Source organism: Pseudomonas sp. MONT-RG-20F-20-E-7-02 (genome assembly GCF_022662395.1).
In the GTDB taxonomy this organism is placed as follows: domain Bacteria; phylum Pseudomonadota; class Gammaproteobacteria; order Pseudomonadales; family Pseudomonadaceae; genus Aquipseudomonas.
Genome location: NZ_JAKNQN010000004.1, coordinates 342983 through 456032, shown reverse-complemented (window position 1 = coordinate 456032; position 113050 = coordinate 342983). Strand labels below are relative to the sequence as shown.

The following is a 113050-nucleotide window of genomic DNA, read 5'->3' as shown; positions in this document are numbered from 1 at the left end:
TTGGACGCGGCGAGATCTTTGGTTTTCTCGGCTCCAACGGCTGCGGCAAAACCACCACCATGAAAGTCCTCACCGGCCTGATGCCGGCCACCGAGGGCAGTGCCACGCTGCTCGGCAACCCGGTGAATGCCAAGGACCTGGCGACCCGCAAGCGCGTGGGGTTCATGTCGCAGAGTTTCTCGCTGTACGGCGAACTCAGCGTTGTGCAAAACCTGGTACTGCATGCGCAACTGTTCGACTTGCCCAAGGCCGACAGCCGCGCGCGTATCGATGAGTTGATCCAACGCTTCGACCTCGGCGACGTGGCTGAGCAACCTTCCGGCGAATTACCCCTCGGCCTGCGCCAGCGCCTGTCATTGGCCGTGGCGGTGCTGCATCGCCCGGAAGTGCTGATCCTCGATGAGCCCACCTCGGGCGTCGACCCAGCGGCGCGGGATGATTTCTGGCGGCTGCTGATTGAGCTGTCCCGCGAGCAGGGCGTGACGATTTTCCTCTCCACCCATTTCATGAACGAAGCCCAGCGCTGCGACCGCATTTCCCTGATGCACGCGGGCAAGGTGCTGGCGTGTGACACACCCGATGCACTGCAAAAGCAATTCAATGGCGACACCCTGGAAGCTGCGTTCGTCACCTGCCTGGAGCAGGCCCAAGGCGAACCCGAGCCCGCCGCGCCGAGCAAAACCGTCAGCGAAAGCAGCCCGCCGCCGGTCAGTAAACGCGGCTTCAGCCTCTCACGGCTATTGGCCGTAGCCAGCCGCGAGGGCAAGGAGCTGCTGCGCGACAAAGTGCGCATGGCCTTTGCCTTGCTCGGGGCGATGTTCATGATGGTGATCTTCGGCTACGGGATTTCCCTGGACGTGGAGAATCTGGCTTTCGCCGTCTATGACCAGGACCAGACCCCACAAAGCCGCGCCTACCTCGAAGCCTTCCGCAGTTCGCGCTACTTCGCCGAGCAGGCGCCGATTCGCGATGCGAGCGAACTGCACCGGCGCCTGCAACGCTCGGAAATCAAATTGGCCCTGGAAATCCCGCCGGGTTTTGGCCGCGACCTGTACGCCGGCCGCCAACCCACCGTGGCCGCCTGGATCGACGGTGGCATGCCGTTTCGCGCGGAAACCAGTCGTAACTATGTGGAAGCCGTCCACCAAGGCAACCTTCAGCAACTCGCCGAACTGAGCAGCCTGCCACACAGCAACCAAGCCGCCGCCAAGCTGGAAACACGTTTTCGCTACAACCAGGACGTGGTCAGCGTGAATGCCATCGGCCCCGGCGTGATGGCGCTGATCCTGGCGTTTATTCCGGCGATGCTCACTGCACTGGGCATCGTGCGTGAAAAAGAGCTGGGCTCGATCACTAACTTCTACGCCACCCCACTGACTCGCCTGGAGTTCCTGCTGGGCAAACAGGCGCCGTACCTAGCCGTGAGCCTGGTCAACCTGGCGCTGTTGGTGGCGATGAACCGCTGGCTGTTCGGCGTGCCGTTCAAGGGCAGCGGCCTGGCGTTGGCATTCGGCGGCCTGCTGTATGTGCTGGCCACCACCAGCATGGGCTTGTTGATTTCGGCGTTCACGCGCACACAGATCGCGGCGATCCTCGGCACCATGATCATCACCAGCCTGCCGACCATCCAGTTCTCGGGGCTGATCGTGCCACGCTCATCCCTGGAAGGTGCGGCCGCAGCGATGGGCATGCTGTTTCCGGCCGGGCATTTCCTGGACATCGCCGTGGGCACGTTCACCAAGGCCCTGGACCTGCGCCAGTTATGGCCGCAGTGCCTGGCGCTGTTCGGCTTTTTCGTCGGGTTCACCGGGCTGAGCCTGATCATGCTCAAGAAGCAGGAGGCCTGATGCACAAGCTCGCTCATATCCTGCGCCTGGGCCTCAAGGAACTCACCAGCCTGCGTCACGACAGCGTATTGCTGCTGTTTCTGGCTTACGCCTTTACGGTCGCAATCTATATGCCCGCCGCCGGTTCGGTAATTGGGGTGCACAACGCCAGTGTGGCGTTTGTCGATGAAGACCACAGCGCGCTCTCGCGGCAGATGGCCGAGGCGTTGCAACCGCCCGAATTCCAGCCGCCTGCGCCGCTGGCCTACGACCAACTGGACAAGGTCATGGACAGTGGCGAGTACACGTTCGTGATCAATGTGCCGGCGAACTTCCAGGCTGACCTGTTGGCAGGGCGCCAGCCGGGTGTGCAGGTCAATGTGGATGCCACGGCGATGAGCCAGGCATTCATGGGCGCGGGGTATATCGGCCGGATTTTCCAGCGCGAGTTGCTCAACTACAGCGGCCAGACCGACGCCAGCCAGAAGGCACCCGCACTGCTCACCACCCGCGCGCTGTTCAATACCAACCTGGAAGGCGGCTGGTTCCTGGCGGTGATCCAGATCGTCAACAACATCACCATCCTCGCCATCGTGCTCACCGGCACCGCGCTGCTGCGCGAACGTGAGCACGGCACGCTCGACCATCTGCTGGTGCTGCCGCTGACCGCACTGGAAATCATGCTGGCGAAAATCTGGAGCAACATGCTGGTGGTGGTGCTGTGTACGTGGCTGTCGCTGGAGCTGGTGGTCAAAGGCTTGCTCGGTGTGCCGTTGGCCGGATCGCTGAGCCTGTTTCTGTTTGTGACGGCGCTGTACCTGTTTGCGAGTACCGCGCTGGGCATCTTCCTCGCCACCCTGGCGCGCTCGACGCCGCAGTTCGGGCTGCTGGCGATTCCGGTGATTATCCCGATGCTGTTGCTGTCAGGCGGCAGCACGCCGTTGGACAGCATGCCCGAGTGGTTGCAGTGGGTGATGCAGGGCTCGCCGTCGACGCATTTTGTGAGTTTGAGCGCGGCGATTCTGTTCAGGGATGCGGGCGTGAGTTTGGTGTGGCCGGATTTGCTGGCGCTGGCGGGGATTGGGTTAGTGTTTTTTGCCGTGGCGTTGGCCAGGTTTCGCAAGAGCCTGGCGTCCTGAGGCATCTGGACCGCCGTCATCGCGGGCAAGCCCGCTCCCACCTTTGGAATGCACTCACCTGTGGGAGCGGGCTTGCCCGCGATAGTCGCGTAAGCGACTACTGAATGATCAAGTTGTTGAACAACAGATCTTCCACCATCGGCTTGCCGGTTTCGTCGTTCATCACTTGCTGCGTTTGCTTCAGGGCTTCCTGGCGCAGTTTTTCTTTGCCTTCAACGGTGCTCATGGCCTCGTTGGTCTGCTGGGTAAACAGCGCCACCAGTTGATTACGGATCAACGCATCGTTGGCTTTGACCGCGGCAGCAGCTTCAGGCCCGGTCACGCGCAGGGCGATGTCGGCCTTGAACACCTTGAGCTTTGCGCTGCCATCCAGGCCGTAGTTACCCACGAACGGCGGCGTAAGGCTGATGTAGCTAACCTTCGGCGCTTCGCCTTCTTTTGCTTCTTCGGCCTGGGCTGCCATCGGCAAGGTCAGGGCGAGCATCAACAGGATCCAAGCTTTCACGGTTCATTCCTCAAATTCGGTTGCCGGGTAGCATAACGCTAGCAAGGCTGAGCACAAGCTTATGGCGACTTATCAGGCCCGGGCATGCTCGTTGACCCACGGGCGTTCACTCCTACACTTATCGGCCACGACACCAAAAGGAATAGTCCGATGAAAGCTGTGCTGTGCAAAGCCTTCGGCCCCGCCGAAACCCTGGTGCTGGAAGAGATCGCCAGCCCCGCGATCAAGAAGAACGAAATCCTGCTGGACGTGCACGCGGCCGGGGTGAATTTCCCGGACACGCTGATCATCGAGGGCAAATACCAATTCAAGCCGCCCTTCCCTTTCTCGCCGGGTGGCGAAGCGGCGGGCGTGGTCAGTGAAGTGGGCGAGAAGGTCAGCCACCTGAAAGTCGGTGACCGGGTCATGGCGCTGACCGGCTGGGGCAGCTTTGCCGAGCAGGTCGCGGTGCCGGGCTATAACGTGCTGCCGATCCCGCCGAGCATGGATTTCAACACCGCCGCCGCGTTCAGCATGACCTACGGCACCTCGATGCATGCTTTGAAGCAACGGGCCAACCTGCAACCCGGCGAAACCTTGTTGGTGCTCGGTGCCTCTGGTGGCGTGGGCCTGGCCGCCGTGGAAATCGGCAAATCCATGGGCGCCCGCGTGATCGCCGCCGCCAGCAGTGCCGACAAACTGGCCGTGGCCAAGGCCGCCGGTGCGGATGAGCTGATCAACTACAGCGAAGCCAGCCTGAAGGATGAGATCAAGCGCCTGACCGACGGCAACGGTGTCGATGTGATCTACGACCCGGTCGGCGGCGACCTGTTTGACCAGGCGGTGCGCGGCATTGCCTGGAACGGCCGCCTGTTGGTGGTCGGTTTTGCCAGCGGACGCATTCCCGAGCTGCCGGTTAACCTGGCGCTGCTCAAGGGCGCGTCGGTGGTCGGGGTGTTCTGGGGCTCGTTCGCCCAGCGCCAGCCGCAGGACAATGCCGCGAACTTCCAGCAGTTGTTTACCTGGTACGCCGAGGGGAAATTGAAGCCGCTGGTGTCGCAAGTGTATCCGCTGGAGCAGGCGGCACAGGCGATTAATGACTTGGGGCAGCGCAGGGCTGTCGGAAAGGTTGTCGTCCAGACCCGCTAATCGACTTGAAATGCAATCCAATGTGGGAGCTGGCTTGCCTGCGATAGCGGTGGGTCAGCCAAACACACTTAGCTGGCAGACCGCAATCGCAGGCAAGCCAGCTCCCACAGTTGATCTGCATGGGCCTTGGGCACTGATACCGACCCACACTTATCTATTCGCGACATGTTCATAAGAGAACATGCAATTGCTCCCATTTCCTGTGTTTGCGGATAAGAGGCGATGCTATTTTCGGTAACGAAACTGTAACATTCGCATCCGCAGTCAAAACAAGAAATTTGGAGCTCTTGAATGTTTGCTTTCTTTCGTCCTGCCGCACACCAGGCGCCTCTGCCTGAAGAAAAAATAGACAGCACTTACCGACGCCTGCGCTGGCAGATTTTCGCCGGTATTTTCTTCGGCTACGCCGGTTATTACCTAGTGCGTAAAAACTTTTCCTTGGCTGTCCCGGACTTATTGGCACAGGGTTATACAAAAGGGCAGCTGGGTACGGCGGTATCGGCAATTGCTATCGCCTATGGCTTGTCCAAGTTCCTCATGGGGATTGTGTCCGACCGCTCAAACCCTCGTTACTTTCTACCCTTCGGCCTGGTGATGTCCGCCGCTGTGATGTTCATTTTCGGTTTCGCACCCTGGGCAACGTCCAGTGTCGCCATAATGTTCACTTTGTTATTTATCAACGGCTGGGCTCAAGGCATGGGTTGGCCGCCAAGCGGGCGAACAATGGTGCACTGGTGGTCGCAGAAGGAACGTGGCCGCGTTGTTTCGGTTTGGAATACCGCCCACAACATCGGCGGTGGGCTGATAGGCCCACTCGCGATTCTGGGCATGGGCTGGTTTAACGACTGGCATAGCAAATTCTACGTACCGGCCGCCGTAGCACTGCTGGTCGCCGTATTTGCATTTATTGTGATGCGCGATACACCTCAATCGACAGGCCTACCGCCCATCGAGAAGTACAAGAATGACTATCCGGAAGGCTACGACGCCAGCCACGAAGACGAATTCAGCGCCAAAGACATTTTTTTCAAATACGTGCTACGTAACAAAATGCTCTGGTTCATCGCTTTGGCGAACGTGTTCGTCTATCTGCTGCGCTACGGCATTCTGGACTGGGCGCCGACGTACCTCAAAGAGGTCAAGCACTTCGACTTCAACAGTTCATCGTGGGCGTACTTCGTCTATGAGTGGGCAGGTATTCCTGGCACGCTCCTGTGCGGTTGGATGTCAGACAAGGTCTTTCGTGGCAACCGCGGCTTGACCGGAATGGTGTTCATGGCATTGGTGACCGTTGCGACGATCGTTTACTGGCTGAACCCGCCGGGCAACCCAATGATCGATATCATTTCGTTGTTCGCGATCGGTTTCTTGATCTACGGCCCTGTGATGTTAGTTGGCTTACAAGCACTGGAACTGGTTCCCAAGAAGGCAGCAGGCACGGCGGCAGGTTTCACCGGCCTGTTCGGTTATTTGGGCGGTTCGGTCGCAGCTAGCGCACTGATGGGTTATACCGTGGACTTCTTTGGCTGGGACGGAGGATTCATTCTTCTGGTCGTTGCTTGTGTGCTGGCTATGGCCTTCCTGGCGCCCACCCTGGGTCACAAGAACGTAGCCAGCCAGTCTCGCGAAGTGCAAGCCTAATCAGACTTTGATTGGCACCGCTTGAGCCGCGCCTCCAGGCTTTTATCTGGCATGGCGTGGCTACGCAGGGCGTTAACGGTTTGCTCGACATAATCGCGCGTAGTGCCGTAACGCCCGCAAGCGCTTTCCAGCACGTGGTTAAGCACGATGTCGGGCAAGTTGCCGGCGTAGCTGGGCAAATGCCGCTCCAACACAAACCCCAACGCCTGCACCTGAGTGCCATCTTCCAGACGGCAGTTGAGCCAGTGTGGCCGGTAAGAAGGGTAAGGCATCTCGCGCTGCCATAAGGCGTAAAGCGAGGCCTCCAGTTGATCGTCCGGCAAGCGGTAGGCGAACCCGCTGCAGGAACCGCCGCGATCCAGCCCGAACACCAAACCCGGTGACTCCGGCGTGCCCCGGTGCTCGTGGGACCACAAGTACAAGCCCCGGTGATAGCCGTGAACCCGTGCGCGCATGCGCTGGGTCGACGAGCATTCGGGGCGCCAGATCAGCGAACCATAAGCGAACAGCCAGACCGGCCCACCCTTATGCTTGGCCATGGTGGCCTGCATCGAACTCATCAATTGCTCGTGAGTCAGTTGCGGCCCCAAATCGAGCCGCGGAGGGTAAGCCAATTGCAAAAGATCGGTTTCAATAACGGTCATGGCGGATCGCTTAGGTCTCCTGTGTGACTGCAAATGTTGCTATGAGAAGCTATTACCAGTTGTAAGCAACTTTACCGTAATAGAACGCGCCGCTGTAACCGTACGGCGAAAAAGTGCTATAGGCGAGGTTGCCGCCGCTGCTGGCGTAAGCATTGACCTTCTCCGGGTATTTGTCGGTGACGTTGTCGCCGCCCAGGGTGAAGGTCCAGTTCTTCAGCCTGTAGTCCGCCGACACGTCCAGCACCCACGCGGCCTTGAAGGTCTGGTCGTTGACCTTGTCGGCCTGGTAACTGGTGAACTCACCATAGCGCACCAGGTTGCTGTGCAGCGCCCAATGGCCATAGGTGAAATCGTTGCCCAGGCTGAGTTTGTGCTGCGGGGTGGTGTCGCCGAGCAAACCGATCCGCTCGCGGCGGTCCACTCGCACCAGGTTGGCACCCAGGCTGTCCAGAATGGCCGGGTTGGCCTTCACGTCCGTCACTTTGGTGTGGTTGTAGTTATAGCCTACGGTGCTGTTCCAACGAATGCCGTTATCGAACTGGTAGCGATAGTTGGCCACCAGATCGACGCCGTCGGTGCTGGTGTTTGTGGCATTGGTGAAGTAGCGAGCGCTGGTGTAATTGATGTTGCCGACACCATTGGCCTGCAGGTACGCAACGGTCGCCGGGTTCAAGTTGAGGTTGGAAGACAGACTGATGCGGTCGCGGATGTCGATGCGGTAGACATCGAGTGTCACGGTCAGGTCATCCGCTGGTTCCAGCACCAGGCCAAGGCTGTAGTTGCGCGACTTCTCGGCCTTCAGGTCTTCGGCGCCGAGCAGACGGGCGACCTTGCTGTTGGCCGGGAACGTGCCCGCTTCCTGAATGGTGCTGCCAATCAACTGCGACGAGGTGTAGGCAAAGTTCTGCTGGGCCAGCGACGGCGCGCGGAACCCGTTGGAAATACTGCCGCGCAATGCCACTTGCGGGGTGAAGTCATAACGCACCGACAGCGAGCCACTGACGTTGGAGCCGAAGTCGCTGTAATCCTCATGCCGCACGGCCGCCGAGGCGCTGAGTTTTTCGGTGAAGTTGGTTTCCAGGTCCAGGTACTGGGCCCAGTTGTGCCGCGAGCTGCTGCCGGCGTCGGCATCCCGGAAGCCGCCCAGGCCCGAGCTGCCGGTCTGGTAGTAGGAGGCCGGGTCGCCGGCTTCGATTTCATAGCCCTGGCGCAGGTATTCGCCACCCAATGCCACGGACACCGGATACGGCAGGAAGCCCACGTCAAATTCACGGGACAGGTCCAGGCTGATTTGCTTCTGGTCGTTGCTCAACGTGCCGTTGTCGAACTTGCGTGGCGTGGCCAGGCCGAGTGAGGTGTTGATGGTTTCGGTACTCAGCGCGTACTGGTTTTTGCCGTAGTTGGCCGACAGGTCGTAATGCCAATCGTAGGCCAGCAAGCCGCGCAGGCCGACCACCAATGACGTGTCTTCCAGGTTGCCCTTGATCAGCGGCAGGTAGCCGTTGGGGTTGAGCGCGGGGATGTTATTGGACGCATTGCTCGCCCGGTAGAACGCCGCCGTCTCGCCGCGCCGTTTGCTGTAGCCGCCGAAGGTGTAGAACTCGGCTGCATCGTTGAAGGAATATTCGGAGTTGAACTGGAACTTGCCTTCATTGGTAGCCGGTTCACCCTGGCGGAACACGCGCTGGCCATAGGTGGTGGAACCCACGCTGCCTGGGCGCAAATCATCGCCGGCGCGGTTAGTGTAGTCGTTGTCGGCACCTTCGCCCGAGACGCTGATAAAGCCGTTATCGCCCGAGGCAAACCCGGTATTGCCGCTGACATCGCGCTGGATGCCGTCACCCTTTTTGTATTCGCCGAACTTGGTCGAGATCGAGCCGCCATGGTCGGCGTGCTTGAGGATCACGTTGATCACCCCGGCAATTGCATCCGAGCCATAACGCGCGGAGGCGCCATCGCGCAGCACTTCAATATGGTCGACCGCCGACAGCGGGATGGCATTTAAATCCGCCGGCGCCGAGCCCCGGCCCACGGCGCCGCCAAGGTTGACGAAGGCACTGGTGTGACGACGTTTACCATTGACCAGCACCAGTACCTGATCCGGCGACAGGCCGCGCAACTGCGCAGGGCGCACCAGTTCGGCACCGTCTACCAGGCTTGGGCGCGGGAAGTTGATCGACGGAATCAGGCGCGCCAACACCGCACCCAGCTCATCGGAGCCGGTGCTGCGCAGGGTATCGCCGGAAATCACATCGATGGGTGACAGCGAAGCACTGGCGGTGCGCTCTTGGGCGCGGGTGCCGGTGACGATCACGGTGTCGAGTTTTGGTGCGTCGGCGGTGGCCGTTTCGGCCGCCAGGACTGAATTGAATCCCACAGCGGTCAGCAAATTGGCCGACAAAATCGCTGTGTACAGCGCGTGTTTCTTGTAGCTCCCCATACCGCTCCCCTTTTGAATCAACAATCAGAACTTCAATGCTCTGAGTTCGTACGATCGATCCGGCTGGCGGCGGTGGCGGTCATTTATTGGTTATTGGCTGATAGTCGGTAGTCCGTTGCCTTATAGCTTAATGAGATTATTCCTACAGCTAAAATACCCAAAAAGAATAAGCATAGGCAGCCATGTTTTCAGCGCAGGTTCAGGCCGCGCAGAACGTCAGCCGCCAAACTGTAGAAGTTTAGCGACCCCCACTAGCCGCCCATTCAAACGACTATCGAGGTCGGACCATGAAGTACTTTTTTTCTGGCTTGCTGCTGATGGCACAAGCCGCTGCCGCCCTAGCCTCTGAGGCCGCCGCCGAAGACGATAAGGGCTTCTGGTACGCCCAGACGAGCGTCTACACCCGGCACTTTTCGCCAGACCCACAGCACAACAACAATCAGGATTTGATCAACCTGGAGCGTAATGAAGCCTCCGGGCTGGTGTATGGCGGGGCGACGTTTCGCAACTCGTTCAGCCAACGTTCATATTACGTTTACGCCGGCAAACGCTATGACATTGGCGAATCGCCGTTCTATATGAAAGTGACTGCAGGCGCGCTTCAGGGCTATCGCGGCAAGTACCGCGACAAAATCCCACTCAACCGTTTTGGCGTGGCACCGGCGATCATTCCCTCTGTGGGCGTGAACTTCGGCCCGGTGGCCAGCGAGTTGGTGTTGCTGGGTTTCAATGCGGCAATGCTGACGGCGGGTGTGCGTTTCTGACCATCAGGCAAGCTGAATAAGCTCCCACAGTTTGATGGGATACAAAATCAGGGACGCGGCGCGTAGGCGAACACGTCGGCGCGCATCTGGTGCGCATCCATGCCGGCGTCGACCAGCGCATCCAATGTGCCGTAGATCATCGCCGGCGAACCGCTGGCATAGACATGCACGGCCTTGAGGTCGCTGATGTCTTCACACACCGCCTCATGCAGCAGCCCGCAGCGCCCTTCCCAACCGCACAGGTCGCTGACAACTTTGTGCAGGAACAGGTTGGGCAATTGCTGCCACTGGTCCCAGTGTTCGATTTCGTAGAAATCTTCCGGGCGACGCACGCCCCAGTACAGGTGCACCGGGTGCTTGAAGCCGGAAGCGCGGCAGTGTTCGATCAAGCTGTGCATCTGCGCCATGCCGGTGCCGGCGGCAATCAATACCAGCGGCCCGTCGGGCAGTTCGGCCAGGTGTGTGTCACCAAATGGCAGCTCGACACGCGCCATTTGATTGCGCTGCAATTGCTCAATCAGGTTGCGGGCACTGTCTTCGCGCACCAGCACATGCAACTCCAGCTCACGCCCGGCGTGGGGCGCCGAGGCCAGGGAGAATGCCGACTTCTCGCCATTGTCCCGCTCGATCATCAGGTATTGCCCGGCGTGGTAGCGCACGGCCTTACCGGCCGGAGCACGCAGGCGCACGCGCCATACATCGCCACCGACTTCAACACACTCACTCAATTGGCACGACAACTTGCGCAACGGCAACTCTCCCGGCGCCAGCACGCCATCCCACAACACAATGCAATCTTCCAACGGCTCGGCGATGCAGGTGTAGAACTCACCATGGTCGCGCACTTCACCGGCTTGCTGCACCCGGCCCTCGACCAGCAGCGCCGCACACACATGGCACACGCCATTGCGACAGGCCTGCGGGCACTCGTAGCCCAGGCGGCGTGCGCCTTCGAGGATTCGCTCGCCAGGGACCAGTTCCAGTACCGCGCCGGAAGGTTGCAGGGTTACACGCATCAATCTATTCCCAATTCTTTCCAGATCGCATCCACGCGCGCGGTCACGGCTTCATCCTTGACGATCACCCGGCCCCACTCGCGGGTGGTTTCACCCGGCCACTTATGGGTGGCATCCAGGCCCATTTTCGAACCCAGGCCCGACACCGGCGAGGCAAAGTCGAGGTAGTCGATCGGCGTGTTATCGATCATCACCGTGTCGCGCTTGGGGTCCATGCGCGTGGTGATGGCCCAGATCACGTCGTTCCAGTCCCGCGCATTGATATCGTCGTCGGTGACAATAACGAACTTGGTGTACATGAACTGTCGCAAAAACGACCACACACCCAGCATTACCCGCTTGGCGTGGCCCGGGTACGACTTCTTCATGGTCACGATGGCCATGCGGTACGAGCAGCCTTCGGGCGGCAGGTAGAAGTCGGTGATCTCCGGGAACTGCTTTTGCAGGATCGGCACGAACACTTCGTTGAGCGCCACGCCGAGAATGGCTGGCTCATCCGGCGGACGGCCGGTGTAGGTGCTGTGGTAGATCGGCTTGATCCGATGGGTGATGCGCTCGACGGTGAACACCGGGAAGCTGTCGACTTCGTTGTAATAGCCGGTGTGGTCACCGTAAGGGCCTTCATCGGCCATTTCGCCCGGATGAATCACGCCTTCGAGGATGATTTCGGCGGTGGCCGGCACTTGCAGGTCGTTGCCACGGCACTTCACCAGTTCGGTGCGATTGCCACGCAGCAGGCCGGCAAAGGCGTATTCGGACAGGCTGTCGGGCACCGGCGTGACGGCACCGAGAATGGTCGCCGGGTCAGCGCCCAGGGCCACGGACACCGGGAACGGCTTGCCGGGGTGCTTTTCGCACCACTCACGGAAGTCCAGCGCACCGCCACGGTGGCTCAGCCAGCGCATGATGACCTTATTGCGGCCGATCACTTGCTGACGGTAGATACCGAGGTTCTGGCGATCCTTGTTCGGACCTTTGGTGACGGTCAGGCCCCAAGTGATCAGCGGGCCGACATCGCCGGGCCAGCAGGTCTGCACGGGCAGCATGCCGAGGTCGACGTCATCGCCTTCGATGACCACTTCCTGGCACACGGCGTCTTTGACCACCTTGGGCGCCATGGCAATGATCTTGCGGAAGATCGGCAGCTTCGACCACGCGTCCTTGAGACCCTTGGGTGGCTCGGGCTCCTTGAGGAAAGCCAGCAGCTTGCCAATTTCGCGCAGCTCGCTGACCGACTCGGCGCCCATGCCAAAGGCCACACGGTCCGGTGTACCGAACAGGTTGCCGAGCACCGGGATATCAAAGCCGGTCGGGTTCTCGAACAGCAGCGCCGGGCCCTTGTTGCGCAGGGTACGGTCGCAAATCTCAGTCATTTCCAGCACCGGGGAAATCGGCACCTGGATACGTTTCAACTCTCCGCGCTGCTCAAGTTGCTGCACGAAATCCCGAAGATCCTTGAATTTCATTAACCATGCCACCCGTAAAATAGGCGTACATCCTACCTGCTCTTACGAGCGCTGACAGCTTATTGCACGTCATTGCGGCTCATGGCTGAGTCAGCAGATGTATTGCGCAGCGTGCGGAAGAAGGGTTCAAGGAACCCTTCCACAAGCCGCGAACCCGCGATTGAAAGGTGATTGTCATCGGTGTAGAGCGCGTGACCATCAAGCTCGACCCTGCACCAGCTGTTGACGTCACACAGTTTGGGCGCCGGGTCCAGCACCCGAACGCCTGGGTCAGCCGCGGCCATGCGCTCAAAGGTGGCGCTTATATAGGCCTGTCGCTCCAAGTGTTCGGCGAGTGGCAAGCCCTCCTTGTCGGTCGGACGCCCCAACATCGCCAAACGGGCGAGCCGGAAAGGCACGTTGAAATCCTGCAGCGGCACTTCCTTGACCAACCATACCCGGTGGCCACTGGCACGCAGTTGCTGCACCCGCGCCTTCAAACCCTCGGCGAACAGCTGCTGCGCGATGGCTCGGTCATACTTCCCCGTCGCAGGGTCATGGATGGAAGCCCCGGTATCGCCGGAGCGCTCCCCATAAACATAGAGACTCCAACGTGCGACCAGCGCCACATCGCTGAAATGCTCGTGGCTCAACAACGCTGCGGTGCGTTCGTTGAAAGCTCTGCATCCGGGTGTATTTTCTTCCCGAAAGAAAGGCAGGCAGCCGGCGTAACCGGCTTGAGTGATGCTGAAGTCGTATTTGATTGACCCATCTTTCAACGCCGGAATCAGCGCTGACGCATGGCTGTCACCCCACACCAGCGCCCGCGCCGTGCTCGCTTGCGGGCCAAAATGGCAAGGTTCACGGTGATTGTTTTTCTTGTCATCCCCCAGGCAGCTCATGAGTTTTGGGCTCCAGGTATGCGTCTGGGCAAATTGCAGTGCTTCGGGTGACAACCGTTGCGCAAAGCCATCCGACCACACCAGGCCTTTTCCGGCCAGGCCCAGGCTTACAAGGGCAATGACACCCGCCACCAGGATCGAGCGATTTCCCGCCAACAGGCGCCGCTCACGAAACGGCCCTTCGACAAACCTCCAGGAGCCATAACCCAGCAGCAGGCTCAAGAAGAGCAGCGCCGTCAGCTCCAAAGGCGTGAGGCCAAAGATACTGGCGTACTTGCCAAACACCAGCACCGGCCAGTGCCACAGGTACCAGGAATAAGAAATCAGCCCTATGCCCACCAACACGCGACTGCCCAGCAGGCGACCGACCAGGGTTGTGTGTTGGCCGTTGGCCCAAATCAGCCCCACCACACCCAACACGGGCAACAGCGCCGCAGCGCCTGGGAAAGCCGTGTCGGCGTCATAACCAAACACCGCGACCAGAATCAGGCCCAGGCTGATCAAGCTGACGGTCTGTGCCAACCCCAGGCTTACCCGCTGAGCGCGCACCGGCAACACCGCCAGCATGGCGCCTGCCAACAGCTCCCAGGCACGCATAGGCAGCAGGAAAAACGCCTTTTCGGGCGCATGGGACACCGCCCACACGCTGGCAGCAAATGACACCAGCAACAGCACAAACAACGCGCTGCGCCAAGGCTTCAGCCAGCGCGACAGCACCGCCAGCAACAGCGGAAAGGCAATGTAGAACTGCTCTTCAACCGACAGCGACCATGTGTGCAGCATCGGCTTCATGTCGGAGGCGGTCTCGAAGTAACCGTCCTGACGCATGAAGAACAGGTTGGAGATGAAGATCACCTGATTGTGAATTGAGCGTCCCAGCTCTTCGTAGTCCTTGGGCGCCAGCAGAAACCAGCCGACCACCAATGACGCAAGCATCATGACAACCAGCGCCGGCAGGATACGCCGGGCCCGCCGGGCCCAAAAATCCAGAAAACTGAAATGCCCGGCCTGACGTTCGCGCCAAATGATCGAGGTGATCAGGAAACCTGAAATCACAAAGAACACATCAACGCCGACAAAGCCGCCAGTAACGCCTGGAACCCCGAAATGGAACAGCACGACAGCCAGGACAGCGATGGCACGCAAGCCGTCAATGTCTCTTCGGTAAGCAAGAGAGGTCATAAATGGTAGTCAGTCTGGAACGGTTTGAGGTGAGCGTAGACGCGCCCACCTTTGTTGTTTATTTACTGACAACCCTGCCGAACAAACCTCCCTTATGTGACGCAAAAAAAATGGCGCCCCAAAGGGCGCCATTTTTTCGGACCTGAAGCGTCGTATTACTTACGTTTCATCGACAAGAAGAACTCGTCGTTGGTCTTGGTGGCTTTCAACTTGTCGACCAGGAACTCGATGGCGGCGACTTCGTCCATCGGGTGCAGCAATTTGCGCAGGATCCACATACGCTGCAGTTCGTCGTCGGCGGTCAGCAACTCTTCGCGGCGGGTGCCGGAACGGTTGATGTTGATCGCAGGGAACACGCGCTTTTCCGCGATACGGCGGTCCAGAGGCAGTTCCATGTTGCCGGTACCCTTGAACTCTTCGTAGATCACTTCGTCCATCTTCGAGCCGGTTTCAACCAGCGCGGTGGCGATAATGGTCAGCGAGCCGCCTTCTTCGATGTTCCGCGCGGCGCCGAAGAAACGCTTTGGTTTCTCCAGGGCGTGGGCATCGACACCACCGGTGAGGACCTTGCCGGAGCTCGGGATCACGGTGTTGTAGGCACGGGCCAGACGGGTGATGGAGTCGAGCAGGATCACCACGTCCTTCTTGTGCTCGACCAGGCGCTTGGCCTTCTCGATCACCATTTCGGCAACCTGCACGTGGCGGGTTGGCGGCTCATCGAACGTCGAGGCAACCACTTCGCCGCGCACGGTGCGCTGCATTTCGGTTACTTCTTCCGGACGCTCATCGATCAGCAGCACGATCAGGTGAACTTCAGGATTGTTACGTGCGATGTTCGCTGCAATGTTCTGCAGCATGATGGTCTTACCGGCTTTCGGCGGTGCGACGATCAGGCCGCGCTGGCCTTTACCGATCGGGGCGCACAGGTCGATGACACGACCGGTCAAGTCTTCGGTGGAACCGTTACCGGCTTCCATCTTCATGCGCACGGTCGGGAACAGCGGCGTCAGGTTCTCGAAGAGAATCTTGTTTTTCGCGTTCTCGGGGCGATCGAAGTTGATCGTGTCGACCTTGAGCAGGGCGAAATAACGCTCACCTTCCTTCGGAGGACGGATCTTGCCAACGATGGTGTCACCGGTGCGCAAGTTGAAGCGACGTATCTGGCTCGGCGAGACGTAGATGTCGTCTGGGCCGGCGAGATAGGAAGCGTCAGCGGAGCGGAGGAAGCCGAAGCCGTCCTGGAGAATCTCCAGCACGCCATCACCGGAGATTTCCTCGCCGCTTTTCGCGTGCTTTTTGAGCAGGGAGAAAATCACGTCCTGCTTGCGCGAACGGGCCATATTTTCTATGCCCATTTCTTCGGCCAATTGGAGCAGGTCGGTAATCGGCTTTTGCTTGAGTTCAGTCAGATTCATATAGGAATGACGTAATCATTTATGGAGGGGGGAAATTAAGCTTTTGGCTTAATGAGGCCGCGCCGCAGAGAAGGCGACAGGATCGCGTACTAATCGAAAAGGAATGCGTCGGCGACGGCTTGCAGGGGGCAGTGGAGAAACCAGTGCGGGGCCGAATGTACCACCTGAATTTCGGAGCGTCTAGCCCTGTTTCACGAAAAAGCCCCGCAATTTGCGGGGCTTTTTTTACGACGCTTAGATGTTCGCGTCGAGGAAAGCTTGCAACTGAGACTTCGACAGTGCGCCCACTTTAGTGGCTTCGACGTTGCCGTTCTTGAACAGCATCAGCGTCGGGATCCCACGCACGCCGTGCTTGGCCGGGGTTTCCTGGTTGTCGTCGATGTTCAGCTTGGCAATGGTCAGCTTGCCTTCGTAGGTGGTCGCAATATCGTCCAGAACAGGGGCGATCATTTTGCAAGGGCCGCACCATTCAGCCCAGTAGTCAACCAGCACCGGGCCTTGAGCCTTGAGTACTTCGGCCTCAAAGGTCGCGTCGGTGACGTGCTTGATAAGATCGTTGCTCATGGATGTCTCCGGATTGTAAGCAAAAAAAACGTGGCCCATCATAGCCGCCCTTCCCCCGTTCAGGAAGCCGCCTCTGATTGACTCTTGCTATGGTGCTGCATGAGTTTGGGTATAGCTCAACTCATGACGACACGGGAGTCACAAATGCGATGCCCGTGCGCAATGCCGCATTGCGCACGTGTTCCTGCATGGTTTTCTGCGCCGCCGCACTGGCGCGTCGGGCCAGGGCACGCAGGATCCTGCGGTGCTCCTGCCAGGTTTCCATCGCCCGCTCCGGCCGGATGAACGGTAGTTTCTGGCTCTCCAAAAACACCTCGGCACTTGCACTCAGGATGCTCACCATCGCCTGGTTACCGCTGGCCAGCAGGATCCGCTGGTGAAATTCGAAGTCCAGCCGGGCCGCAGCTTCAAAGTCGCCAGCCTTGAGCACCTTGCGCATGGCCTCGACGTTGTCTTGCAGGCTGTCCAGCTCATCGACGCTCAGCGTCACCGCCGCCAGCCCCGCCGCAAAGCCCTCCAGGGCGTAACGTAATTGGAAGATATCCAGCGGCGTCGCCTGAGCCGCAAAGGGCCAGGCAAACCCGGGTGACTCGTCGACCGCCTGCACAAACACGCCCTTGCCGGGCTGCACACTGACCACCCCCAAGGCACTCAAGGACGACAAGGCCTCGCGCAGCGACGCCCGACTGACGCCCAACTGCACCGCCAGGTCGCGCTGGGACGGCAATGCATCGCCCGCTGCAAAGCCCTGTTCCTTGATCAGTTTGCGGATGGCCTGCAGGGCCGCTTCCGGTACGGCTTGGGCGATGGAATTCATAAAAAACTCATAGTTCCAGACAACTGAGCGGCTAGTTGTAAAGCTATTCGAAGCCGGCGGCAAGCCACGCCCCAAAGGGGCTCGCGGGGTTTTATCGACGCTCGAAAAAGGTGCGAAAAGCGCAACCACTGTTCAGACCAGTAAGACCACCGCGCCTCAACAAATCCCGGCGTTGCAGGCGATTCGAGCGGTGATGGCATGAGCTGTGCACTGAGCAAACTCAGAAAATCCCTTCGCCTTTTTCGGAGAGTTGCCATGACCAAGCGCTACAGCGCCCTGCTCACTGCCCTGTTTGCCAGCCTGATGCTGAGCCAGGCACCCGCCCAGGCCAATGGTCTGGACGACATCGTCGCCCGTGGCACCCTCAAGGTCGCCGTGCCCCAGGACTTCCCGCCGTTCGGCTCGGTCGGCCCTGACATGAAACCCCGCGGCCTGGACATCGACACCGCCAAGCTGCTGGCCGACCAGCTCAAGGTCAAGCTGGAGCTGACCCCGGTCAACAGCACCAACCGCATTCCGTTTCTCACCACCGGCAAGGTCGACCTGGTGATTTCCAGCCTGGGCAAAAACGCCGAGCGCGAAAAGGTCATCGACTTTTCCAAGGCCTATGCACCGTTCTACCTCGCTGTATTCGGCCCGCCTGAGGCAGCCATCCACACCACCGATGACCTCAAGGGCAAGACCATCAGCGTGACGCGCGGCGCCATCGAAGACATCGAGCTGACCGCCGTTGCGCCCAAGGAAGCCACGATCAAACGCTTCGAAGACAACAACTCGACCATCGCCGCCTATCTGGCCGGCCAGGTTGACCTGATTGCCAGCGGCAACGTGGTGATGGTCGCGATCAGCGAGCGCAGCAATAAACGCGCGCTGGAACTGAAAGTGAAACTCAAGGACTCGCCGGTGTACGTGGGCGTGAACAAGAACGAGCCGGCGTTGCTGGAAAAGGTCAATCAGATCCTGGTGGCGGCCAAGGCCGACGGCAGCCTGGAAAAGAATGCGATGCAGTGGCTCAAAGAGCCGCTGCCTGCAGATCTTTGAAGCGACGGAGCTGATTCATGGCGTATCAATTTGACTTTATGCCGGTGCTGGCCAATACCGACCTGCTGCTGCGCGGCGCCCTGTTCACGCTGGAGCTGACGGCCATCGGCGCGATCCTGGGCGTTGCCCTGGGCACCGTCGGCGCGGTGGTGCGAGCGTGGAAGATCCAGCCGTTTGCCTGGTTCTTCGGCGTGTATGTCGAGTTGATCCGCAACACGCCGTTTCTGGTGCAGTTGTTCTTCATCTTCTTCGGCCTGCCATCCCTGGGGCTGAAAATCACTGAATGGCAAGCCGCTGTGCTGGCGATGGTGATCAACTTGGGGGCCTACTCCACCGAGATCATCCGCGCCGGCATCCAGGCAATTCCTCGTGGCCAGCTGGAAGCCGCAGCCGCACTGGCGATGACGCGTTTCGAAGCGTTCCGCCACGTGGTGCTGCTGCCGGCGCTGGGCAAGGTGTGGCCGGCCCTGAGCAGCCAGATCATCATCGTAATGCTCGGTTCGGCCGTGTGTTCACAGATCGCCACCGAAGAGCTGAGCTTTGCCGCCAACTTTATTCAGTCGCGCAACTTCCGCGCCTTTGAAACCTATGCGCTGACCACCCTGGTGTACCTGTGCATGGCGCTGATGATTCGTCAGTTGCTCAACTGGATTGGCCGCCGCTTCGTGATGAGGAACAGCCGATGAGTGATTTCTCCTTCTGGGACATCGTGCGCAACCTGGCCACCGGCCTGCAATGGACCCTGTTGCTGTCGCTGGTGGCGTTTGTCGGCGGTGGCCTGATCGGCTTGCTGGTGATGACGATGCGCATCAGCCGCAAAGCGTTCCCGCGCAATGTCGCGCGCACCTATATCGAACTGTTCCAGGGCACGCCGCTGTTGATGCAGCTGTTCCTGGTGTTTTTCGGCATTGCCCTGCTCGGCGTGGATATTTCACCCTGGCTGGCGGCGGCCATTGCCTTGACCCTGTTTACCAGCGCCTACCTCGCCGAGATCTGGCGCGGCTGCGTCGAATCCATCGCCCACGGGCAATGGGAGGCGTCCGCCAGCCTGGCCCTCAACCCGTTTGAGCAACTGCGCTACGTGATCCTGCCCCAGGCCCTGCGGATTGCCGTGGCGCCCACCGTGGGGTTCTCGGTGCAGGTGGTCAAAGGCACCGCCGTGACCTCGATCATCGGCTTTACCGAATTGACCAAGACCGGCGGCATGCTCGCCAACGCCACCTTCGAGCCCTTTATGGTCTACGGCCTGGTGGCCCTCGGTTACTTCTTGCTCTGCTACCCCTTGTCCCTCAGTGCCCGTTACCTGGAAAGGAGACTGCATGCCTCTGCTTAGAATTTCCGCCCTGCATAAGTATTACGGCGATCACCACGTACTCAAGGGCATCGACCTGACAGTCGAAGAAGGCCAGGTGGTGGCGATCATCGGCCGCAGTGGCTCGGGCAAATCCACCTTGCTGCGTACCCTTAATGGCCTGGAGTCGATCAACGACGGCGTGATCGAAGTCGATGGCGAATACCTCGACGCCGCGCGCGCCGACTTGCGCAGCCTGCGGCAGAAAGTCGGCATGGTGTTCCAGCAGTTCAACCTGTTCCCGCACCTGACCGTGGGCGAAAACGTGATGCTCGCACCGCAAGTGGTGCAGAAAGTGCCCAAGGCCAAAGCGGCACAACTTGCCAAGCAGATGCTGGAGCGGGTCGGGCTGGGGGAAAAGTTCGATGCCTTCCCTGATCGCCTGTCCGGTGGCCAGCAACAACGCGTGGCTATTGCGCGCGCGCTGGCCATGTCACCCAAGGTGCTGCTGTGCGACGAAATCACCTCGGCCCTGGACCCGGAGCTGGTCAACGAAGTGCTCAGCGTGGTGCGTCAACTGGCCAACGACGGCATGACGTTGATCATGGTGACCCACGAAATGCGCTTTGCCCGGGAAGTGGGCGACAAGCTGGTGTTCATGCACCAGGGCAAAGTGCATGAAGTCGGCGACCCGAAGACGTTGTTCGCCAACCCTAAAACGCCGGAATTCGCCAACTTCATTGGCTCGGTGGAGCAGCCGAGCTGAGCAGTTCGAAACTGCCCTGCCCCTCCAGGCGCGTTTCGTCGCGCACGTGCATGTCACCGGCGGGCAGGTCGGTGTCGATATCGACTTGAGCGGTCAATCGCCGACCTATCATTGGCATTCCTGCGACTCGTGCCATCAACGCCTGGCCGGGCAGCAACTGCCCGCTGGCAGGCTCGCCGGGCAAATGCGCAGCTACCCAGCCGACAGCATGCCCATCCACCTGGGCATGTTTGAGGCTCAGGCGAAAACGCCCTTGGCGGCCAAATCGAAAGCCCTGACCATCCGCTGCGACGCCGATAAAGCGCAACGTCATTTGCGCAGGCTCCACGCACAGCACATTCAACTGCAAAGAGCGGGTGCCCAGGGTCACGGCCGCTCTTTCAACAAGCGCCTCTTGGCGAATAGCGCCGTAGTCAATGCGCGGCTGGCTCACCGACAACCGGCAGTTCTCAGACCAGGCGTAAGGCGCTGTCAGCAGTGTGTACAGCAGCGCCAAAGACAGGCTTTTAAGCGTCGCGGCCATAGCACACCGCCGAGGTGGTTTCATAGAACTTGTCATTGTTTGGCTTGGCCTCGAGGTTAAAGCGCAACAGGCAGGTGGAAGAGTCGGGTAACGAAACCCGCAGGTTTTGCACCTCGTCGACGTCGTTCAGGAAAATCATGCCCTCACCCACAACACTGGTCAGGAAGCGATTGGCTTTGCCGAACACGGCGGCTCCCTGAGGCAAGGGCCGGCCCTGCTCATCATTCGCGGTGAGCAGCACACGACGTACTTTCACCACATCGAAATTCACGCTGTTGAACGACCCACGGCCCGCAGCGAGCACCTGGGTGCCGTTTTTCAGGTCGACACGCTTGGGCAGCGACTGGGTCTGCACTTCGACTCGGCTGTTGGTGTAGGCCGGCAAACCTGCGATCACCGCTTGCCCGCTGTAGTCGGTCCACACCGGGCCTTGGGGTGTTTCGACTTTTGCAGCGCCTATGTCGCCTACCGAGACAATGCCGAACGTGTCCTGCACGGTATAAGGCGAGAAGGTCAACCCACCCTCGTGAGCCACTACGCCGCCCTGCAACTGTCCGGTGTAGCTGGTGCCGCGAGGGTCACGACTGACACCCAGCCCCACCTGGGTATAACGCGGCAACACGTCCACCTGCCCGCGAATCGATTGCTCCCGCGCCCTGAGGTCGCGGTCGAATCCCACCTCATAGTTCACATACTCATTGACCCGATCCCTGAGTGCTGTACCCGTGGTAAAGCGGTCGCCGCGACGACTGGTGTAGCTCGTCACACGACGATCACCGCCCAGGGGCACGCTGACCTGCAACCGCAGCGACAGGTCGTTCTCCTGGGCGCTGTCCCGTCGCCTGTCGGCAGACGGGGTGTCGCGGGCCGACCGGGTGCCGCCTACCTGCGAGTCCGCGATCAACGCAACCTCGGCGTGACTGAATGACTTATTCCACGAGGCCGACACATGTTCGCTCGTTCGCCCGTCAAATTGAGCACTGCGGGTAAAGCCCGTTGAGAAAACGCCCAACGTGGGATCGGCCCAGCTGATGCTTGCCGTGTACTGGTTTTTGGAACGCGAACCCAGCTCATCGGCCCTGTATGACCGGCCGGCTTCAACGACCTCGCGATAACCGCGGGTTTGGGTCGTTGCGCTGAGGCTCACATCGATGCCGCCGACTACCGGGCTGCTCACGGACACGCTGCTACGCACCCCGGACACTTGGTTTTTGCTGTCTCGAGACAGGTTTTGCCGCGTGCCCACGGAAACCCGCTGGAAAAATATGCTGCTCAAGGTGCCACCGGCCGCCCAGTAGTCATCGGTGCTCAACAAACCAAAGCCCGCAGACGAGTCGCGCCCCAACCCCCAAGTGCCGCCGCCCATGGCGACCAACAGTGTCGGGCCTTCCTCAGCCGCGTTCTTGCGCAGCTTGCCGGCAGAAAAATAGTAACCAGGCACCGCTGGCACAGCCCCCGCGAACGAAGCGGCCGGCACTACGAAACTACGCCTTGCGCCACGCACATCGATCACGCTGACTTGCAGGTCACTGGTGCCATTGAGCAATGGCAGGCCCGTCAGCCGAAAAGGCCCCTCGGGCACCAACGTGCTGTGGATCAATACGCCGGACTGACGCACTTCAATGCGTGACTGGCTCTGCGCAAGCCCTTCGACTACCGCATGGTTGCTGCTCGCAGGCGTGCGTGATTGGCCATCGGGGAAAAACTGCAACCCGGATAACTGGACGCCATCAAACAGCGGATTATTACTGGAGATCTGGCCCACCTGGAAAGTCGATTGCAAGGCGGCCAGATCCCGCTGGGCATAGGCGTTCAGATGCTCGGTACGGACCTTGCCGTTGTCGGCCACATAAAACTGACGACTGCGCAAAATCCAGTCATCCAGGTTAAACCCTGCCTCGGTATAGGCTGAAACGAACCGACTGGACCCACTGCGCGAACGGCTGTCGAAACCCAGTACGTTGTAGTTGAATATCGCCGCCGAACCGCCTTTGGAGAAATGCCCGGCTTCCCACTGTGGGCCACGCAATGACTGGGTCGGAACCACCAGCGCCACCTCGTCAATGCCGGGACGCAACCTCACCATGGTGGTCGGGAACTCCCCGAAAAAGTCATGACAGGCCTGATCCGGGGTGAGGCCTTGCTGAATGAGTGCGCGGGGCTTTACCAGGCCGGCTTTATCCAGCAATCCGGGCGTGAAACACAATCGGCCTTCGTGATCGAACCGTGCGTCCACCAGCCCAAGCGGGTTTCCATTGACGCGCAACCCGACCACTTGGACTCCTTCGCGAAAACGCGCCGCGCCACGGAAGTAATCCGACACTTTTGGGTCGATACCGTGGGCCGTCAGCGCCGCAACGTCGAAACCTTCGCCAAGCTCCAGCGCAGAGACAAGACCGGGTGCCCCCCACAGCGTCGCAAACCCCATGAGCAGCGTCGGCCGGCAAAACAAAAACGACGCGGGCGGGACGTGATTCGAAGGGCGCGCCATGAGCCGGTCAACTCTCATCAGCGTTGATTGCGGCCCGATATCTGTCTACCGCAAACCCATAGACAGTCGCCGGCTGAAACTCGACCTCGGCCACACCACCCAAGGGGCTTGCGGCTGACACGGCGAGCGCTTCGCCGGGCAAAATATAAGCACGCGGTAACGCTGCCTTGATGCCGTGTGGAAGCAACTGCACATCCGCCGCCATGCGCACGACATAGGCACTGTCGTTATGCACGGTGAGACCCTCACCCACCCGCTTCCACTTCAGTAACTCCCAGGGTGTTTGATGCCGGGGCAGGCCTTTGGGGTGCAGGATCAGCGGCAAGTTCTGGCGGATGGTGATACCGATCGTGGCCCCCTGCTCCGCACGCGCCTGGGGAATACCCTCGAATGACACACGCTTGAGCCGCTGAGTCTTGAGCGGCGCCTTCAAGGTACTGATGAAGCGCACCAATTGCGTGTCGCCCGCCTCCACGCGCGCAATGGGCGGTGTGACAATCAACAGCGGCTCCAGGTCCTCGGGCACATTCTCTACCACTGAATGAAGCAACGCCGGGCCTGCATCCGTATTCTTGATGTTTATTGTGGCTTCGCCCTCTTCTTCATAGAGCAGTACCACCGTTGTTTCAGGCTGCATACCGTCCGCCGCAGCAACTGCAGTAAACAAGAGGCTAAAAAACAACGCTCGACTTAGTATCGAACAACACCGCATTGAATGTTCCCCACAACGTATAAAGTTGATTTCCGGCAGACAAACACCCACAAAAAAAACAACCGACCAGAACGCGTTAGTTTCCGGATCGGTTGTTTTACGTTGCTTAGGTGTAGTTCAGTACAATCGTCGCACGCCCATTAAGGGAGACGTCGTTCCTCAAGTCCAACTCCGCCGCCCTGTTGATAACAGCTTTAACTGCAATAGTGCCGGTCAATTGACTGATTGAAGCGGGCGTGAGGGCCGAGCCATTGCGCCACGAGTACTGGGTCAGGTGTGCAACTTTGCCATCACTGTGCTGCCACGAGGCGCCGGTACGCATGATGGGATATAGCGTCGTATTGGATGCCCGCAGGTTGGTGAGCGCAACCGAGTAGCCGCCGGTTCGCCGGGTACCCACAGCGCCCAAGCCAAAGTTCTGCGCTTCGGTATAGCCCGCACCCAGGATGCCCGGCACCTTGGAGCCCGCTTGCAAATCGGTAAAGGTGACCCCGAATGTGGTCGGCGCATTACAAAGGATGTTCAAGCCAACGGTCTTCTCCGTGAGCGGGTTGAACGCCGTCTGGGACAATTCGCCCGAGCGAATATTGCCGTAGTTGATTTCACCGTTGCCAGTAAGATTAAGGCTGCACGCTGCAGGCTTGATCGTGCCGACGACGGTCAATGTCGCACTGTTCGTGGTTGCCTGGGCACTTAAAGCTGCAGCCAGGCAGGTAATACCGAGAGTCAAACCAACAATTTTCTTCATGCTCATCCTGTCACTAAAAAGTTATCAGGTGTTCTTTATTTGTGTTTGGCGACTCCATCGCCCAATTGTTTATCTTCCGGGACATGCATAACAATAAATAAATACCACCAGGCAAAATTGCCGGGTGACAGTCTGTCGCTTTGGCACTTGACTAAAGAATCAGACAACACAACAGTCGCTGTAGGAGGCATATAAACAAATTGTCCCTCTAACCCGATGATCGGGTGGTACAAAAGCAAATAACGCCGAGTCCATTTACTCGCTTACTGTAAGCAAATTCTGAGTAGGTCTTACAATGGAGCGTGGTTAGCTACTCCTACAGCCTCGAAAGCCCTATTCGACTATTGCTTACAAACCCGCCCTACATTTCCCACGAGAATTCCCTACAGCCAGCCTCACGGCAATTACTGAAGCACAACGCGTTGGCGCCAGCGGTCGATCGTGGCACGATGGTCGGGTTATCGACCGAGACCCCCAAACCATGCCGCAATCCCAAGCCAAGAATCTGTCCCTGATCGCCGCCATCGACCTGGGCTCCAACAGCTTTCACATGGTCGTGGCCAAGGCCCAGAACGGCGAAATCCGCATCCTTGAGCGGCTCGGCGAGAAAGTACAACTGGCTGCCGGGATCGACGACGAGCGCCAGCTCAATGAAGAATCCATGCAGCGCGGGCTCGATTGCCTCAAGCGTTTTGCCCAGCTGATCAACGGCATGCCCTTGGGCGCTGTGCGAATCGTGGGCACCAACGCCTTGCGAGAAGCCCGCAACCGTGGCGACTTCATCCGCCGCGCCGAGGAAATCCTCGGGCACCCGGTAGAAGTCATTTCCGGCCGTGAAGAAGCGCGCCTGATTTACCTCGGCGTGTCCCACACCCTGGCCGACACCCCCGGAAAACGCCTGGTGGCGGACATCGGCGGCGGCAGTACCGAATTCATCATCGGCCAGCGTTTCGAGCCACTGCTGCGCGAAAGCCTGCAGATGGGTTGCGTCAGCTACACCCAGCGTTACTTCAAGGATGGCAAGATCACCCCGGCGCGCTATGCACAGGCCTACACGGCGGCGCGCCTGGAGATCATGAGCATCGAACACGCCCTGCACCGCCTGACCTGGGATGAAGCCATCGGCTCGTCCGGCACCATCCGCGCTATCGGCCTGGCCCTCAAGGCCGGCGGCCATGGCACCGGTGAGGTTAACGCCGAAGGCCTGGCGTGGCTCAAGCGCAAACTGTTCAAGCTGGGCGATGCCGAGAAGATCGACTTTGACGGCATCAAACCCGACCGCCGCACCATTTTCCCGGCCGGCCTGGCGATTCTCGAGGCGATCTTCGACGCCCTCGAACTGCAACGCATGGACCACTGCGACGGCGCCCTGCGCGAAGGCGTGCTCTACGACCTGCTGGGCCGTCATCACCACGAAGACGTGCGTGAGCGCACCCTCAGCTCGCTGATGGAGCGTTATCACGTCGACCTGGAACAGGCCGCCCGTGTGGAGCGCAAAGCCCTGCACGCGTTCGACCAGGTGGCCGAGGACTGGGAGCTGGAAGACGGCGTGTGGCGCGAGCTGCTCGGCTGGGCCGCCAAGGTGCATGAAGTGGGCCTGGACATCGCCCACTACCATTACCACAAGCATGGCGCCTACCTGATCGAGCACTCGGACCTCGCCGGTTTCTCCCGCGAAGACCAACAGATGCTCGCCCTGCTGGTGCGCGGCCATCGCCGCAACATCCCCAAGGACAAGTTTGCCGACTTCGGCGACGAAGGTATCAAGCTGATTCGCCTGTGCGTGCTGCTGCGCTTTGCGATTCTGTTCCACCACATCCGTGGCACCCAGGAAATGCCCCAGGTGACCCTGCGCGCCAACGGCGACAGCCTGGACGTGGTATTCCCAAAAGGCTGGCTGGACGAAAACCAGCTGACCCAGGCGGACTTCGCCCAGGAAGCGGAATGGCTGACGCGGGTGGGGTTTAGCCTGAACCTGCGCTAAGCCGATCTAAAGAACACTGCAAAAACAACTGTGGGAGCGGGCTTGCCCGCGATGACGGAGTATCAGTCAATGCATCTTTGACTGACCTACCGCTATCGCGGGCAAGCCCGCTCCCACATTGGATCTGCGCAGGCTTTTAGTTCACCGCCAGAATCGGGCTACCCAACTTCTCCAGCAACGTCGCCTGTGCACTGCGCGGGTTCTGGTTGCCGGTTGGTGTGTTACGCACGTAACGGCCGTCCGATTGCAGGCTCCAGCTGTGGGTGTTGTCGGTCAGGTAGCTTTCCAGCTCCTTCTTGACGCGCATGATCAGTTTCTTGCCTTCCACCGGGAAGCACGTTTCCACCCGCTTATCGAGGTTGCGCTCCATCCAGTCGGCACTGGAGAGGAACATCTGCTCCTCGCCGCCGTTGAGGAAGTAGAACACCCGCGTGTGCTCCAGGAAGCGACCGATGATCGAGCGCACATGGATGTTGTGCGACACGCCGACAATGCCCGGGCGCAAGCAGCACATGCCGCGCACCACCAGGTCGATGCGCACACCGGACTGGCTGGCCTTGTACAGCGCGCGGATGATCTTCGGATCGGTCAGCGAGTTGAACTTGGCGATGATGTGCGCCGGCTTGCCGTCGAGGGCGAACTGGGTCTCGCGGGCAATCATGTCGAGCATGCCCTTCTTGAGCGTGAACGGCGCGTGCAGCAGCTTCTTCATGCGCAAGGTCTTGCCCATGCCGATCAACTGGCTGAACAGCTTGCCGACGTCTTCACACAAGGCGTCGTCGGAGGTCAGCAGGCTGTAGTCGGTGTAGAGCTTGGCGTTGCCGGCGTGATAGTTGCCGGTGCCCAAGTGCGCGTAACGCACGATCTCACCGGCTTCGCGGCGCAGGATCAGCATCATCTTGGCGTGGGTCTTGAAGCCGACCACGCCGTAGATCACCACCGCACCGGCCGCTTGCAGGCGGCTGGCCAGTTGCAGGTTGGACTCTTCGTCGAACCGTGCACGCAACTCGATCACCGCGGTGACTTCCTTGCCGTTACGCGCGGCGTCGACCAGTGCGTCGACGATTTCCGAGTTGGCGCCGGAGCGGTACAGCGTCTGGCGCACGGCCAGAACGTGCGGGTCTTTGGCGGCCTGGCGCAGCAGGTCGACCACCGGGGTAAACGACTCGAACGGGTGAAGCAGCAGAATGTCCTGCTTGCTCACCACACTGAAGATGTTCTCGCTGTTTTGCAGCAGTTTCGGGATCTGCGGCGTGAACGGCGTGTATTGCAGCTCGGGGTGACTGTCCAGGCCGGTGATGCTGAACAGGCGCGTCAGGTTGACCGGGCCATTGACCTGGTACAACTCGGACTCGGCCAGGTTGAACTGCTTGAGCAGGTAGTCCGACAGGTGTTTAGGGCAGGTGTCTGCCACTTCCAGTCGCACCGCGTCGCCGTAGCGGCGTGAGAACAGCTCGCCGCGCAGGGCACGGGCCAAGTCTTCGACGTCTTCGGAGTCCAGTGCCAGGTCGGCGTTACGGGTCAGGCGGAACTGGTAGCAGCCTTTTACCTTCATGCCCTGGAACAAGTCGTCGGCATGCGCGTGGATCATCGACGACAGGAATACATAGTTGTCGCCAGCGCCACCCACCTCTTCCGGTACTTTAATGATCCGTGGCAACAGGCGCGGTGCCGGGATGATCGCCAGGCCGGAGTCGCGACCGAAGGCGTCGATGCCTTCCAGCTCGACGATAAAGTTCAGGCTCTTGTTCACCAACAACGGGAACGGGTGCGTCGGGTCGAGGCCGATCGGCGTGATGATCGGGGAAATCTCGTCACGGAAGTAACGGCGCACCCAGGTCTTGATCTTGGTGGTCCAGTGACGGCGACGGATGAAGCGGACCTGATGTTTTTCCAGTTCCGGCAGCAGGATGTCGTTGAGGATCGCGTATTGGCGGTCCACATGGCCATGCACCAGCTCGCTGATGCGCGCCAGGGCCTGATGCGGCTGCAGGCCGTCGGCGCCGGCTTGTTCGCGGGCGAAGGTGATTTGCTTTTTGAGGCCGGCAACGCGGATCTCGAAGAACTCGTCCAGGTTGCTGGAGAAGATCAGCAGGAATTTCAGCCGTTCCAGCAGCGGATAGGACTCATCCAGCGCCTGCTCGAGCACGCGGATGTTGAATTGCAGTTGCGACAGCTCGCGGTGGATGTACAGGCTGCTGTCATCCAGGTTGGTCACCGCCGCTACCGGGGCCGGCGCGGGCGCCTCGGCCACCACGGCAGGCGGTGCCGGCTCCATTTCAGGCGGCGTTTCGGTGACTTGTTCCACCACCGGGTGAGCGTCTTTTACGGCAACTTCTGAGAGTCCTTCGGTATTCATCGAGTGTTCCTGTGAGGGCTATTGTTGCTCTCTAAGCAATTGGGCAGCGCGGGCGGCGAAGTAAGTCAGAATGCCATCGGCGCCAGCACGTTTAAAGGCAGTCAGGGATTCGAGGATCACCCCTTCACTCAACCAACCATTCTGGATCGCGGCCATGTGCATGGCGTATTCACCGCTGACCTGATAGACAAAGGTCGGCACCTTGAATTCCTCTTTGACCCGGCAAAGGATGTCCAGGTACGGCATCCCGGGCTTGACCATCACCATGTCGGCGCCTTCGGCCAGGTCGGCCGCCACTTCGTGCAGGGCTTCATGGCTGTTGGCCGGGTCCATCTGGTACGAAGCCTTGTTGGCCTTGCCCAGGTTCAGCGCCGAGCCCACCGCATCGCGGAACGGGCCGTAATAGGCGCTGGCGTACTTGGCCGAATAGGCCATGATCCGCACATTGACGTGGCCGGCCAGTTCCAGGGCTTCGCGAATCGCCTGGATGCGGCCGTCCATCATGTCCGACGGCGCGACGACCTGGGCGCCTGCGGCTGCGTGGGATAACGCCTGCTTGACCAGCGCATCGACGGTAATGTCGTTTTGAACATAGCCGTCTTCATCAAGAATGCCATCCTGGCCGTGGGTGGTGAACGGGTCCAGCGCCACGTCGGTGATCACCCCCAGTTCCGGGAAGCGCTCACGCAGCGCGCGGGTGGCACGCTGGGCAATGCCTTGCGGGTTCCAGGCTTCGGCAGCGTCAAGGGACTTGAGTTCAGACGGTGTCACCGGGAACAGCGCCAGCGCCGGAATCCCCAGTTCAACCCAATTCGCCGCTTCTTCAAGCAGCAGATCAATGGTCAAACGCTCCACACCCGGCATCGACGCCACCGCTTCCCGACGATTTTCACCGCCCAGCACAAACACCGGCAGGATCAGATCGTTCGTCGTCAGCACGTTTTCACGTACCAGGCGGCGAGAAAAATCATCACGGCGATTGCGGCGCAGACGGGTGGCGGGGAACAGGCGATTGGCAGGGGTAAAGCTCACGACAGACTCCTGAGCCCGCGTTTACGGGCGAGCGTTGCAGTTATAAGCGGCCATTATGACGAAGGAATGACAGTTGTGCTTATCGATGCGACCTGTAGTCGCATTCGTCGTTTATGTAGGAATTGTTCACTTCGTGACACATCTCGATACTTTCATGAATGTTCACGAAGGCGTAGGCTGCGCGTTCATTTCGCCAGCACCCCAGACCATGCTTCAACAATTTCTGCATGACTTCGGCTACTTTGCGCTCTTCCTGGGCACCTTCTTCGAAGGCGAGACCATCTTGGTTCTCGCAGGCTTCCTGGCGTTCCGTGGATACATGGATATCAACCTGGTGGTGGTCGTTGCCTTTTGCGGCAGCTATGCCGGCGACCAGCTGTGGTACTTCCTGGGGCGCAAACACGGGCGCAAACTGCTGGCACGCAAGCCGCGCTGGCAGTTGATGGGCGACAAAGCGCTGGAACATATCCGTAAGCATCCGGACATCTGGGTGCTGAGTTTCCGGTTCGTCTACGGGCTGCGCACCGTGATGCCGGTGGCGATTGGCTTGTCCGGTTATCCGCCTTTGCGCTATTTGCTGCTCAACGGCATTGGCGCGGCAGTATGGGCAGCAGCGCTTGGCGCTGCGGCGTACCATTTTGGCGCGGTGCTGGAAGGCATGCTCGGCAGCATCAAGAAATATGAGCTGTGGGTGTTGGGCGCGCTGTTGTTGCTGGGCCTGGCCCTGTGGCTGCGTCGCCGCTTCAAGAACGCGCGCATTGCCCGCCAGGCCTGCGAGGATGCCAAGGCCCGGCTGGCGGCGGAACAGCTCGCCGAGCCCGCCAGGATCGACGCGCCTAAGACGCCAATCGAGTAATCCGGCTCCTGCAACAGTAGAGTCCGATCACGCTGAGCAAGCTGTAACTCACCAGGCCCAGCCAGCCCAAACTGCTGGCCGGCCACAGCCCGACCAGCGGCGCCAGCCACACCAGTGGCACATTCAGCCCCAGGCGCACCAGCTCGGCCTTAAGCGCCCAGGGGCGGTTTTCCAGGGCGACGCCCAACGTGAACAACCCCAGTGCCATCGCACTCCAGCCCAAGACCAAGGCCGCCGTCGGCAGCCCTTCGCCGAAATTCATCAAATAGCTGCCAAACCCCACATACGCGGCAAATTGCAGGGCAATGTAAACCTGCTGGCGCGCATCCAACGGCACTTCGAATTTGCGGAACTGGCTCAAGTCGGGCTTGGCCAGCGGGTACCTGGCCTTCACGTCCGCCGGGCGCCAGCCGGTGCGCATGAACCAGATGCGCAGCTTGTCCCACCAACGCTCGGTACGTCGCGCGTCACTCCACAGCTGGGCATAAAACTGCAGGTTTGCCCACAGCGGGTTCCAGCTGGCCAAGGGCGTGGTCACGCCAAAAATCACCGGTTCGTTTTCGTCTTCTTCCTGGAAGCTGCCGAATAGACGGTCCCAAATAATGAACACCCCGCCGTAGTTGCGATCCATGTAGAGAGCATTCTGTGCATGGTGAGCCCGATGATTGGACGGTGTGACAAAGAACCACTCGAACCAGCCGAGCTTGGGCACGTGGCGGGTGTGCACCCAGAATTGATACAGAAGATTGAGCGAAGCTACGCTGATAAACACCACCAGCGGCACACCGAGCACGGCCAGGGGCAAGTAGAAGACCCAGCTCAGCAGAAACCCGGTGCTGGTCTGGCGCAAGGCGGTGGTGAGGTTGTAGTCCTCACTTTGGTGATGCACCGAGTGCGCGGCCCACAGGATGTTGCGCTCATGGCCGCAGCGGTGCAGCCAGTAGTAGCAGAAGTCGTAGAACACGAAGGCGAACACCCAGGTCCACACACTCTCGGCCGGCAGCTCGACCAGCGCCAGGTGCTTGAGGGCGAATGCGTAAGTCAGCAGCCCCACGCCTTTGGTCAGCAAGCCCGTGGTGGTGGACAGCACACCCGTGCTGAGGCTGTTGATGGCATCCGCCACCCGGTAATTGCGCTCGCCGCGCCAGCGGTCTGCCAGCAGCTCAACCACGATCAAGGCGATGAAAAACGGTACCGCGTAAGGCACGAAGTCCATGGGCTAGTCCGGTCTATTTTTGTTACATCAAGATTAGGTGCAGCGACGTGATATCCCATTGGCAACAGGTGACAAATTAGTAGACATTTAACGCCACGAAATAGGGAGAAATATTCATGAGCAAAAAGATTGCAGTGATCCTTTCCGGCTGTGGCGTGTACGACGGCGCAGAGGTCCACGAAAGCGTAATCACCTTGCTTCGCCTGGATCAGCGTGGTGCTCAGGTCCAATGTTTTGCGCCGGATATCGCGCAACACCACGTGATCAACCACCTCACCGGCGAAGAGATGCCCGAGTCACGCAATGTGCTGGTGGAATCGGCACGCATTGCTCGCGGCGAAGTGAAGGATATAGCGCAGGCGAGTGCCGAAGACTTCGACGCGCTGATCGTGCCCGGCGGGTTTGGCGCGGCGAAGAACCTGTCGAACTTTGCCGTGGAAGGCGCGCGTTGCAGCGTCAACCCGCAAGTACTGGCGCTGGCCGAGGCCTTTGCCGAAGCGGGCAAACCGGTGGGACTGATCTGCATCTCGCCGGCGCTGGCTGCAAAGATCTACGGCCCCGGCGTGACCTGCACCATTGGCAACTGCGCCGACACCGCCGCGGCCCTCGACAAGATGGGCGCCACTCACCAGGAATGCGGGGTTGAGGATATTGTCGAAGACACCGCGCGCAAACTGGTGAGCACCCCGGCCTACATGCTCGGCAAGCGCATCAGTGAGGTGGCGTCAGGTATCAATAAGCTGGTGGATCGCGTGCTCGAATTGACTCATGAGAATGACTAATTGTGGCCAGCGGTCGTTCAGTGGCGAGCGGGCTTGTTGTGGCGAGCAGGTTTGTTGTGGCGAGCGGGCTTGCCCCGCGTTGGGCTGCGCAGCAGCCCCAATTCAGGCGGCGCAGTCAGTCAGTTAGCGCGCGGTTGTAGGTTTTAGGGCGGCTTCGCCGCCCAACGCGGGGCAAGCCCGCTCGCCACAAAATCAGGCCTGGCGCATCAACCGCGTAAGAATCCGATCCAGAGCATTGGCAAACGCCTGCTTGTCCTTTTCCCCATGGGGCGGCGGGCCGCCGCCCATCTGGCCTTGCTCACGCAGGTCGGTGAACAGGTTACGCACCGCCAGCCGCTCACTCATGTTCGCCGGGCTGAATTCCTTTCCCCGAGGATCGAGGGCCGTCACGCCCTTCTTCACCAGCCGGTCGGCCAGCGGCACATCGCTGCAGATCACCAGCTCACCGGGCACCGCGTGCTCCACCAGGTAGTCATCCGCCGCGTCCGGGCCGCTGGGCACCACGATCAGTTTCACACAGGCAAAACTCGGCTTGATCTGACTCTGCCCCGCCACCAGCACCACGTCGAACTGGCGCTTGAGGGCGAACTTCACGACTTGGTCCTTGGCTGCGCGCGGGCAAGCATCTGCATCGATCCAAACGCGCATCGTCATGCTGCCACGCGGCGTTTTTCCGCCAGGCGGCTGCGGCCATACAGCACCACAATTGCCAGGATCGCCAAGGCCTGCGCACTCAACGAATAGGCATCGGCGTGAATACCCAGCCAGTCGAAGTCAAAGAACGCCACCGGTCGCGTGCCGAAGATGCCGGCTTCCTGCAACGCCTTCACGCCATGCCCGGCGAACACCACCGACAGCGCACACAACAGCGCCGCGTTGATGCCGAAGAACAACGCCAATGGCAGCTTCGCCGAACCGCGCAGGATCACCCACGCCAGGCCCACCAGCAGCACCAGCGCCGTGGCGCCACCGGCCAGCACCGCGTTGTGCCCGGCGGGGCCTGCCTGCAACCACAGGGTTTCGTAGAACAGGATCACTTCGAACAACTCGCGGTACACCGAGAAGAACGCCAGCATCGCAAAGCCGAACCGCCCGCCGCCGCCCACCAGGCTGCTCTTGATGTAATCCTGCCAGGCCGCTGCGTGGCGTCGATCGTGCATCCACACGCCCAGCCACAACACCATCACACTGGCGAACAGCGCCGTGCAACCTTCAAGCAATTCGCGCTGGGCGCCGCTGACGTCAATCACATACGCCGCTAACGCCCAGGTCGCCAGGCCAGCCAACAGCGCCAGGCCCCAGCCGACGTTAACGCTGCGCACTGCCGACTGCTGGCCGGTGTTGCGCAGGAACGCCAGGATGGCCGCCAGCACCAGGATCGCTTCCAGGCCTTCGCGCAACAGGATCAGCAAGCCGGAGATGTAGCTCAACGACCAGCTCAAGCCATCACTGCCCAGCAAGCCGGCCGATTCAGTGAGCTTACCCTTGGCCACGTCCAGGCGCTGCTGCACCTGCTCGATCGGCAGGCCGTCCTGCAATGACTGCCGGTAAGCCATCAGGGCTTTCTCGGTGTCCTTGCGCACGTTGGCGTCAACGTTATCCAGCGAGCTTTCCACCAGCTCGAAACCTTCCAGGTAAGCCGCTACCGACAAGTCATAAGCCTGTTCGTGATCACCGTTGCGGAAGGCGGCGAGGCTTTTGTCCAGGGTCGTTGCGGTGTAGTCGAGCAACTGCGCCGGGCCACGCTTGACCTGCGGCGGTTGCGCACGCTGGGCGCGGAATGTGGCGGCCGCGGCCGGGCCGTCAGCGGCCAGCACTTCATTGGGGGTTTGGCGCGCCAGGTCGGCGAGGTTGAAAGGTTGTGCGCTGTTTGCTGCGGCCGGGTCGGCAGTGAAGCCGGCGATATAGGTTGCCAGGTCCCAGCGCTGACGATCATCCAGTTGATCGGCAAAGGATGGCATGTCGGTGCCTTCGACGCCCAGGCCGAGGGTGTTGTAGATCGCATAAAGACTAAGGCGATCAAGGCGCACCGCGTCGCGCAGGTTAGCAGGCGGCGGCGTCATGCCCGTTGACGCAGGACCATCACCCGCGCCGGCAGTGCCATGGCACACCGAGCAATGCTGGGCGTAGAGCGGCGCGCCACGCGCGGGGTCTGGTGTGATCGCCGGAGCCTGGCTGACTTCATACGCCACCGCGAGCTTGGCGCCCAATTGGCGGGCTTGGCGGGCGACTGTCGTGCCCTCCTGGCGAGCGGTTACCGCCGCTAACAATTCATCGACGCCCTTGACCAGCTCCACACGCTCCGGCCTTTGCGGCAGTTCAGCCACCAGGCCCTGCAACACGCCGAGAAACTCTAATTGTTCGCGGTATTCAGACTCATCGACCACCTCGCCCGCCTCCACCGTCGGAGGGTAGTCAGCGCCGATGTAATCCAGCAAATGCAGGGCTTGCGGGGCGCCCTCGGCAGTCGCAGCCAGCAGGTTGACGCTGCACAACATCAACGCTGGCAGCAGCAGCCAGGCGAGAAAACGGTAGGGGGCAGTCATGAATGAATCTCAAGTGGAAATGCGAAGTAACACATTGTTTATCGTTAAAACGTTTGACTCAAGGCGTTAATGATTTCGCGTGGAAAGGATGACTCATTTCGAAAACAGCGATGGTGGCACTTGACGATCACATCAAAGCAAAAAGCCATTGTTTTGCCAGTCTCGGTGCCTATAATGCCGCGCCCTGTTATTGCGAAAGGGAATTTATTTCCTCTTTCTTATGAGGAATTAGAGCATCAGCTGATTACTTTCAGGGAAGACGTTTAAATGGCTTTTCGCGCCCTAACCCCGCTCGCACTCGCGGTGGTGACCTTATTATCCGGTTGCTCGATGTTCCGCAGCTACGACACTGAGCTGCAAGCCACCAACCAGCAGCTGGCCACCGGCAATGTCGACGGCGCCCTGACCCTGTTGGAAAAAAACAACACCAGCGAAGACAAGGACCTGCTCTATTTCTTTGAAAAGGGCGAGCTGTTGCGGGCCAAGGGCGACCTCACCGGCAGCCAGACCGCCTGGCGCAGCGCCGACCTGCAAGTCTACAAGTGGGAAGAGTCAGTCAAGTTCGACAGCGAGAAATACCTCGCCCAATTCGGCAGCTTCATGGTCAACGACAAAGTGCGTCGTTACGAAGGCTATGACTACGAAAAAGTCATGCTGACCACCCAGATGGCCTTGAACCTGCTGGCCCTGAATGACTTCGACGGCGCCCGCACCGAGATCAAGAAAACCCACGAACGCGAAGCCGTGATCGCCGACCTGCGTGACAAGGAATACCTCAAGCGCGAAAACGAAGCCGAGCGCCAAGGCGTCACCACCCAGCTCAAGGACCTGCGCGGCTACCCGGTTGAAACCTTGAACGCGCCGGAAGTGATCGGCCTGAAAAACAGCTACCAAAGTGCGTTCAGCCATTACCTGGCAGGCTTTGTCTACGAAGCCCTGGGCGAAAAAGACCTGGCTGCGCCCGGCTATCGCAAGGCCGCCGAACTGCGCCCCAACACACCGCTGCTGGAACAGGCATTGCTCGACCTGGACAGATCCACGGTCGGCGCCGATGAGACTGACGTGCTGATCGTGGTCCAGAGCGGCCTGGCACCTGCGCGTGATTCGATTCGCCTGCCACTGCCGATCCCGATCGACGGCCACTTTGTGATTACGCCACTGTCGTTCCCGGTGATCAAGGCCGACAATTCCACCCCACCATTTGCCCAGATCGGCGTGGATGGCAAGCAGCAGAACCTCACCGCACTCAACAGCACCACCGCCATGTCGCGCCGCGCCCTGCGTGACGACATGCCGGGGATCATCCTGCGCACCACGGTACGTGCCGTCAGCCGAGGCATTGCGCAGAACAATCTGAACAAGACCAACCCCATGGCAGGCCTGGTGCTGGGCATCGCCTCGGCCGTGACCGAAGGCGCCGACACCCGCACCTGGCGCACCCTGCCGGACATGACCCAAGTGACGCGCCTGCGCCTCAAGCACGGCGACCATCAGGTCAGCCTGCCCAACGCCCTGGGCGGCACGCTGGTAACGGTCAAGGCCGACCAGCGCTACCAGGTGATCACCCTGCGCGTGGTCGGCAACCAAGTATTCGCTGGCGGCCTCGCGGCCCATGTAGTGCCGAGCACTTCCACTCAAGCCATCGCCCTCAAACAACCTTAAGGAACACGCTATGCGTCATTTCATCCTCGGCGCCCTGGCGCTGGTCCTGCTCGCGGGCTGCGCCACCCCACCGCCGCCAGAGCCCGGCAGCGCCGCCAGCAAAATCGTGGTGATGGGCAAATTCAAAGGCATCGCCGTCGGTGCCATTCGTGTCGCCCGTGAAAACGGCTTCCTCACGGCCAAGGTGCAGTTGAGCAACATCACCAGCAGCAACCAGATGATGTATTACCGCTTCGCCTGGCTGGGTGCCGACGGCTTCCCGGTAGGCGATGAAGAAACCTGGAAAGTGCTGAACCTGTACGCCAACCAGGCGACCTTCCTGCCGGCAATCGCCAACCTGCCCCAGGCCGCAGACTTCCGCCTTGAAGTGAAAACCCCTTGAGCCGCGGCTCAATCCGTATTCAGAGAGATTTCCCCATGTTTGCACGCTTCTCGATTATCGCCGTCGTTGCCCTCCTCGCCAGCGGCTGCTCCAACACCTCGCCGGTACTCGGCGGCAAGAACATCAGCTACGGCGACACCAAGGCCGTGGAACTGGTGACCAACGAGTTCGGTTCCACCGACCTGCAGATGATCGCCGAAAGCATGACCCGCTCCCTGGCCCAATCCGGCATCTTGCAAGGCCGCCCGGTGGTGCAGGTGTACGACGTGAAGAACAAGACCAGCGAGTACATCGACACCCGCGAGATCACCACGTCGATCAAGACCCAGCTGATGAAGACCGGCACCGCGCGCTTCGCCAGTGACAACACCGACATGCAGAGCCAGGTCGACCAGTTGAAGCTGCAGAACCAGAGCGGCTTGTACAAGAAGTCGACCGTCAGCAAGACCGGCAACATGGTGGCCGCCAAGTACCGCCTGGAAGGTTCGATCAGCTCCATCGTCAAGCGCAGCGCGGACTACAAGGACGTGTTCTACAAGTTCAGCCTGCAGCTGATCGACGTCGAGAGCGGCCTGGCCGAATGGATGGACGAGAAAGAAATCCGCAAAACCACGGAGCGCTAAGCAATGCGTGCATGGATCGGCATGATCGGCCTGCTGTGCGCCTTTGGCGCCTCGGCCGCCCCGAAGATCGCGGTGACTGACCTTGCCTACGAGGCGCGGGTCGAGGAATACATCCACGCGGTCTCGGCCAGCAACAACTTCCTGGCCAGCACGTATCACGCCAGTGGTGCGTCGAACTACAGCGAGTACGAGAGCCGCACCAGTTACATCGAACAGACTGAACTGCGTAAATTCAGCGGTGATATCAAGGGCGAGATTCTCAAGTCGCAACAGTTTCAGCTGGTGCAAGGCACGCCCTATACCGCCGACGCCAAGGGCGACGTGTATGACGTGATCAAGCGCATCAAGGCCGGCAACTTCAAGGGCGCAGACTACGTGCTGTACGGCACGCTGTCAGACATCGACTTCACCCAGGACATCAACGCCCTGGACCACACCAACAGCTACTCGGCCGTACTGGGCCTGACACTGGTGGCGGACTTCAGCCTGATCAACACCCGCACCTTCGAGATCACCTCGGCGTTTACCGCCATGGGCGAAGGCCAGGACACCAAGCTGGTGAACAGCCGCGATGTGCGCGTGAGCCTGAACCGGCCGCGCGTGGTGAAGGAAGTGTCGAAAGCCTTGGGTGAGGATGTGGCGCGGCAACTGGCGGAGCAGCTGGGCGGCGGCTATCAAGACCCCGGCAAGCCTGCGTTGCGCAATAACCTGCCGAGGGATGAAGCGCCGAAGATTTTGCGCTGAACCGAGATTCCAAGAGCGACACAAAACAAATGTGGGAGCTGGCTTGCCGGCGATGCAGACACCGCGGTGTATCAGTTACACCTGGGTGATGCTATCGCAGCGGTGCGGCGATCCGACAAGCCAGCTCCCACATTTTTATCCGGTTTCGTCAGTCTTAGGTCGTTGCGCGATGCAAGCTGGCCAGGAAACCCGCAGCCCCCACGAACAACCCGGCAAACGTACGGTTCATGCGTTTTTGCTGCTTAGGCGTACGTAACAGGCGCAAGACCTTCGACGCCAGCCCGGTATAACCCGCCATCACGATCATATCGACGCTGATCATGGTCGCACCCAGGATCAGGTACTGGATCAGCAGCGGCGCGTGCGGGTCCACGAACTGCGGCAGCACTGCCAGCATGAACACCAGGGCTTTAGGGTTGCTCGCATTGACCAGGAACCCGCGGAACATCATCGCCAGCGGTTTGCCGATCGGGCGAATCGCCGCGTCCTCGCTCATGTCCATGGGCAGGGCACGCCATTGCTTGATCGCCAGGTACACCAGGTACGCCACGCCAAACCATTTGATCGCATAGAACGCATTCGAAGACGCCGCCAGAATGGCACCCAGGCCACCCGCGACCACGGCAATTTGCATCGCCAGGCCCAGTTGCAGGCCAATCGCATTCCAGTAACCGCGCAGGAAACCGTATTGCAGGCCGCTGGACATCGAAGCGATGGCACCGGCGCCGGGGGAAAGGGAGATGATCCAACTGGCCAGGAAAAAGGCCAGCCATGTGTCGAGTGCCATTACACACCTCAGGGGGAGAGTTAGCGGTTGTGCCTAAAGCTAACTCCACCGCCCAAAGGCTGGCTATCTATTTTTAATCGACCGGGATGTCAGCGGTCACCCGGAAACACGTGGGTGCCGGGCCAACGCCGTACTGAGCGCTGGAAGAACAAGCTGTTAGGCACCTGCACCATCGCGCTGTCGGATCCTGCTTCTTCGACTTCAATCAACGTGGTGTAGAGCAGGTTGATTGCCACCACCCGGCCTTTTACGCCGGGTTTGTCGACGGTATCCACCAGTTCGACGATGTCACCGAGGCGGAATGGCCCGACAGTGAAAATCAGAATGGCGCACAACAGGTTGGACAGCACCGACCACATGGCGAAGAACGCCACGGCGGCGACCGCGACAAACCCCGACAGCGCCGTCCACAACACTGTGGCGGACACACCGAGGCGACCCAGCACGAAGATCAGCGCGCTGCCCATGATCAGCCAGCGCAGGCCGCCACGCAGGGGCATCAGCAGTTGCGGCGGGAATGGGTAGCGCTCACCCAGGCGAGTGAGGCCCTTGGCGACGAAGCGTTGAGCGAGATAACCGGCCAGCAGGATCAGCAGGATTTGCACGCCGACCCAGGCAGGCTCGACCCACTGGGTGGGCAACGGCAGCTGCAGCGCCTCCATCAGGACAGCGCCTCCAGCTCCGCTTGCAGGCTTTCGAGCAGTTCGAGGGCTTCCATCCAGGTTTCCTCCAACTGCCCTTCACGCACCTTGAGCTTGGCTTGTTCGGCCAGCAGGTCGCGCAGCTCGTCCTTGCGCGCGGCCTCGTACACGGCGCTGTCGCCCAGGCTGGCTTCGATCTTGGCCAGGCGCTCGTGCACCTTGCCCAGCTCGGCTTCCAGCTTGTCGGCTTCGCGCTTGTGCGGTGCCAACTGCTGGCGCAGTGCGGCGGCGGCTTGGCGCTGGGCCTTCTTGTCGGTTTTGTCCGGGTTGACCGGCGTGTTGCTGGTCGGCGCGTTGCGCAGGCGGTAATCCGTCAGCCAGCGTGCGTAGTCGTCCAGGTCGCCGTCGAACTCTTCGACTTTGCCGTCGGCCACCAGCAGGAAGTTATCGGTGGTGCTCTTGAGCAGGTGGCGATCGTGAGACACCACCAGTACCGCACCGCTGAATTCCTGCAGGGCCATGGTCAGCGCCAGGCGCATTTCCAGGTCCAGGTGGTTGGTCGGTTCGTCGAGCAGCAACAGGTTCGGCCGGTCCCAGGCGATCAACGCCAGGGCCAGTCGGGCCTTTTCGCCACCGGAAAAATTCAGCACCGGCTCATCGATACGCGCGCCACGGAAGTCGAAACCGCCGAGGAAATCGCGCAGGGTTTGCTCGCGCTCGGTCGGCGCCAAACGTTGCAGGTGCAACAGCGGGCTGGCCTTGGAATCGAGGGAGTCCAACTGATGCTGGGCAAAGTAGCCCACCACCAGGTTCTCACCCCGGGTCAGGCGGCCGGCCAGGGGTTGCAACTCACCCGACAGGTTCTTGATCAGCGTCGACTTGCCCGCACCGTTAGGGCCGAGCAAACCGATGCGCGCACCCGGCGTTAGCTGCAGCTTGACCTTCTCCAGGATGGTTTTGTCGCCATAACCCAGGCGCGCATCCGACAGGTCCAGCAACGGGCTGGAGATCTTCACCGACTCGCGGAACACAAAGTCGAACGGCGAATCGACGTGGGCTGCCGACAGCTCTTCCATGCGCTCCAGCGCCTTGATTCGGCTCTGGGCCTGACGGGCCTTGGTGGCCTGGGCCTTGAACCGGGCGATGTAGCTTTCCATGTGCGCACGCTGCGCCTGCTGCTTCTCGAAGGCCTGTTGCTGCTGGGCCAGACGCTCGGCACGCGCGCGTTCGAACGCAGTGTAGCCGCCACGGTAGAGCGTGATTTTCTTCTGTTCGACGTGGGCGATGTTGTCGACCACGGCGTCGAGGAAATCCCGGTCGTGGGAAATCAGCAGCAAGGTGCCCGGGTAGCTCTTGAGGAAGTCTTCCAGCCACAGGATCGCATCGAGGTCCAAGTGGTTGGTCGGTTCGTCGAGCAGCAACAGGTCCGACGGACACATCAGTGCCTGGGCCAGGTTCAGGCGCATGCGCCAGCCACCGGAGAAGTCGGCGACCGGGCGATCCATCTGCTCGTTGGTAAACCCAAGGCCGGCGAGCATCTTGCGGGCACGCGCGTCGGCGGTGTAGCCGTCGGCGCTGTCGAGTTCGGCGTGCAGGCGGGCCTGGGCGGCGCCGTCCTGGGCTTTCTCGGCCTCGGCAAGGTCGTGTTGCACCTGGCGCAGACGCAGGTCGCCATCGAGCACGTAGTCGATCGCGATGCGGTCCAGGGTGTCGATTTCCTGGCGCATATGGGCGATGCGCCAGTCGGCCGGCAGCAGGCAATCCCCGGAATCCGGGGTCAGCTCGCCCAGCAACAGCGCAAACAACGTGGATTTGCCGGCGCCATTGGCACCGATCAGGCCGGCTTTGTGACCGGCGTGCAGGGTCAGCTCGGCGTCTTCAAGAAGACGTTGCGGGCCACGCTGTAATGTTAGGCTTTGAAGTCGGATCATAATGGCGGCGGAGTCTACCAGCTTCGTTGGCCGCTGGCTTGGGTGTGAATATGTGCGCTGACCTGTGGAGCTTTGCCCTCTCGACTTACGCCCGCTCAGGGTGCGAAGTCGCTTGCCTGCGCCTGCAGGCGCAAGGCGCGGATGTATGCCTGTTGCTCTGTGGCGCGTGGCTTGAACAGCGCGGTGTGGCGTCGACACCCGAACGCATGCAGGCACTGCAGCGCATTGCCCAGCCGTGGCAGAAAGAAGTGGTCGAACCCTTACGGCAGGTGCGCGAGCAATGGCGAGCCATGGCGCAGCAGGATGCGCAATTGGCGGCGTTACGCGAACGGGTCAAAGCCCTGGAATTGGAAGCTGAACGGCAGTTGCTGACGCGCCTGGAAGCGCTGGCGCACACATGGCCGATCGGAGAAAGCGAGGGTCAACAAGGATGGCTTGAAGGCTTGGCGACCGAAGCCGCCAACCTTGACCATGACGCGCTGCAGTTGCTGCGCGTCATGGCCACCAGCACTTAGGAAGCGCTGGTTGGGGTGGTGCTTGGCGCTACCGGTGCAGGTGTGCTGCTGGCCGATGCGGTTGGAGCGGTGGAAGCTGCGGGGGTAGCAGCCGGAGCTGCTGGAGTTGCTGGCTTGGCCGGTGCAGGCTTGGCGGCGGCTGGCTTGGCGGCTGGTTTGGCAGCAGCTGGTTTCGCAGCAGCTGGTTTAGCGGCCGGCTTGGCAGCTGGTTTTGCAGCAGCGGTTTTAGCGGCTGGCTTGGCAGCTGGTTTCGCAGCAGCAGTTTTAGCGGCTGGCTTGGCAGCTGGTTTTGCGGCAGCAGTTTTAGCAGCGGGCTTGGCAGCTGGTTTTGCAGCAGCAGTTTTAGCGGCTGGCTTGGCAGCTGGTTTTGCGGCAGCAGTTTTAGCGGCTGGCTTGGCGGCTGGTTTTGCAGCAGCAGTTTTAGCAGCGGGCTTTGCGGCAGCAGTTTTAGCGGCTGGCTTGGCAGCTGGTTTCGCAGCAGCAGTTTTAGCAGCTGGTTTGGCGGCTGGTTTCGCAGCAGCAGTTTTAGCAGCTGGTTTGGCGGCTGGTTTCGCAGCAGCGGTTTTAGCAACTGGCTTGGCGGCTGGTTTTGCAGCAGCGGTTTTAGCAGCTGGCTTGGCGGCTGGTTTTGCAGCAGCGGTTTTAGCGGCTGGCTTGGCGGCTGGTTTTGCAGCAGCGGTTTTAGCAGCTGGCTTGGCAGCAGCTTTAGCTGGCGTACGCGCGCCCAATACTTTAGCCACGGCCTCTTTCACACGACCAACGCCCTGGGCCAGTTTCAGGCTTTCCTGAGCATCTTTTTTGAGTTGGGAAATGTAGGTACGGGTTTCAGCTTGGCGATCCTTGAGAGCGTCGAGCAGGTCCTCAAGTTCTTTGACAGCGTCTTTGGCTTTGGCTTGAGCCTTGGCCTTGCCGGCAGTCGCGGCGTCTTGCAGTTTGGTGCGGGATTTGTGCAGCTTTTCTTGCGCTTTACCGCGTTGTTTTTCCAGTTTGGCGAGCAGTTTTTCTGCATCGGCCAAGGCTTGGGAACACGCGCTTTCCAGATGTTCGAGCAAGCTGCCCGAAAGTTGTTGGAGTAAATGCAACGGGGTATTTACAGGCTTCTGTTTGGCCGACATGGTTTACCTCCTGGCTGACGTGGGTGCGGCTCATACTAGCCCTCTGCTCTTACCGCCGCTAGGGCATGTTGACAGTATCGTTTGCCTTGCGTTGCACCGTGAGTAAATTCTTATCGATATAACAAAAAACTGCGGCACTTTTTGCGCACTCACACTGGCATAATCCGTCGCACTTTCGGCGGGAGAATGCTTATGTCGCGTTACCTTTTTCTAGTGCTCGGCTTGGCGGTTTGCGCGGCCAATGCGGGTGAACAATCGCCGCCAAAAACCACTGCCCAAGACCCACATGATCTCGCTTATAGCCTGGGGGCGAGCCTCGGCGAACGCTTGCGCCAAGAGGTCCCGGACCTGCAGATCCAGGCCCTGATCGACGGACTTAAACAAGCCTATCAGGGCAAGCCACTGGCACTGGATAACGCACGCATCGAGCAAATTCTCGCCGAGCACGAAGCACAAAACGCAGCCGACGCGCAGGCGCCGCAAAGCGAAAAAGCACTGGCTGCAGAGCAGCAATTTTTGGCCAAGGAAAAAGCCGCAGATGGCGTACGTGAACTCGCGGATGGCATCCTGCTCACAGAGCTGAAGCCTGGCAGTGGCAGCAAGCCGCTGGCCACTGATGAAGTACAAGTGAACTACGTGGGTCGTTTACCCGACGGGACCGTCTTCGATAAGAGCACTCAGCCGCAATGGTTCCGCCTGGGCAGCGTGATCAGCGGCTGGAGCAGTGCCCTGCAACAAATGCCCGTAGGCGCGAAATGGCGACTGGTGATTCCATCGGCCCAAGCCTACGGCGCCGACGGTGCCGGCGAGTTGATCCCGCCGTATACGCCGCTGGTGTTCGAGATTGAATTGCTCGGCACCCGGCACTGAGCCAATAAAAAACGGCGCGCAATGCGCACCGTTTTTTTATCTCACCGCTGAGGGTCAGGCCTGGGTGGCGGCCTCTTCCTTGTGGGCGTTGTGCAGCACTTCGATCAGGCAGTCTTCCAGTTCGAAACGCTCGTGTAACAGGCCACCCAGCTCTTTGAATTTTTCGGCAACGCATTTGCCGGCATCACACAGGTCTGTGAACTCCAGCAGCTTCTCCGTGATGACATCGATGCGCGGATAAATAGTTTCTGCCAGGTCCAGACCTCGCTGATCATCAAAGGCTTGCGCTTCCTTTGTCAGCTGCTCGTAGACACCGAAATGTCCGGCAGACACGTAGTCCACCAACACACCACAGAACTCCTGCAACGGTTCACGATTCTCAGCCAGCGCCTCAGGCTTGGCGCCGAGAGCATCAAAGGCCCGAACCAGTTCGTGACGTGCCTTCAACCAGCTGTCGATCAGCTTGTGCACCCCACCCCAGCGTTCCTGAGCATTCTGACAACTTTCCAGCATGATGATCTCTCTTCCCTATAGGGGGCGCTGCCGCTCTGTGCCCGCGCAACACTTCAAGGATAAAAGCGGCAGCCGGACAAGGCCGCATCTGACAATCGGTTTCGATAATGCGTGCGGGCCAGATTATGCCCGCATGACTATGGCTTCAAGGTACGCAGGAGAGAAAGTTCATACAAGTGTTTAATCCTGTCCTACACACTGCGACGTACTTCTATTGCCTCGCCAGGCCCAAGCGGCGGGCGAAAAGCAGCGGTGAAAACTGCATAACGCCCAGGATCAACATCGCCACGAAGAACAACAGGCTCCACTCCGGGAGGCTCAGGTCAAACAGTGTCCAGTTGAGCTCCACGCAGTCGACAGTGCCTTTGACTGTCGACTGCAAGGCCTGCCACAGCGACAGGTTTTCAATCATGTATTGCAGGCTCGGCCAGCAATTGGCGGCCTGCTCAGGTGCGACACTTTGTAACAGCACCTGACGCACTGCCGTGATAGCGCCGAGCAACGCACAGCCCATGCTCGCCAGGCCGTAAAAGTAGGCCATGGAGCGCTTTGGGCTGTGAAACACAGCCACCAGATTGAGCAACGTGAAAATTGCCAGAAAGATGCGTTGCACCTGGCAGAGGAAACACGGACGGAGCAGCGCGCCATACTCAAGATAAAAAGACGCACCCAACGTCAGCGCACCAGCCATGAACGCCAGGAGAAACAAGGAGCGTGAAGGGGCCAAAGACATTGTTATCCGTACCGCAAGAGATAGGCCGTTACGGTAGAGGAAAGGCCCGACTCCTTTCAATACGCGCTAGCGCAGACTATTCCGCGAGAGCATGAGGATATGCCGTCAGAACCTGGATGACTTTGAGCAGCTACCAGTAGGAATTCATTACGTAGCGCTTTAGACCGAGTATTTGCACGGCAATGGAGGGTTGGCCCTCAGATACGTCTGAGCCAACCCTCGCACTCTTTCCTACATCAAACTCGTGCAGGTACCGGCAACGGCGACGCCAGCAAACGGCTGTCCAAAAGCCCCAGGCCTTCCTGGAACAACTGGTTACTGCGCTCGGTGTCACCCAGCTGGGCCAGTAGACGCGCCAGCTCGGCACAGGCTTCGGGATTGCGTTGCACCTGCAGGCTGCTTTCCAGGTAATCACGCGCCTTGCCCCACAAACTGTTTTGCAGACACAGGCGGCCCAGGGTCAGCAACAAGCTGGCATCCCCCGGATGATCCTTGAGCCAGCCCTCGGCAAACTTCAACTGCCGAGCCGGGTCTGCGCCACGTAGCAAACCGTAAAGCCGGATCAGGTGGCTGTCATAACCGCGCTTGATGGCGCCGCGCAGTACTTCCTCGGCCTTGGTATCGGCGCCCAGTCGACGCAGTTGCTCGGCGTACGCCAGCACCAGTTGCGGCTGCTGGCGTTGAGCGGAAGTCAGTTGCTCCCAAGCCCGGTCCAGCGCCTGCAAACCCGCTTCGCCTTGTTCTTCGCGCAGGGCAGCCAAGCCCAGGTTTTCACCCCAGGCACGGCGCTCCAGCTCGGCCAGCTCGCCGGCCGGCAGGACTTTGTCCTTACGCAACTCCGGCAACAGGCGAATCACTGACGACCAGTCGCCCCGCTGCTGATACAGGCGCTGCAACTGACGCAGTACTTGTGGGTTATGGGGATGACGCTCGTGCATCGCCTGCAGGGTGACCAGGGCGCCTTCAGTATCGCCACGGTCCATCTGCAACTGCGCATGGCTCAAGGCGACAGCCAGTTCCGCCTGCGGTTGGCGCTCAAGTGCGCGCTCCAGCAAGCCGTCAGACTCTTCATAACGGCCCTGTTCATTGGCCGCGCGTGCTGCGCCGAGGTAGTACAGCAATGGCTGGCGCTCGGCCTCGGCGGCGCGGTGCAGGTGGCGTTCGGCGCTGGCCCAGCGGCCTTCGGCGAGGTCCATCTGGCCTTGCTCGATAGCGATCTGTACCCGCCGGCTACGATTGCGCCGCGACCACGGGTTGACCACGCCACCGGAGGCGGTCACCAGGCCGAGCAGCACGCGGATCAGGTAGATCGCGAGGATGACGATGAACACGGCCGCCAGCGTCGCCCACAAGCTCGACTCGTAATGCAACACATGCGGATAGGTAATCAGCACGTAGCCGGTGTGCTTGGAAATGCCCACGGCCAGTGCCAGGGCGATGGCAATCGCCAGCACCAGGATCACATAGAAACGCTTCATCGGCTCTACTCCTTGGTCGCCGGCGTGCCCGCCGACGCCTTGGCTTCAACGGCAGACAGATGACGGCGCTCAAGGTAGGCCTGCACGGCGGCCAAACTTGCAGCCAGGTCCGGCGTGGCCACGGAGACAGCCTTGGGCTCAAGCTCGGCAATACGCGCCAGCATCGCCTTGCTCTGCGGGTTGTCCTGATTGAAGTTGTCCTGCAGCACACCGCGCGCCTCACCCAAGGCGCGGCTGTACACCGCCGTTTCGCCATTGAGCGCAGCCCATTGGGCTTGCTCCAAGGCCAGGCTCAGGGCCAGGCGCACCTGGTTCAAGCCTTGGCCTGCGAGCAGCGGGCGAATGTTGTCGTCAGGGTTGAAGTCGATGCGGAAGTAGCGGGAGATCTGCTCCCACCACTGGCTCCAGCGGCTGTCGGTATCCGAGGTCGGGCGACCTTGGGCAGCCGGATCGGTGAGCTGGTATTCCGGCGCGATGGCCGCCAATTGCACGACCTGATCACGCAATGCCGCCAGTTGCAGGTACAGCCCGGTACGGTCCGGCTGCTCGGTACTACGCAGCGCGGCGAGGCTCTTGGCCAATTGCTCACGCGCGGCATAGGCGCCCGGATCACTCTGCTCGCGCAGAATTTCGTCGGCGCCCTGGACCAGTGCCTGAGCGCTGTTGATGTCCTGCAGGGCCGAGAGGCGCAAGCTGGCCAGACGGATCAGGTGCTCGGCTTCAGCCAGTCGCCAGTCCTGGCGGCTGGCACCCAGCACCGTTTCCAGACGCTGGCTGAGGCGCTGCTGATCACCCTGTAACTGCGCGACCAGACGGCGACGGTCTTCCAGTTCATCCGCCGCAGGCAACTGCGCCAGGCGAGCGGTCAACTGCTGCTGGTTCTGTTTGAGTGATTGGGCTTGGTCATCGAGGGTCTGCACCTGGCCCAGCTGCTGCTGGCTGCTGGCTTGCAGGGCGCGGACCTGCCAGATACCCCAACCGCCGGCGGCAACACCCGCGGCCCCGAGCAGCAGGGCGACGATTGCCAGGCCATTGCCACGGCGTGGCGCGGTGACCTGTGACTCAGCGGGCGCATCAAGTACGGGCTGGGCTTCATCTTTAGGCAAGGCTGTTTCGCTCACGTATCCGTCCTTTGCGTATCAGAGAGTGGGCGCGGCATGCCTCATAGGGCACTGCTGCGTAACGCCACTAACAAAGCCGCGGCACTCGCGCCGCGACAATCCACAACTTTTTCTGCGCCAGCGGCCCGCGCCATTTCATAGACCCGCGGGCTGGGCACGAACAACGGCAGCTGCGCCACCACAGGCCAATCTTCGCCGGCCAGGGCTTGCAGGTGCAAAAAACCCTGCCCACTGCTGACCACTACGCCATTCAAGCGTTCCAACTGGATGCGTTGCATCAACGCCCCGGCGGCGTAAGCCGGAAGGAGACGACGATACAACTCCAGATAGTCGACACTAGCACCTTGCTCGCGTAAACGCTCAGCCAGCAGCTCCCGCCCACCCTCGCCACGCAGGATCAGCACACGGGCACCGGGGCGTGCGATAGCCTCGCGCAAGGCCGGCAATGCAAGCAAGGCCTCGCTGTCGTCGCCACTGGGCGGATAGTGAACGTTAAGGCCGTGGTCGGCCAGAACCTGCGCAGTGGCGGCACCGACGCTGAACCACGGCAACTGCGGCCAGGGCTGATCCAGCAGGTGCAAAGCAAGTCGCGCAGCGGGTTTGCTGACCACAATGACCGCGCTATAACGGCTCAGGTCACGAAAAACCGCGTGTTGTTCGGCCGTTACCGGCAAGGCTTCGATGTCCAGCAAAGGCAAGCTGCTGCTGAAAATGCCGGCTTCGGACAACGTCGCGGCCAGGGCCGATGATTCCTCGGCAGGCCGCGTCAGCAGCACACGCCAGTCGGTCACTGCGGGCCGGCCTCGCCGTAGACTTTCTGCAGAATGGCGCCAGCGCCTTTTTCCAATAGTTCCTCTGCCACCTGGATACCCAGGGCAGTGGCGTCACGCTGTGGCCCGCGCACCTCGGCGGTCAGCAGCGTACCGCCAGCCGGATCGCCGACCAGACCACGCAGCCAAAGGTTTTCACCTTCGAGCACGGCGTAGCAGGCAATCGGCACCTGACAGCCACCGTTGAGGTGTTTGTTCAAGGCGCGTTCGGCCGTTACACGGATCTCGGTGTCTTGGTGATCAAGGGGTTTGAGCAGGGCGTGGATTTCACTGTCGGCGGTGCGGCATTCAATGCCCACTGCGCCCTGCCCGCCTGCGGGCAAGCTGTCTTCGACGCTGATGGCCGAGGTGATCCGGTCTTCGAAACCGAGGCGAATCAAACCGGCTGCTGCGAGGATAATCGCGTCATATTCGCCGGCATCCAGCTTGGCCAGGCGAGTGTTGACGTTGCCACGCAGAAAGCGGATTTGCAGGTCTGGGCGCCGGGTCAGCAACTGCGCCTGGCGGCGCAGGCTCGAGGTGCCGACGATACTGCCCAACGGCAGCTCATCCAGCGACGCGTAAGCGTTGGAAACGAACGCATCGCGCGGGTCTTCACGCTCACAGATGCAATACAGGCCCAGGCCTTCAGGGAAGTCCATCGGCACGTCTTTCATCGAATGCACGGCGATGTCGGCTTCGTTTTCAAGCAGCGCAGTTTCCAGTTCCTTGACGAACAGGCCCTTGCCGCCAATCTTCGACAATGGCGAGTCCAGCAGCTTGTCGCCGCGACTGACCATGGGCACAAGAGACACTTTGAGACCCGGATGGGCCTGCTCAAGACGTGCTTTTACGTATTCGGCCTGCCACAAGGCCAAAGCGCTTTTACGGGTGGCGATGCGGATTTCGCGAGAGGACATGGATCAATCCGTACTGAATAGATACGGCAGATAATAACAGCTCAGGCAAATACGCTTTGATTTGAATCAGCAAGTGCGGGGCCTCCCTGGCCGCATCGCACCGGGATAAAGCTGCAGGCCTCGCCAAAGCCCTTGGGCTAAAGCTGCTGCATCATCTTGCGCACACCGGCAACGTGGCGGCGGCTGACGATCAAGGCGTCGCCATTGAGCCCTTTCAGGAACAACTGAAAGTGCCCCAGGGGCGTGCGCTGCAGGCGCTCTATTCGCTCGCGAGCTACCAGCGCGTTGCGGTGGATGCGCACAAAGCGGTCGCCGAATTCATCTTCAAGGGCCTTGAGCGGCTCATCGAGCAAGACTTCGCCAGTCTCGTGACGCAGGGTCACGTACTTGTGGTCAGCGATAAAATAGACCACCTGGCTCAGGGGAATCAGCTCGATACCTTTGCGGGTCCGCGCGCTGATATGGCTACGCGGCCCGTTGCCACTTTGCGCCGCCGGCTGGGTCAGCGCGGCGAGCTGGACGCGGTTGGGGCGCTCGGCTTTTTTCAGGGCCTTGAGCAGCGCCTCGGCGGTCGCCGGCTTGGCGACAAAGCTGACACCGCTGTCTTCGAGCGTCTGCGCAGAAAACTCTTCTTGAGCTGCGCATAACACCACGGCAGGCGGCGATTCTCGCTCGCTCAGGCGGGCGGCCACTTGCAAGCCATCAAGGCCTGGCAGGCGAATATCGAGCAACACCACATCCGGCTTGAGGCTGTCGATCAGCGTCAACGCCTCCTCGCCGTTGGTGGCGCTCGGTTCAAGGACTGTATAACCCTCGAGTTCACTGACCAGACGGCTCAGTCGCTCGCGGGCTTGGGGTTCGTCATCAACGATCAGGACATTCATATTGCGCTGGATTCCTGCGTGAGTCTCGCACAAGGATAGCGTAGACAGGTGCGGTGACTTGCGTCACAGCGATCCACGCTAAGACTAGCGCGAGCGGCAAAAAGTGCCCTGAGAGCGGCACCCATATTTACCCGGACCTGTTCAATAGCGCCCAAGACCTGCTGCCTGCGGGCATCGTCGTAGGGTTTGCTGATACACAATCCGAATACCCCCCTTTTTTAATGGATAGTCTGGGCTATGACCGCATCACCCGACTTTGGTGCATTCCCACACTATCAGTCCAACTGTAGACGCTGGCTGAGACGACATTGCTCAATCGACAAATATCGTTTCAATAAGCCCCTGCCTCCAGTCTCGTCCTGGACGCGTTCGGCGGCAAGGCACTTAGCCATCCTTCGCACAAATAAAAATGCCGACCACCCGCAGCACCGCCTCCACGGGCAACCCTGTTATTATCGGCGGCACACCTCCACGCCTCTTTTAAGCAGATCACGAGCGAATCCATGAGCACCGACAAGACCAACCAGTCCTGGGGCGGCCGCTTCAGTGAACCCGTCGACGCCTTCGTCGCGCGCTTCACCGCCTCCGTCACTTTCGACCAGCGCCTGTACCGCCACGACATCATGGGCTCGATCGCCCACGCCACGATGCTGGCCAAGGTCGGCGTGCTGACCGACGCCGAGCGCGACAGCATCATCGATGGCCTGACCACCATTCGCGGTGAGATCGAGGCCGGCACGTTCGACTGGCGCGTCGATCTGGAAGACGTGCACATGAACATCGAGGCGCGCCTCACCGACCGCATCGGTGTGACCGGCAAGAAACTGCACACCGGTCGCAGCCGTAACGACCAGGTGGCCACCGATATCCGCCTGTGGCTGCGCGATGAAATCGACCTGATCCTGGGCGAAATCACGCGCCTGCAAAAAGGTTTGCTGGAGCAGGCCGAGCGTGAGTCCGGCACCATCATGCCCGGCTTCACCCACCTGCAAACCGCACAGCCTGTGACGTTCGGCCACCACCTGCTGGCCTGGTTCGAAATGCTCAGCCGCGACTACGAGCGCCTGGTGGATTGCCGCAAGCGCGCCAACCGCATGCCGCTGGGCAGCGCTGCGCTGGCCGGCACCACTTACCCGATCGACCGCGAGTACACCGCACAACTGTTGGGTTTCGACGCGGTGGGCGGCAACTCCCTGGACGGCGTGTCGGACCGTGACTTCGCCATCGAATTCTGCGCCGCGGCCAGCATCGCGATGATGCACTTGTCGCGCTTCTCCGAAGAGCTGGTGCTGTGGACCAGTGCGCAGTTCCAGTTCATCGACCTGCCGGACCGCTTCTGCACCGGCAGCTCGATCATGCCGCAAAAGAAAAACCCCGACGTGCCCGAGCTGGTACGTGGCAAAAGCGGCCGTGTGTTCGGCGCGCTGATGGGCCTGCTGACCTTGATGAAGGGCCAACCGCTGGCCTACAACAAGGACAACCAGGAAGACAAAGAGCCGCTGTTCGACGCCGCCGACACGCTGCGTGATTCGCTGCGTGCGTTTGCCGACATGATCCCGGCGATCAAGCCCAAGCACGCGATCATGCGTGAAGCGGCGCTGCGCGGGTTCTCCACCGCGACCGATTTGGCGGACTACCTGGTGCGCCGTGGCCTGCCGTTCCGTGACTGCCACGAAATCGTCGGCCATGCCGTGAAGTACGGCGTAGATACCGGCAAGGACCTGGCGGAAATGAGCCTGGAAGAACTGCGCCAGTTCAGCGACCAGATCGAGCAGGACGTATTCGCCGTGCTGACCCTGGAAGGCTCGGTAAATGCCCGCAACCACGTGGGCGGCACAGCGCCGGCGCAGGTCAAGGCAGCCGTGGTGCGTGGCCAGGAACTGCTCGCCAGCCGCTAAAGGCTAAAAGCATCGCAGGCAAGCCAGCTCCCACACTTGAATGGGTTCACCCTTCAAAATGCGGGAGCGGGCTTGCCCGCGATGGCGTCATTCCGGCCGCCAAATTTTCTACTTCTTGGCCGCAATCATCGCCATAAACGCCGGCATCGCTGCCTCCCTGTCCGCCGCAACCCTCTTGGCGTTAGGCATCTCGTGCAAGCGCTCCAGCAACGCTTTGGCCTTCGGCAACTCAGCCAGCAAATCCAGGCCAAACAGCTTCTCGCCCACTGCACAGGCGAGGTTCACGCTGTACATGAAATACAGATCGGCAATCGTAAAGTTCTCCCCCGCCACGTACGGCGCAAACTTGCCGTGTCGCCCCAAGGAACCTATCCCCAACAGCAACTCGGCCCTGGATTTTTCCTTGATCGCCTCCGGCACCGGCATTGCGAAGAACGCCTCGGCGAAACACGCGCGGGCGGGCAATTCGATGTACAACTCGATCTCCCTGCACAGCGCCAGCACCTGCGCACGCTGGAAAGGCTCGGCGGGCAGCAGTGACGGGCCTTCCTGGGTGTGTTCGAGGTACTCAAGGATCACGCTGGTTTCGTTGATAAACCCTTGTTTGACGCCCAGCACCGGCACTTTGCCGCGCGGGCTGACGGCCAGGGCTTGCGGGGTCTGGCCTGCGTAAAATGGCACCTCTTCAAACGGCAAACCTTTCTCCAGCAGCGCCAGTTTGACCATGTTGTAGTAGTTGCTGACCGAAAATCCGTAAAGCTTGAGCATCGCGAATGCCTCCAGGCCGGGTGTGGGGTTGGCTGCAGAAGTTATAGAGCGTCGAACCCGACCTGACCAGCAGCATCACCCGCCTGAATGGGCGTAGACTGGCGCCCTTTCCTTGAGGAGCCCCGCCATGAGCGAGCCAACCGATATCGACAACGACGAAGAAGAGTTCACCGAAAGTACGCTGACCCAGGCCATCGAAAACCAGATCGAAAGCGACAACCCACCTGCGGCCAAGGCCACCTTCAACAAGCTGACCCTGGTCGGTTATGAGCGTGATGACATCTTGAACCTCATGGCCCACGTGCTGGCCGTGGAGATCGACAAAATGCTCGAAGAAGATCGCGCCTTCGATACCGAATGGTACGAAACCGCACTGCGGGCACTGCCCGAGCTGCCGCCCGAAAACGACTGAATCCAGTACCTTTGTGGCCTGGAAGCCTGCTTCCTCGCCACAAACCTGCGCCATATCAAGACCCACGACTTTCTCACTGGACAGCCCGGCAAAGTGCGTTCACCTTATGCCCTGCTAGCCTCTAATAAATTTTAGAAAGTCTGGAGTCCTTATGTCGTATACCCCTGAGTTGGTTGCCGAACTGGAAATCCTTGTACTCTTTCCCTTGGACAGCACCAAGGAAGGTCTGAAAGTCCACCAGACCGCCGCCCCCACTGCCATCGCCGCTGCCAAGCGCCTCCATGCGAAAGGCCTTATCGACCAGCCAGACGGGGGCTACCTGACCAGCCTTGGTCGTGACGCTGCCGAGCAAGCCCAAACCCTGCTGACCATTCTGACCACCGCCACCACCAAAGAAGCTGCCTGACACCTGATCCCGCCCATGGAGTCCGCCTTCTGCGGATTCCGAGGGCGTTGCTGTGGAAGACACAAAATTCTGACGTCAATAACCCTTTCCCTCTAAACCTCCTACGCTTCTGGCTGTAAACTCCTACACGGCCGCCCACGTCGGGCTCTGCGAGCCAACGACCTAGAAATGACCCGCACCCACGAAATCCGCCCCGACCTGGACGAAGGCATCGACCGCAAGGTGCTGGCCCAGCTGCGCGCGCGGTTCATGGCCCTCAATGCAGGCCGCATGGCCCGGGCCGTCGAGGGGCTGACGCCTCGCCAGCAAAGCGTGCTGACCCTGTTGCCGCTGTTTTTCCACGTCAATCATCCGTTGCTGCCAGGCTATGTCTCGGGCAGTACGCCCGCAGGTCTGTCGAACTTCGAGCCCGACGCCCAGGCGCTTACCGAAGCCCAGCGCCTGACCCGCTCGTTCTCCTACAAGCCACGTCATGGCAACCCACCCCGGCCGATCCACGGCCTGTTCCTGATGGGCAGCCTCGGCACCCTGGCCCAGGCGGATCAGAGCGACATGGACGTGTGGGTGTGCCACGCGCCGAACCTTGGCGACACCGAACTGGCCGAGCTGCGCAAAAAGTGCCAGTTGCTGGAAGCCTGGGCCTTGAGCATGGGCGCCGAGGCGCACTTTTTCCTGATCGAGCCGACGCGCTTTGTACTCGGTGAGCGCGACACGCAACTGAGCTCCGACGATTGCGGCACCACCCAGCATTATTTGTTACTGGATGAGTTCTACCGCACCGCCATCTGGCTGGCCGGGCGCACGCCGATTTGGTGGCTGGTACCGGTGTACGAAGAAACCCGCTACGCCGAATTCACCCATGCGCTGATTTCTAAGCGTTTTATCCGCGCCGATGAAACCCTGGACCTGGGCCACCTGGCTCACATTCCGCCAGGCGAGTTCATCGGCGCCGGGCTGTGGCAACTGTTCAAGGGCATCGAGTCGCCTTACAAATCGGTGCTCAAGCTGCTGCTGACTGAGGTCTACGCCAGCGAGCACCCGAACGTGCATTGCCTGAGCCTGCGCTTCAAGCGTGCGGTGTTTGCCAACCAGATGGACCTGGATGAGCTGGACCCGTACATCGTGGTCTACCGCCGCATCGAGGAATACCTCAAGGCGCGCAACGAGCCGGAACGCCTGGAACTTGTAAGGCGCGCGCTGTACCTGAAGGTCAACCGCAAGCTCAGCGCCGGCCAACGCGGCACAAGCTGGCAGCGGCTGTTGCTGGAGCGCCTGGCCCATGAATGGGGTTGGGACCAACGCCAACTGGCCTTGCTGGACAGCCGCAGCCAGTGGAAAGTGCGCCAGGTCGCCTCCGAGCGCCGTGCACTGGTCAATGAGCTCAATTACAGCTACCGCTTCCTCACTCAGTTCGCCCGCACCGAGCAGACCGTCAGCCTGATCAACAAACGCGACCTCAACGTGCTTGGCCGGCGCCTGTATGCGGCGTTCGAACGCAAGGCCGGCAAGGTCGAGTTCATTAACCCCGGCATCGCCCCGGATTTGGCCGAAGACACCCTGACCCTGGTGCAATCGCCCAACCGCAAAGAGCCCGGCCAACACCATTGGGGCCTGTACAACGGCAACCTCACGGCGCTGGAGTGGGAGCACTTCGCACCGATCAAGCGCAGCCGCGACCTGTTGGAAATGCTCACCTGGTGCCACCGCAACGGCGTGATCGACAGCAGCACTCGCCTGGCGCTGCACCCGGGCGTCAGCGACATGACCGAATTCGAGCTGTTCAACCTGTTGGGCAGCCTGCAACAGACCATCGCCCTGCCCTTGGCCAGCGTCGATGAAGAGCGTTTATTGCGCTCGGCGGTGCCGGAAGAAGTGCTGCTACTGATCAACGTCGGCGTCGACCCGCTCAAGCATCACCGCGACCTGAATATCCTGATGACCACCGAGCGCACCGACTCCTTGAGCTACGCCGGTGTGCGCGACAACCTGGTATTGACCCTGGATCAGGTCACGCTCAACAGTTGGAACGAGGTGCTGGTCAGCCGCTACGACGGCCCCCACGCGCTGCTCGATTGCCTGCGCGACTACCTCAACCAGCTACCGCCGGACCACTTGCCACGCCTGCGGGTGCGTTGTTTCTGTCACAACCGTGCGCAGTTCATTGCCCAGCGCGTAGAGGAAATCTTCGACACCGCGCAGAACCTGCTGCTGGGCCAGGGCAATCACCGCTACTTGCTTCAAGTGCAGCAGCACTACCACGTGATGGAACTGATGCCGGGCCAGGCCACCCATGTGTCACTGCCGACCCAGGATGCGCTGATCGCCTACCTCAGCGAAGAACTGGCCAGCTACAGCCCGTTGCACCTGGACGCCATGGCCCTGGAAGACCACGACCTCGCGCTGCTGTTGCCGATGGGCCTGGCCGATTGTGTGCAGGTGTTCTACCGGGTCAATGAAGGCTTCGCCGAGTTGTATGTGCTGGATGAATTCAACGCGCTGTGGCAGCAACGCTTGCCGTTCCATGACGAACAAAGCCTGTTGGCGCCGTTGCAGCGTTTTCTGCAGTCGATCATCTATCGCCGCGAAGCGCTCTCGCCGCTGGACACGCACCAGCCGTTAGGCGAAGTGCAAACCTTGTATTACCAACTGTTGCCGTCCGGCAGCCATCGCGCACGTGGCATCGAGCCACGGCCAGCCCCTCAGAATCCCGCCAACAAGCCGTTTTATGACGTGCAGGCGATTATCGGCAAGGCCGCACCCGGCCAGGTCGGCATCACGCTGTACTGTAATCAACGGGAGTTTTCAGAGTTGGAGTTCGGCGATCAACTGTTTGCAGTGGTCGCCCAGGAAATCGTCGGGCAGCGCCGGGAAACCGAGCGCTACCGCTGCTACATCACCGACCTGGACCTGTCCGGCCTGCTCGGTGATGTGCAAAGCCCAAGTAACTTGTACCTGCGCTACAAGGCTGAGCTGGAGTTGTCGCTGAATGCGGCACTGAGCCAGATTTAAAGCGCGAAAGCGCCGCCATCTTTGGGCTGGCCTTCAACGCTGAGCAATTCCAGCTTGAGGGTTTTGCCGCCCGGCGCCGGCCAGTCGATGTGCTGGCCCACTTGCAGGCCGAGCAGCGCGCTGCCCACCGGCGCAAGGATCGAGATCTTGCCTTCGTCGGCATTCGCGTCCTTGGGGTAAACCAGGGTCAGGTGGTAGTCCTTGCCGCTGCCTTGCTCACGGCAATGCACGCGGGAATTCATGGTCACGACACTTGCAGGCACTTCCTCGTGGCCAACCACTTGTTCGGCACGGTCGAGCTCGGCTTGCAGCGCGACAACACCCGGCTGAGTCTCGTCCATGCGGTCGATCAGTTGCTCAAGACGCTGCACGTCAAGACGGGTAAGAATGATGGAAGGTGCGGTCATGATTCAGGCAGACTCCTTTTTTCTGCACAAAAAAGCAAAACCCCGCCAGGAAAAGGCGGGGTTCTCACGGACCTCGATGAGTTGAGGTGTACCCGGACACTACCACAGCGGCACAAATAAACAAGACGACCTCAGGCGAGGCTCCGGCGCTGTTCGGCCTCGGCGCAGATCACCCGGCGCCGGGCATCGTCGGCGGAGCGCCATTCACGGATGTCTTCCACGTGGCGGAAGCAGCCGAGGCAGACTTTTTGCTCGTCCAGGCGACACAAACTGATACAAGGTGACGGCACCGCCGGGCTGACATTGCTGAACAGCGGCTTGGGCGGGCGTACAGGTGCAGGCTGGGTCACGATCAAATCTCGTCGAAGTCCAGCTCGACGCCGGCTTGTTCTTGAACCAGGCGTGCGAGCATTTCGCTCAACAGCTCATCGCTGGTATCGCACTGCCAATTGTTGTCTTCTTCGTTGAAGTCAAAGTGAAAACCACCCGAACGCGCCGCCAGCCACAACTGACGCAGCGGCTCCTGGCGGCTGAAGATCAGTTGGGTGCCGTTTTCAAACTTGACGGTCAGCACGCCGGCCGAGTTTTCCAGGTCCACGTCCAGGCCGCTGTCGTCGAAAATATCTTCCAGCGCCTGCTGGGTCGAATCCACCAGGTCGTGAAAACGGGCTTCGGTCAAACTCATTGTGGCAACCTCAAAAGTGTCTGGTTTTGCTCAAGCGCCGCACGATACGGGCGAGCCCCGCTTATTGCAAAGGATACCGAGTTCATTACCGATGGCGGTATGAAATATCCACGGCCAGCGTAGCCTGCTTCCCAACCATCTCGGCAAACCCCCGCCGGACGGGTATTGCGGCGCATAGGCAAGCTGGCGGGTGGTCGGTATACTCGGGCGCAATTAATGCATATTCAAGGATTTCGCCATGAAGCGCCTGATCTCTTCCCTTGCTGCGCTCGTCGCGGTCGCTTGCCTCGTTAGTGCCTGTGGTCAAAAAGGCCCGCTGTACCTGCCCGATGACAGCAAAGACCCAAATGATCAGGCGCAGTCGTCACAAAAGCCGTCAAAAGCGCACAAGCACGACACCTATCAATAAGGGAAACCCATGGACGCTTTTAACTACCGGGACGGCGAGCTGTTCGCGGAAGGCGTGGCGCTGTCCGCAATTGCCGAGCGCTTTGGCACCCCGACTTACGTGTACTCACGTGCGCACATCGAAGCCCAGTACCGCACCTTTGCCGACGCGCTGGAAGGCACGCCGAGCCTGGTGTGCTACGCCGTCAAGGCCAACTCCAACCTGGGTGTACTGAATGTCCTGGCGCGTCTCGGCGCTGGTTTCGACATCGTTTCCCGTGGTGAACTGGAGCGTGTGCTGGCGGCCGGCGGCAAGCCTGACAAGATCGTATTCTCCGGCGTTGGCAAGAGCCGCGAAGACATGCGCCGCGCCCTTGAAGTAGGCGTGCATTGCTTCAACGTTGAATCCACCGACGAGCTGGAGCGCCTGCAAGTGGTCGCCGCCGAGATGGGCGTTCGTGCGCCGATCTCCCTGCGCGTCAACCCGGACGTCGATGCCGGCACCCACCCGTACATTTCCACCGGCCTTAAAGAGAACAAGTTCGGCATCGCCATTGCTGACGCCGAGGACGTGTACATCCGCGCCGCCCAATTGCCGAACCTGGAAGTGCTCGGCGTTGACTGCCATATCGGCTCGCAACTGACCACCCTGCCACCGTTCCTGGATGCGCTCGACCGCCTGCTGGCGTTGACCGATCGCCTGGGCGAGTGCGGCATCTACCTGCAACACATCGATCTCGGTGGTGGCGTGGGTGTGCGTTATCGCGATGAAGAACCGCCGCAGATCGCCGACTACATCCAGGCCGTGCGCGAGCGCACTGAAGGCCGCGGCCTGACCCTGATGTTCGAGCCGGGCCGCTACATAGTCGCCAACGCGAGCGTGTTACTGACCCAGGTCGAGTACCTCAAGCACACCGAGTACAAGGACTTCGCCATCGTCGACGCGGCGATGAACGACCTGATCCGCCCTGCGCTGTACCAGGCCTGGATGGATGTGACTGCCGTCAAGCCACGTGCTGGCGAAGGCCGTAATTACGACATCGTCGGCCCGATCTGCGAGACCGGCGACTTCCTCGCCAAGGAGCGTCAGCTGGCCCTGGAAGAAGGCGACCTGCTGGCCGTGCATTCGGCCGGTGCCTATGGGTTTGTCATGAGTTCCAACTACAACACCCGCGGCCGTGCCGCCGAGGTGCTGGTGGACGGTGATCAAGCGTTTGAAGTGCGTCGCCGCGAGACGGTAGCCGAGTTGTATGCTGGCGAAAGCCTGCTGCCGGAGTAAGCCATGCTGCTGCGTTTTACCAAGATGCACGGGCTGGGCAATGACTTCATGGTCCTCGACCTGGTCAGCCAGCACGCGCACATCCTGCCCAAGCACGCCAAACAGTGGGGCGACCGTCACACCGGCATCGGGTTTGACCAGTTGCTGATCGTCGAGGCACCGAGCAACCCGGAGGTGGATTTCCGTTACCGGATCTTCAACTCCGATGGTTCCGAAGTGGAACAGTGCGGCAACGGTGCGCGCTGCTTCGCACGCTTTGTGCTGGACAAACGCCTGACCGCCAAACGCCAGATTCGCGTCGAAACCAAAAGCGGTGTGATCGAACTGGACATCCGCAGCGATGGCCAGATCAGCGTGAACATGGGCGCGCCACGCCTGGTGCCGGCGGATATTCCGTTCCAGGCCACCGAGCAGGCGACCCATTACGCGCTGGAGGTTGATGGCAAGACGGTGGATATCGCCGCCGTGTCGATGGGCAACCCCCACGCCGTTCTGCGGGTCAACGACATCAACAACGCGCCCGTGCATGAACTGGGGCCGAAAATCGAACATCACCCGCGCTTTCCGGCACGGGTCAATGTGGGCTTCCTGCAGGTGATCGACCGTACCCGCGCGCAACTGCGCGTGTGGGAACGCGGCGCCGGCGAAACCCAGGCCTGCGGCACCGGCGCTTGCGCTGCGGCCGTGGCCGCGATCAGCCAGGGGTGGATGGATTCGCCGCTGCTGATCGACCTGCCCGGTGGACGCTTGTCCATCGAATGGGCAGGCCCTGGCCACCCGGTGATGATGACCGGGCCGGCCACGCGTGTATACGAAGGACAGGTCCGTCTATGAGTGAGCCAAGCTAATGACCGATAAGCCTCAAGTACCCGCCCAAGCAACCCCAAGCGAAAGTCTGGAGGCCGCTGCAGTCGCGGCGTACCTTGAGGCTAACCCGGACTTCTTCGTCGAACACGAAGAGCTGCTGCCGGCCCTGCGCATTCCCCACCAGCGCGGCGACACCGTGTCGCTGGTGGAGCGGCAGATGAAGATCCTGCGTGAGCGCAATATCGAAATGCGCCACAAGCTCTCGCACCTGATGGACGTCGCCCGCGACAATGACCGTCTGTTCGAGAAAACCCGTCGCCTGATTCTTACCCTGATGGACGCTACCAGCCTGGAAGAAACGGTGATCGCCGTGGAAGACAGCCTGCGCCAGGACTTCCAGGTGCCCTTTGTCAGCCTGATCCTGTTCAGCGACAACCCAATGCCGGTGGGTCGCTGGGTCAGCGGTGGCGAAGCGCAAACCGCGATTGGCGGCCTGCTCTCTGAAGGCAAGACCATCAGCGGCACCTTGCGCGAGCATGAGCTGGACTTCCTGTTTGGTGCCGAACAGCGCAAGCAGATCGGCTCGACTGCCGTGGTCGCCCTCAGCTATCAAGGCCTGCACGGCGTACTGGCCATCGCCAGTCGTGATCCGCAACACTACAAAAGCTCGGTGGGCACGCTGTTCCTGACCTACATCGCCGAAGTGCTCGGCCGGGTACTGCCGCGCTTCACCACCGCCCTGCGCGCGGTGCGCTAGCCATGGAACGGCAACTGGACGCTTATTGCGCTCACCTGCGCAACGAGCGCCAGGTGTCGCCCCACACGCTGGAAGCCTATCGACGGGACCTGAACAAGGTCCTGGCGTATTGCGAAAAACAACAGATCGCCAGCTGGAAAGCCCTGGATATCCAGAGCCTGCGCAGCTTGATCGCGCGGCTGCACCAGCAAGGCCAATCTTCGCGCAGCCTGTCGCGCCTGCTCTCGGCGGTGCGCGGCCTCTATCACTATCTGAACCGCGAAGGCCTGTGCGACCACGACCCGGCCAACGGTCTGTCCCCACCCAAAGGCGAGCGGCGCCTGCCCAAGACCCTCGACACTGATCGCGCCCTGCAATTGCTCGACGGCGCCGTCGAAGACGACTTCCTCGCACACCGCGACCAGGCGATTCTTGAGCTGTTCTATTCCTCGGGCCTGCGCCTGTCGGAACTGACGGGCCTGAACCTCGACCAACTGGACCTGGCGGACGGCCTGGTGCAAGTACTCGGCAAGGGCAGCAAGACCCGCGTGTTGCCAGTCGGCCGCAAGGCGCGGGAAGCCTTGCAACTGTGGCTGCCGCTGCGTCTGTTGACCAACCCCGCGGACGATGCGGTGTTTGTCAGCCAGCAAGGCCGGCGCCTCGGGCCACGGGCGATTCAGGTGCGGGTCAAGCTCGCCGGTGAACGCGAGCTGGGGCAGAACCTGCACCCACATATGCTGCGACACTCTTTTGCCAGCCATATGCTGGAATCGTCCCAGGACCTGCGCGCGGTGCAGGAACTGCTCGGCCACTCCGACATCAAGACCACGCAGATCTACACCCACCTCGACTTCCAACACCTGGCGACGGTGTACGACAGCGCCCATCCACGGGCCAAACGCATCAAGGACGGCGACTCATGAGTATCAAGCTGATCACCTTCGACCTGGACGACACACTCTGGGACAACGTACCCGTCATCATCGGCGCCGAAGCGTCGATGCGCGAGTGGCTGGCGATCAACGCCACCAAAGTCGGCGAATTGCCCCTGGAGCATTTCGCCCGCCTGCGCCAGCAGGTGCTGGAGCGCCATCCCGAGCTCAAATACCGCATCAGCGTCCTGCGCCATCGGGTGTTGATGCATGCGTTTGAAGAGGCGGGTTATCCACAGCCTGAAGCCACGGACATGGCGGATGTGTGCTACGAAGCGTTTATTCATGCGCGGCACCAGCTCACACCATTTCCCGAAGCCGAGCCGATGTTGCAGGCGCTGCGCCAGCACTTCTTGCTGGGGGTGATCACCAACGGCAATGCCGATGTGCAGCGCGTCGGGCTGGCGGACTATTTCCACTTTGCCCTGCGCGCCGAAGATATCGGCATCGCCAAGCCGGATGCGCGGTTGTTTCAAGAAGCGTTGCAACGCGGTGGCGTGGACGCCAGTCAGGCGGTGCATATCGGCGATCACCCCGGCGATGACATCGCCGGGGCGCAGCAGGCAGGGCTGCGTGCGGTGTGGTTTAACCCGACGGGTAAGGCGTGGGAGGCGGATAAGCGCCCGGATGCGGAAATTCGTAACTTGGCGGAGCTGCCAGCGCTGCTGCGCAGCTGGAACTGACGCAAAAACCTAATGTGGGAGCTGGCTTGCCTGCGATGACGGTGAGCCAGACAGCACATCACTAGCTGACGACCGCTATCGCAGGCAAGCCGGCTCCCACATGGGACTGCGGCGGATCTGCAACTTTATTACAGCCATGAAAAAGCCCGCAGCGACGGCGGGCTTTTTCTTACAAGCGAACTGCTGACCTTAGATAGGACGGCTGCCGTACTTGTTATCCGGCTTCTTCGGCGGGTCTGCCACCACGTTGGCCTCGACTTCCTGCACTTTGCCGCCTTTAGCGAGGAACTCTTCCATCGCACGGGCCAGCGCATCGCGCTCTTTGTTCTTGGCTTCAACGCTCGGCAGTTCGTCTACCGATACAGCGGCCTTGGCTTTGCCTTTGGCGGCTTTGGCGGGCGCGTCATCGCTGATTTCGTCGCCATCGTCAGCAACGTCTTCAACGGCCGCTTCAAGACCCTCTTCGGTCTCGTCGTCGTCGCCTACTTCAAGTTCGTCGTTTTCCAGATCATCGTCGCTCATGTTCTACCTCATGACTTGCGAAAAGCAGATTAGTTATAGCCCAGCTTCACCCTCTGTCGAGTTTGCCGGAAAAAATCACATCCACCGGATTACCAGTGGCTTATGCCCCATCACCGTGCAAGGTGGCGAGGACTTTACGAGCACCGCCATGATCACGGTGCTCGCCCAGATAAACACCTTGCCAGGTCCCCATCGCCAAGCGGCCGGCCTTGACCGGCAAACTCAGCTGGCAGCCCAGGAGACTGGCCTTGAAGTGCGCCGGCAGATCATCCGGACCTTCGTCGTTGTGTTCATATCCCGCCATGCCTTGCGGCACCAGCGCATTGAAAAAACGCTCGAAGTCACGGCGAACCGCCGGGTCGGCATTCTCGTTGACGGTCAACGAGGCCGAAGTGTGCTGCAGCCACAAATGCAACAAGCCCACGCGACAAGCCTTCAATTCAGGCAAGCCGGCGAGCAACTCATCCGTTACCAGGTGAAAGCCCCGGGGCTTGGCCCGCAGGGTTATCAGGGTCTGTTGCCACATACAGTTCTCCGCCCATCGGCGCGCATTCTAGCGCGCTCAGGGAAAAAACAAAGTACCGAATACGCCTACATGCATGTAAGACTTTTGCACGCTGAAAAGTACCGTGTGCGCACCATCACAAACTCTGCGCAAAAACCGGTACAGGTCCTATCACTGACAAACGCCAGGCAAAAAAATGCCCGGCAAGCCGGGCATCTTTTTTTCGCGTACTTACAAGTTGTAGCCGCGTTCGTTGTGTTGCGCCAGGTCGAGGCCCACGGCCTCTTCTTCGTCGGTAACCCGCAGGCCCATGACTGCATCCAGCACCTTGAGGATGATGAAGGTCACGATAGCCGTGTAGATCACGGTGAAACCGACGCCTTTGCACTGGATCCAGACTTGCGCCGCGATGTCAGTGGTGGCTGCGTTGAAGCCGCCCAGGGAAGGCGCAGCGAACACACCGGTCAGGATCGCGCCGAGGATACCGCCGATACCGTGCACGCCGAAGGCGTCCAGGGAGTCGTCGTAGCCCAGTTTGCGTTTCAGGGTAGTGGCGCAGAAGAAGCACACCACGCCCGCCGCCAGGCCGATGACCAGGGCGCCCATTGGGCCCACGGTGCCGGCAGCCGGGGTGATTGCCACCAGGCCAGCGACTACGCCTGAGGCGATACCCAGTGCGCTTGGCTTACCGTGGGTGACCCACTCGGCGAACATCCAGCCCAGCGCCGCAGCAGCGGTAGCGATCTGGGTGACCAACATCGCCATACCGGCAGTGCCGTTGGCCGCAGCCGCGGAACCGGCGTTGAAGCCGAACCAGCCAACCCACAGCATGGCCGCACCGACCAGGGTGTAACCCAGGTTGTGAGGTGCCATTGGGGTGGTTGGGAAGCCTTTACGCTTGCCGAGTACCAGGCACGCCACCAGGCCGGCCACACCGGCGTTGATGTGCACCACGGTGCCGCCGGCGAAGTCCAGCACGCCCCAGTCACCCAGCAGCGAACCCGGACCGCCCCACACCATGTGCGCAATCGGTGCGTAGACCAGGGTGAACCAGACGCCCATGAAGATCAGCATCGCGGAGAACTTCATACGCTCGGCGAAAGCACCGACGATCAGCGCAGGAGTAATGATGGCGAACGTCATCTGGAAGGTGACGAACACCGCCTCAGGGAACAGCGCCGCAGGGCCGGTGATGCTCGCCGGGGTCACACCCGACAGGAACAGTTTGGACAGGCCGCCCACGAACGAGTTGAGGTTGACGACGCCTGCTTCCATACCGGTGGTGTCGAACGCCATGCTGTAGCCGTAAACGAACCACAAGATAGTGATCAAGCCGGTGATGGCGAAGCACTGCATCATCACGGAAAGAATGTTTTTGGAGCGAACCATGCCGCCGTAGAACAGCGCCAGGCCCGGAATAGTCATGAACAGCACCAGCGCGGTGGATGTGAGCATCCACGCCGTGTCGCCGGAATTGAGGACTGGAGCAGGGGCTGGGTCCGCCGCCAATGCCAGGGCCGGCATTACGAGGGACAACAGGGCTCCTAGCCCTGCGAATTTACGCAGAGTCATATTGTTTTCTCCTGGGGCGTTGGGGGTTTGGCGGCTTAGATTGCGTCGGTATCGGTTTCGCCGGTACGGATGCGAATAGCCTGTTCCAGATTGACCACGAAGATCTTGCCGTCACCGATCTTGCCGGTGTTGGCCGCCTTGGTTATCGCCTCGATAACCCGGTCAAGATCCTTGTCGTCAATGGCGACATCAATCTTCACCTTCGGCAGGAAATCGACCACGTATTCCGCGCCGCGATACAGCTCGGTGTGACCCTTCTGCCGACCGAAGCCTTTGACCTCAGTAACGGTAATGCCCTGCACGCCGATCTCGGACAACGACTCGCGTACATCGTCCAACTTGAACGGCTTGATGATGGCAGTGACTAGCTTCATGAAAACTCTCTCCCGAATTGGTGGACTTGCCCCAGGAAAACAAACCCGTCTCAAGTCTAAGCGCAGTGCCTGGCTTTGTAACGCGTCGTCGCCTCGGCATTTACCGTTGCGACGCCAGCGAACCACTAGTGACGAAACCTGTACCCCTGATCCGTCGGCGCACTGCATTCGTCACAGCGACTGCATCAGTGCATGGGTCATGATCGTCTAAGCAGAAACCTTGCCAGCTCCGTAAAAATCACTGAAATCAGTCCTTTGCCCACTTATGCCCACCTGCGGGGCGAATTGGCGGCCGCAATGCGCACAAAAACAGTGCGCAGCCGCCCGACCCTCTGCGCGAAAAGCGTGCGCTCACGACCGTGAAAATGACTATAGACGCTGCGTGATACACTGCCGGCCAACAGTTTTCCGGAATGTTTCCCATGCTCGCGCCCAAAGACCTCCTCGACGCCCTGAGCGGCCACGCCTCTCGCCTGTTCAGCGGCGACACCCCGCTGCCCCGCAACGAAATCGAAAGCCAGTTCAAGGCGATGCTGCAAAGCGGCTTCAGCAAACTCGACCTGGTCAGCCGGGAAGAGTTTGATAGCCAGATGGTGGTGCTGGCCCGCACGCGTGCACGGTTGGAGAGTTTGGAGGCGAAAGTCGCCGAGCTGGAAGCGCGCCTGACGCCACCCTCTGCTGAATAAACGCGATCAGTGTGGGAGCTGGCTTGCCTGCGATGTAGACGCCTCCGTGTATCAGTTGCACACAGGCGATGCTATCGCAGGCAAGCCAGCTCCCACATAAAGCGCTGCGAACGACTTCGGATACGTTCTGTAAAACCTCCCCCGCCTCGCTCTTCCCCACCTCGTCTACCCTTGAAAAACCCGCAGGAAGCGGCCTCTCTTTCAAGGAACGAGCATGTCCCTCGCCATCGTCCACAGCCGCGCCCAAATTGGCGTCGAAGCCCCTGCCGTCACTGTTGAAGTGCATATGGCCAATGGTCTGCCGTCCCTGACACTGGTGGGCCTGCCGGAAACCGCCGTCAAGGAAAGCAAGGACCGCGTGCGCAGCGCCATCCTCAACTCTGCGCTGCAATACCCGGCACGCCGCATAACCCTCAACCTCGCGCCCGCCGACCTGCCAAAGGACGGCGGGCGTTTTGATTTGGCGATTGCCCTGGGGATTCTCGCCGCCAGCGTGCAGGTGCCGGCGTTGATGCTCGATGACGTGGAATGCTTGGGGGAATTGGCGCTGTCCGGTGAAGTACGTGCAGTGAAAGGCGTGTTGCCGGCAGCCCTGGCAGCGCGCAAGGCTGGGCGCACCGTGATAGTGCCTCGGGCGAATGCGGAGGAGGCGTGCCTGGCGTCGGGGTTGAAGGTGATTGCGGTGGACCACTTGCTGCAGGTGGTGGCGCACCTGAATGGGCATGTGCCGATTGAACCGTATAAATCCGATGGCCTGCTGTACTTGAACAAGCCCTACCCGGACCTGAGCGAAGTGCAGGGGCAACTGGCCGCCAAACGCGCGCTGCTGATTGCGGCAGCGGGCGCGCATAACCTGCTGTTCAGCGGGCCGCCCGGCACCGGCAAGACCTTGCTCGCCAGCCGCCTGCCCGGTTTGCTGCCGCCGCTGAGTGAACAGGAAGCCCTGGAAGTGGCGGCGATTCAGTCGGTGGTCAGCCTCGCACCGCTGAGCCATTGGCCGCACCGCCCATTTCGTCAGCCGCACCATTCGGCGTCGGGGCCGGCGTTGGTGGGCGGCGGTTCGAAACCGCAGCCGGGGGAAATCACCCTCGCCCACCATGGCGTGCTGTTTCTGGATGAGTTGCCGGAGTTTGATCGCAAGGTGCTGGAGGTGCTGCGTGAACCGCTCGAATCCGGGCACATCGTGATTTCCCGTGCGCGTGACCGGGTGAGTTTCCCGGCACGCTTTCAACTGGTCGCGGCCATGAACCCATGCCCTTGCGGCTATTTAGGCGAGCCGAGCGGGCGCTGTCGGTGCACGCCGGAGCAGATTCAGCGCTATCGCAACAAACTCTCGGGGCCGCTGCTGGACCGGATCGACTTGCACCTCACCGTCGCGCGTGAAACCACGGCACTTAACCCGACCCAGCAGGTCGGGGATAACACGGCGAAGGCCTCGGCGGAGGTGGCCGACGCCCGCGAGCGCCAGCTAAAGCGCCAGGGCTGCGCCAATGCCTTTCTGGATTTGCCAGGGTTACGCAAACACTGCCAATTGGCGAAAGCCGATGAAGGCTGGCTGGAAAGCGCCTGCGAGCGGCTGACGCTGTCGCTGCGCGCGGCACATCGTTTGCTCAAGGTGGCTCGCACCTTGGCCGACCTTGAACGGGTTGAAAACATCGCTCGGCATCACTTGGCGGAGGCGTTGCAGTACCGGCCTGCGTCGGTGGGCTAGCCTGAAAACCCCAAACCTATGGCCAGTGGGCTTTCATGACGACCGGGCTTGTCGTGGCGAGCGGGCTTGCCCCGCGTTGGGCTGCGCAGCAGCCCCAGGACCTGGCGACCGGGTTTATCAGTAGAACCGCGGCGGCTGGACTGGGAGCGCTCCGCAGCCCAACGCGGGGCAAGCCCGCTCGCCACGGAGGAATATGCTGGCCGCCAAAAGTGGTGTGGCGGCCTATGCGGGAAAGTCCAGCAACAGCCTCGCCACTTCCATCACTTCATCCAACACCGCTTCTGCCGATTCAGTTGACGGCTTGAGCATCAGGTCGTCGGCATACCCCATCGCCAACGCGAAAATTTGCCGGGCAGCGCGTTGGGGAGAATCACAGCGAAAAACCCCTTCAGCGACGCCCTCCTCTATCACCTCAGCCAGCATGCCTTGCCACTGGGCATTGATCACCAGGTACGCCTCGGCCATTTGCGGGTCGTGCATCGCCTCGTCCCAGGCATCCAGCCACAGCGCCCAGCCGGCGTCGGCGGTGCACGGCAGGCAGTCGCGCAAGAACCCCACCAGCGCCTCCAGCGGCGGCACGCCCACCAGCGGCGCGCGTACTTCCTCCAGCTGCTCATTGGCAAAGCGCACAAAGACTTCGCGGCGCAGTTCATTCCAGTCACTGAAGTAGTGGTAGACGTGGCTGCGCGACAGGCCGGCGTGTTCGGCCAAGTCGCGGGTGGACACATCGGCAAAGCCCTTGCTGCGAAACAGCTCCAGGGCGGCGGCGATGATCTGGTCTTTACGGTCGATACGCGACATGGGCAATTCCTTCGGGCGCCGGTAGATGAGCGGCGCTTGCTTTTGAGCGACCGCTCAAGAATACTTGAGCAGTCGCTCAATAATAGCGTCTATCATTCCTTTGGTGCACCCCATGTCATCCGTTACCCCGCAAATTCTGATCGAAGAAAGCAAGAAAATCGGCCAGCAATCCGCCAGCCAGACCCTCAAGGCGATCGCCCGCGCGTATCCCGGCAAGCTGTTTTGCACACTGTCGTTGGTCGCGCTGGAGAACGCACTGCTGTTGGCGTATCCGCTGTTTGCCGGGTTCGCAGTCGACTCGATCATCCGCGGCGATGCTGGCAGCGCTTTGTTCTACGCCGCCGTGGTCTTGGCATTCTGGGTCGTCGGGGCCGCACGCCGAGCGCTGGACACGCGCACCTTCACGCGTATTTACGCCGACCTCGCGGTGCCGGTGATCCTCAACCAGCGCCTGCAAAACCACAGCACCTCACGGGCGGCGGCGCGGGTGGTATTGGCGCGGGACTTTGTCGACTTCTTCGAAAAACACGTGCCGATCATCGCTACGGCGCTGGTGTCCATCGTCGGTGCGGCAGTGATGCTGCTGGTGATCGAACCGTGGATCGGCCTCGCGTGCCTGACGGCGTTGCTGTTGTGCACCACCTTGCTGCCACGCTTTGCCCGGCGTAACCAGCAGTTGCATGAGCGCTTGAATGACCGCCTGGAGAAGGAAATCGGCCTGGTGGAAAAAGTCGGCGCGCAGACCTTGCAGCGTCACTATCAGGTGTTGTCGCGCCTGCGCATCTGGCTGTCTGACCGCGAGGCCGCCGCGTTCCTGTTTATCGGTACGCTGGCAGCCTTGCTGTTTGTGGTCGCGATCAGCCAATTGGCGTTGTCGCCGGCGGTCAAGGCCGGCCATGTGTACGCCGTGATGACCTACCTGTGGACCTTCGTCAGCAGCCTGGACGAGGCACCGGGCATGGTCGATCAACTGGCGCGCCTGAAGGACATCGGCAAACGCGTAGACCCAGGCCTGGGCGAGCGCTAAGCCTCAACGAAAGCGGTCCACCTCATGGCGCAAGCCGGCCGCCAGGGTTTCCAGTTCCTTGGCGGTAACGGCCAGGTTCGACACCACTTCACGCTGCTCACTGTTGGCCAGGGCAATGCTCTGCAGGTTGCTGCTGAGCAAGGTCGCGGTGCTGCTCTGCTCCTGGGTCGCCGTGGTGATCGCGGCAAATTGCTGACCGGCGGAGCGGCTCTGCTCGTCGATCCGCGCCAGCGCCGAGGCCACGTCGGCATTCCGCGACAGACCTTCCTGCATCAACACATTGCCCTGCTCCATGGTGCTGATGGCGTTGCCGGTTTCCTGCTGAATGCTCTGGATCATCCCGGAAATTTCATCGGTGGCCTGGCGCGTACGCGACGCCAGGTTGCGCACTTCGTCGGCGACCACGGCAAAACCACGGCCTTGTTCACCGGCACGGGCGGCTTCGATAGCGGCGTTGAGCGCCAGCAAGTTGGTCTGTTCGGCAATCGAGGTGATCACGCCGACGATCCCGCCGATTTCCTGGGAGCGCTGCCCCAAGGTATTGATCACGGTGGCCGTGCTGTTCAGGGCCGCCGCGATATGTTCCAGCGACGACGATGCCTCTTGCATCGAGGTGCGACCGATGCGGGTCTGCTGGGCGTTCTCCTGGGCAAGGCGCTCGGTATTACCCATGTTGTCGGCGATGTTCAGCGAGGTGGCGCTGAATTCTTCCACCGCGCCGGCCATGCTGGTGATCTCGCCGGACTGCTGCTCCATGCCTTCATAGGCACCGCCAGACAAGCCGGACAAGGCCTGGGCACGGCTGTTGACGTCTTCCGCTGCTTTGCGGATGTGCGAGACCATCGTCGACAGCGCTTCACCCATCTGGTTGAAGCTGCGCGCCAGTTGACCGATTTCGTCATGGCTGGACACATTCAAGCGCGCGCTCAAATCACCCGCGCCCAAGGCTTCGGCCTGGCGCACCAAGTCGCTCAGCGGCTGCAACTTGCTGCGCAGCAGCCAAACCGCCGCGCCCACCGCCAGCAACATCGCCAGCATGCTGCCGATCACCAGGCGAATCCCCACAGCCCAGGTGACTGCTCGGATCTCGGACTTCGGCATGCTCGCCACCACCGACCACGGGCCGCCTTCGAACGGCACCGAGACGCTGTAGAAGTCTTCGTTCTTGTCGCTCCAGAAGCGGCCTTCGCCGGGTTTCTTCGCCAGGTCGAGCATCACCGGAATCGCTTGATCCAACGCCTGCACACCCGCGGGTGGCACCAGCCAGTGTTTCTGCTCATCCAGCAACGCCAGGGAACCGGTCTGGCCAATACGGAAGCGCTTGAGGTTGTCGAACTGGGCTTTTTGCTCATCGGTGTAATCAAAGCCGATAAACAACACGGCGATCACTTTGCCGCTGGCATCACGCACCGGGCTGTATTGGGTCATGTAGGAACGATCGAACAACACCGCCCGACCGATGTAATTCTGCCCGGCCAACAGGCGCTGATAGGCCGGGTGCTGGTGATCGAGCACCGTGCCGATGGCGCGGTTGCCGTCCTGCTTGGTCAGGGAGGTGCTGATGCGGATGAAGTCTTCGCCGCTGCGCACAAACACCGTGGCCACGCCACCGGACATCTGCTTGAACTCATCGACTTCATCGAAGTTGTTGTTCAGCACCTCATTGCCCAGCAGCAGGCTCGGGGTCTGCACGCCGGCCACGGCGACCGGTTGATCTGCACGCACACTCAACCCGGCGACGAAGCGTTTTTCAAACAGCCCGCTCAAACGCTGGGTACTTTCGCGCAAGGTGCTGTGGAAGGTGTTGAGTTGGTCGGCGAGCAAGCGCGCCTCGCTGGCCAGGTGTTCCTCGCGCGTGTCGAGGTTGGCGGAGTCGAGGGAACGCAGGGCGAAAACCGTGCTGCCGCTGATGACGACAGCCAGAATAACGGCGAGTGCAAGACCTAATTGTGAGGCGATCCGAGCGCGAGGTTGGGACATAACAGCTCCTGGCCGAGGCCAGGATCATCCTGATCTCATAGCGCTGCTCGGCAAATTATCTAGTGGGAAACGTTGGCGCACGATAGTTCCAACACACCTTATTCGGCGGGCGCGGGCAATACTTGAGCGATTCACAGGGGTATCGCGCAAACGATTGCACAAACGGTGCGCCGCGCTTCAGTCGAGGCGCTCGACCTGGGGCAATTCCATGGCCTTGACTTCACCTTGGAGAAACTCCGCCAAACGGCGCAGACGCTCGCCACCGGGGCGGGTTTTCGGCCACACCAGGTAGTAGTTTTCCCCACTGGCCACCGCCGTCGGCCACGGCAGGCTCAGTCGGCCTTGGGCCACGTCTTCGGCCACCATCAGCAGGTCGCCCATGGACACGCCATAACCCCGCGCGGCGGCGATCATGCCCAGTTCAAGCGTATCGAACACCTGCCCGCCCTTGAGCGACACCTGGGACGACAACCCCATGCGCTCCAGCCAATTGCGCCAGTCGCGGCGGTCGGGCGTGGGGTGCAGCAGTTCGGCGGACGCCAACCGCGTGACGTCCCAAGGCCCGTCTTCCAGCAGGTTCGGCGCACCCACCGGGATCAGCAATTCGGGGAACAGGTAGCTGGCTTCCCAGTCCGCCGGGAAATGCCCGTAACTCAACAACACCGCGCAATCGAACGGCTCCTGATTGAAGTCGACTTCATCCACGCTCATCCATGCACTGGTCAGCTGCACTTCGTTACCCGGCTGCAACGCCCGGAAGCGGCTGAGCCGCGCCAGCAACCAGCGCATGGTCAAGGTGGACGGCGCCTTCATGCGCAGGATGTCGTCTTCGGCGTTCAGGGTATGGCAGGCCCGCTCAAGCGCGGCGAAACCCTCGCGCACGCCGGGCAGTAGCAGGCGCGCCGCTTCGGTGAGTTGCAGGTTGCGGCCGCTGCGCTGGAACAGGCGGCAGGCGAAATGCTCTTCGAGTGTACGAATGTGCCGGCTGACGGCACTTTGCGTAATCGACAGCTCCTCAGCCGCACGCGTAAAGGAGTTGTGCCGCGAAGCCGCCTCGAATGCGCGCAAGGCATACAGCGGCGGGAGACGACGTGACATGGATGGCATTCCTACAGAGCGATGCCTAACCCTAGCATGAGTTTTAATCATGCGAACGATCGCTTTTATCCTTTTGTGTAATGCGTCGAGAGCGCCGAGAATCAACCCTTCCCCAACCCTCTGACTTTCTGAGCGTGATGATCATGCAGCATCCGGTGCGTACTGAACTCTGGGCCATTCTGCGGCTGTCGGGGCCGTTGATTGCCTCACAGTTGGCGCACATGTTGATGGTGCTGACCGACACCCTGATGATGGCCCGCCTGAGCCCTGAAGCCCTCGCCGGTGGTGGCTTGGGCGCGGCGAGCTATTCGTTTGTGGCGATTTTCTGCATCGGCGTGATTGCCGCCGTCGGCACCCTCGTGGCCATCCGGCATGGCGCGGGCGACATCGAAGGCGCCACCCGCCTGACCCAGGCCGGGCTTTGGCTGGCCTGGCTGATGGCCTTGGTCGCGGGCTTGCTGCTGTGGAACCTCAAGCCCGTGCTGCTGATGTTCGGCCAGACCGAAACCAACGTGCACGCGGCGGGGCAATTCCTGACCATCCTGCCATTCGCCCTGCCCGGCTACCTGAGTTTCATGGCCCTGCGCGGTTTTACCAGCGCCATCGGCAAGGCCACCCCGGTGATGGTGATCAGCCTGTGCGGCACGGTGCTCAACTACGTGCTCAACCACGCGCTGATCGAGGGCATGTTCGGCCTGCCCAAACTCGGCCTGATGGGCATCGGCCTGGTTACCGCGATCGTCGCCAACTGCATGGCCCTGGCGCTGATGTGGTACATCCGCAGCAACCGTGCATACGCGGCCTACCCGCTAAGCAACGGCCTGCTGCGCCTCAACACCCAATACCTGCGCGAGCTGTGGCGCCTGGGCCTGCCGATTGGCGGCACCTATGCAGTGGAAGTCGGTTTATTTGCCTTCGCGGCGCTGTGCATGGGCACCATGGGCAGTACGCAATTGGCGGCGCATCAGATTGCCCTGCAGATTGTCTCGGTGGCCTTTATGGTGCCGGCGGGGATGTCATACGCGATCACCATGCGCATCGGCCAGCATTACGGCGCCGGGCAGTTGCTGGCGGCGCGCATGGCCGGGCGAGTCGGTATCGGCTTTGGCGCGGCGGTGATGCTGGGGTTTGCGGCGGTGTTGTGGCTGTTTTCCGATGCGCTGATCGGGCTGTTCCTCGACCACAACGACCCGGCCTTCCACAACGTCATCGTGCTGGCCGTCAGCCTGCTGGCCGTGGCCGCATGGTTTGAACTGTTCGACGGCGTGCAGACCATCGCCATGGGCTGCATCCGTGGGCTGAAAGACGCCAAGACGACCTTTCTGGTCGGGCTGGGTTGCTACTGGCTGATCGGCGCGCCGGCGGCGTGGCTGATGGCGTTCACCTTGGGCTGGGGGCCGACCGGTGTGTGGTGGGGCTTGGCGTTGGGGCTGGCGTGTGCAGCCGTGAGTTTGACCTGGGCGTTTGAGGCGAAGATGAAAAGGATGATTCGGCGGGAGCCGGAAATTCGCGCTGAATTCCAAGCCATGCAGCCAGACTAGAGACTGTACTCGGTCAATGTGGGAGCTGGCTTGCCTGCGATGGCATCACCTGGTTATGCCTGACACACCGAGGTACCTGCATCGCAGGCAAGTCAGCTCCCACACAAGCCAGCTCCCACCATTCAACCCAGCAGCGCCTGCTGGCTCTTACCGAAGGTCAGGTATTCCACCAACTCCGCCAACGGCAACGGCTTGCTGATCAGATAACCCTGCGCCTGATCGCAACCAAACAACCGCAACAGCGCCAGTTGCTCAGGCGTTTCCACACCTTCAGCCACCACTTCCAGGTTGAGGTTGTGGGCCAGGTTGATCATGGCGTGCACCAGCTTGCGGTTTTCTTCGCGCTCTTCCATTCCGCCGACGAAGCTCTTGTCGATCTTCAATAAGGCAATCGGCAGGCTGTTGAGGTGCACGAACGAGGAAAAACCGGTGCCGAAGTCGTCCAGGGAAAACCGCACACCCAGGCGGCCGAGGGCGTCCATGGTCTGCTTGACCAGGTCACTGCGGCGCATCACGGCGGTTTCGGTCAGTTCGAACTCCAGCCACTGCGCCTCCACGCCCCGCTCGGCAATCAGCCGGCTAAGTGTCGAGAGCAACTGGCTGTCCTGGAACTGGCGAAACGACAGGTTGACCGCCATGTGCAGCGGCGGCAGGCCGCGTTCGCGCAAGTCTTGCATGTCGCGCAGGGCGCGGGAGATTACCCAGTAACCCAGCGGCACAATCAGGCCGCTCTGTTCGGCCAGCGGTACGAATTCGCTGGGCGGCAGCAGGCCGCGTTCGCCGTGGCGCCAGCGCACCAAGGCTTCCAGGCCGACGATATGCCCGTCGTCCAGGTCCAGGCGCGGCTGGTAATGCAGTTCCAACTCATCACGGCGCAACGCGCGGCGCAGTTCACTTTCCAGGTCGGCCAGGCTGCGCGCGTTGCGGTTGATGCGTTCGTTGAAGATATGAAAGGTGCAGCCTTGGGTGCTTTTGGCTTGCTGCATGGCGATGTGTGCGTGCCACATCAACGGGTCGGCGCCGGCGCGTGCGCGGGCATGTGCCACGCCCAGGCTGCAGCCGATCAGCAGGCTTTCGCCATCCACCCAATAGGGTTCGGCCATGGCTTCAGTGATGCGTTCGGCCATCCATTCGGCGCGTTGCGGCGCACGGCGGGTGTCAATCAGCAGGGCGAATTCGTCGCTGCCCAGGCGTGCCAGTTGGTCGCCGGCTTCAAGCTGGCTCTTGAGGCGCGAGACCACTTGCAGGATCAGCCGGTCGCCGGCCTGGTGGCCTAGTGCGTCGTTGGCATGTCGGAAGTTGTCGAGGTCGAGATGGCCGAGGGCCAGGCCACGGCCTTCGTTTTCGGCCAGTCGGGCCGTCAGCAAGGTCTGAAACCCCTGGCGGTTGGCGATGCCGGTGAGCGGGTCCTGTTCGGCCAGGCGTTGCAAGGTGGTTTCCAGCACGCCGCGCTCGCGGACATGGCGCAAGCAACGGCGCAAGGTATCAGCATCCAGAACATCAAGGATCAACCAATCGCTCACACCGAGCGGCGAAACCAGCGGTTCCTGCTCCAACAGCAATACGCACGGCAGGTTGCAGCGGCCAGGGCCGGGTTGCAGGCTGGGCGTGGTCAATAACACGGCACTGTGGTCGTCATCGAACAGACGACTCACCGAGTCCCAGTTGGGCGCACTGATCAGCACAGCCCCTTCGCCCATCGGCGCCAGGCACTCGCGCAACAACGCTGCCCACGCTGGCTCATCGGCCAGTAGCAGCAAACGCAAGGGTTCGACAGGCGTAGACAAGCTAGCTCCCTAGACTCTGCAAAAGTGTGTTGGCGGCGGGCATTATGACGCGCGGCCTGATAATCACCAATGATAAGGGTTATCAAATACGCTGGCTGTAAGGATTAGTCGCAACCTTAGCCGTAAAAGCCTCCCACATCCTGCGGCAAAGTATCAAAAGCGGCAAATATAGATCGAGTGGTACGTCACACTGTCGTTCTGTGAGAGCAGAATCCTGCGAGCCTGTTAAAATGCCCGCCCTTTTGAACAACGACTCCCTGAATTCTGTATGTCCCGACTCAATCCCCGGCAGCAAGAAGCCGTGAACTACGTCGGCGGCCCTCTATTGGTGCTCGCCGGTGCTGGCTCCGGCAAGACCAGCGTGATCACCCGCAAGATCGCGCACCTGATCCAGAACTGCGGCATCCGCGCCCAGTACATCGTCGCCATGACCTTTACCAACAAGGCGGCGCGCGAGATGAAAGAGCGTGTCGGCACACTGCTCAAAGGCGGCGAAGGCCGTGGGCTCACGGTGTGTACCTTCCACAACCTGGGCCTGAATATCATCCGCAAGGAGCATGCGCGGCTGGGCTACAAGCCGGGTTTCTCGATCTTCGACGAGACCGATGTGAAGTCGCTGATGACCGACATCATGCAAAAGGAATACGCAGGCGACGACGGCGTGGATGAGATCAAGAACATGATCGGCGCCTGGAAAAACGACCTGATCCTGCCGCCCCAGGCCCTGGAAAACGCGCGTAACCCCAAGGAACAGACCGCCGCCATCGTCTACACCCACTACCAGCGCACGCTCAAGGCGTTCAACGCGGTGGACTTCGACGACCTGATCCTGCTGCCGGTGAAGCTGTTCGAGGACCACGCCGACATCCTCGAAAAATGGCAGAACAAGGTCCGCTACCTGCTGGTGGACGAATACCAGGACACCAACGCCAGCCAATACCTGCTGGTGAAAATGCTGATCGGCACGCGCAACCAGTTCACCGTGGTCGGCGACGACGACCAGTCGATCTACGCCTGGCGCGGCGCCCGCCCGGAAAACCTGATGCTGCTCAAGGACGACTACCCGTCCCTGAAAGTGGTGATGCTGGAGCAGAACTACCGCTCCACCAGCCGCATCCTGCGTTGCGCCAACGTGCTCATCTCCAACAACCCCCACGAGTTCGAAAAACAACTGTGGAGTGAGATGGGTCACGGCGATGAAATCCGCGTGATCCGCTGCCGCAACGAAGACGCCGAAGCCGAGCGCGTGGCCGTGGAAATCCTCAGCCTGCACTTGCGCACCGACCGCCCGTACAGCGACTTTGCGATCCTGTATCGCGGCAACTACCAGGCCAAGCTGATCGAGCTGAAACTGCAGCACCACCAGGTGCCGTATCGCCTGTCCGGCGGCAACAGCTTTTTCGGACGCCAGGAAGTAAAAGACCTGATGGCTTACTTCCGCCTGATCGTGAACCCGGACGACGACAATGCCTTCCTGCGCGTGATCAACGTGCCGCGCCGGGAAATCGGCTCCACAACCCTGGAAAAACTCGGCAACTACGCCACCGAACGCAAGATTTCGATGTACGCCGCCACCGATGAAATCGGCCTGGGCGAGCATCTGGACACGCGCTTCACCGACCGCCTGTCGCGCTTCAAGCGCTTCATGGACAAGGTGCGCGAGCAATGCGCCGGCGAAGACCCGATCAGTGCCCTGCGCAGCATGGTCATGGACATCGACTATGAAAACTGGCTGCGCACCAATAGTTCCAGCGACAAGGCCGCGGATTACCGCATGGGCAACGTCTGGTTCCTGATCGAAGCGCTGAAAAACACCCTGGAAAAAGACGAAGACGGCGAGATGACCGTCGAAGACGCCATCGGCAAGCTGGTGCTGCGCGACATGCTCGAGCGCCAGCAGGAAGAGGAAGACGGCGCCGAAGGTGTGCAAATGATGACCTTGCATGCTTCCAAGGGCCTGGAATTCCCCTACGTGTTCATCATGGGCATGGAAGAGGAAATCCTCCCGCACCGTTCCAGCATCGAAGCCGACACCATCGAGGAAGAGCGGCGCCTGGCCTACGTGGGCATTACCCGCGCGCGTCAGACGCTGGCCTTCACCTTTGCCGCCAAGCGCAAGCAATACGGCGAAATCATCGATTGTGCCCCCAGCCGGTTCCTCGACGAGCTACCGCCGGACGATTTGGCCTGGGAAGGCAATGACGACACCCCGACCGAGGTGAAGGCCGTTCGCGGCAACACCGCCTTGGCGGATATACGCGCGATGTTAAAGCGCTAGAATCGACTACTTTTTAATCTACTTTCGGCGCACACCGCGCCATTAGAGGAAGCTTTCCGTGGAAGCACTGCACAAGAAAATTCGCGAAGAAGGCATCGTGCTTTCCGATCAGGTACTCAAGGTCGACGCCTTTCTGAACCACCAGATCGACCCGGCGCTGATGAAACTGATCGGCGACGAATTCGCCGCGCTGTTCAAGGACTCGGGCATCACCAAGATCGTCACCATCGAGGCCTCGGGCATTGCGCCGGCGATCATGACCGGCCTGAACCTCGGCGTGCCGGTGATCTTCGCGCGCAAACAGCAGTCCCTGACGCTGACTGAAAACCTGCTGTCGGCAACCGTGTACTCCTTCACCAAGAAAGTCGAAAGCACCGTGGCGATCTCGCCGCGCCACCTGACCAGCAGCGACCGCGTGCTGGTGATCGATGACTTCCTGGCCAACGGCAAAGCCTCCCAGGCGCTGATCTCGATCATCAAGCAAGCGGGCGCAACCGTTGCCGGTTTGGGGATTGTGATCGAGAAGTCGTTCCAGGGCGGCCGTGCCGAGCTGGACGCGCAGGGTTATCGGGTTGAGTCGCTGGCGCGGGTGAAGTCGTTGGCGGGTGGCGTCGTCACCTTCATCGAGTAATCAAAAATGTGGGAGCTGGCTTGCCTGCGATGAGGGCCTGACAGTCGACATCTCCGCCGACTGACACTCCGCTATCGCAGGCAAGCCAGCTCCCACATTTGATTTTCGGTGCCCGTCAGTGCGCGGTGGCCTGCAGGCCCGCGAGCAACAGCCGCTGATACAGATCCTCTTTCAACCCCTCCGGCTTATCCAAGCGCATCCGCTCCAGGTGCTTGGGAAACGCCTCCGGCTCCGGCGCATCCAGGGCTGCTTTGCCCAGCTCCAGAATCTCGGTCAGCTTGAACTTGCTCTTGAGCCAGTTCAGCGCCCGCAACAGATCCCTTTCCTCATCCGTGAAATCAGTGCCCAGCGGATACTCCGGGAACAACCGATGATGCCGCGCCTGAATGGCCTTGAGCCGCTGCGGGGTATTGTCGGCAAAGCGCGGGTCCAGTTGGAAATCCTTGGGCAGCTTGCCAGCCTTTTGCGCTTGTTCGATCAAGTCATTCTGGAAGCGCGAGTCGGTGATATTCAGCAGCGCCTCGATCACTTTCGCATCCGTCTGCCCACGCAAATCGGCAATCCCGTACTCGGTGATGACGATATCGCGCAGGTGCCGTGGGATGGTGCAGTGCCCGTACTCCCAGACGATATTGGAGCTGACCTCGCCCGCCGACTCACGCCAGCTGCGCAGGATCAGGATCGATCGCGCGCCTTCCAGCGCGTGGCCCTGGGCGACAAAGTTGTACTGCCCGCCCACGCCGCTGAGCACACGCCCATCTTCCAACTGGTCCGCCACGCCCGCGCCGAGCAACGTCACGGTGATCGCGCTGTTGATAAACCGCGCATCCAGGCGCTGCAAACGTTTGAGTTCTTCCTGGCCGTACAGCTCGTTGATGTAGCTGATGCGGGTCATGTTGAATTCAAGGCGCTTGGCGTGAGTCATTTCCTGCAAGCGCTGGTAAAAACTGCGCGGCCCGAGGAAGAAACCGCCATGGATCGACACGCCATCGGGCTGCGCGGCGTCGTCCAGGGTGCCGGCGTTGGCCTGCGCCTGGGTCGCCACATCCGGGTAGACCTTGCGGCGGATGATGCCGGCGTCGGCCAACACCAGCAGGCCGTTGACGAACATCTCACTGCAGCCATACAGGCCACGCGCGAAAGGCGCTACCCCGCCCTCGTGGCTGATCAAAGGCGCCCACTGATACACATCGAGGTCGGTGAGTAACAGGCGGTAGGCTTCGTTGTCCGCCTGGCGCGCCAGCAAGGCGGCGGTCAGTGCATCGCCCATCGAACCAATGCCGATCTGCAAGGTGCCGCCATCGCGCACCAGGGTGCTGGCGTGCAGGCCGATAAAATGGTCCTGGAACCCCACGGGCATGTTCGGCGTGGAGAACAGCGTGGTGCTGTCCTTTGCGTCGATCAGGTAATCGAACGCGTCCATGCCCAACTCGGCGTCACCGGGCATGTAGGGCAAATCGGCGTGAACCTGGCCTACGACCAGGATGGTTTCCCCGGCCTCGCGGCGCTTCTCGATCATCGGCAGCAGGTCGAGGGTGATGTCCGGGTTGCAACTCAGGCTCAGGCGATCCGGATGTTCCGTACTACTGGCCACCAGTTGCGCCACCAGATTCAGGCCGGCGGCGTTGATGTCGCGGGCGGCGTGGCTGTAATTGCTGCTGACGTAATCCTGCTGCGCCGACGCGCTGTGGAGCAGGCTGCCGGGCTGCATGAAGAACTGCTGTACGCGGATGTTCTTGGGCAGGCTGTCCTTGTGCAAATCCGCCAGGAAATCCAGTTCGGGATAGTCGCCGAATACCCGCTCGATAAAGGGTTCGAGAAAGCGCTTCTGTAACCCGTCACCCATGGTCGGGCGGCCCAGGGCAAGTGCGGTGTAAATCGTCAGCTCGCGCTCCGGCAGCTTGGCAATACGCCGATACAGCGCGTTGACGAACAGGTTGGGCTTGCCCAAGCCGAGCGGCATGCCCATGTGGATATGCGCGGGTAAACGCGCCAGTACGTCGTCAACTGCTTGCTCGATTGAACACAACTGCACCATCCGACCCTCCTGAACATTCCATGATTAGGGGTTGGACCGAGCTTGCCGGGTCTTTGCTGCAATGAACAGCGATGAAGTACAAATCGCGGGCACAAAAAAGCCGCTGGGCAGCGGCTTTTTGGCGAAGATCGGCTTATTTAAGCCCCGACATCTTCTCGATCGCACCTTTTAGCTCAGCATCCGAGCAGTCGGCGCAGGTGCCTTTTGGCGGCATGGCGTTGAGGCCGGTGATCGCCTTGGCCAGCAGGCCGTCGAGGCCGCCCTGGTGGTCGGCGCGGTCTTTCCAGGCGGCGGTGTCACCGATTTTCGGTGCGCCCAGCAGGCCGGTGCCGTGGCATGCGTTGCAGTGTTTGGCGATGACGTCGTCCGGCGTTTTTGCACCGCCGCCGCCACCCGCGGCCACTGCAACTTCCATCCCTTTGCATTCCTGGCCCTGAACACAGACCTGGCCAACAGGCTCCAGGCGCTTGGCAATTTCATCATTGGTCGCAGCTTGAGCGCTGACAGCCCATAGGGCCAGTACGGTTGCTGGTGCAGCCAGCATTTTCATAATTAGGTTCACGCGTTCACCCTCAATGGTGGCTATTCACGCCTGCGGCCACGGTTTCGCAGGCGGCGAAAGTATAACGGTTAGCCCGACCGGCCGAAACAACCCTATTAACTAAAGGGAGATTCAGCCTCGCGGAATACAGCTACGGGAGTGTCTGCAACGCTGGCAGCACGCCTCTTCTGTCAAAAGTTCGCGGGTGTGGCTGCGCTGATTAGTCGCGCCGGCACGTCGAACGGGTTGCGAAAACGATGCGGCTTGGTGCTTTCAAAGTAGTAGCTATCGCCGGCTTCGAGCACAAAAGTTTCAAGACCGACCACCAATTCCAGTCGGCCTTCCACCAGAATCCCGGTTTCTTCGCCTTCGTGGGTGAGCATTTCTTCGCCGGTATCAGCGCCCGGCGGGTAGATCTCGTTGAGAAACGCAATCGCCCGGCTCGGGTGCGCGCGGCCCACCAGTTTCATGGTGACGGCGCCGTCCGAGATGTCGATCAGCTCATTGGCTTTATAGACGATCTGCGTCGGTTTTTCCTGGAGGATCTCCTCGGAAAAGAACTCGACCATGGACATGGGGATGCCGCCCAGCACCTTGCGCAAGGAGCTGATCGAGGGGCTGACACTGTTTTTTTCGATCATCGAAATGGTGCTGTTGGTGACACCCGCGCGCTTGGCGAGCTCACGCTGGGAAAGACCCTTCAGTTTACGGATGGATTGCAGTCGTTCGCCGACGTCCAATGCAGGAGCCTCCTAGGATTCAGGCTTTGTTGTAATTGAGCGTTATCATGGCGACAGCGTTCAGTATTTACAACACTTGGGCCTAAATCCTGGCCGGCTCCACTCGTAGGCGGCGGTCAAGCCCCGGAATAGAGCCTTGGCACGCGACGCAGGTTGCAGAAGATCTGGTAGGGGATGGTCTCGGCGGCTGCCGCGACGTCACTGGCGAGGATATTTTTGCCCCACAACTCCACCGTGGAACCAAGCCCGGCCTGGGGCACGTCGGTGAGGTCGACACACAGCATGTCCATGGACACGCGGCCCAGCAGTTGGCTGCGCTGCCCCGCCACCAGCACCGGCGTACCCGTAGGCGCATGACGCGGGTAGCCGTCGGCGTAACCCATGGCAACCACGCCGATACGCATCGGCTTTGGCGTGATGAACTTGGCGCCGTAACCCACCGGCTCACCGGCCGGCAGTTCGCGCACGCAGATGACCTTGGATTCCAGGGTCATCACCGGCTGCAAACGCGCGGCAATGGCCTGGTCTTCGCCAAACGGCGTGGCGCCGTAGAGCATGATGCCTGGGCGCACCCAGTCGCTGGACACGCTCGGCCAGCCCATCACCGAAGGCGAATTGCGCAGGCTGACTTCGGCCGACAGGCCTTGGCGCGCCGCCTCAAACACCGCGACTTGTTCATTGCTGCGTACACAGTCGAGTTCGTCGGCGCGGGCGAAGTGGCTCATCAATACGATTTTCGCCACGTTGCCGCTGGCCAGCAGACGCTGGTAGGCCTCGTGATAATCCTTGGGATGCAGGCCGACACGGTGCATGCCGGAATCCAACTTGAGCCAGATCGTCAGCGGCGTGGTCAACCGCGCTTGCTCAATGGCTTCCAACTGCCACAGCGAATGCACCACGCACCAGAAATCATGCTCGATGATCAGCGGCAGCTCGTCGGCTTCGAAGAACCCTTCCAGCAACAGCACCGGCGCGCGAATCCCGGCGGCACGCAGCTCCAGTGCTTCCTCAATGCACGCCACGGCAAACCCATCCGCCTCAGCTTCCAGCGCCTGGGCCACGCGCACGGCACCATGGCCGTAAGCATCGGCCTTGACCACGGCGAGGGCCTTGGCCCCCGTGACTTCACGGGCCAGTTGATAGTTATGGCGCAGGGCTTGGAGGTCGATCAGGGCACGGGCAGGACGCATGGCGGCAGGCTTCTAGGCGGCAGAGTGAAGAAAAAACCGGCACCGACAGACAGCATCGGCACCGGGAGAGGGATCTTGGTTTAAGGCAGCGCGGCCACGACGGACAGCTCTACCAGAATTTCCGGTTCGCACAGCTTGGCTTCGACCGTGGCACGGGCCGGGGCGACGCCTTTAGGCAGCCACTTGTCCCACACTGCGTTCATGCCGGCGAAATCGGCGTCGATGTCTTTCAGGTAGATCGTCACCGACAGCAACTTGGTTTTGTCGGTGCCGGCCAAGTCCAGCAAACGCTCGATATTGGCCAGAGTTTCACGGGTCTGCTGTTCAATTGCGGCACTCATGTCGTCGCCGACTTGCCCGGCCAGATAGACGGTGCCGCTGTGAATAACGATCTGGCTCATGCGCTCATTGGTGAGCTGGCGCTGGATTGACATGTCGTGCGGACTCCTGGTGGTTACCGTAACGGGAAATATCGAGGCCTGCGGCGCTGATCTGTGGCGTTTTCTTCGCCATCAGGTCGGCCAGCAAGCGGCCGGAACCACAGGCCATGGTCCAGCCGAGTGTGCCGTGGCCGGTATTCAGGAACAGGTTCTTGAATGGGGTGGCACCGACAATCGGCGTGCCGTCGGGTGTGGTCGGGCGTAAACCGGTCCAGAAACTGGCTTCGGTTAAATCGCCGCCCTGAGGATAAAGGTCGTTGACGATCATCTCCAGGGTTTCGCGTCGGCGCGGGTTCAGCGACAGGTCAAAACCGGCAATCTCAGCCATGCCGCCAACGCGAATGCGGTTGTCGAAACGGGTGATCGCGACCTTGTAGGTCTCGTCCAGAATGGTCGAAGTCGGCGCCATCGCCGGGTTGGTGATCGGCACGGTCAACGAGTAACCCTTGAGCGGGTACACCGGCGCCTTGATCCCCAGCGGCTTGAGCAGCTTCGGCGAATAGCTGCCGAGGGCCAGCACGTAGCGGTCGGCGGTTTCCAGCTTGCCGTCGATCCACACGCCGTTGATGCGGTCGCCCGCGTAATCGAGGCGCTGGATGTCCTGTTCGAAGCGGAACTCCACGCCCAGCTGTTTGCACATCTCGACCAGGCGCGTGGTGAACATCTGGCAATCGCCGGTCTGGTCATTCGGCAGGCGCAGTGCACCGGCGAGGATATCGGTGACGCTGGCCAGGGCCGGCTCCACGCGGGCAATGCCGTCGCGGTCGAGCAATTCGAAGGGCACGCCGGACTCTTTCAGCACGGCGATATCTTTGGCCGCGCCATCCAGCTGAGCCTGAGTGCGGAACAGTTGGGTAGTACCGAGACTACGGCCTTCGTAGGCAATGCCGGTTTCAGCGCGCAGTTCGTCGAGGCAGTCGCGGCTGTACTCGGACAGGCGCACCATGCGCTCTTTGTTCACCGCATAGCGGCTGGCCGTGCAGTTGCGCAGCATCTGCGCCATCCACAGGTATTGATCGATATCGGCAGTGGCCTTGATTGCCAGCGGTGCGTGGCGTTGCAGCAGCCACTTGATCGCCTTGAGCGGCACGCCCGGCGCGGCCCAGGGCGAGGCATAACCAGGGGACACCTGGCCGGCGTTGGCGAAACTGGTTTCCATGGCAGCAGCAGGCTGGCGGTCAACCACCACGACTTCAAAGCCGGCCCGCGCCAAATAGTAGGCACTGGTCACCCCAATGACGCCGCTACCCAAGACCAGAACGCGCATTTTTATATCCTCATCGCGGGCTTGGCCGCTGACGTGTGTTATTCGAGCAATGATGAGCGCAGTGTAAAAAACTATTGCCAGTGCATTTCACTATATAAGCACCTATATTTGGCGACAATTCTCGGCAAAAACCCTTTTCACAGAGGCGTATCCCCTATGCGTACCAACACCCAGACCAAGCGGGAGCTGGACAAGATCGACCGCAACATCCTGCGTATCCTGCAAACCGACGGGCGAATTTCGTTCACGGAGCTGGGGGAAAAAGTCGGGCTGTCGACCACGCCGTGCACCGAGCGCGTCCGGCGGCTGGAGCGTGAAGGCATCATCATGGGCTACAACGCGCGGCTCAACCCACAGCATTTGAAGGGGAGTTTGCTGGTATTTGTCGAGATCAGCCTCGATTACAAGTCCGGCGACACCTTCGAAGAATTCCGCCGCGCCGTGCTGAAACTGCCGCACGTGCTGGAATGCCACTTGGTCTCAGGCGATTTCGACTACCTGGTGAAAGCACGGATTTCGGAGATGGCGTCGTACCGCAAATTGCTTGGCGATATCCTGCTCAAACTGCCCCATGTGCGCGAGTCCAAGAGCTATATCGTGATGGAAGAGGTGAAGGAGAGCCTGAACCTGCCAATCCCGGACTGACCGAGTACAGTCGCTAGACCAGCACCTGCCGGGTGCTGGCCATGTACTCATGAATCTGCTTCTCCACCCGAGGATGAATTAACTCCACCGGCCCCCTCCCATTGGGGCACGGCAAGGTCTTGGTGGTGCCAAACAACCGGCAGATCAACGGCCGCTCGTCATACACCGTGCAGCCATTCGGCCCGAGGTGCACACAGTTCAGCTCGTCCATTGCCGCATCCTGCTCGGCAGCGGTCTTACGCGGCAGGCGTGACATTTCCTCGGGTGAGGTGGTCACCGGCCCACAGCAGTCGTGGCAACCTGGCACGCACTCGAACGAAGGAATCTGCCTGCGCAGCGCGCTGATTTTCTGACTGTTGCAACTCATCGAAACCCATACCGAACAGCGAATAAGCGTGGATTCTGACGCAAAACGCCCTGCGCAGACAGCGTCGTCCGACCGCTGTATCCTGCGTCAAATTTTCCAAACAGGGATGCTCCCCATGACCGCCAGCGCCCGGCACACCGCTTCCTACTACGCCGCCAGCAGCGTCCCACAGCCCGAATACCCGGCGCTGACGGGCGAAGTCAGCGCCGATGTGTGCGTGATTGGCGGCGGCTATTCCGGGCTGAACACGGCGCTGGAACTGGCGGAACGCGGCTTCAGCGTGGTGCTGCTGGAGGCGCGCAAGATGGGTTGGGGCGCCAGTGGGCGTAACGGCGGCCAGCTGATTCGCGGTGTCGGCCATGGCCTGGACCAGTTCGCCAACGTGATCGGCGCCGACGGTGTACGCCAGATGAAGCTGATGGGCCTGGAAGCCGTGGAGATCGTGCGCGAACGCGTCGAGCGCTATCAAATCCCCTGCGACCTGACCTGGGGTTATTGCGACCTGGCGAACAAGCCCCGGCACCTGCAAGGCCTGGCTGAAGACGCCGAGGAACTGCGTAGCCTCGGCTATCGCCATGAAGTACGCCTGCTGCAAGCCAACGAGATGAGCAGCGTGATCGGCTCCGACCGTTATGTGGGCGGTATGATCGACATGGGTTCCGGGCATTTGCACCCGCTGAACCTGGCCCTCGGCGAGGCCGCCGCCGCACAGCAGTTGGGCGTGAAGCTGTTCGAGCACTCCGAAGTGACGCGCATCGACTACGGCTCCGAGGTCAACGTGCACACCGCCCTCGGCAACGTGCGCGCCAAAACCCTGGTGCTGGCCTGCAATGCCTACCTCAAGGGTTTGAATCCGCAGTTAAGCGGCAAAGTGCTGCCCGCCGGCAGCTACATCATCGCCACCGAACCGTTGAGCCAAGCCCAGGCCGCCAACCTGCTGCCGCAGAATATGGCCGTGTGTGATCAACGGGTGACGGTGGATTACTTCCGGCTGTCCGCTGACCGACGACTGTTGTTCGGCGGTGCCTGCCATTATTCAGGACGTGACCCACAGGATATTGGCGCCTACATGCGTCCGAAAATGCTCAAGGTGTTCCCGCAACTGGCCGAGGTGAAAATCGACTACCAGTGGGGCGGCATGATCGGCATCGGCGCCAACCGCTTGCCACAGATTGGCCGCCTGGCCGATCAACCCAATGTGTATTACGCCCAGGCCTACGCCGGCCACGGCCTCAATGCCACGCACCTGGCCGGCAAGCTGCTGGCCGAAGCCATCAGCGGCCAGCAGCAGGGCCGTTTCGACCTGTTCGCCCAAGTGCCGCACATCACCTTCCCCGGCGGCAAGCACCTGCGCTCGCCGCTGTTGGCGCTGGGGATGCTCTGGCATCGGTTCAAAGAGCTGGTGTGATCAGTCGCGCCAGAACGGCTTCAGGCCTTCCTGGCGCGCTTGTTCGGCGCTCAGCCCAACGTCGCGCAGTTGCTCGCGGGTCAAATGCAGCAAAGCCTTGCGCGTGTGGCGGCGATGCCAGAACAGGCTCCAGCGGCTGATATCCCGTGGCGCCGTCGCCCGCTCCTGCCCTGCCTGCAATTCCTGACTGTGTAACATCAGACGCACATCGCTTATGCCACTCATTTTGCTGCCCCTCATTTGCCTGTTGCCATGAGTGACTAGAGTGAGCGCGGGCGCCAAACCATTACAGATTCAGCCTACTTTTATTAAATCCATACAGATGCTGCCCATGGACGCCTGAATCCTGTATTTTCGCCTTATCTGTACTGGTCCTCGGGAGCGACCGCCATGACCCTTTACGTCAACCTCGCCGAATTGCTGGGCACGCGCATCGAACAGGGCTTTTATCGCCCCGGCGATCGACTGCCCTCGGTGCGCGCCTTGAGCGTGGAACACGGGGTCAGCCTGAGCACCGTGCAACAAGCCTATCGCTTGCTGGAAGACAACGGCCTGGCGATGCCCAAGCCCAAGTCCGGTTACTTTGTGCCGGTCGGGCGCGAGCTGCCGGCGCTGCCCGAGGTAGGCCGCCCGGCCCAGCGCCCCGTGGAAATTTCGCAATGGGACCAGGTGCTGGAACTGATACGCGCCGTGCCGCGCAAAGACGTCATACAGATGGGCCGAGGCATGCCAGATGTATTGTCGCCGACCCTGAAACCCCTGCTGCGCAGCCTTGCACGGGTGAGTCGCCGCCAGGACTTGCCGGGGCTGTATTACGACAACATCCTCGGCTGTATGGAGTTGCGCGAACAAATTGCGCGACTGTCATTGGATTCCGGCTGCCAGCTGACGGCGGAAGACATTGTGATCACCACGGGTTGCCACGAGGCGCTGTCCGCCAGCATCCACGCGATTTGCGAGCCGGGCGATATCGTCGCCGTGGACTCGCCGAGCTTTCACGGCGCCATGCAGACCCTCAAGGGCCTGGGCATGAAGGCCCTGGAAATCCCGACCGACCCGCTCACCGGCATCAGCCTCGAAGCGCTCGAGCTGGCCCTGGAGCAGTGGCCGATCAAGGTTATCCAGCTGACGCCCAACTGCAATAACCCTTTGGGCTACATCATGCCGGAGGCACGCAAACGTGCATTGCTGACGCTGGCGCAGCGCTTTGACGTGGCGATCATCGAAGACGATGTGTATGGCGAATTGGCCTACAGCTACCCACGCCCGCGCACGATCAAATCCTTCGACGAAGACGGCCGCGTACTGCTGTGCAGCTCGTTCTCGAAAACCCTCGCGCCCGGTTTACGCATTGGCTGGGTAGCGCCCGGTCGCTACCTGGAGCGGGTGCTGCACATGAAATACATCAGCACCGGTTCCACCGCGACCCAACCACAGATTGCCATCGCCGAATTCCTCAAGAACGGCCACTTCGAACCGCATTTGCGGCGGATGCGCACTCAATACCAGCGCAATCGCGACTTGATGCTCGACTGGGTCAGCCGCTACTTCCCGGCCGGCACACGTGCCAGCCGACCTCAAGGCAGCTTTATGCTGTGGGTCGAGTTGCCGGAAGGCTTCGACACCCTCAAGCTCAATCGCGTACTGGTGGAGCAAGGCGTTCAGGTGGCGGTGGGCAGCATCTTTTCGGCTTCCGGCAAGTACCGAAATTGCCTGCGCATGAACTACGCTGCCAAGCCAACCCCACAGATTGAGGAAGCGGTGCGCAAGGTCGGGGCCGCAGCCATCAAGATGCTCGCCGAGGCGGCAGACTGACCTTTCGCCGGTTTTAGCCGTCATATGCCCACAATCGCCCTGACCTGGAAGCAGCGCCCTTGATGATTCGACGGCTTTTACCGTTTTTCCTGTTGGCCGCACTGGCGCTGGGCGGCTGCGCTACGGTCGACAGTCCGCGCATCCCCAGCGATGCGTTGCCCGCCGCGCCATCTGCGTTCGGCCGTTCGATCCAGGCCCAAGCGGCGCCCCATCAAGGTCGCTCGGGCTTTCGCCTGCTGCCCAACAGCAGCGAAGCCTTCATGGCCCGCGCCGAGCTGATCCGCAACGCCCAGAGCAGCCTCGACCTGCAGTACTACATCGTGCACGACGGCATCAGCACGCGCATGCTCGTGGACGAACTGCTCAAGGCCGCCGACCGTGGCGTGCGCATCCGCATCCTGCTGGACGACACCACCAGCGACGGCCTCGACCAAGTCATCGCCACCCTCGCCGCCCACCCGCAGATTGAAATTCGCCTGTTCAACCCGCTGCACCTGGGCCGCAGCACCGGCGTGACGCGGGCCATGGGCCGCTTGTTCAACCTGTCGCTGCAACATCGGCGCATGCACAACAAGCTCTGGCTGGCGGACAACAGCGTGGCCATCGTCGGCGGGCGCAACCTGGGCGATGAGTATTTCGATGCGGAGCCCAACCTGAATTTCACCGATATCGACATGCTCAGCGTGGGGCCGGTGGCTGAGCAGCTCGGCCATAGCTTTGATCAGTATTGGAACAGCGCGCTGAGCAAGCCGATTGATGACTTTGTTTCCACCGCCCCATCCAAACGAGACCTGGCCGCCGCACGTGTACGCCTGCAAGACTCGCTGGCCGAATCACGCCAACAGAACCACGCCCTGTATAACCGCTTGCGCACCTACCAAACCCAGCCGCGCATGGACATCTGGCGGCGCGAGCTGATTTGGGCCTGGAACCAGGCGCTGTGGGATGCGCCGAGCAAGGTGCTGGCCAAGGCCGACCCGGACCCGCGATTGCTGCTCACCACCCAACTGGCGCCGGAGCTGGAAGGCGTCAACCATGAACTGATCATGATTTCAGCGTACTTCGTGCCGGGGCAGCCTGGGCTGGTGTACCTGACCGGCCGCGCCGATGCGGGCGTGTCGGTGAGCTTGCTGACCAACTCCCTCGAAGCGACGGATGTACCGGCGGTGCACGGCGGCTATGCGCCGTATCGCAAGGCATTGCTGGAACATGGCGTAAAACTCTATGAACTGCGCCGCCAGCCCGGCGACCCGAGTGCAGGCAGCGGCCCGCACCTGTTTCGCCGGGGCGCGTTCCACGGCTCGGACTCCAGCCTGCACAGCAAGGCGATGATCTTTGATCGGGAGAAGTCGTTTATTGGCTCGTTCAACTTCGACCCGCGCTCGGTGCTGTGGAACACCGAGGTCGGCGTGCTGGTGGACAGCCCCGAGCTGGCGGAACACGTGCGCAACCTGGCGCTGCAAGGCATGGCGCCAGCGTTGAGCTATGAGGCGAAATTGCAGGACGGCCAGGTGGTGTGGGTTACCGAGGATAACGGCCAACTGCACACGCTGACCCATGAGCCCGGCAGTTGGTGGCGCCGGTTTAATGCCTGGTTTGCTACTTCAGTCGGCCTGGAACGGATGCTCTAAACACAGTGAAAAACCCTGTGGGAGTCGGGCTTGCCCGCGATAGCGGAGTGTCAGGCACCAATAGGCTAGCTGACTCACCGCTATCGCAGGCAAGCCCGCTCCCACAGTTAATTGCATTTCAAATCAAGCAGGCTGGGCGGCACCGAATGCGCCCTGGCGCAGCAGCAACACCACCAATCCCAACGCTCCCGCAGCCATCAGCCACGGCAATGCATGCCCGCTGATCCACTGGCTGCCCGCGCCCGCCACCAGCGGCCCAATCAGGCAGCCGATGCCCCATAGCTGCGCCACGTGGGCATTCGCGCGTACCAGCGCGTCGTCGCGGTAACGCTCGCCGATCAAAATCAGCGACAAGGTGAACAACCCACCGGCGCTGGCGCCGAAGATCACCCACACCGGCCAGATCAGTGGCGTGTGCAACAACAGCGGAATCGCCAGGCTCGACACCAGCAGCAACACCGCACAGCTCAAGAACAGCGTGCGACGCGGCAAGTAATCAGCCAATGCGCCGATGGGCAATTGCAGCAGTGCGTCGCCGACCACCACCGTGCTGACCATGGCCAAGGCAATCTCGGCCGTAAAACCTTGTTGCAGGCAATACACCGGCAGCAGCGTCAGAATCATCGCTTCGAACGCAGCGAATAACGCCACCGCCCAGGCAATCGCCGGCAGGCTCAGGCAAAAGCGCCATAGATCACTGAAGGTCACGCTGAAGGATTCAGCGGTCGGCGCGCCGGAACGACCAAGCAACAGCAGCGGCGCAACCATCAGCAAGCCAACGCCCACCCAGAAACCGTAATCATGGTCGGTGCCGAGCACGCCCAGCAGCAACGGCCCCGACAGTTGGCTCAGGGCATAACTGCAGCCATACAGCGCCACCAAGCGGCCACGCCACTGCTCCACCACCAACTGGTTGATCCAGCTTTCGCCGAGGATAAACACGATGGTCAGGATCACCCCAATCATCAGCCGCAGCACGAGCCATACCGGGTAGCTGGGCAGAATCGCCAGCAAACCGATGGAGACGGCACCCGCCCACAGACACAAGCGCATCAGGTTGGCGGTGCCCAGCCATGAGGCCATCCGGCTGGAAACCTTGGCGCCCAGCAACACGCCGAAGGCCGGCATTGCCGCCATGACGCCGATAGCAAAACTGCCATAGCCCCAGCCTTCCAGGCGCAGGGACACCAGCGGCATGCTGACGCCCAGGGCCAGGCCAACGCTGAGTACCGAGGCCAGCACGGCGAAATAAGTCGCCCAACGCATTTCCACGCTCCTGTGGATAATTTTCAGGGTTTCAAACGAACTGTAGGAGCGAGCTTATGTGGGAGCCGGGCTTGCCCGCGATAGCAGACGCCTCGGTGTGTCAGTCACACCTCGGTGCTGCTATCGCAGGCAAGCCAGCTCCCACACAAGCTTGCTCCTACAGGGGATCAGCGGTTTTGCTTACAGCTTGATCCAGGTCGATTTCAGTTCAGTGTATTTGTCGAACGCGTGCAGCGACTTGTCGCGACCGTTACCCGACTGTTTGAAACCACCAAACGGTGCCGTCATGTCGCCGCCGTCGTATTGGTTGACCCACACGCTACCCGCGCGCAAGGCCTTGGCGGTCAGGTGTGCCTTGGAGATATCCGATGTCCACACCGCAGCGGCCAGGCCATAAACGGTGTCGTTGGCGATGGCGATGGCTTCTTCGGCGCTGTCGAAGGTGATCACCGACAGCACAGGGCCAAAGATCTCTTCCTGGGCGATCTTCATGGCGTTGGTCACACCGTCGAAAATCGTCGGTTCAACATAAGTACCGCCCGTTTCTTCCAGGGTGCGCTTGCCGCCCGCCACCAGTTTGGCGCCGTCGGCGTGGCCGGCTTCGATGTACGACAGCACGGTGTTCATCTGCTGGGTGTCCACCAGTGCGCCGACGTTGGTTGCCGGGTCCAGCGGGTTGCCTGGCTTCCAGCCCTTGAGGGCCTCGATCACCAGCGGCAGGAATTTATCCTTGATGGAACGCTCGACGAGCAGGCGCGAACCGGCGGTGCAGACTTCGCCCTGGTTGAAAGCGATGGCGCCCGCAGCGGATTCGGCGGCAGCTTGCAGGTCCGGGGCATCGGCGAACACGATGTTCGGGCTCTTGCCGCCGGCTTCCAGCCATACACGCTTCATGTTCGACTCGCCGGAGCGGATCAGCAGCTGCTTGGCGATCTTGGTGGAACCGGTGAACACCAGCGTGTCGACGTCCATGTGCAGCGCCAGCGCGTTGCCCACGGTGTGGCCGTAGCCCGGCAGCACGTTGAACACGCCTTTTGGAATACCGGCTTCAACCGCCAGTGCGGCGATGCGGATGGCGGTCAGCGGGGATTTTTCGGACGGCTTGAGGATCACCGAGTTACCGGTGGACAGCGCCGGCCCCAGCTTCCAGCAGGCCATCATCAACGGGAAGTTCCACGGCACGATCGCGGCGACAACGCCGACCGGCTCGCGGGTCACCAGGCCCAACTGATCGTGTGGCGTGGCGGCGACTTCGTCGTAAATTTTGTCGATCGCTTCACCGCTCCAGCTCAGCGCATTGGCTGCGCCAGGCACATCAATGCCCAGGGAATCGCTGATCGGCTTGCCCATGTCCAGGGTTTCAAGCAGCGCCAGCTCTTCGGCGTTGGCCTTGAGCAGCGCGGCGAAACGGATCATGGCGGATTTGCGTTTGGCCGGCGCCAAGCGCGACCAGACACCGGAATTGAACGTGGCGCGGGCATTTTCGACGGCGCGCTGGGCGTCGGCGGCGTCACAGCTGGCAACCGTTGCCAGCAAGCGGCCATCGACCGGGCTGATGCATTCGAACGTGTCGCCGGAAACAGCAGCGGTGTATTCACCATTGATATAGGCGCGGCCTTCGATCTTCAGATCCTTGGCGCGTTGTTCCCAGTCGGCACGGGTCAGGGTGGTCATGCGAGTGTCCTCCTCTTGTTGAATACAAGGGCCAGGTGATGTCCCCCGGCAGCCTCAAAGAATTCTTGCCCGGCCAGCCTGCTGTTCGGCTCAAGGCAGCTGCCACCCTAAACCAGCGGCTGGGGGTGTTTCAATATATTTGACACAAGCCCGGTAAACGCCCTTGCGATGTTCATTTTAATAAACATAGACTTTGGGCTCTCCAACCGCAGGCCAGACGGGACACGCACATGAGCATCCAGGATATCGTCGACTTCAGCCAAGCCAACACCGCCCCAGACCGCTACCGCCCGGCTGCCGAAAAAATCCTCAAGGGCGAACCCGAGCAAACCATTTACAACCACTACAACAGCCCATCCGGCCAGATGAGCGCCGGGGTCTGGGAAGGTGAAGTCGGGCAGTGGAAGGTCAATTACACCGAGCATGAGTACTGCGAGATTGTGCAGGGCGTTTCGGTGTTGCGCGATGCCGACGGCAACGCCAAGACCCTGCGTGCGGGTGACCGCTTCGTCATCCCGGCCGGGTTCAGCGGCACCTGGGAAGTGCTTGAGCCCTGCCGCAAGATCTACGTGGTGTTCGAACAGAAAGCCTGATCAGCGATCGTACCCATGCTCCGCGTGGGAATGCAGCCCAAGGCGCTCCGCGCCTGCTCTTGAACGCGTGACGCGGAGCGTCACAGGAGGCGTTACCACGCAGAGCGTGGGAACGATCATTTCAGGCAAAAAAAAGCCCGACTCGTGAGAGACGGGCTTTTTTTCACAAGGAAGAAAATCAATTACTTGATTTTGCCTTCTTTGTAGATCACGTGCTTGCGAACGCGCGGGTCGAACATTTTCTTTTCGAGCTTGTCCGGGGTAGTACGCTTGTTCTTGTCGGTAGTGTAGAAGTGACCAGTACCGGCGCTAGAGATCATTCGAATCAATTCACGCATGATAGAGCTCCTTAGATCTTGCCAGCGGCACGGATTTCGGCCAGCACGACAGTGATGCCACGCTTGTCGATGATACGCATGCCTTTAGCAGATACACGCAGGCGAACAAAACGTTTCTCTTCTTCAACCCAGAAGCGGTGATGCTGCAGGTTCGGCAGGAAACGACGACGGGTTTTGTTATTTGCGTGGGAAATGTTATTCCCAGTCACCGGACCCTTACCGGTAACTTGACAGACTCTCGACATGCCTCAGCCCTCTAAAACCACATGCCCAACCCGGCATGGGTTGGCCGCTTAATCTCTCAGTCATTTGGCGCCAGGCGCCGCGTTTCTTTAGGGTCTTACCGGCTACACCTACAGTGAAGGAACCGGGCCCCTAGAAAAGAGCGCTGCTTTATACCAGAAAGACCCCAGTGCAACAACAGCCCGTGTATTTTTACCGGCATAAATCTCGGCGACAGACGCCAGAACCGTTGCCAGGAGGGGCCGCTGTCACGGCCGACCGCTCGTCGCACAGAATGATTTACAGCGCCCGCCCGCACGATGAAGTGCACGGCGAAACGCGCTGAGGCGCCATCAAAACAGCATTTGCGCCAAAAGCACAGGCAAAAATGGACTAGTCATTTATCAGTCAGCCCACTACGGTAGGCTTTTTCCAGACTGCACTCGCAGATGGGCCTTCGATCTGCAAAGGAAACCGAATATGCGCCTCGCTGCCCTACCGCTATTGCTAGCCCCTCTATTTATCGCGCCCGCGGCCCTGGCTGCCACCAGCTTGAGCGTTTGCACCGAAGCCAGCCCCGAAGGGTTCGACGTGGTGCAATACAACTCGCTGACCACCACCAACGCCTCTGCAGACGTATTGATGAACCGCCTGGTGGACTACGACGCCAACAGCGGCAAGCTGGTGCCGAGCCTCGCGGACAGCTGGGACGTTTCGCCGGACGGCCTGACCTACACCTTCAAGCTGCACCCGGGGGTGAAATTCCACCGCACCGAATACTTCACTCCAAGCCGCACCCTGACGGCCGAGGACGTGCGTTTCAGCTTCGAACGCATGCTCGACCCGGCCAACCCATGGCACAAGATCGCCCAGAGCGGCTTCCCGCATGCGCAGTCGCTGCAATTGCCGACACTGGTGAAGAAGATCGATGCGCTCGACCCGCTGACCGTACGCTTCACCCTCGACCACGCCGACTCGACCTTCCTCGCCGCCCTGAGCATGGGCTTTGCCTCAATCTACCCGGCCGAGTACGCCGACAAACTGTTGAAAGCCGGCACGCCAGAGAAACTCAACAGCCAACCGATCGGCACCGGGCCGTTCGTTTTTGTGCGCTTCCAGAAAGATGCCGTGGTTCGCTACAAAGCCAACCCGGATTACTTCGCCGGCAAACCGGCTGTGGATAACTTGCTTTTCGCCATTACCCCGGACGCCAACGTGCGCCTGCAGAAACTGCATCGCGACGAATGCCAGATTGCCCTGTCACCCAAGCCGCTGGACGTGGGCGAAGCCGAAAAAGACCCGGCATTGAAGGTGGAAAAAACCGCCGCGTTCATGACCGCATTCGTGGCTATCAACAGCCAGCACCCGCCGCTGGACAAGCCGGAAGTGCGCCAGGCGATCAACTTGGCCTTCGACAAGAACAGCTACCTCAAGGCCGTGTTTGAGGGCACCGCCGAGGCAGCGAATGGCATTTATCCACCCAATACCTGGAGCTATGCCAAAGACTTGCCAGGTTATCCACAGGACATCGCCAAGGCCAAGACGCTGCTCGACCGCGCCGGGCTCAAGGACGGTTTCAAGACCACTATTTGGACGCGCCCCACCGGCAGCCTGCTGAACCCCAACCCTAACCTCGGCGCACAGCTGTTGCAGGCCGACCTGGCCAAGATCGGCATCCAGGCTGAGATCCGCGTGATCGAGTGGGGCGAGCTGATTCGCCGCGCCAAAGCCGGTGAACACGACCTGCTGTTCATGGGCTGGGCTGGCGACAATGGCGACCCGGACAACTTCCTGACCCCGCAATTCTCCTGCGCGGCGGTGAAATCCGGCACCAACTTCGCCCGCTACTGCGACCCCGCGCTGGACAAACTGATCAGCGCCGGCAAGACCACCAGTGAGCAAGGCGTGCGCAGCAAGCTGTATCAACAGGCCCAGGCGCAGATCCAGCAGCAGGCACTGTGGCTGCCACTGGCGCACCCAACCGCCTTTGCCTTGGCTCGCAAGAATGTCGAGGGCTATCAAGTGAGCCCGTTCGGGCGGCAGGACTTTTCCAAAGTCAGCGTCAAGCCCTGACAAACGGCCCCGCCCCACTGGGGCGGGGCTACATCCACCCGTATTCCGCCATCGACAGCGGGTCGCCATCGCCCACGATGATGTGATCCAGCACCCGCACATCCACTACTTCCAGCGCCTTTTGCAGCAATTTGGTCAATTTTCGATCAGCCGCACTCGGCTCGACGCTCCCGGAAGGATGGTTGTGACACAAAATCAAGGCGGCCGCGTTGTATGCCAGGGCGCGCTTGACCACTTGCCGGGGGTAGACGATGGCGGCGTCGATGGTGCCGTGGAACAACGCCTCAAAGCCCAGAACGCGATGCTTTGAGTCAAGAAACAGGCAACCGAAGATCTCGTGGGGCTCATGCCGCAACAACGCCTTGAGGTAATCGCGCACGGCCAACGGGCTCTCCAGCACCGAGTCAGCGCGCAGACGCTCGGCCAAATGGCGCCGGGACATTTCCAGCACCGCCTGCAACTGGGCAAACTTCGCCGGGCCCAACCCCAAATGCTGGCTGAACACCGTCTGGCTGGCCTCCAGCAACGGGCGAAGGCCACCGAATTGCGCCAACAAATACCGCGCCAGGTCGACCGCACTGCGGCCAGACACACCGGTGCGCAGGAAGATCGCCAACAGCTCGGCATCCGACAGGCTCGCCGCGCCCCATTCCAACAGCTTTTCCCGTGGACGCTCCGCCACAGGCCAATCGCGAATACTCATCCCATCTCCCTTCCATTGATATGGGCCAGGTGCGCCGCTGTTGCCCAGCGGACGCTGTGTTATCTTAAGCCCTCTTTTTTGCGTGCGATTTCTCCTGGGGAGGGGGCATCGCAGGCGTCACTGAACTGGCATCACTGAACTGGAAAGGCAAACCAATGCAGCGTCTGTATCGGAAACGCATCGTTCTCGGCGTCGGCGGCGGCATTGCCGCCTACAAGAGCGCAGAGTTGGTTCGCAGGCTTCTGGACCAAGGCGCCGAAGTGCGCGTGGTCATGACCCGCGGTGGCAGTGAGTTCATCACCCCACTGACCATGCAAGCCCTGTCCGGCCACCCGGTTCACCTCGACCTGCTGGACCCGGCAGCCGAGGCCGCCATGGGCCATATCGAGCTGGCCAAGTGGGCTGACCTGGTGCTGATCGCTCCGGCAACCGCCGACTTGATCGCCCGCCTGGCCCAAGGCATCGCCGATGACCTGCTGACCACTTTGGTACTGGCCACCGACGCTACCGTCGCCATTGCCCCGGCCATGAACCAGGCCATGTGGCGCGACCCGGCCACCCAAGCCAACACCCAGCTCCTGCAAAGCCGCGGCCTCAAGGTGTTCGGCCCGGCGTCCGGCAGCCAGGCCTGCGGCGACGTCGGCATGGGCCGCATGCTCGAAGCCACCGACCTGGCACTGTGCGCCGCCGAGTGCTTCCAGCACCTTGCCCTGACCGGCAAGCACGTGCTGATCACCGCTGGCCCGACCCAGGAAAACATCGACCCGGTACGCTACATCACCAACCATAGCTCAGGGAAAATGGGCTTTGCCTTGGCGGAAGCGGCGGTTGAGGCAGGCGCGCGCGTCACTTTGATCACCGGCCCGGTGCATTTGCCGACCCCTGATCGGGTCACGCGCATCGACGTAGTCAGCGCCCGGGACATGTTGGCGGCCTGTGACGCCGCGATTCCCTGCGACCTGTTTATCGCCTCGGCTGCGGTTGCGGACTACCGCCCTGAAGTCGTCGCCCCGCAAAAACTCAAGAAAGACCCTACAAGTGGCGACGGCCTGCTCCTGCAAATGGTGCGCAACCCGGACATTCTGGCATCCATCGCTACGCGCGCAGACCGCCCGTTCAGCGTCGGTTTTGCCGCCGAGACCGAACACCTGCTGGACTACGCCGCACGCAAATTGAAAGACAAAAACCTCGACCTGATCGTTGCCAATGATGTCGCCAACCCGAGCATCGGCTTCAACAGTGAGGAAAATGCCATCAGCGTGATCGACCGCGAGTTGCACGCCACCGTTTTCGCCCAGACCAGCAAAGGCAAGATTGCCCGCCAACTGATCTCATTTATCGCCCAACGGCTGAACCAGGTTTAATTTACATGCACGCTTTGCAAGCCAAGATCCTCGACCCACGCATAGGCAACGAATTCCCACTGCCGGCCTACGCCACCCCAGGCTCCGCCGGGCTGGACCTGCGCGCCATGCTCAAAGAGGACACTGTCCTTGAGCCGGGCCAGACCCTTCTGATTCCGACCGGCCTGTCGATCTATGTCGGCGACCCGGGCCTGGCCGCATTGATCCTGCCGCGCTCCGGCCTCGGCCATAAACACGGCATCGTGCTGGGCAACCTGGTCGGCCTGATCGACTCCGATTACCAGGGCGAGCTGATGGTGTCGTGCTGGAACCGTGGCCAAACCGCCTTCAACATTGCCGTCGGCGAGCGCATCGCCCAACTGGTACTGGTGCCGGTGGTGCAGGCGCACTTCGAACTGGTACAGGAATTCGACGAGACCCAACGCGGTGCTGGCGGTTTCGGGCATTCCGGCAGTCACTGACTAAGCTGAATCAGGCCGGGCACGCTTGCCCGGCCCCATGCCACCGCAGGGCTTTTCAGGACGGAGAATGCGCGGATTTATTCAGCGAGATTTCACCATTGAAATCAATGGATTACGCGACCACAAACATGGAGTACCGACTCCGGTGGCACTTTTGCACCACGAACTCTCTGCCGAAAAAGCCGTCATACCCTTCAGTTTGCGCCCGCCGGTCAGCCACATTCAGGCCAGCTTTGCCCCTTTCAGATGGAGTTTCCCCACGCGATGAGTACCGCAGCCCGAGTAGCCCCGACATTCCCCGACAGCATTTTTCGCGCCTACGACATTCGTGGCGTGGTGCCCAAAACCCTGACTGCCGAAACCGCCTACTGGATCGGCCGCGCCATCGGCTCCCAGAGCCTGGCCCAGGGCGAACCCAACGTCTCGGTCGGCCGTGATGGCCGCTTGTCCGGCCCCGAGCTGGTCGAGCAACTGATCCAGGGCCTGGCCGACAGCGGCTGCCACGTCAGTGATGTCGGCCTGGTGCCGACGCCTGCGCTGTACTACGCCGCCAACGTACTGGCCGGCAAGTCCGGGGTTATGCTCACCGGCAGCCACAACCCTTCGGACTACAACGGTTTCAAGATCGTTATCGCCGGCGACACCCTGGCCAACGAACAGATCCAGGCCCTGCACGACCGCCTGAAGAACAACGACCTGACCAGCGGCACCGGCAGCGTCACCAAGGTCGACATTCTTCAGCGCTACTCCGACCAGATCACCGGCGACGTCAAACTTGCCCGCCGCCTCAAAGTGGTTGTGGACTGTGGCAACGGCGCGGCCGGCGTGATCGCCCCGCAGCTGCTCGAAGCGCTGAACTGTGAAGTGATCCCGCTGTTCTGCGACGTCGATGGCAACTTCCCCAACCACCATCCGGACCCGGGCAAACCTGAAAACCTGGTAGACCTGATCGCCAAGGTCAAGGAAACCGGCGCCGACGTGGGCCTGGCCTTCGACGGTGACGGCGACCGCGTTGGTGTGGTGACAGACACCGGCGAGAACGTATTCGCCGACCGCCTGCTGATGCTGTTTGCCCGTGACGTGGTGGCGCGTAACGCCAACGCCGAAATCATCTTCGACGTGAAATGCACCCGCCGTCTGACGCCGCTGATCAAGGAATACGGCGGTCGCCCACTAATGTGGAAGACCGGTCACTCGTTGATCAAAAAGAAAATGAAAGAAACCGGCGCGCTGTTGGCCGGCGAAATGAGCGGCCATGTGTTCTTCAAAGAGCGCTGGTTCGGGTTTGACGACGGCATTTACAGTGCCGCTCGTCTGCTGGAGATCCTCAGCAAGGAAAAATCGACGGCGCAGGAGCTGTTTCAGACCTTCCCGAATGATATTTCTACGCCAGAGATCAATATCCATGTGACCGAGGAGAGCAAATTCAGCATCATTGACGCACTGCACGATGCGCAATGGGGCGAAGGCGCCAACCTGACCACCATTGATGGTGTGCGAGTCGATTACGCCAAAGGCTGGGGCCTGGTTCGCGCGTCCAATACCACACCGGTGCTGGTCCTGCGTTTCGAGGCGGATACCGAGGCTGAGTTGCAGCGCATCAAGGACGTGTTCCACGCCCAGTTGAAACGTGTTGCCCCTGATCTCCAATTACCGTTCTGATTTTTTACCGGAGCCCTGAATGACCCTCGAACGCGAAGCCGCTGCCAATACTGCCAAGGTCCTGTCCGAAGCGTTGCCTTACATTCGACGCTACGTCGGCAAGACGCTGGTGATCAAGTACGGCGGCAATGCCATGGAAAGCGACGAGCTGAAAACCGGCTTTGCCCGCGACATCGTGTTGATGAAAGCCGTCGGGATCAACCCGGTGGTGGTGCACGGTGGCGGCCCGCAAATCGGCGACCTGCTCAAGCGTTTGTCGATCGAGAGTCACTTCATCGATGGCATGCGCGTCACTGACGCGCAGACCATGGACGTGGTGGAGATGGTCCTCGGCGGCCAGGTCAACAAAGACATCGTCAACCTGATCAACCGTCATGGCGGCAGCGCCATCGGCCTGACCGGCAAGGACGCGGAGCTGATCCGCGCGAAAAAACTGACCGTTACCCGTCAGACGCCGGAGATGACCCAGCCGGAAATCATCGACATCGGCCAGGTAGGCGAAGTGATCGGCATCAACACCGACCTGCTGAACCTGCTGGTCAAGGGTGATTTCATTCCGGTGATCGCGCCAATTGGTGTGGGTGCCAATGGTGAGTCCTACAACATCAACGCTGACTTGGTAGCCGGCAAGGTGGCCGAGGCACTGAAAGCTGAAAAGCTGATGCTGCTGACCAACATCGCCGGCTTGATGGACAAGGAAGGCAAGGTGTTGACCGGCCTGACTACCCAGCAAGTGGACGAGCTGATCGCTGACGGCACCATCTACGGCGGCATGCTGCCGAAGATCCGTTGCGCACTGGAAGCGGTGCAAGGCGGCGTGGGGAGTTCGCTGATCCTCGATGGCCGTGTGCCGAATGCGATCTTGCTGGAAATCTTCACCGATACCGGTGTGGGCACGCTGATCAGTAACCGCAAGCGTCCTTAATCGCTGTCAATAAAAAGGCCCCGCTCAATCCAATTGAGCGGGGCCTTTTTATTTGAACTCGATCCAAATGTGGGAGCTGGCTTGCCTGCGATGCTGACACCTCGGTAAATCAGTTGCACCGAGGTGATGCTATCGCAGGCAAGCCAGCTCCCACATTGGTCCACGTCCCAGATGAATTTGCGTGTCAGACGCCGAACTGCTCGCGGTACGCACGCACCGCCGGTAAATGCTGCTTGAGCTGCGGGTCATCTTCCAGGAACTGCAACACCTGGTTCAACGACACGATGCTCACCACCGGAATGCCGAAATCACGCTCCACTTCCTGGATCGCCGACAACTCACCGTTGCCGCGCTCCTGGCGGTTCAGGGCGATCAGCACGCCGGCGGCCTTGGCGCCGTCCTGGGAAGCGATGATCTGCATCACTTCGCGGATAGCGGTGCCGGCGGTGATCACGTCGTCGATGATCAGCACGTCGCCTTTGAGCGGAGCACCCACCAGGCTGCCGCCTTCGCCATGGGCCTTGGCCTCTTTGCGGTTGAAGCACCATGGCAAGTCCAGCTCATGATGTTCAGCCAGGGCCACGGCGGTAGCGGCCGCCAAAGGAATGCCCTTATAGGCTGGGCCGAACAGCACGTCGAAGGAAATGCCGCTTTCAACGATGGCTGCCGCGTAGAAACGGCCCAGCTGAGCCAGGGCCGAACCCGAGTTGAACAAGCCAGCATTGAAGAAGTACGGGCTGGTGCGCCCTGACTTCAAGGTGAACTCACCGAAGCGTAAAACGCCGCGATCGATGGCAAAACGAATGAAATCGCGTTGATACGCCTGCATGAAAAAAGCCTCAGATACCACGGATTTAGCTAATTAGGTAGACGGCGTGTATCATACACGCACGCGATTTTTGGGGCCATTTATGCGGATCATCAGTGTGAACGTCAATGGTATTCAGGCTGCAGTCGAGCGTGGTTTGCTCAGTTGGCTGCAAGCACAGAATGCCGACGTCATCTGCCTGCAGGACACCCGCGCCTCCGCCTTTGAACTGGACGACCCAGCCTTCCAACTGGATGGCTACTTCCTTTATGCCTGTGATGCCGAAGTCCCTGCCCAAGGTGGCGTGGCTCTGTACTCACGGTTGCAACCCAAGGCGGTCATCAGCGGCCTCGGCTTCGAGACAGCCGACCGCTACGGGCGCTACCTGCAAGCCGATTTCGACAAGGTCAGCATCGCGACCTTGCTGCTCCCTTCGGGGCAGAACGGCGATGAAGACTTGAACCAGAAGTTCAAGCTAATGGACGACTTCGCCCGTTATCTGGATAAACAGCGGCGTAAACGTCGCGAGTACATTTACTGTGGCTCGCTGTACGTGGCGCAACAGAAGCTGGATATCAAGAACTGGCGCGACAGCCAGCAATCCCCGGGCTTCCTGGCGCCGGAACGGGCCTGGATGGACGAGATTGTCGGCAACATGGGCTATGTTGATGCCCTGCGCGAAGTCAGCCGTGAAGGCGACCAGTACAGCTGGTGGCCGGATAACGAACAGGCTGAGATGCTCAACCTGGGCTGGCGTTTCGACTACCAGTTGCTGACGCCGGGCCTGCGCCGCTTTGTTCGCAGTGCACGCCTGCCACGTCAGCCGCGCTTCTCGCAGCATGCGCCGCTGATCGTGGACTACGACTGGACACTGACCATCTAAGGTCTTTTTCCAGGCACAAAAAAACCGACATCGCTGTCGGTTTTTTTGTGGGCGCTCATTATTTGACCAGCCGCCAGGTAAAGGGATAGCGATAAGCGATGCCCTTGTTGGCCTTGATCGAACCGATGATGGTCAGCACCACCGTCGCGATTACCAAAGCAGTCATCAGGAAAAGACCAATAATCGCGAAGGCCAGCACGAAGCACACCATCCAGGCAATGGCCACGGTGATCTGGAAGTTCAAGGCTTCCTTGCCCTGATCATCAATGAACGGGTCCACTTCCCGCTTCATCTGCCACAGGATCAGCGGCCCGATGACACTGCCGAAGGGGAACACAAACCCCAGAAACGCCGCGAGATGGCACAACATTGCGCCTTGACGCACTTCGTAGGAAGGCGTCGGCACGGGTTGTTGGCTGTCATTCATGGCGTTTCTCCTTGAGGCGGGTTCAGTCAGCCAATGCGGCCTTCTGCAGTTCAAAGATTTCGGTCATGCCTTTCTGAGCCAGGGCCAGCATGGCGTTCAGGTCGGCTGGCTGGAATGGCGCGCCTTCAGCGGTGCCCTGCACTTCGATGAAACCGCCGGTGTTGGTCATTACCACGTTCAGGTCGGTCTCGGCAGCCGAGTCTTCCAGGTAGTCCAGGTCCAATACAGGCTCGCCCTGGTACATGCCGACCGACACGGCAGCAATCATCTGCTTGAGTGGGTCGCCGGCTTTCAGGCCGCCGCGTTTCTTGATCACTTTCAGCGCGTCAACCAGGGCCACCATGGCACCGGTGATGGAAGCGGTGCGGGTGCCGCCGTCAGCCTGGATCACGTCGCAGTCGACATACAGGGTCACGTCGCCCAGCTTGGACATGTCCAGCGCTGCGCGTAGCGAGCGACCGATCAGGCGCTGGATTTCCAGGGTGCGGCCGCCTTGTTTGCCACGGCTGGCTTCACGCTGGTTACGCTCGCCGGTGGCGCGCGGCAGCATGCCGTATTCGGCGGTCAACCAACCCTGGCCCTGGCCCTTGAGGAAACGCGGCACGCCGTTTTCGACGCTGACGGTGCAGATCACCTTGGTATCGCCAAACTCGACCAGTACAGATCCCTCGGCGTGTTTGGTGTAGTTGCGGGTGATGCGGATCGAGCGGAGCTGATCGGCAGCGCGACCACTTGGACGTTTCATAGGGGATACCTGTACGGAGGACGAAAAACTGCCGAGCATTATAGAGCCGTGAACCGATTCGGGGCACTTCTAAAAAATTCGGTTACGAATGACTGGCCTGGCGCCCATTGTTTGGGCGCGCTCGCCTCACTGCGCTACAATCCTGCGCCTTCGCAGCCTGTCGGCTTCAATTTACCCATCAGCCCGTATTTGCGGGACTGCATCGCGAGGTACCTCCATGGTGCACAGCATGACCGCCTTCGCCCGCGTCGAAAAAGCCGGCGCCCAAGGCACCCTGAGCTGGGAACTGCGCTCGGTCAACAGCCGCTACCTGGAGCCGCACCTGCGCTTGCCGGAATCCTTCCGCGACCTCGAAGGCGCCGTGCGTGAAGCACTGCGCCAGGGCATCTCCCGCGGCAAGCTGGAATGCACCCTGCGTTTTACCGAGGAAACCACCGGCAAACCGCTGCAGGTCGACCGCGACCGCGCCGCGCAACTGGTCGCCGCCGCCGAAACCATCGCCGGCCTGATCAAACAACCTGCCGCGCTGAACCCGTTGGAAGTGCTGGCCTGGCCCGGCGTGCTGGTGGCCGACGCCACCGACCCGCAAGCGCTGAATGCCGAAGCCCTGGCCCTGTTCACCCAGGGTTTGAAGGAGCTAAAGGCCGGCCGCGAACGCGAAGGTGCCGAACTGGCGCGCCTGATCAATGAACGCCTGACGTCGATCGAAGCCGACGTGGTCACCCTGCGCGAGCTCGTGCCGCAGATGCTCGCTACCCAACGTCAAAAGGTCCTCGATCGCTTCACCGACATGAAGGCCGACCTCGACCCGACGCGCCTGGAGCAGGAAATGGTCCTGCTGGCGCAGAAGAGCGACGTGGCCGAAGAGCTCGACCGCCTGAGCACCCACATCCTCGAAGTGCGCCGCGTGCTCAAGTCCGCTGGTGCCGCTGGTCGGCGCCTGGACTTCCTGATGCAGGAACTCAACCGCGAAGCCAATACACTCGGCTCCAAGGCGTTTGACCCGCGCAGCACCACGGCTGCGGTCAACCTCAAAGTGTTGATCGAGCAGATGCGCGAACAAGTACAGAATATTGAGTAAGGCAACTTTCATGACCCACAGCACCGGCACCCTTTACATCATTTCCGCCCCCTCGGGCGCGGGCAAGAGCAGCCTGGTCAAGGCATTGACCGACGCTGACGAGCAGATCCGCATCTCGGTCTCGCACACCACCCGCGCCATGCGCCCAGGTGAAGTGAACGGCGTGCACTATCACTTCGTCGAGCGCACCGAGTTCGTGAAGATGATCGAACACGGCGACTTCCTGGAGCGTGCCGAAGTGTTCGGCAACCTTTACGGCACCTCGCAAAGCCACCTGCAGCAGACCCTGGACGAAGGCCACGACCTGATCCTGGAAATCGACTGGCAGGGCGCCGAGCAAGTGCGTCAACTGATGCCCAAGGCGCGCTCGATCTTCATCCTGCCGCCTTCGCTGGAAGCCTTGCACCAGCGCCTGACCAATCGCGGTCAGGACAGCGACGAAATCATCGAAGGCCGCATGCGCGAAGCTGTCAGCGAGATGAGCCACTACGTCGACTACGACTACCTGATCATCAACGACGATTTCGCCCACGCCCTGGACGATTTGAAGGCGATTTTCCGCACCAATCAGCTCCAGCAAAAGCGCCAACAGCAGCGTTTTGGCAAATTACTCGCCGAACTGCTTGGCTGATTGGCCCTTCCCAAAACCGCTGCAAGGGCTTTACATTGGCACTTGTAGCAGTTTTGCGAGGGCGCGGGAAAAATCAGCGCTTCCCTAAACGCTGGTGATTTTTTAAACTGTTCAGTCCGCTCGCCCAACCGGGCAGCGCGCATCTTGCATTCGCTCCGAGGAATACCATGGCCCGCGTAACCGTTGAAGACTGCCTAGAACACGTGGATAACCGCTTTGAGCTGGTCATGCTCTCTACCAAGCGTGCCCGTCAACTGGCCACTGGCGGCAAAGAGCCCCTGGTCCAGTGGGAAAACGACAAGCCTACCGTTGTGGCCCTGCGTGAAATCGCTGAAGGCCTGATGAGCTACGAGTTCATCGCCAACGCCGAAATCGTTGAAGACGAACCGCTGTTTGCAGCGTTCGAGGACGAGTCCAACGAGGCCGTCTAAGCCTATGCCTGGTCGACGTAGCACGGCGCGGGGTCACAGCCAACGGCAGGAGTTAACACTTTGCCGAGCATAGACGCCCTCGCCGATCGCTTATCGACCTACCTCGGCCCAGACCAGGTCAACCTGGTCCGCCGAGCGTATTTCTACGCCGAACAAGCCCACGACGGCCAACGCCGCCGCAGTGGTGAGGCGTATGTCACGCATCCTCTTGCCGTGGCAAATATTCTTGCCGACATGCACATGGACCATCAGAGCTTGATGGCCGCGATGCTGCATGACGTGATCGAAGACACCGGCATTGCCAAGGAAGCGCTGAGTGCGCAATTTGGCGAAACCGTGGCCGAACTGGTCGACGGGGTCAGCAAACTGACCCAGATGAACTTCGAGACCAAGGCTGAAGCCCAGGCGGAAAACTTCCAGAAGATGGCCATGGCCATGGCCCGAGACATTCGGGTGATCCTGGTCAAACTGGCCGACCGGCTGCACAACATGCGCACGCTGGAAGTGCTGTCCGGCGAAAAACGTCGGCGCATCGCCAAGGAAACCCTGGAAATCTACGCGCCCATCGCCAACCGGCTGGGCATGCATGCCATTCGTATCGAATTCGAAGACCTCGGCTTCAAGGCCATGCACCCGATGCGTTCGGCGCGCATCTACCAGGCGGTCAAGCGTGCGCGGGGCAACCGCAAGGAAATCGTCAACAAGATCGAAGAGTCGCTGAGCCATTGCCTGGCGATCGACGAGATTGAAGGCGAAGTCAGTGGCCGGCAAAAACACATCTATGGCATCTACAAGAAGATGCGCGGCAAGCGTCGCGCCTTCAACGAGATCATGGACGTGTACGCGTTCCGCATCATCGTCGACAAGGTCGACACCTGCTACCGCGTGCTGGGCGCTGTACATAATTTGTACAAACCCCTGCCCGGCCGCTTCAAGGACTACATCGCGATTCCCAAGGCCAACGGCTATCAGTCGCTGCATACCACGCTATTCGGTATGCACGGGGTGCCGATCGAGATCCAGATTCGTACTCGCGAAATGGAAGAGATGGCCAACAACGGCATCGCCGCCCATTGGCTGTACAAATCCAGCGGCGACGAGCAGCCGAAGGGCACGCATGCCCGCGCCCGTCAGTGGGTCAAAGGCGTGCTGGAAATGCAGCAACGTGCCGGCAACTCCCTGGAATTTATCGAAAGCGTGAAGATCGACCTGTTCCCGGACGAGGTCTATGTGTTCACGCCCAAAGGCCGGATCATGGAGTTGCCCAAGGGCTCCACGGCGGTCGACTTTGCCTACGCGGTACACACCGACGTCGGCAACAGCTGCATTGCCTGCCGGATCAACCGGCGTCTCGCGCCGCTGTCCGAACCGCTGCAAAGCGGCTCCACGGTCGAGATCGTCAGCGCACCCGGCGCACGCCCCAACCCGGCCTGGCTCAACTTTGTGGTCACCGGCAAGGCGCGCACACACATCCGCCATGCGCTCAAATTGCAACGTCGCTCCGAATCCATCAGCCTCGGCGAACGCCTGCTGAACAAGGTGCTCAACGGTTTCGACAGCGCCCTGGAGAAAATCCCGGCCGAGCGCGTGCAAGCGATGCTCCACGAGTATCGCCAGGAAACCATCGAAGACCTGCTGGAAGATATCGGCCTGGGCAACCGCATGGCCTACGTGGTCGCCCGTCGCCTGCTCGGCGAAGGCGAACAGTTGCCAAGCCCCGAAGGCCCGCTGGCAATTCGCGGTACCGAGGGCCTGGTGCTCAGCTACGCCAAGTGCTGCACGCCGATCCCGGGCGACCCGATTGTTGGGCACCTGTCTGCCGGCAAGGGCATGGTTGTGCACTTGGACAACTGCCGCAATATCACTGAAATCCGTCACAACCCCGAGAAATGCATCCAGCTCTCCTGGGCCAAGGATGTGACCGGCGAATTCAACGTCGAGCTGCGCGTCGAGCTGGAACACCAGCGCGGCCTGATCGCCCTGCTGGCCAGCAGCGTCAACGCGGCCGACGGCAATATCGAGAAGATCAGCATGGATGAGCGCGATGGCCGCATCAGCGTGGTCCAGCTGGTCGTCAGCGTGCACGACCGCGTGCACCTGGCTCGCGTGATCAAGAAACTGCGCGCCCTGACCGGGGTGATTCGCATCACCCGCATGCGTGCATAGCCGATCTCTTACAAGGAGTCACTAATGACCAAGACTGTTATCACCAGCGACAAGGCCCCTGCCGCCATCGGTACTTACTCCCAGGCGATCAAGGCGGGCAATACCGTCTACATGTCCGGCCAGATCCCGCTCGACCCAAAGACCATGGAACTGGTTGAAGGCTTTGAAGCACAAACCGTCCAGGTCTTCGAAAACCTCAAGTCGGTTGCCGAAGCGGCCGGCGGTTCGTTCAAGGACATCGTCAAGCTGAACATCTTCCTTACCGATCTGAGCCACTTCGCCAAGGTCAACGAGATCATGGGCAAGTACTTCGAACAGCCGTACCCAGCCCGCGCCGCCATCGGCGTGGCCGCCCTGCCAAAGGGCGCACAGGTTGAGATGGACGCGATTCTGGTCATCGAGTAAAACACCCGGCGCAGCCTTCACAGGCTGCGTCGACTTCGTTTCAGAAGGATTTCGTAATGCGCAAAGCGCTTATAGCCTCTACGTTGCTTGCCCTGTTGCTCGGCGGCTGTGCCAGCAACCCCGCCGACCTGGACGTGAGCGGCACCTGGATCAACCAGGCCGCCATCAATGCGGCAGCCAAGGGCGGCCCTTTGCGTGAGGCCCTGCAAACCTATGGCCCGAACCTCGAATGGGAGGTCAACACCAAGGCTTCGCAGGCGCGCTACTACAATGGTTTTGAAGTCGCCGAAGGCAAACTGCTGAGTGAAAAGCCCGGCGCCTGGAGCGTCGATTTTTACGGCAGCTCCGCCACCGAACTCAAGCGTAAAGGCAAACAACTGCTGCAAGTGGCCAACGACAACGAGCCTGAGCAACTCTTCGCCCGCGCCAAAGACCCAGCCCCTGAAGGCGCGCCACTGGGCGCCAACTTCGAGCGCGCACTGTACGCAGCCTACATGGGTGGCGACTGGAAAATCACCGACGGCAATGGTGATGGCGCCACGGTACAGTTCCAGGCTGACGGCAAGGTCGCCGGTTTGCCAGGCGTCGATCGGTACTCGCTGTGCCTGGCGGGTGACTGCGCCTCCATGAGCGGCGGCTACGACAGCATCTGGCTGCAACTGAACGGCCAGGGCAACCCCTGGATCTTTGTGCGCAAGGGCAAGCAGCTGGAAATTTTCCAGGCAGTGAACACGGCGCAAACGGATGAAGTGCCTTCGTTTACGCCTGGCCCACGCCAGTGGCTGCTGGAAAAGCAATAAACAGCCTCACGCAAAACTGAATGTGGGAGCTGGCTTGCCTGCGATAGCGGTGTATCAGTCACATCATTGTTGGATGTGGCACCGTCATCGCAGGCAAGCCAGCTCCCACATTTTTTTGGCCGCGTTTCAGCCCTTCAAGATCGCTGCATACCCTTCGCGATAGGTCGGATACGTCGGCACCCAGCCCAGCGCCTTGGCTCGGGCATTGCTGCATTGCTTGCTGCCCGCCCGGCGCACACTGGCGTCGTCGGCCCACTCGGTCACGCCCAGATAGTCGCGCAACCAAGCCACCACTTCTGCCAATGGCGCGGGCGCATCGTCCACGCCGATGTAGATCTTGTCCAGCGAACCGCCCTGCTCCACGTGCCGCAACAAAAACGCCAATAGGCCTGCCGCGTCATCCGCATGAATCCGGTTGCCATATAAAGGTGGATCCACCGCTACGCGATAGCCTTGGCGCACTTGGGTCAACAGCCATTCGCGGCCGGGGCCGTAGATTCCGGTCAACCGCACGATACTCGCCGGGATGCCGCTGTTAAGCGCCACTTGCTCGGCTTCCAGCATGACTTGGCCGGAATAGCCCTTCGCCTGCGTGTCGGACGTTTCGTCGACCCACTCACCGTTTTGCTGGCCATACACGCTGCTGCTGGACACAAACAGTAAATGCTTGGGCGCCTGACCGTAGTCGCCCAGCCACTCCAACACATGCTGCAACCCTTGCACGTACGCCGCGCGATAGCCGGCCTCATCGTGGTCGGTGGCAGCGGCGCAATACACCAGGTAATCCACCCCGCCGATCGGCCAGGTGTCCGGGCAATCCTTTTTGAACAGGTCACCGGCGATGCCGATGACACCCTCGGGAAGCCGCGAAACGTCGCGGCGCAG

Annotated in this window: 108 protein-coding genes and 1 pseudogene (2 of these 109 cut by a window edge); 51 read left to right on the top strand and 58 right to left on the bottom strand. The window is 60.8% G+C overall.

All coding sequences use genetic code 11. The annotated features are described in order from the left end of the window. Together rbbA and L8I05_RS15005 are read left to right on the top strand one after the other, a co-directional pair. Positions 1-1847: the 3' portion of a ribosome-associated ATPase/putative transporter RbbA gene (rbbA, locus tag L8I05_RS15010; RefSeq protein WP_242169835.1), read on the top strand. Its footprint begins 871 nt before the window's first position; 1847 of the gene's 2718 nt are visible here — the last part of the coding sequence; the start codon falls outside the window, past its left edge; it ends in the stop codon at positions 1845-1847. Beyond that, complete coding sequence (locus L8I05_RS15005; RefSeq protein WP_242169832.1) at positions 1847-2965, top strand: ABC transporter permease; 1119 nt, start codon at positions 1847-1849, stop codon at positions 2963-2965. The genes rbbA and L8I05_RS15005 overlap by 1 nt, the downstream gene beginning before the upstream one ends. 97 nt (positions 2966-3062) lie before the next feature. On the opposite strand, the gene L8I05_RS15000 is transcribed toward L8I05_RS15005, so the two are convergent. Next, positions 3063-3470 (bottom strand): flagellar basal body-associated protein FliL, encoded by a 408-nt coding sequence (locus L8I05_RS15000; protein ID WP_159960837.1) that lies wholly within the window; start codon positions 3468-3470, stop codon positions 3063-3065. Positions 3471-3620: 150 nt separating this feature from the next. On the opposite strand from L8I05_RS15000, the gene L8I05_RS14995 reads away from it, so the two are divergent. Both L8I05_RS14995 and glpT read left to right on the top strand, forming a co-directional pair. Then, entirely contained in the window at positions 3621-4598 is a 978-nt protein-coding gene (locus tag L8I05_RS14995) for an NADPH:quinone oxidoreductase family protein (protein WP_242169829.1), read from the top strand. Between the two features lie 291 nt (positions 4599-4889). Beyond that, positions 4890-6239 (top strand): glycerol-3-phosphate transporter, encoded by a 1350-nt coding sequence (glpT, locus tag L8I05_RS14990; RefSeq protein WP_159960841.1) that lies wholly within the window; start codon positions 4890-4892, stop codon positions 6237-6239. Here the strand turns inward: glpT and L8I05_RS14985 are convergent. Next, the gene (locus tag L8I05_RS14985) at positions 6236-6883 is read right to left on the bottom strand and encodes a gamma-glutamylcyclotransferase (protein WP_242169826.1); all 648 of its coding nucleotides are present in this window, start codon (positions 6881-6883) and stop codon (positions 6236-6238) included. The genes glpT and L8I05_RS14985 overlap by 4 nt on opposite strands. 52 nt (positions 6884-6935) lie before the next feature. Further along, positions 6936-9323, bottom strand: a complete 2388-nt coding sequence (locus L8I05_RS14980; protein WP_242169824.1) for a TonB-dependent receptor — start codon at positions 9321-9323, stop codon at positions 6936-6938. A 287-nt stretch (positions 9324-9610) separates the two neighbouring features. Here L8I05_RS14980 and L8I05_RS14975 point away from each other — a divergent pair, with 287 nt between their 5' ends. Further along, on the top strand, positions 9611-10087 hold the full coding sequence (locus L8I05_RS14975) for a sn-glycerol-3-phosphate transporter (RefSeq protein ID WP_159960847.1): 477 nt from the start codon (positions 9611-9613) through the stop codon (positions 10085-10087). Between the two features lie 47 nt (positions 10088-10134). On the opposite strand, the gene L8I05_RS14970 is transcribed toward L8I05_RS14975, so the two are convergent. The 6 genes from L8I05_RS14970 to L8I05_RS14945 form a co-directional block, all read right to left on the bottom strand. After that, positions 10135-11103, bottom strand: a complete 969-nt coding sequence (locus tag L8I05_RS14970) for a CDP-6-deoxy-delta-3,4-glucoseen reductase (protein WP_159960849.1) — start codon at positions 11101-11103, stop codon at positions 10135-10137. Then, positions 11103-12569, bottom strand: a complete 1467-nt coding sequence (gene ubiD / locus L8I05_RS14965) for a 4-hydroxy-3-polyprenylbenzoate decarboxylase (RefSeq protein WP_056860766.1) — start codon at positions 12567-12569, stop codon at positions 11103-11105. The genes L8I05_RS14970 and ubiD overlap by 1 nt, the downstream gene beginning before the upstream one ends. A 59-nt stretch (positions 12570-12628) precedes the next feature. Then, positions 12629-14632, bottom strand: a complete 2004-nt coding sequence (locus tag L8I05_RS14960) for an acyltransferase family protein (protein WP_242169821.1) — start codon at positions 14630-14632, stop codon at positions 12629-12631. A gap of 155 nt (positions 14633-14787) precedes the next feature. Next, the gene (gene rho / locus L8I05_RS14955; protein WP_159960853.1) at positions 14788-16047 is read right to left on the bottom strand and encodes a transcription termination factor Rho; all 1260 of its coding nucleotides are present in this window, start codon (positions 16045-16047) and stop codon (positions 14788-14790) included. 234 nt (positions 16048-16281) lie between these two features. Continuing rightward, the gene (gene trxA, locus L8I05_RS14950) at positions 16282-16611 is read right to left on the bottom strand and encodes a thioredoxin TrxA (RefSeq protein WP_003213989.1); all 330 of its coding nucleotides are present in this window, start codon (positions 16609-16611) and stop codon (positions 16282-16284) included. Positions 16612-16732: 121 nt separating this feature from the next. Further along, positions 16733-17428, bottom strand: a complete 696-nt coding sequence (locus tag L8I05_RS14945) for an FCD domain-containing protein (RefSeq protein WP_242169818.1) — start codon at positions 17426-17428, stop codon at positions 16733-16735. Positions 17429-17683: 255 nt separating this feature from the next. On the opposite strand from L8I05_RS14945, the gene L8I05_RS14940 reads away from it, so the two are divergent. From L8I05_RS14940 to L8I05_RS14925, 4 genes are read left to right on the top strand one after another with little or no spacing between them, the layout of a single operon-like run. Further along, on the top strand, positions 17684-18469 hold the full coding sequence (locus L8I05_RS14940) for a transporter substrate-binding domain-containing protein (RefSeq protein ID WP_159960857.1): 786 nt from the start codon (positions 17684-17686) through the stop codon (positions 18467-18469). A 17-nt stretch (positions 18470-18486) separates the two neighbouring features. Further along, positions 18487-19155 carry an amino acid ABC transporter permease gene (locus tag L8I05_RS14935; protein ID WP_064454658.1) on the top strand — a complete coding sequence of 223 codons (669 nt, stop codon included), beginning with the start codon at positions 18487-18489 and terminating at the stop codon, positions 19153-19155. Continuing rightward, on the top strand, positions 19152-19802 hold the full coding sequence (locus L8I05_RS14930; protein ID WP_197626416.1) for an amino acid ABC transporter permease: 651 nt from the start codon (positions 19152-19154) through the stop codon (positions 19800-19802). The genes L8I05_RS14935 and L8I05_RS14930 overlap by 4 nt, the downstream gene beginning before the upstream one ends. Beyond that, the gene (locus L8I05_RS14925) at positions 19789-20526 is read left to right on the top strand and encodes an amino acid ABC transporter ATP-binding protein (protein WP_159960863.1); all 738 of its coding nucleotides are present in this window, start codon (positions 19789-19791) and stop codon (positions 20524-20526) included. Before L8I05_RS14930 ends, L8I05_RS14925 begins: the two co-directional genes overlap by 14 nt. Here the strand turns inward: L8I05_RS14925 and L8I05_RS14920 are convergent. The 4 genes from L8I05_RS14920 to L8I05_RS14905 all read right to left on the bottom strand — a co-directional run bounded on the left by L8I05_RS14920 (position 20498) and on the right by L8I05_RS14905 (position 25000). Then, positions 20498-21049 (bottom strand): hypothetical protein, encoded by a 552-nt coding sequence (locus L8I05_RS14920; protein ID WP_242169815.1) that lies wholly within the window; start codon positions 21047-21049, stop codon positions 20498-20500. The genes L8I05_RS14925 and L8I05_RS14920 overlap by 29 nt on opposite strands. Beyond that, positions 21033-23477 (bottom strand): fimbria/pilus outer membrane usher protein, encoded by a 2445-nt coding sequence (locus L8I05_RS14915; protein WP_242169812.1) that lies wholly within the window; start codon positions 23475-23477, stop codon positions 21033-21035. The genes L8I05_RS14920 and L8I05_RS14915 overlap by 17 nt, the downstream gene beginning before the upstream one ends. A 70-nt stretch (positions 23478-23547) precedes the next feature. Continuing rightward, complete coding sequence (locus tag L8I05_RS14910) at positions 23548-24252, bottom strand: fimbria/pilus chaperone family protein (RefSeq protein WP_242169810.1); 705 nt, start codon at positions 24250-24252, stop codon at positions 23548-23550. Between the two features lie 106 nt (positions 24253-24358). Continuing rightward, a complete protein-coding gene (locus L8I05_RS14905; RefSeq protein WP_242169807.1) occupies positions 24359-25000 on the bottom strand; it encodes a DUF1120 domain-containing protein in 642 nt (213 codons plus the stop codon). A gap of 481 nt (positions 25001-25481) precedes the next feature. Between L8I05_RS14905 and ppx the strand changes: the two genes are divergently transcribed. After that, positions 25482-26984 (top strand): exopolyphosphatase, encoded by a 1503-nt coding sequence (gene ppx / locus L8I05_RS14900; protein WP_242169804.1) that lies wholly within the window; start codon positions 25482-25484, stop codon positions 26982-26984. A gap of 136 nt (positions 26985-27120) precedes the next feature. Here ppx and ppk1 read toward each other — a convergent pair whose 3' ends face one another. After that, entirely contained in the window at positions 27121-29343 is a 2223-nt protein-coding gene (gene ppk1 / locus L8I05_RS14895) for a polyphosphate kinase 1 (protein ID WP_159960869.1), read from the bottom strand. An 18-nt stretch (positions 29344-29361) separates the two neighbouring features. Beyond that, positions 29362-30375, bottom strand: a complete 1014-nt coding sequence (gene hemB, locus L8I05_RS14890; RefSeq protein WP_242169801.1) for a porphobilinogen synthase — start codon at positions 30373-30375, stop codon at positions 29362-29364. A gap of 208 nt (positions 30376-30583) precedes the next feature. Between hemB and L8I05_RS14885 the strand changes: the two genes are divergently transcribed. Further along, positions 30584-31231: a DedA family protein gene (locus L8I05_RS14885; RefSeq protein WP_242169799.1), complete on the top strand. Its 648-nt coding sequence runs from the start codon at positions 30584-30586 to the stop codon at positions 31229-31231. Here L8I05_RS14885 and L8I05_RS14880 read toward each other — a convergent pair. Next, on the bottom strand, positions 31212-32447 hold the full coding sequence (locus L8I05_RS14880; RefSeq protein WP_242169798.1) for a sterol desaturase family protein: 1236 nt from the start codon (positions 32445-32447) through the stop codon (positions 31212-31214). The two genes, L8I05_RS14885 and L8I05_RS14880, sit on opposite strands and share 20 nt — an antisense overlap. A gap of 116 nt (positions 32448-32563) precedes the next feature. Here L8I05_RS14880 and elbB point away from each other — a divergent pair, with 116 nt between their 5' ends. Continuing rightward, positions 32564-33229: an isoprenoid biosynthesis glyoxalase ElbB gene (gene elbB / locus L8I05_RS14875; RefSeq protein ID WP_159960877.1), complete on the top strand. Its 666-nt coding sequence runs from the start codon at positions 32564-32566 to the stop codon at positions 33227-33229. Positions 33230-33421: 192 nt separating this feature from the next. Here elbB and L8I05_RS14870 read toward each other — a convergent pair whose 3' ends face one another. Then, positions 33422-33877, bottom strand: a complete 456-nt coding sequence (locus tag L8I05_RS14870; RefSeq protein WP_159961681.1) for a YaiI/YqxD family protein — start codon at positions 33875-33877, stop codon at positions 33422-33424. Positions 33878-33879: 2 nt separating this feature from the next. Beyond that, positions 33880-35775 (bottom strand): FTR1 family protein, encoded by a 1896-nt coding sequence (locus L8I05_RS14865; RefSeq protein ID WP_242169796.1) that lies wholly within the window; start codon positions 35773-35775, stop codon positions 33880-33882. 267 nt (positions 35776-36042) lie between these two features. Here L8I05_RS14865 and L8I05_RS14860 point away from each other — a divergent pair, with 267 nt between their 5' ends. The 4 genes from L8I05_RS14860 to L8I05_RS14845 are packed head-to-tail and all read left to right on the top strand — an operon-like array spanning position 36043 to position 39186. Beyond that, complete coding sequence (locus L8I05_RS14860; RefSeq protein WP_242169794.1) at positions 36043-37437, top strand: hypothetical protein; 1395 nt, start codon at positions 36043-36045, stop codon at positions 37435-37437. A gap of 10 nt (positions 37438-37447) precedes the next feature. Further along, positions 37448-37819 (top strand): YcfL family protein, encoded by a 372-nt coding sequence (locus L8I05_RS14855; RefSeq protein WP_008439304.1) that lies wholly within the window; start codon positions 37448-37450, stop codon positions 37817-37819. Positions 37820-37854: 35 nt separating this feature from the next. Next, positions 37855-38442: a penicillin-binding protein activator LpoB gene (gene lpoB / locus L8I05_RS14850; RefSeq protein WP_159960883.1), complete on the top strand. Its 588-nt coding sequence runs from the start codon at positions 37855-37857 to the stop codon at positions 38440-38442. 3 nt (positions 38443-38445) lie between these two features. After that, positions 38446-39186 carry a penicillin-binding protein activator LpoB gene (locus L8I05_RS14845; protein WP_242169792.1) on the top strand — a complete coding sequence of 247 codons (741 nt, stop codon included), beginning with the start codon at positions 38446-38448 and terminating at the stop codon, positions 39184-39186. A 154-nt stretch (positions 39187-39340) separates the two neighbouring features. Here L8I05_RS14845 and L8I05_RS14840 read toward each other — a convergent pair whose 3' ends face one another. The 3 genes from L8I05_RS14840 to abc-f form a co-directional block, all read right to left on the bottom strand. After that, positions 39341-39973, bottom strand: coding sequence for a LysE family transporter (locus L8I05_RS14840; RefSeq protein ID WP_197626404.1), 633 nt, complete (start codon positions 39971-39973; stop codon positions 39341-39343). An 89-nt stretch (positions 39974-40062) separates the two neighbouring features. After that, entirely contained in the window at positions 40063-40635 is a 573-nt protein-coding gene (locus tag L8I05_RS14835) for a mechanosensitive ion channel family protein (RefSeq protein WP_159960888.1), read from the bottom strand. Next, complete coding sequence (abc-f, locus tag L8I05_RS14830) at positions 40635-42545, bottom strand: ribosomal protection-like ABC-F family protein (RefSeq protein ID WP_177017760.1); 1911 nt, start codon at positions 42543-42545, stop codon at positions 40635-40637. The genes L8I05_RS14835 and abc-f overlap by 1 nt, the downstream gene beginning before the upstream one ends. A 50-nt stretch (positions 42546-42595) precedes the next feature. On the opposite strand from abc-f, the gene L8I05_RS14825 reads away from it, so the two are divergent. Further along, positions 42596-43060: a TIGR02444 family protein gene (locus L8I05_RS14825; protein ID WP_242169790.1), complete on the top strand. Its 465-nt coding sequence runs from the start codon at positions 42596-42598 to the stop codon at positions 43058-43060. Here the strand turns inward: L8I05_RS14825 and L8I05_RS14820 are convergent. Next, the gene (locus L8I05_RS14820; protein WP_242169788.1) at positions 43057-44175 is read right to left on the bottom strand and encodes an AlgP family protein; all 1119 of its coding nucleotides are present in this window, start codon (positions 44173-44175) and stop codon (positions 43057-43059) included. The two genes, L8I05_RS14825 and L8I05_RS14820, sit on opposite strands and share 4 nt — an antisense overlap. 192 nt (positions 44176-44367) lie before the next feature. On the opposite strand from L8I05_RS14820, the gene L8I05_RS14815 reads away from it, so the two are divergent. Then, on the top strand, positions 44368-45045 hold the full coding sequence (locus L8I05_RS14815; RefSeq protein WP_242169786.1) for an FKBP-type peptidyl-prolyl cis-trans isomerase: 678 nt from the start codon (positions 44368-44370) through the stop codon (positions 45043-45045). Between the two features lie 54 nt (positions 45046-45099). Here L8I05_RS14815 and rsd read toward each other — a convergent pair whose 3' ends face one another. From rsd to L8I05_RS14780, 7 genes are all read right to left on the bottom strand, one after another. Further along, positions 45100-45558 carry a sigma D regulator gene (rsd, locus tag L8I05_RS14810; protein WP_177016663.1) on the bottom strand — a complete coding sequence of 153 codons (459 nt, stop codon included), beginning with the start codon at positions 45556-45558 and terminating at the stop codon, positions 45100-45102. A gap of 211 nt (positions 45559-45769) precedes the next feature. Next, complete coding sequence (locus L8I05_RS14805) at positions 45770-46291, bottom strand: disulfide bond formation protein B (protein WP_242169785.1); 522 nt, start codon at positions 46289-46291, stop codon at positions 45770-45772. Between the two features lie 236 nt (positions 46292-46527). Continuing rightward, a complete protein-coding gene (locus L8I05_RS14800) occupies positions 46528-47769 on the bottom strand; it encodes a heme biosynthesis protein HemY (protein WP_242169782.1) in 1242 nt (413 codons plus the stop codon). Positions 47770-47774: 5 nt separating this feature from the next. Beyond that, complete coding sequence (locus L8I05_RS14795; protein WP_242169781.1) at positions 47775-48890, bottom strand: uroporphyrinogen-III C-methyltransferase; 1116 nt, start codon at positions 48888-48890, stop codon at positions 47775-47777. Positions 48891-48931: 41 nt separating this feature from the next. After that, entirely contained in the window at positions 48932-49681 is a 750-nt protein-coding gene (locus tag L8I05_RS14790) for a uroporphyrinogen-III synthase (protein WP_242169779.1), read from the bottom strand. Beyond that, positions 49678-50619, bottom strand: a complete 942-nt coding sequence (gene hemC, locus L8I05_RS14785) for a hydroxymethylbilane synthase (RefSeq protein WP_177016666.1) — start codon at positions 50617-50619, stop codon at positions 49678-49680. The genes L8I05_RS14790 and hemC overlap by 4 nt, the downstream gene beginning before the upstream one ends. 137 nt (positions 50620-50756) lie before the next feature. Next, the gene (locus tag L8I05_RS14780) at positions 50757-51503 is read right to left on the bottom strand and encodes a LytTR family DNA-binding domain-containing protein (protein WP_242169777.1); all 747 of its coding nucleotides are present in this window, start codon (positions 51501-51503) and stop codon (positions 50757-50759) included. Positions 51504-52006: 503 nt separating this feature from the next. On the opposite strand from L8I05_RS14780, the gene argH reads away from it, so the two are divergent. Continuing rightward, positions 52007-53401: an argininosuccinate lyase gene (gene argH, locus L8I05_RS14775; RefSeq protein ID WP_119737267.1), complete on the top strand. Its 1395-nt coding sequence runs from the start codon at positions 52007-52009 to the stop codon at positions 53399-53401. A 108-nt stretch (positions 53402-53509) separates the two neighbouring features. On the opposite strand, the gene L8I05_RS14770 is transcribed toward argH, so the two are convergent. Next, the gene (locus L8I05_RS14770; protein WP_242169775.1) at positions 53510-54169 is read right to left on the bottom strand and encodes a glutathione S-transferase; all 660 of its coding nucleotides are present in this window, start codon (positions 54167-54169) and stop codon (positions 53510-53512) included. A 127-nt stretch (positions 54170-54296) separates the two neighbouring features. Between L8I05_RS14770 and L8I05_RS14765 the strand changes: the two genes are divergently transcribed. The 3 genes from L8I05_RS14765 (at position 54297) to L8I05_RS14755 (ending at position 57996) form a co-directional block, all read left to right on the top strand. Continuing rightward, complete coding sequence (locus L8I05_RS14765; RefSeq protein ID WP_058413803.1) at positions 54297-54581, top strand: hypothetical protein; 285 nt, start codon at positions 54297-54299, stop codon at positions 54579-54581. 151 nt (positions 54582-54732) lie between these two features. Further along, positions 54733-54987, top strand: a complete 255-nt coding sequence (locus tag L8I05_RS14760) for a TIGR02647 family protein (RefSeq protein WP_010207442.1) — start codon at positions 54733-54735, stop codon at positions 54985-54987. A 168-nt stretch (positions 54988-55155) separates the two neighbouring features. After that, positions 55156-57996 carry a class I adenylate cyclase gene (locus L8I05_RS14755; protein WP_242169773.1) on the top strand — a complete coding sequence of 947 codons (2841 nt, stop codon included), beginning with the start codon at positions 55156-55158 and terminating at the stop codon, positions 57994-57996. Here L8I05_RS14755 and rnk read toward each other — a convergent pair. The 3 genes from rnk to cyaY form a co-directional block, all read right to left on the bottom strand. Next, on the bottom strand, positions 57993-58403 hold the full coding sequence (rnk, locus tag L8I05_RS14750; RefSeq protein ID WP_242169771.1) for a nucleoside diphosphate kinase regulator: 411 nt from the start codon (positions 58401-58403) through the stop codon (positions 57993-57995). The genes L8I05_RS14755 and rnk overlap by 4 nt on opposite strands. A 131-nt stretch (positions 58404-58534) precedes the next feature. Continuing rightward, complete coding sequence (locus L8I05_RS14745; protein ID WP_177016671.1) at positions 58535-58753, bottom strand: DUF1289 domain-containing protein; 219 nt, start codon at positions 58751-58753, stop codon at positions 58535-58537. A gap of 2 nt (positions 58754-58755) precedes the next feature. Further along, complete coding sequence (cyaY, locus tag L8I05_RS14740; protein WP_159960914.1) at positions 58756-59088, bottom strand: iron donor protein CyaY; 333 nt, start codon at positions 59086-59088, stop codon at positions 58756-58758. Positions 59089-59326: 238 nt separating this feature from the next. On the opposite strand from cyaY, the gene L8I05_RS14735 reads away from it, so the two are divergent. The 6 genes from L8I05_RS14735 to L8I05_RS14710 are packed head-to-tail and all read left to right on the top strand — an operon-like array spanning position 59327 to position 63912. After that, positions 59327-59497 (top strand): lipoprotein, encoded by a 171-nt coding sequence (locus L8I05_RS14735; RefSeq protein WP_106575828.1) that lies wholly within the window; start codon positions 59327-59329, stop codon positions 59495-59497. Between the two features lie 9 nt (positions 59498-59506). Continuing rightward, complete coding sequence (gene lysA, locus L8I05_RS14730; RefSeq protein WP_242169769.1) at positions 59507-60754, top strand: diaminopimelate decarboxylase; 1248 nt, start codon at positions 59507-59509, stop codon at positions 60752-60754. A gap of 3 nt (positions 60755-60757) precedes the next feature. Further along, a complete protein-coding gene (gene dapF / locus L8I05_RS14725) occupies positions 60758-61588 on the top strand; it encodes a diaminopimelate epimerase (protein WP_242169767.1) in 831 nt (276 codons plus the stop codon). Between the two features lie 13 nt (positions 61589-61601). Next, a complete protein-coding gene (locus L8I05_RS14720; RefSeq protein WP_242169765.1) occupies positions 61602-62318 on the top strand; it encodes a DUF484 family protein in 717 nt (238 codons plus the stop codon). 2 nt (positions 62319-62320) lie between these two features. Continuing rightward, positions 62321-63220 carry a tyrosine recombinase XerC gene (xerC, locus tag L8I05_RS14715; protein WP_242169763.1) on the top strand — a complete coding sequence of 300 codons (900 nt, stop codon included), beginning with the start codon at positions 62321-62323 and terminating at the stop codon, positions 63218-63220. Continuing rightward, positions 63217-63912 carry an HAD family hydrolase gene (locus L8I05_RS14710; RefSeq protein WP_242169762.1) on the top strand — a complete coding sequence of 232 codons (696 nt, stop codon included), beginning with the start codon at positions 63217-63219 and terminating at the stop codon, positions 63910-63912. Before xerC ends, L8I05_RS14710 begins: the two co-directional genes overlap by 4 nt. A 189-nt stretch (positions 63913-64101) precedes the next feature. Here the strand turns inward: L8I05_RS14710 and sutA are convergent, their stop codons facing one another. The 4 genes from sutA to glnK form a co-directional block, all read right to left on the bottom strand. Beyond that, the gene (gene sutA, locus L8I05_RS14705) at positions 64102-64434 is read right to left on the bottom strand and encodes a transcriptional regulator SutA (protein WP_242169760.1); all 333 of its coding nucleotides are present in this window, start codon (positions 64432-64434) and stop codon (positions 64102-64104) included. 100 nt (positions 64435-64534) lie between these two features. After that, the gene (locus L8I05_RS14700) at positions 64535-64960 is read right to left on the bottom strand and encodes a secondary thiamine-phosphate synthase enzyme YjbQ (RefSeq protein WP_159960928.1); all 426 of its coding nucleotides are present in this window, start codon (positions 64958-64960) and stop codon (positions 64535-64537) included. A gap of 210 nt (positions 64961-65170) precedes the next feature. After that, a complete protein-coding gene (locus L8I05_RS14695; RefSeq protein WP_053258635.1) occupies positions 65171-66511 on the bottom strand; it encodes an ammonium transporter in 1341 nt (446 codons plus the stop codon). Positions 66512-66546: 35 nt separating this feature from the next. Continuing rightward, a complete protein-coding gene (gene glnK / locus L8I05_RS14690; protein WP_002555808.1) occupies positions 66547-66885 on the bottom strand; it encodes a P-II family nitrogen regulator in 339 nt (112 codons plus the stop codon). Positions 66886-67307: 422 nt separating this feature from the next. On the opposite strand from glnK, the gene L8I05_RS14685 reads away from it, so the two are divergent. Next, complete coding sequence (locus tag L8I05_RS14685) at positions 67308-67571, top strand: accessory factor UbiK family protein (RefSeq protein WP_242169758.1); 264 nt, start codon at positions 67308-67310, stop codon at positions 67569-67571. Positions 67572-67785: 214 nt separating this feature from the next. After that, entirely contained in the window at positions 67786-69282 is a 1497-nt protein-coding gene (locus L8I05_RS14680) for a YifB family Mg chelatase-like AAA ATPase (protein ID WP_242169756.1), read from the top strand. Positions 69283-69504: 222 nt separating this feature from the next. Here L8I05_RS14680 and L8I05_RS14675 read toward each other — a convergent pair whose 3' ends face one another. Beyond that, the gene (locus tag L8I05_RS14675) at positions 69505-70083 is read right to left on the bottom strand and encodes a TetR family transcriptional regulator C-terminal domain-containing protein (protein ID WP_242169754.1); all 579 of its coding nucleotides are present in this window, start codon (positions 70081-70083) and stop codon (positions 69505-69507) included. A gap of 112 nt (positions 70084-70195) precedes the next feature. Here L8I05_RS14675 and L8I05_RS14670 point away from each other — a divergent pair, with 112 nt between their 5' ends. Further along, positions 70196-71110, top strand: a complete 915-nt coding sequence (locus L8I05_RS14670) for an ABC transporter six-transmembrane domain-containing protein (protein ID WP_159960966.1) — start codon at positions 70196-70198, stop codon at positions 71108-71110. A 3-nt stretch (positions 71111-71113) separates the two neighbouring features. Here the strand turns inward: L8I05_RS14670 and L8I05_RS14665 are convergent, their stop codons facing one another. After that, positions 71114-73090, bottom strand: coding sequence for a methyl-accepting chemotaxis protein (locus L8I05_RS14665; RefSeq protein WP_242169752.1), 1977 nt, complete (start codon positions 73088-73090; stop codon positions 71114-71116). 177 nt (positions 73091-73267) lie between these two features. Beyond that, positions 73268-74188: a LysR substrate-binding domain-containing protein gene (locus L8I05_RS14660; RefSeq protein WP_242169749.1), complete on the bottom strand. Its 921-nt coding sequence runs from the start codon at positions 74186-74188 to the stop codon at positions 73268-73270. A gap of 137 nt (positions 74189-74325) precedes the next feature. Between L8I05_RS14660 and L8I05_RS14655 the strand changes: the two genes are divergently transcribed. Then, positions 74326-75729 carry a NorM family multidrug efflux MATE transporter gene (locus tag L8I05_RS14655; protein WP_242169747.1) on the top strand — a complete coding sequence of 468 codons (1404 nt, stop codon included), beginning with the start codon at positions 74326-74328 and terminating at the stop codon, positions 75727-75729. 122 nt (positions 75730-75851) lie between these two features. On the opposite strand, the gene L8I05_RS14650 is transcribed toward L8I05_RS14655, so the two are convergent. Next, positions 75852-77516, bottom strand: a complete 1665-nt coding sequence (locus L8I05_RS14650) for a bifunctional diguanylate cyclase/phosphodiesterase (protein WP_159960974.1) — start codon at positions 77514-77516, stop codon at positions 75852-75854. 268 nt (positions 77517-77784) lie between these two features. On the opposite strand from L8I05_RS14650, the gene rep reads away from it, so the two are divergent. After that, the gene (rep, locus tag L8I05_RS14645) at positions 77785-79794 is read left to right on the top strand and encodes a DNA helicase Rep (protein WP_177016679.1); all 2010 of its coding nucleotides are present in this window, start codon (positions 77785-77787) and stop codon (positions 79792-79794) included. Positions 79795-79852: 58 nt separating this feature from the next. Then, complete coding sequence (locus tag L8I05_RS14640; protein WP_010207474.1) at positions 79853-80425, top strand: xanthine phosphoribosyltransferase; 573 nt, start codon at positions 79853-79855, stop codon at positions 80423-80425. Positions 80426-80540: 115 nt separating this feature from the next. Here L8I05_RS14640 and L8I05_RS14635 read toward each other — a convergent pair whose 3' ends face one another. The 6 genes from L8I05_RS14635 to dadA all read right to left on the bottom strand — a co-directional run bounded on the left by L8I05_RS14635 (position 80541) and on the right by dadA (position 86641). Next, positions 80541-82463, bottom strand: a complete 1923-nt coding sequence (locus tag L8I05_RS14635) for an acetyl-CoA hydrolase/transferase C-terminal domain-containing protein (protein ID WP_242169745.1) — start codon at positions 82461-82463, stop codon at positions 80541-80543. A gap of 133 nt (positions 82464-82596) precedes the next feature. Continuing rightward, positions 82597-83013 carry a c-type cytochrome gene (locus L8I05_RS14630; RefSeq protein WP_099488297.1) on the bottom strand — a complete coding sequence of 139 codons (417 nt, stop codon included), beginning with the start codon at positions 83011-83013 and terminating at the stop codon, positions 82597-82599. Between the two features lie 182 nt (positions 83014-83195). After that, entirely contained in the window at positions 83196-83744 is a 549-nt protein-coding gene (locus tag L8I05_RS14625) for a cupin domain-containing protein (RefSeq protein WP_017135864.1), read from the bottom strand. Positions 83745-83860: 116 nt separating this feature from the next. Further along, the gene (gene alr / locus L8I05_RS14620) at positions 83861-84934 is read right to left on the bottom strand and encodes an alanine racemase (RefSeq protein WP_197626375.1); all 1074 of its coding nucleotides are present in this window, start codon (positions 84932-84934) and stop codon (positions 83861-83863) included. A gap of 80 nt (positions 84935-85014) precedes the next feature. Continuing rightward, positions 85015-85368: a RidA family protein gene (locus L8I05_RS14615; protein ID WP_242169744.1), complete on the bottom strand. Its 354-nt coding sequence runs from the start codon at positions 85366-85368 to the stop codon at positions 85015-85017. Next, a complete protein-coding gene (gene dadA / locus L8I05_RS14610) occupies positions 85340-86641 on the bottom strand; it encodes a D-amino acid dehydrogenase (RefSeq protein ID WP_159960982.1) in 1302 nt (433 codons plus the stop codon). Before dadA ends, L8I05_RS14615 begins: the two co-directional genes overlap by 29 nt. A gap of 156 nt (positions 86642-86797) precedes the next feature. Here dadA and L8I05_RS14605 point away from each other — a divergent pair, with 156 nt between their 5' ends. Continuing rightward, positions 86798-87286 carry an Lrp/AsnC ligand binding domain-containing protein gene (locus tag L8I05_RS14605; protein WP_003176896.1) on the top strand — a complete coding sequence of 163 codons (489 nt, stop codon included), beginning with the start codon at positions 86798-86800 and terminating at the stop codon, positions 87284-87286. Positions 87287-87299: 13 nt separating this feature from the next. Here L8I05_RS14605 and L8I05_RS14600 read toward each other — a convergent pair whose 3' ends face one another. After that, positions 87300-87653 (bottom strand): YkgJ family cysteine cluster protein, encoded by a 354-nt coding sequence (locus L8I05_RS14600; protein WP_003176897.1) that lies wholly within the window; start codon positions 87651-87653, stop codon positions 87300-87302. 115 nt (positions 87654-87768) lie between these two features. Between L8I05_RS14600 and L8I05_RS14595 the strand changes: the two genes are divergently transcribed. After that, entirely contained in the window at positions 87769-89061 is a 1293-nt protein-coding gene (locus L8I05_RS14595; RefSeq protein ID WP_242169742.1) for an FAD-binding oxidoreductase, read from the top strand. On the opposite strand, the gene L8I05_RS14590 is transcribed toward L8I05_RS14595, so the two are convergent. Continuing rightward, entirely contained in the window at positions 89062-89286 is a 225-nt protein-coding gene (locus L8I05_RS14590) for a DUF1127 domain-containing protein (protein ID WP_242169740.1), read from the bottom strand. A 165-nt stretch (positions 89287-89451) separates the two neighbouring features. Between L8I05_RS14590 and L8I05_RS14585 the strand changes: the two genes are divergently transcribed. Together L8I05_RS14585 and L8I05_RS14580 are read left to right on the top strand one after the other, a co-directional pair. After that, positions 89452-90876 carry a PLP-dependent aminotransferase family protein gene (locus L8I05_RS14585; protein WP_159960992.1) on the top strand — a complete coding sequence of 475 codons (1425 nt, stop codon included), beginning with the start codon at positions 89452-89454 and terminating at the stop codon, positions 90874-90876. 62 nt (positions 90877-90938) lie between these two features. Continuing rightward, positions 90939-92507, top strand: a complete 1569-nt coding sequence (locus L8I05_RS14580) for a phospholipase D family protein (protein WP_242169738.1) — start codon at positions 90939-90941, stop codon at positions 92505-92507. A gap of 123 nt (positions 92508-92630) precedes the next feature. On the opposite strand, the gene L8I05_RS14575 is transcribed toward L8I05_RS14580, so the two are convergent. After that, positions 92631-93773 (bottom strand): MFS transporter, encoded by a 1143-nt coding sequence (locus L8I05_RS14575; protein ID WP_242169736.1) that lies wholly within the window; start codon positions 93771-93773, stop codon positions 92631-92633. Between the two features lie 180 nt (positions 93774-93953). Then, complete coding sequence (locus L8I05_RS14570) at positions 93954-95447, bottom strand: aldehyde dehydrogenase (protein ID WP_242169734.1); 1494 nt, start codon at positions 95445-95447, stop codon at positions 93954-93956. A 230-nt stretch (positions 95448-95677) separates the two neighbouring features. On the opposite strand from L8I05_RS14570, the gene L8I05_RS14565 reads away from it, so the two are divergent. After that, complete coding sequence (locus tag L8I05_RS14565; protein WP_242169732.1) at positions 95678-96040, top strand: cupin domain-containing protein; 363 nt, start codon at positions 95678-95680, stop codon at positions 96038-96040. 182 nt (positions 96041-96222) lie between these two features. Here the strand turns inward: L8I05_RS14565 and rpmG are convergent, their stop codons facing one another. Both rpmG and rpmB read right to left on the bottom strand, forming a co-directional pair. Continuing rightward, positions 96223-96378 carry a 50S ribosomal protein L33 gene (gene rpmG, locus L8I05_RS14560; protein ID WP_003176906.1) on the bottom strand — a complete coding sequence of 52 codons (156 nt, stop codon included), beginning with the start codon at positions 96376-96378 and terminating at the stop codon, positions 96223-96225. A gap of 11 nt (positions 96379-96389) precedes the next feature. After that, positions 96390-96623, bottom strand: a complete 234-nt coding sequence (rpmB, locus tag L8I05_RS14555) for a 50S ribosomal protein L28 (protein WP_003176907.1) — start codon at positions 96621-96623, stop codon at positions 96390-96392. Between the two features lie 457 nt (positions 96624-97080). Between rpmB and L8I05_RS14550 the strand changes: the two genes are divergently transcribed. After that, on the top strand, positions 97081-98673 hold the full coding sequence (locus L8I05_RS14550; RefSeq protein WP_242169731.1) for an ABC transporter substrate-binding protein: 1593 nt from the start codon (positions 97081-97083) through the stop codon (positions 98671-98673). Positions 98674-98701: 28 nt separating this feature from the next. Here L8I05_RS14550 and radC read toward each other — a convergent pair whose 3' ends face one another. Continuing rightward, on the bottom strand, positions 98702-99376 hold the full coding sequence (gene radC / locus L8I05_RS14545) for a DNA repair protein RadC (protein ID WP_159961002.1): 675 nt from the start codon (positions 99374-99376) through the stop codon (positions 98702-98704). A gap of 155 nt (positions 99377-99531) precedes the next feature. On the opposite strand from radC, the gene coaBC reads away from it, so the two are divergent. The 4 genes and pseudogenes from coaBC to argB all read left to right on the top strand — a co-directional run bounded on the left by coaBC (position 99532) and on the right by argB (position 103788). Then, positions 99532-100740 (top strand): bifunctional phosphopantothenoylcysteine decarboxylase/phosphopantothenate--cysteine ligase CoaBC, encoded by a 1209-nt coding sequence (gene coaBC / locus L8I05_RS14540; protein ID WP_242169729.1) that lies wholly within the window; start codon positions 99532-99534, stop codon positions 100738-100740. Positions 100741-100745: 5 nt separating this feature from the next. Continuing rightward, complete coding sequence (gene dut, locus L8I05_RS14535) at positions 100746-101201, top strand: dUTP diphosphatase (protein ID WP_110620471.1); 456 nt, start codon at positions 100746-100748, stop codon at positions 101199-101201. A 264-nt stretch (positions 101202-101465) separates the two neighbouring features. Continuing rightward, positions 101466-102863: pseudogene (locus L8I05_RS14530) on the top strand (phosphomannomutase/phosphoglucomutase); the annotation flags it as partial. 19 nt (positions 102864-102882) lie between these two features. Then, positions 102883-103788: an acetylglutamate kinase gene (gene argB, locus L8I05_RS14525; RefSeq protein WP_015886532.1), complete on the top strand. Its 906-nt coding sequence runs from the start codon at positions 102883-102885 to the stop codon at positions 103786-103788. A 184-nt stretch (positions 103789-103972) separates the two neighbouring features. Here the strand turns inward: argB and pyrE are convergent, their stop codons facing one another. Continuing rightward, entirely contained in the window at positions 103973-104617 is a 645-nt protein-coding gene (gene pyrE, locus L8I05_RS14520) for an orotate phosphoribosyltransferase (protein ID WP_177016689.1), read from the bottom strand. Between the two features lie 82 nt (positions 104618-104699). On the opposite strand from pyrE, the gene L8I05_RS14515 reads away from it, so the two are divergent. Further along, positions 104700-105479 carry an exodeoxyribonuclease III gene (locus L8I05_RS14515; protein WP_003176915.1) on the top strand — a complete coding sequence of 260 codons (780 nt, stop codon included), beginning with the start codon at positions 104700-104702 and terminating at the stop codon, positions 105477-105479. A gap of 58 nt (positions 105480-105537) precedes the next feature. Here L8I05_RS14515 and L8I05_RS14510 read toward each other — a convergent pair whose 3' ends face one another. Both L8I05_RS14510 and rph read right to left on the bottom strand, forming a co-directional pair. Continuing rightward, a complete protein-coding gene (locus L8I05_RS14510; protein ID WP_197626366.1) occupies positions 105538-105906 on the bottom strand; it encodes a DUF4870 domain-containing protein in 369 nt (122 codons plus the stop codon). A gap of 22 nt (positions 105907-105928) precedes the next feature. Continuing rightward, positions 105929-106651 carry a ribonuclease PH gene (gene rph, locus L8I05_RS14505; protein ID WP_177016691.1) on the bottom strand — a complete coding sequence of 241 codons (723 nt, stop codon included), beginning with the start codon at positions 106649-106651 and terminating at the stop codon, positions 105929-105931. Between the two features lie 217 nt (positions 106652-106868). Between rph and L8I05_RS14500 the strand changes: the two genes are divergently transcribed. The 6 genes from L8I05_RS14500 to L8I05_RS14475 all read left to right on the top strand — a co-directional run bounded on the left by L8I05_RS14500 (position 106869) and on the right by L8I05_RS14475 (position 112165). After that, positions 106869-107732: a YicC/YloC family endoribonuclease gene (locus L8I05_RS14500; protein ID WP_159961014.1), complete on the top strand. Its 864-nt coding sequence runs from the start codon at positions 106869-106871 to the stop codon at positions 107730-107732. 10 nt (positions 107733-107742) lie between these two features. Next, positions 107743-108363, top strand: coding sequence for a guanylate kinase (gene gmk / locus L8I05_RS14495; protein ID WP_010168203.1), 621 nt, complete (start codon positions 107743-107745; stop codon positions 108361-108363). Positions 108364-108530: 167 nt separating this feature from the next. Then, positions 108531-108794: a DNA-directed RNA polymerase subunit omega gene (rpoZ, locus tag L8I05_RS14490; RefSeq protein WP_003176920.1), complete on the top strand. Its 264-nt coding sequence runs from the start codon at positions 108531-108533 to the stop codon at positions 108792-108794. Between the two features lie 60 nt (positions 108795-108854). Then, positions 108855-110960 carry a bifunctional GTP diphosphokinase/guanosine-3',5'-bis pyrophosphate 3'-pyrophosphohydrolase gene (spoT, locus tag L8I05_RS14485; protein ID WP_083356111.1) on the top strand — a complete coding sequence of 702 codons (2106 nt, stop codon included), beginning with the start codon at positions 108855-108857 and terminating at the stop codon, positions 110958-110960. A gap of 24 nt (positions 110961-110984) precedes the next feature. Further along, entirely contained in the window at positions 110985-111365 is a 381-nt protein-coding gene (locus L8I05_RS14480) for a RidA family protein (protein ID WP_003176922.1), read from the top strand. 56 nt (positions 111366-111421) lie between these two features. After that, complete coding sequence (locus L8I05_RS14475) at positions 111422-112165, top strand: hypothetical protein (RefSeq protein WP_242169726.1); 744 nt, start codon at positions 111422-111424, stop codon at positions 112163-112165. Between the two features lie 126 nt (positions 112166-112291). Here the strand turns inward: L8I05_RS14475 and L8I05_RS14470 are convergent, their stop codons facing one another. Beyond that, on the bottom strand, positions 112292-113050 hold the 3' portion of the coding sequence (locus L8I05_RS14470) for an SDR family oxidoreductase (RefSeq protein ID WP_242169724.1). The gene runs 93 nt beyond the window's last position; 759 of the gene's 852 nt are visible here — the last part of the coding sequence; its start codon lies beyond the right edge, outside the window — the gene reads right to left on this strand; its stop codon occupies positions 112292-112294.

Coding starts and splice junctions, on each gene's coding strand:
- L8I05_RS15005 (WP_242169832.1), top strand. CDS start 1,847: ATGCACAAGCTCGCTCATATCCTGCGCCTGGGCCTCAAGGAACTCACC.
- L8I05_RS14995 (WP_242169829.1), top strand. CDS start 3,621: ATGAAAGCTGTGCTGTGCAAAGCCTTCGGCCCCGCCGAAACCCTGGTG.
- glpT (WP_159960841.1), top strand. CDS start 4,890: ATGTTTGCTTTCTTTCGTCCTGCCGCACACCAGGCGCCTCTGCCTGAA.
- L8I05_RS14985 (WP_242169826.1), bottom strand. CDS start 6,883: ATGACCGTTATTGAAACCGATCTTTTGCAATTGGCTTACCCTCCGCGG.
- L8I05_RS14980 (WP_242169824.1), bottom strand. CDS start 9,323: ATGGGGAGCTACAAGAAACACGCGCTGTACACAGCGATTTTGTCGGCC.
- L8I05_RS14975 (WP_159960847.1), top strand. CDS start 9,611: ATGAAGTACTTTTTTTCTGGCTTGCTGCTGATGGCACAAGCCGCTGCC.
- L8I05_RS14970 (WP_159960849.1), bottom strand. CDS start 11,103: ATGCGTGTAACCCTGCAACCTTCCGGCGCGGTACTGGAACTGGTCCCT.
- ubiD (WP_056860766.1), bottom strand. CDS start 12,569: ATGAAATTCAAGGATCTTCGGGATTTCGTGCAGCAACTTGAGCAGCGC.
- L8I05_RS14960 (WP_242169821.1), bottom strand. CDS start 14,632: ATGACCTCTCTTGCTTACCGAAGAGACATTGACGGCTTGCGTGCCATC.
- rho (WP_159960853.1), bottom strand. CDS start 16,047: ATGAATCTGACTGAACTCAAGCAAAAGCCGATTACCGACCTGCTCCAA.
- trxA (WP_003213989.1), bottom strand. CDS start 16,611: ATGAGCAACGATCTTATCAAGCACGTCACCGACGCGACCTTTGAGGCC.
- L8I05_RS14945 (WP_242169818.1), bottom strand. CDS start 17,428: ATGAATTCCATCGCCCAAGCCGTACCGGAAGCGGCCCTGCAGGCCATC.
- L8I05_RS14940 (WP_159960857.1), top strand. CDS start 17,684: ATGACCAAGCGCTACAGCGCCCTGCTCACTGCCCTGTTTGCCAGCCTG.
- L8I05_RS14935 (WP_064454658.1), top strand. CDS start 18,487: ATGGCGTATCAATTTGACTTTATGCCGGTGCTGGCCAATACCGACCTG.
- L8I05_RS14930 (WP_197626416.1), top strand. CDS start 19,152: ATGAGTGATTTCTCCTTCTGGGACATCGTGCGCAACCTGGCCACCGGC.
- L8I05_RS14925 (WP_159960863.1), top strand. CDS start 19,789: ATGCCTCTGCTTAGAATTTCCGCCCTGCATAAGTATTACGGCGATCAC.
- L8I05_RS14920 (WP_242169815.1), bottom strand. CDS start 21,049: ATGGCCGCGACGCTTAAAAGCCTGTCTTTGGCGCTGCTGTACACACTG.
- L8I05_RS14915 (WP_242169812.1), bottom strand. CDS start 23,477: ATGGGGTTTGCGACGCTGTGGGGGGCACCCGGTCTTGTCTCTGCGCTG.
- L8I05_RS14910 (WP_242169810.1), bottom strand. CDS start 24,252: ATGCGGTGTTGTTCGATACTAAGTCGAGCGTTGTTTTTTAGCCTCTTG.
- L8I05_RS14905 (WP_242169807.1), bottom strand. CDS start 25,000: ATGAAGAAAATTGTTGGTTTGACTCTCGGTATTACCTGCCTGGCTGCA.
- ppx (WP_242169804.1), top strand. CDS start 25,482: ATGCCGCAATCCCAAGCCAAGAATCTGTCCCTGATCGCCGCCATCGAC.
- ppk1 (WP_159960869.1), bottom strand. CDS start 29,343: ATGAATACCGAAGGACTCTCAGAAGTTGCCGTAAAAGACGCTCACCCG.
- L8I05_RS14885 (WP_242169799.1), top strand. CDS start 30,584: ATGCTTCAACAATTTCTGCATGACTTCGGCTACTTTGCGCTCTTCCTG.
- L8I05_RS14880 (WP_242169798.1), bottom strand. CDS start 32,447: ATGGACTTCGTGCCTTACGCGGTACCGTTTTTCATCGCCTTGATCGTG.
- elbB (WP_159960877.1), top strand. CDS start 32,564: ATGAGCAAAAAGATTGCAGTGATCCTTTCCGGCTGTGGCGTGTACGAC.
- L8I05_RS14870 (WP_159961681.1), bottom strand. CDS start 33,877: ATGCGCGTTTGGATCGATGCAGATGCTTGCCCGCGCGCAGCCAAGGAC.
- L8I05_RS14865 (WP_242169796.1), bottom strand. CDS start 35,775: ATGACTGCCCCCTACCGTTTTCTCGCCTGGCTGCTGCTGCCAGCGTTG.
- L8I05_RS14860 (WP_242169794.1), top strand. CDS start 36,043: ATGGCTTTTCGCGCCCTAACCCCGCTCGCACTCGCGGTGGTGACCTTA.
- L8I05_RS14855 (WP_008439304.1), top strand. CDS start 37,448: ATGCGTCATTTCATCCTCGGCGCCCTGGCGCTGGTCCTGCTCGCGGGC.
- lpoB (WP_159960883.1), top strand. CDS start 37,855: ATGTTTGCACGCTTCTCGATTATCGCCGTCGTTGCCCTCCTCGCCAGC.
- L8I05_RS14845 (WP_242169792.1), top strand. CDS start 38,446: ATGCGTGCATGGATCGGCATGATCGGCCTGCTGTGCGCCTTTGGCGCC.
- L8I05_RS14840 (WP_197626404.1), bottom strand. CDS start 39,973: ATGGCACTCGACACATGGCTGGCCTTTTTCCTGGCCAGTTGGATCATC.
- L8I05_RS14835 (WP_159960888.1), bottom strand. CDS start 40,635: ATGGAGGCGCTGCAGCTGCCGTTGCCCACCCAGTGGGTCGAGCCTGCC.
- abc-f (WP_177017760.1), bottom strand. CDS start 42,545: ATGATCCGACTTCAAAGCCTAACATTACAGCGTGGCCCGCAACGTCTT.
- L8I05_RS14825 (WP_242169790.1), top strand. CDS start 42,596: ATGTGCGCTGACCTGTGGAGCTTTGCCCTCTCGACTTACGCCCGCTCA.
- L8I05_RS14820 (WP_242169788.1), bottom strand. CDS start 44,175: ATGTCGGCCAAACAGAAGCCTGTAAATACCCCGTTGCATTTACTCCAA.
- L8I05_RS14815 (WP_242169786.1), top strand. CDS start 44,368: ATGTCGCGTTACCTTTTTCTAGTGCTCGGCTTGGCGGTTTGCGCGGCC.
- rsd (WP_177016663.1), bottom strand. CDS start 45,558: ATGCTGGAAAGTTGTCAGAATGCTCAGGAACGCTGGGGTGGGGTGCAC.
- L8I05_RS14805 (WP_242169785.1), bottom strand. CDS start 46,291: ATGTCTTTGGCCCCTTCACGCTCCTTGTTTCTCCTGGCGTTCATGGCT.
- L8I05_RS14800 (WP_242169782.1), bottom strand. CDS start 47,769: ATGAAGCGTTTCTATGTGATCCTGGTGCTGGCGATTGCCATCGCCCTG.
- hemC (WP_177016666.1), bottom strand. CDS start 50,619: ATGTCCTCTCGCGAAATCCGCATCGCCACCCGTAAAAGCGCTTTGGCC.
- L8I05_RS14780 (WP_242169777.1), bottom strand. CDS start 51,503: ATGAATGTCCTGATCGTTGATGACGAACCCCAAGCCCGCGAGCGACTG.
- argH (WP_119737267.1), top strand. CDS start 52,007: ATGAGCACCGACAAGACCAACCAGTCCTGGGGCGGCCGCTTCAGTGAA.
- L8I05_RS14770 (WP_242169775.1), bottom strand. CDS start 54,169: ATGCTCAAGCTTTACGGATTTTCGGTCAGCAACTACTACAACATGGTC.
- L8I05_RS14765 (WP_058413803.1), top strand. CDS start 54,297: ATGAGCGAGCCAACCGATATCGACAACGACGAAGAAGAGTTCACCGAA.
- L8I05_RS14760 (WP_010207442.1), top strand. CDS start 54,733: ATGTCGTATACCCCTGAGTTGGTTGCCGAACTGGAAATCCTTGTACTC.
- L8I05_RS14755 (WP_242169773.1), top strand. CDS start 55,156: ATGACCCGCACCCACGAAATCCGCCCCGACCTGGACGAAGGCATCGAC.
- rnk (WP_242169771.1), bottom strand. CDS start 58,403: ATGACCGCACCTTCCATCATTCTTACCCGTCTTGACGTGCAGCGTCTT.
- cyaY (WP_159960914.1), bottom strand. CDS start 59,088: ATGAGTTTGACCGAAGCCCGTTTTCACGACCTGGTGGATTCGACCCAG.
- L8I05_RS14735 (WP_106575828.1), top strand. CDS start 59,327: ATGAAGCGCCTGATCTCTTCCCTTGCTGCGCTCGTCGCGGTCGCTTGC.
- lysA (WP_242169769.1), top strand. CDS start 59,507: ATGGACGCTTTTAACTACCGGGACGGCGAGCTGTTCGCGGAAGGCGTG.
- dapF (WP_242169767.1), top strand. CDS start 60,758: ATGCTGCTGCGTTTTACCAAGATGCACGGGCTGGGCAATGACTTCATG.
- L8I05_RS14720 (WP_242169765.1), top strand. CDS start 61,602: ATGACCGATAAGCCTCAAGTACCCGCCCAAGCAACCCCAAGCGAAAGT.
- xerC (WP_242169763.1), top strand. CDS start 62,321: ATGGAACGGCAACTGGACGCTTATTGCGCTCACCTGCGCAACGAGCGC.
- L8I05_RS14710 (WP_242169762.1), top strand. CDS start 63,217: ATGAGTATCAAGCTGATCACCTTCGACCTGGACGACACACTCTGGGAC.
- sutA (WP_242169760.1), bottom strand. CDS start 64,434: ATGAGCGACGATGATCTGGAAAACGACGAACTTGAAGTAGGCGACGAC.
- L8I05_RS14700 (WP_159960928.1), bottom strand. CDS start 64,960: ATGTGGCAACAGACCCTGATAACCCTGCGGGCCAAGCCCCGGGGCTTT.
- L8I05_RS14695 (WP_053258635.1), bottom strand. CDS start 66,511: ATGACTCTGCGTAAATTCGCAGGGCTAGGAGCCCTGTTGTCCCTCGTA.
- glnK (WP_002555808.1), bottom strand. CDS start 66,885: ATGAAGCTAGTCACTGCCATCATCAAGCCGTTCAAGTTGGACGATGTA.
- L8I05_RS14685 (WP_242169758.1), top strand. CDS start 67,308: ATGCTCGCGCCCAAAGACCTCCTCGACGCCCTGAGCGGCCACGCCTCT.
- L8I05_RS14680 (WP_242169756.1), top strand. CDS start 67,786: ATGTCCCTCGCCATCGTCCACAGCCGCGCCCAAATTGGCGTCGAAGCC.
- L8I05_RS14675 (WP_242169754.1), bottom strand. CDS start 70,083: ATGTCGCGTATCGACCGTAAAGACCAGATCATCGCCGCCGCCCTGGAG.
- L8I05_RS14670 (WP_159960966.1), top strand. CDS start 70,196: ATGTCATCCGTTACCCCGCAAATTCTGATCGAAGAAAGCAAGAAAATC.
- L8I05_RS14665 (WP_242169752.1), bottom strand. CDS start 73,090: ATGTCCCAACCTCGCGCTCGGATCGCCTCACAATTAGGTCTTGCACTC.
- L8I05_RS14660 (WP_242169749.1), bottom strand. CDS start 74,188: ATGTCACGTCGTCTCCCGCCGCTGTATGCCTTGCGCGCATTCGAGGCG.
- L8I05_RS14655 (WP_242169747.1), top strand. CDS start 74,326: ATGATCATGCAGCATCCGGTGCGTACTGAACTCTGGGCCATTCTGCGG.
- rep (WP_177016679.1), top strand. CDS start 77,785: ATGTCCCGACTCAATCCCCGGCAGCAAGAAGCCGTGAACTACGTCGGC.
- L8I05_RS14635 (WP_242169745.1), bottom strand. CDS start 82,463: ATGGTGCAGTTGTGTTCAATCGAGCAAGCAGTTGACGACGTACTGGCG.
- L8I05_RS14630 (WP_099488297.1), bottom strand. CDS start 83,013: ATGAAAATGCTGGCTGCACCAGCAACCGTACTGGCCCTATGGGCTGTC.
- alr (WP_197626375.1), bottom strand. CDS start 84,934: ATGCGTCCTGCCCGTGCCCTGATCGACCTCCAAGCCCTGCGCCATAAC.
- L8I05_RS14615 (WP_242169744.1), bottom strand. CDS start 85,368: ATGTCAATCCAGCGCCAGCTCACCAATGAGCGCATGAGCCAGATCGTT.
- dadA (WP_159960982.1), bottom strand. CDS start 86,641: ATGCGCGTTCTGGTCTTGGGTAGCGGCGTCATTGGGGTGACCAGTGCC.
- L8I05_RS14605 (WP_003176896.1), top strand. CDS start 86,798: ATGCGTACCAACACCCAGACCAAGCGGGAGCTGGACAAGATCGACCGC.
- L8I05_RS14600 (WP_003176897.1), bottom strand. CDS start 87,653: ATGAGTTGCAACAGTCAGAAAATCAGCGCGCTGCGCAGGCAGATTCCT.
- L8I05_RS14595 (WP_242169742.1), top strand. CDS start 87,769: ATGACCGCCAGCGCCCGGCACACCGCTTCCTACTACGCCGCCAGCAGC.
- L8I05_RS14590 (WP_242169740.1), bottom strand. CDS start 89,286: ATGAGTGGCATAAGCGATGTGCGTCTGATGTTACACAGTCAGGAATTG.
- L8I05_RS14585 (WP_159960992.1), top strand. CDS start 89,452: ATGACCCTTTACGTCAACCTCGCCGAATTGCTGGGCACGCGCATCGAA.
- L8I05_RS14580 (WP_242169738.1), top strand. CDS start 90,939: ATGATTCGACGGCTTTTACCGTTTTTCCTGTTGGCCGCACTGGCGCTG.
- L8I05_RS14575 (WP_242169736.1), bottom strand. CDS start 93,773: ATGCGTTGGGCGACTTATTTCGCCGTGCTGGCCTCGGTACTCAGCGTT.
- L8I05_RS14570 (WP_242169734.1), bottom strand. CDS start 95,447: ATGACCACCCTGACCCGTGCCGACTGGGAACAACGCGCCAAGGATCTG.
- L8I05_RS14565 (WP_242169732.1), top strand. CDS start 95,678: ATGAGCATCCAGGATATCGTCGACTTCAGCCAAGCCAACACCGCCCCA.
- rpmG (WP_003176906.1), bottom strand. CDS start 96,378: ATGCGTGAATTGATTCGAATGATCTCTAGCGCCGGTACTGGTCACTTC.
- rpmB (WP_003176907.1), bottom strand. CDS start 96,623: ATGTCGAGAGTCTGTCAAGTTACCGGTAAGGGTCCGGTGACTGGGAAT.
- L8I05_RS14550 (WP_242169731.1), top strand. CDS start 97,081: ATGCGCCTCGCTGCCCTACCGCTATTGCTAGCCCCTCTATTTATCGCG.
- radC (WP_159961002.1), bottom strand. CDS start 99,376: ATGAGTATTCGCGATTGGCCTGTGGCGGAGCGTCCACGGGAAAAGCTG.
- coaBC (WP_242169729.1), top strand. CDS start 99,532: ATGCAGCGTCTGTATCGGAAACGCATCGTTCTCGGCGTCGGCGGCGGC.
- dut (WP_110620471.1), top strand. CDS start 100,746: ATGCACGCTTTGCAAGCCAAGATCCTCGACCCACGCATAGGCAACGAA.
- argB (WP_015886532.1), top strand. CDS start 102,883: ATGACCCTCGAACGCGAAGCCGCTGCCAATACTGCCAAGGTCCTGTCC.
- pyrE (WP_177016689.1), bottom strand. CDS start 104,617: ATGCAGGCGTATCAACGCGATTTCATTCGTTTTGCCATCGATCGCGGC.
- L8I05_RS14515 (WP_003176915.1), top strand. CDS start 104,700: ATGCGGATCATCAGTGTGAACGTCAATGGTATTCAGGCTGCAGTCGAG.
- L8I05_RS14510 (WP_197626366.1), bottom strand. CDS start 105,906: ATGAATGACAGCCAACAACCCGTGCCGACGCCTTCCTACGAAGTGCGT.
- rph (WP_177016691.1), bottom strand. CDS start 106,651: ATGAAACGTCCAAGTGGTCGCGCTGCCGATCAGCTCCGCTCGATCCGC.
- L8I05_RS14500 (WP_159961014.1), top strand. CDS start 106,869: ATGGTGCACAGCATGACCGCCTTCGCCCGCGTCGAAAAAGCCGGCGCC.
- gmk (WP_010168203.1), top strand. CDS start 107,743: ATGACCCACAGCACCGGCACCCTTTACATCATTTCCGCCCCCTCGGGC.
- rpoZ (WP_003176920.1), top strand. CDS start 108,531: ATGGCCCGCGTAACCGTTGAAGACTGCCTAGAACACGTGGATAACCGC.
- L8I05_RS14480 (WP_003176922.1), top strand. CDS start 110,985: ATGACCAAGACTGTTATCACCAGCGACAAGGCCCCTGCCGCCATCGGT.
- L8I05_RS14475 (WP_242169726.1), top strand. CDS start 111,422: ATGCGCAAAGCGCTTATAGCCTCTACGTTGCTTGCCCTGTTGCTCGGC.